The organism is Frankia sp. BMG5.23 (assembly GCF_000685765.2).
Taxonomy (GTDB): domain Bacteria; phylum Actinomycetota; class Actinomycetes; order Frankiales; family Frankiaceae; genus Frankia; species Frankia casuarinae.
On the sequence record NZ_JDWE01000006.1, the window covers coordinates 1 to 115,343 of the forward strand.

At 71.2% G+C, this 115,343-nt stretch carries 93 protein-coding genes, 1 tRNA gene and 3 riboswitches (1 of these 97 running past the window's edge); of the genes, 62 read left to right on the forward strand and 32 right to left on the reverse strand.

The annotated features are described in order from the left end of the window. Positions 1–69 precede the first annotated feature (69 nt). Complete coding sequence (locus BMG523DRAFT_RS04130) at positions 70–789, reverse strand: CAP domain-containing protein (protein ID WP_051623767.1); 720 nt, start codon at positions 787–789, stop codon at positions 70–72. A 308-nt stretch (positions 790–1,097) separates the two neighbouring features. Beyond that, positions 1,098–1,697 carry a DedA family protein gene (locus BMG523DRAFT_RS04135; RefSeq protein ID WP_023840672.1) on the reverse strand — a complete coding sequence of 200 codons (600 nt, stop codon included), beginning with the start codon at positions 1,695–1,697 and terminating at the stop codon, positions 1,098–1,100. 233 nt (positions 1,698–1,930) lie between these two features. Between BMG523DRAFT_RS04135 and fbaA the strand changes: the two genes are divergently transcribed. The 22 genes from fbaA to BMG523DRAFT_RS04250 all read left to right on the forward strand — a co-directional run bounded on the left by fbaA (position 1,931) and on the right by BMG523DRAFT_RS04250 (position 32,764). Then, the gene (gene fbaA, locus BMG523DRAFT_RS04140) at positions 1,931–2,968 is read left to right on the forward strand and encodes a class II fructose-bisphosphate aldolase (protein ID WP_011438718.1); all 1,038 of its coding nucleotides are present in this window, start codon (positions 1,931–1,933) and stop codon (positions 2,966–2,968) included. Between the two features lie 905 nt (positions 2,969–3,873). After that, positions 3,874–4,108: riboswitch (cyclic di-AMP (ydaO/yuaA leader) on the forward strand. 6 nt (positions 4,109–4,114) lie between these two features. Next, positions 4,115–4,792, forward strand: a complete 678-nt coding sequence (locus tag BMG523DRAFT_RS04145; protein ID WP_011438719.1) for a transglycosylase family protein — start codon at positions 4,115–4,117, stop codon at positions 4,790–4,792. Between the two features lie 473 nt (positions 4,793–5,265). Beyond that, a riboswitch (cyclic di-AMP (ydaO/yuaA leader) is annotated at positions 5,266–5,455 on the forward strand. A 2-nt stretch (positions 5,456–5,457) separates the two neighbouring features. Beyond that, complete coding sequence (locus BMG523DRAFT_RS04150; RefSeq protein WP_011438720.1) at positions 5,458–6,177, forward strand: transglycosylase family protein; 720 nt, start codon at positions 5,458–5,460, stop codon at positions 6,175–6,177. A gap of 85 nt (positions 6,178–6,262) precedes the next feature. After that, positions 6,263–6,697: a DUF3151 domain-containing protein gene (locus BMG523DRAFT_RS04155; RefSeq protein WP_023840671.1), complete on the forward strand. Its 435-nt coding sequence runs from the start codon at positions 6,263–6,265 to the stop codon at positions 6,695–6,697. Between the two features lie 91 nt (positions 6,698–6,788). Continuing rightward, positions 6,789–8,072: an adenylosuccinate synthase gene (locus tag BMG523DRAFT_RS04160; RefSeq protein WP_011438722.1), complete on the forward strand. Its 1,284-nt coding sequence runs from the start codon at positions 6,789–6,791 to the stop codon at positions 8,070–8,072. 179 nt (positions 8,073–8,251) lie between these two features. Next, positions 8,252–9,082 (forward strand): hypothetical protein, encoded by an 831-nt coding sequence (locus BMG523DRAFT_RS04165; protein WP_235186880.1) that lies wholly within the window; start codon positions 8,252–8,254, stop codon positions 9,080–9,082. 338 nt (positions 9,083–9,420) lie between these two features. Beyond that, complete coding sequence (gene purD / locus BMG523DRAFT_RS04175; RefSeq protein ID WP_011438724.1) at positions 9,421–10,731, forward strand: phosphoribosylamine--glycine ligase; 1,311 nt, start codon at positions 9,421–9,423, stop codon at positions 10,729–10,731. 3 nt (positions 10,732–10,734) lie between these two features. Continuing rightward, entirely contained in the window at positions 10,735–11,259 is a 525-nt protein-coding gene (gene purE, locus BMG523DRAFT_RS04180) for a 5-(carboxyamino)imidazole ribonucleotide mutase (protein WP_011438725.1), read from the forward strand. Continuing rightward, positions 11,256–12,563, forward strand: a complete 1,308-nt coding sequence (purB, locus tag BMG523DRAFT_RS04185; protein ID WP_043590470.1) for an adenylosuccinate lyase — start codon at positions 11,256–11,258, stop codon at positions 12,561–12,563. Before purE ends, purB begins: the two co-directional genes overlap by 4 nt. Positions 12,564–12,660: 97 nt before the next feature. Continuing rightward, the gene (locus BMG523DRAFT_RS04190) at positions 12,661–13,572 is read left to right on the forward strand and encodes a phosphoribosylaminoimidazolesuccinocarboxamide synthase (protein ID WP_043590473.1); all 912 of its coding nucleotides are present in this window, start codon (positions 12,661–12,663) and stop codon (positions 13,570–13,572) included. Positions 13,573–13,679: 107 nt separating this feature from the next. Then, the gene (locus BMG523DRAFT_RS04195) at positions 13,680–14,081 is read left to right on the forward strand and encodes a hypothetical protein (RefSeq protein WP_023840669.1); all 402 of its coding nucleotides are present in this window, start codon (positions 13,680–13,682) and stop codon (positions 14,079–14,081) included. A 200-nt stretch (positions 14,082–14,281) separates the two neighbouring features. Further along, a complete protein-coding gene (gene panC, locus BMG523DRAFT_RS04200) occupies positions 14,282–15,427 on the forward strand; it encodes a pantoate--beta-alanine ligase (protein ID WP_011438729.1) in 1,146 nt (381 codons plus the stop codon). Between the two features lie 2 nt (positions 15,428–15,429). After that, the gene (gene panD / locus BMG523DRAFT_RS04205; protein ID WP_011438730.1) at positions 15,430–15,912 is read left to right on the forward strand and encodes an aspartate 1-decarboxylase; all 483 of its coding nucleotides are present in this window, start codon (positions 15,430–15,432) and stop codon (positions 15,910–15,912) included. Beyond that, entirely contained in the window at positions 15,909–17,609 is a 1,701-nt protein-coding gene (locus BMG523DRAFT_RS04210) for an L-aspartate oxidase (RefSeq protein WP_011438731.1), read from the forward strand. The genes panD and BMG523DRAFT_RS04210 overlap by 4 nt, the downstream gene beginning before the upstream one ends. A gap of 44 nt (positions 17,610–17,653) precedes the next feature. Next, entirely contained in the window at positions 17,654–18,649 is a 996-nt protein-coding gene (gene nadC / locus BMG523DRAFT_RS04215) for a carboxylating nicotinate-nucleotide diphosphorylase (RefSeq protein WP_236707286.1), read from the forward strand. Then, entirely contained in the window at positions 18,649–19,401 is a 753-nt protein-coding gene (locus BMG523DRAFT_RS04220; RefSeq protein ID WP_011438733.1) for a type III pantothenate kinase, read from the forward strand. The genes nadC and BMG523DRAFT_RS04220 overlap by 1 nt, the downstream gene beginning before the upstream one ends. Positions 19,402–19,593: 192 nt before the next feature. Further along, positions 19,594–20,511, forward strand: a complete 918-nt coding sequence (locus BMG523DRAFT_RS04225; RefSeq protein ID WP_011438734.1) for an SGNH/GDSL hydrolase family protein — start codon at positions 19,594–19,596, stop codon at positions 20,509–20,511. Positions 20,512–20,746: 235 nt separating this feature from the next. Continuing rightward, a complete protein-coding gene (locus BMG523DRAFT_RS04230; protein WP_011438735.1) occupies positions 20,747–21,694 on the forward strand; it encodes a (2Fe-2S)-binding protein in 948 nt (315 codons plus the stop codon). Between the two features lie 515 nt (positions 21,695–22,209). After that, complete coding sequence (locus tag BMG523DRAFT_RS04235; protein ID WP_011438737.1) at positions 22,210–24,714, forward strand: ATP-dependent Clp protease ATP-binding subunit; 2,505 nt, start codon at positions 22,210–22,212, stop codon at positions 24,712–24,714. A 362-nt stretch (positions 24,715–25,076) separates the two neighbouring features. Beyond that, on the forward strand, positions 25,077–26,543 hold the full coding sequence (locus tag BMG523DRAFT_RS04240; RefSeq protein ID WP_035958296.1) for a metallophosphoesterase family protein: 1,467 nt from the start codon (positions 25,077–25,079) through the stop codon (positions 26,541–26,543). Positions 26,544–27,457: 914 nt separating this feature from the next. Then, positions 27,458–31,135: a hypothetical protein gene (locus BMG523DRAFT_RS04245; protein WP_152987827.1), complete on the forward strand. Its 3,678-nt coding sequence runs from the start codon at positions 27,458–27,460 to the stop codon at positions 31,133–31,135. A 270-nt stretch (positions 31,136–31,405) separates the two neighbouring features. Continuing rightward, the gene (locus tag BMG523DRAFT_RS04250; RefSeq protein WP_011438740.1) at positions 31,406–32,764 is read left to right on the forward strand and encodes a PP2C family serine/threonine-protein phosphatase; all 1,359 of its coding nucleotides are present in this window, start codon (positions 31,406–31,408) and stop codon (positions 32,762–32,764) included. A gap of 94 nt (positions 32,765–32,858) precedes the next feature. Here the strand turns inward: BMG523DRAFT_RS04250 and BMG523DRAFT_RS04255 are convergent, their stop codons facing one another. Then, positions 32,859–34,508, reverse strand: coding sequence for a hypothetical protein (locus BMG523DRAFT_RS04255; RefSeq protein ID WP_011438741.1), 1,650 nt, complete (start codon positions 34,506–34,508; stop codon positions 32,859–32,861). Between the two features lie 314 nt (positions 34,509–34,822). Between BMG523DRAFT_RS04255 and mptB the strand changes: the two genes are divergently transcribed. Next, on the forward strand, positions 34,823–36,463 hold the full coding sequence (mptB, locus tag BMG523DRAFT_RS04260) for a polyprenol phosphomannose-dependent alpha 1,6 mannosyltransferase MptB (RefSeq protein ID WP_235462860.1): 1,641 nt from the start codon (positions 34,823–34,825) through the stop codon (positions 36,461–36,463). Here mptB and BMG523DRAFT_RS04265 read toward each other — a convergent pair. After that, positions 36,411–37,946, reverse strand: a complete 1,536-nt coding sequence (locus BMG523DRAFT_RS04265; RefSeq protein WP_235462851.1) for a glycosyltransferase 87 family protein — start codon at positions 37,944–37,946, stop codon at positions 36,411–36,413. The two genes, mptB and BMG523DRAFT_RS04265, sit on opposite strands and share 53 nt — an antisense overlap. A gap of 119 nt (positions 37,947–38,065) precedes the next feature. On the opposite strand from BMG523DRAFT_RS04265, the gene BMG523DRAFT_RS04270 reads away from it, so the two are divergent. Next, positions 38,066–39,322 (forward strand): Glu/Leu/Phe/Val dehydrogenase, encoded by a 1,257-nt coding sequence (locus BMG523DRAFT_RS04270; protein ID WP_011438744.1) that lies wholly within the window; start codon positions 38,066–38,068, stop codon positions 39,320–39,322. Between the two features lie 46 nt (positions 39,323–39,368). Here BMG523DRAFT_RS04270 and BMG523DRAFT_RS04275 read toward each other — a convergent pair whose 3' ends face one another. Next, the gene (locus tag BMG523DRAFT_RS04275) at positions 39,369–39,731 is read right to left on the reverse strand and encodes an RNHCP domain-containing protein (RefSeq protein WP_035908608.1); all 363 of its coding nucleotides are present in this window, start codon (positions 39,729–39,731) and stop codon (positions 39,369–39,371) included. A gap of 308 nt (positions 39,732–40,039) precedes the next feature. Between BMG523DRAFT_RS04275 and BMG523DRAFT_RS04280 the strand changes: the two genes are divergently transcribed. From BMG523DRAFT_RS04280 to otsB, 3 genes are all read left to right on the forward strand, one after another. Then, positions 40,040–40,378: a DUF3263 domain-containing protein gene (locus BMG523DRAFT_RS04280; RefSeq protein ID WP_023840660.1), complete on the forward strand. Its 339-nt coding sequence runs from the start codon at positions 40,040–40,042 to the stop codon at positions 40,376–40,378. 8 nt (positions 40,379–40,386) lie between these two features. Next, complete coding sequence (locus BMG523DRAFT_RS04285; RefSeq protein WP_023840659.1) at positions 40,387–41,052, forward strand: LytR C-terminal domain-containing protein; 666 nt, start codon at positions 40,387–40,389, stop codon at positions 41,050–41,052. 69 nt (positions 41,053–41,121) lie between these two features. Continuing rightward, positions 41,122–41,970, forward strand: coding sequence for a trehalose-phosphatase (gene otsB / locus BMG523DRAFT_RS04290; RefSeq protein WP_011438748.1), 849 nt, complete (start codon positions 41,122–41,124; stop codon positions 41,968–41,970). 54 nt (positions 41,971–42,024) lie between these two features. Here otsB and BMG523DRAFT_RS25185 read toward each other — a convergent pair whose 3' ends face one another. Beyond that, positions 42,025–42,186, reverse strand: a complete 162-nt coding sequence (locus BMG523DRAFT_RS25185; protein ID WP_023840657.1) for a hypothetical protein — start codon at positions 42,184–42,186, stop codon at positions 42,025–42,027. A gap of 173 nt (positions 42,187–42,359) precedes the next feature. On the opposite strand from BMG523DRAFT_RS25185, the gene BMG523DRAFT_RS04295 reads away from it, so the two are divergent. After that, positions 42,360–43,955, forward strand: coding sequence for a trehalose-6-phosphate synthase (locus tag BMG523DRAFT_RS04295; RefSeq protein ID WP_083494748.1), 1,596 nt, complete (start codon positions 42,360–42,362; stop codon positions 43,953–43,955). Between the two features lie 62 nt (positions 43,956–44,017). Here the strand turns inward: BMG523DRAFT_RS04295 and BMG523DRAFT_RS04300 are convergent, their stop codons facing one another. Further along, on the reverse strand, positions 44,018–44,815 hold the full coding sequence (locus tag BMG523DRAFT_RS04300; protein ID WP_011438750.1) for an HAD family hydrolase: 798 nt from the start codon (positions 44,813–44,815) through the stop codon (positions 44,018–44,020). A gap of 207 nt (positions 44,816–45,022) precedes the next feature. Beyond that, positions 45,023–45,139, forward strand: a riboswitch (SAM riboswitch). An 8-nt stretch (positions 45,140–45,147) separates the two neighbouring features. Here BMG523DRAFT_RS04300 and thrC point away from each other — a divergent pair. The 3 genes from thrC to BMG523DRAFT_RS04315 all read left to right on the forward strand — a co-directional run bounded on the left by thrC (position 45,148) and on the right by BMG523DRAFT_RS04315 (position 49,392). Continuing rightward, positions 45,148–46,425 (forward strand): threonine synthase, encoded by a 1,278-nt coding sequence (thrC, locus tag BMG523DRAFT_RS04305; RefSeq protein ID WP_011438751.1) that lies wholly within the window; start codon positions 45,148–45,150, stop codon positions 46,423–46,425. 328 nt (positions 46,426–46,753) lie between these two features. Further along, positions 46,754–48,376, forward strand: coding sequence for a chaperonin GroEL (groL, locus tag BMG523DRAFT_RS04310; RefSeq protein ID WP_011438752.1), 1,623 nt, complete (start codon positions 46,754–46,756; stop codon positions 48,374–48,376). Between the two features lie 425 nt (positions 48,377–48,801). Further along, positions 48,802–49,392 carry a Uma2 family endonuclease gene (locus BMG523DRAFT_RS04315; protein WP_035908603.1) on the forward strand — a complete coding sequence of 197 codons (591 nt, stop codon included), beginning with the start codon at positions 48,802–48,804 and terminating at the stop codon, positions 49,390–49,392. Between the two features lie 52 nt (positions 49,393–49,444). Here BMG523DRAFT_RS04315 and BMG523DRAFT_RS04320 read toward each other — a convergent pair whose 3' ends face one another. The 4 genes from BMG523DRAFT_RS04320 to BMG523DRAFT_RS24185 all read right to left on the reverse strand — a co-directional run bounded on the left by BMG523DRAFT_RS04320 (position 49,445) and on the right by BMG523DRAFT_RS24185 (position 55,711). Further along, positions 49,445–51,082: a DNA repair helicase XPB gene (locus BMG523DRAFT_RS04320; RefSeq protein ID WP_011438754.1), complete on the reverse strand. Its 1,638-nt coding sequence runs from the start codon at positions 51,080–51,082 to the stop codon at positions 49,445–49,447. Between the two features lie 297 nt (positions 51,083–51,379). Then, positions 51,380–53,893, reverse strand: coding sequence for a helicase-associated domain-containing protein (locus tag BMG523DRAFT_RS04325; protein ID WP_011438755.1), 2,514 nt, complete (start codon positions 53,891–53,893; stop codon positions 51,380–51,382). 86 nt (positions 53,894–53,979) lie between these two features. Beyond that, positions 53,980–54,495, reverse strand: a complete 516-nt coding sequence (locus BMG523DRAFT_RS04330) for a hypothetical protein (protein WP_011438756.1) — start codon at positions 54,493–54,495, stop codon at positions 53,980–53,982. 421 nt (positions 54,496–54,916) lie between these two features. Continuing rightward, complete coding sequence (locus BMG523DRAFT_RS24185) at positions 54,917–55,711, reverse strand: hypothetical protein (RefSeq protein ID WP_133057020.1); 795 nt, start codon at positions 55,709–55,711, stop codon at positions 54,917–54,919. A gap of 34 nt (positions 55,712–55,745) precedes the next feature. Here BMG523DRAFT_RS24185 and BMG523DRAFT_RS24190 point away from each other — a divergent pair, with 34 nt between their 5' ends. After that, positions 55,746–55,985 carry a hypothetical protein gene (locus BMG523DRAFT_RS24190; protein ID WP_134350976.1) on the forward strand — a complete coding sequence of 80 codons (240 nt, stop codon included), beginning with the start codon at positions 55,746–55,748 and terminating at the stop codon, positions 55,983–55,985. A gap of 378 nt (positions 55,986–56,363) precedes the next feature. Here the strand turns inward: BMG523DRAFT_RS24190 and BMG523DRAFT_RS04335 are convergent, their stop codons facing one another. From BMG523DRAFT_RS04335 to BMG523DRAFT_RS04355, 5 genes are read right to left on the reverse strand one after another with little or no spacing between them, the layout of a single operon-like run. Next, positions 56,364–56,801 (reverse strand): DUF3180 domain-containing protein, encoded by a 438-nt coding sequence (locus tag BMG523DRAFT_RS04335; protein ID WP_011438758.1) that lies wholly within the window; start codon positions 56,799–56,801, stop codon positions 56,364–56,366. Continuing rightward, positions 56,798–57,388, reverse strand: a complete 591-nt coding sequence (gene folK, locus BMG523DRAFT_RS04340) for a 2-amino-4-hydroxy-6-hydroxymethyldihydropteridine diphosphokinase (protein WP_235462852.1) — start codon at positions 57,386–57,388, stop codon at positions 56,798–56,800. Before folK ends, BMG523DRAFT_RS04335 begins: the two co-directional genes overlap by 4 nt. 4 nt (positions 57,389–57,392) lie before the next feature. Continuing rightward, positions 57,393–57,860, reverse strand: a complete 468-nt coding sequence (folB, locus tag BMG523DRAFT_RS04345) for a dihydroneopterin aldolase (protein WP_011438760.1) — start codon at positions 57,858–57,860, stop codon at positions 57,393–57,395. Next, positions 57,857–58,792, reverse strand: coding sequence for a dihydropteroate synthase (gene folP, locus BMG523DRAFT_RS04350; RefSeq protein WP_011438761.1), 936 nt, complete (start codon positions 58,790–58,792; stop codon positions 57,857–57,859). Before folP ends, folB begins: the two co-directional genes overlap by 4 nt. Then, on the reverse strand, positions 58,789–59,655 hold the full coding sequence (locus BMG523DRAFT_RS04355) for a GNAT family N-acetyltransferase (protein WP_035729351.1): 867 nt from the start codon (positions 59,653–59,655) through the stop codon (positions 58,789–58,791). The genes folP and BMG523DRAFT_RS04355 overlap by 4 nt, the downstream gene beginning before the upstream one ends. Positions 59,656–60,563: 908 nt before the next feature. Here BMG523DRAFT_RS04355 and BMG523DRAFT_RS04360 point away from each other — a divergent pair. The 3 genes from BMG523DRAFT_RS04360 to BMG523DRAFT_RS04370 all read left to right on the forward strand — a co-directional run bounded on the left by BMG523DRAFT_RS04360 (position 60,564) and on the right by BMG523DRAFT_RS04370 (position 65,518). After that, a complete protein-coding gene (locus BMG523DRAFT_RS04360; RefSeq protein ID WP_035941429.1) occupies positions 60,564–61,985 on the forward strand; it encodes a hypothetical protein in 1,422 nt (473 codons plus the stop codon). Between the two features lie 35 nt (positions 61,986–62,020). Beyond that, positions 62,021–62,965, forward strand: coding sequence for an aminoglycoside phosphotransferase family protein (locus BMG523DRAFT_RS04365; protein ID WP_043590524.1), 945 nt, complete (start codon positions 62,021–62,023; stop codon positions 62,963–62,965). A gap of 357 nt (positions 62,966–63,322) precedes the next feature. Next, positions 63,323–65,518, forward strand: a complete 2,196-nt coding sequence (locus BMG523DRAFT_RS04370; RefSeq protein ID WP_051623769.1) for a MinD/ParA family protein — start codon at positions 63,323–63,325, stop codon at positions 65,516–65,518. A 79-nt stretch (positions 65,519–65,597) separates the two neighbouring features. Here BMG523DRAFT_RS04370 and BMG523DRAFT_RS04375 read toward each other — a convergent pair whose 3' ends face one another. Next, a complete protein-coding gene (locus tag BMG523DRAFT_RS04375) occupies positions 65,598–66,878 on the reverse strand; it encodes a geranylgeranyl reductase family protein (RefSeq protein WP_043590477.1) in 1,281 nt (426 codons plus the stop codon). Between the two features lie 95 nt (positions 66,879–66,973). Further along, positions 66,974–68,146: a DUF5926 family protein gene (locus tag BMG523DRAFT_RS04380; RefSeq protein ID WP_043590479.1), complete on the reverse strand. Its 1,173-nt coding sequence runs from the start codon at positions 68,144–68,146 to the stop codon at positions 66,974–66,976. Between the two features lie 509 nt (positions 68,147–68,655). Here BMG523DRAFT_RS04380 and BMG523DRAFT_RS04385 point away from each other — a divergent pair. The 4 genes from BMG523DRAFT_RS04385 to purL all read left to right on the forward strand — a co-directional run bounded on the left by BMG523DRAFT_RS04385 (position 68,656) and on the right by purL (position 73,480). After that, positions 68,656–69,615: an NAD(P)/FAD-dependent oxidoreductase gene (locus BMG523DRAFT_RS04385; RefSeq protein WP_023840646.1), complete on the forward strand. Its 960-nt coding sequence runs from the start codon at positions 68,656–68,658 to the stop codon at positions 69,613–69,615. A gap of 93 nt (positions 69,616–69,708) precedes the next feature. Then, a complete protein-coding gene (locus BMG523DRAFT_RS04390) occupies positions 69,709–70,263 on the forward strand; it encodes an ATP-binding protein (RefSeq protein WP_023840645.1) in 555 nt (184 codons plus the stop codon). A gap of 151 nt (positions 70,264–70,414) precedes the next feature. Beyond that, positions 70,415–71,116, forward strand: a complete 702-nt coding sequence (gene purQ, locus BMG523DRAFT_RS04395; protein WP_076804178.1) for a phosphoribosylformylglycinamidine synthase subunit PurQ — start codon at positions 70,415–70,417, stop codon at positions 71,114–71,116. 78 nt (positions 71,117–71,194) lie between these two features. Continuing rightward, on the forward strand, positions 71,195–73,480 hold the full coding sequence (purL, locus tag BMG523DRAFT_RS04400) for a phosphoribosylformylglycinamidine synthase subunit PurL (protein WP_043590481.1): 2,286 nt from the start codon (positions 71,195–71,197) through the stop codon (positions 73,478–73,480). Positions 73,481–73,530: 50 nt separating this feature from the next. On the opposite strand, the gene BMG523DRAFT_RS04405 is transcribed toward purL, so the two are convergent. Beyond that, positions 73,531–74,436: a DUF3027 domain-containing protein gene (locus tag BMG523DRAFT_RS04405; RefSeq protein WP_011438772.1), complete on the reverse strand. Its 906-nt coding sequence runs from the start codon at positions 74,434–74,436 to the stop codon at positions 73,531–73,533. Between the two features lie 92 nt (positions 74,437–74,528). On the opposite strand from BMG523DRAFT_RS04405, the gene BMG523DRAFT_RS04410 reads away from it, so the two are divergent. From BMG523DRAFT_RS04410 to BMG523DRAFT_RS04430, 5 genes are all read left to right on the forward strand, one after another. After that, positions 74,529–76,094 carry an MFS transporter gene (locus BMG523DRAFT_RS04410; RefSeq protein ID WP_023840642.1) on the forward strand — a complete coding sequence of 522 codons (1,566 nt, stop codon included), beginning with the start codon at positions 74,529–74,531 and terminating at the stop codon, positions 76,092–76,094. Positions 76,095–76,199: 105 nt separating this feature from the next. Then, entirely contained in the window at positions 76,200–76,649 is a 450-nt protein-coding gene (locus tag BMG523DRAFT_RS04415) for a hypothetical protein (RefSeq protein WP_011438774.1), read from the forward strand. A gap of 291 nt (positions 76,650–76,940) precedes the next feature. Beyond that, positions 76,941–77,954, forward strand: coding sequence for a futalosine hydrolase (mqnB, locus tag BMG523DRAFT_RS04420; RefSeq protein WP_023840640.1), 1,014 nt, complete (start codon positions 76,941–76,943; stop codon positions 77,952–77,954). A 1-nt stretch (position 77,955) separates the two neighbouring features. Next, positions 77,956–78,801: a 1,4-dihydroxy-6-naphthoate synthase gene (locus tag BMG523DRAFT_RS04425; RefSeq protein WP_011438776.1), complete on the forward strand. Its 846-nt coding sequence runs from the start codon at positions 77,956–77,958 to the stop codon at positions 78,799–78,801. A 42-nt stretch (positions 78,802–78,843) separates the two neighbouring features. Beyond that, on the forward strand, positions 78,844–79,194 hold the full coding sequence (locus BMG523DRAFT_RS04430) for a rhodanese-like domain-containing protein (RefSeq protein WP_011438777.1): 351 nt from the start codon (positions 78,844–78,846) through the stop codon (positions 79,192–79,194). 86 nt (positions 79,195–79,280) lie between these two features. Here the strand turns inward: BMG523DRAFT_RS04430 and BMG523DRAFT_RS04435 are convergent, their stop codons facing one another. Together BMG523DRAFT_RS04435 and BMG523DRAFT_RS04440 are read right to left on the reverse strand one after the other, a co-directional pair. Further along, entirely contained in the window at positions 79,281–80,030 is a 750-nt protein-coding gene (locus BMG523DRAFT_RS04435) for an HNH endonuclease family protein (RefSeq protein WP_051623770.1), read from the reverse strand. Between the two features lie 116 nt (positions 80,031–80,146). Beyond that, positions 80,147–81,928, reverse strand: coding sequence for a DUF4352 domain-containing protein (locus BMG523DRAFT_RS04440; RefSeq protein ID WP_049761147.1), 1,782 nt, complete (start codon positions 81,926–81,928; stop codon positions 80,147–80,149). 355 nt (positions 81,929–82,283) lie between these two features. On the opposite strand from BMG523DRAFT_RS04440, the gene BMG523DRAFT_RS25190 reads away from it, so the two are divergent. Continuing rightward, on the forward strand, positions 82,284–82,451 hold the full coding sequence (locus BMG523DRAFT_RS25190) for a hypothetical protein (RefSeq protein WP_023840638.1): 168 nt from the start codon (positions 82,284–82,286) through the stop codon (positions 82,449–82,451). 172 nt (positions 82,452–82,623) lie between these two features. Here the strand turns inward: BMG523DRAFT_RS25190 and BMG523DRAFT_RS04450 are convergent, their stop codons facing one another. After that, a complete protein-coding gene (locus BMG523DRAFT_RS04450; RefSeq protein WP_011438780.1) occupies positions 82,624–83,019 on the reverse strand; it encodes a cold-shock protein in 396 nt (131 codons plus the stop codon). Positions 83,020–83,200: 181 nt separating this feature from the next. Here BMG523DRAFT_RS04450 and BMG523DRAFT_RS25810 point away from each other — a divergent pair, with 181 nt between their 5' ends. Next, positions 83,201–83,638 carry a hypothetical protein gene (locus BMG523DRAFT_RS25810; protein WP_023840636.1) on the forward strand — a complete coding sequence of 146 codons (438 nt, stop codon included), beginning with the start codon at positions 83,201–83,203 and terminating at the stop codon, positions 83,636–83,638. A 57-nt stretch (positions 83,639–83,695) separates the two neighbouring features. On the opposite strand, the gene BMG523DRAFT_RS04460 is transcribed toward BMG523DRAFT_RS25810, so the two are convergent. Then, positions 83,696–84,337 carry an HAD family hydrolase gene (locus BMG523DRAFT_RS04460; RefSeq protein WP_011438782.1) on the reverse strand — a complete coding sequence of 214 codons (642 nt, stop codon included), beginning with the start codon at positions 84,335–84,337 and terminating at the stop codon, positions 83,696–83,698. A gap of 134 nt (positions 84,338–84,471) precedes the next feature. Between BMG523DRAFT_RS04460 and purS the strand changes: the two genes are divergently transcribed. Beyond that, on the forward strand, positions 84,472–84,756 hold the full coding sequence (purS, locus tag BMG523DRAFT_RS04465) for a phosphoribosylformylglycinamidine synthase subunit PurS (protein WP_011438783.1): 285 nt from the start codon (positions 84,472–84,474) through the stop codon (positions 84,754–84,756). A gap of 129 nt (positions 84,757–84,885) precedes the next feature. On the opposite strand, the gene BMG523DRAFT_RS04470 is transcribed toward purS, so the two are convergent. Next, positions 84,886–84,968, reverse strand: a tRNA-Leu gene (locus tag BMG523DRAFT_RS04470). Between the two features lie 159 nt (positions 84,969–85,127). Between BMG523DRAFT_RS04470 and BMG523DRAFT_RS04475 the strand changes: the two genes are divergently transcribed. The 8 genes from BMG523DRAFT_RS04475 to BMG523DRAFT_RS04510 all read left to right on the forward strand — a co-directional run bounded on the left by BMG523DRAFT_RS04475 (position 85,128) and on the right by BMG523DRAFT_RS04510 (position 95,725). Next, positions 85,128–86,450, forward strand: a complete 1,323-nt coding sequence (locus tag BMG523DRAFT_RS04475) for a DUF3662 and FHA domain-containing protein (protein ID WP_023840025.1) — start codon at positions 85,128–85,130, stop codon at positions 86,448–86,450. Between the two features lie 6 nt (positions 86,451–86,456). Next, positions 86,457–86,954 (forward strand): FHA domain-containing protein, encoded by a 498-nt coding sequence (locus tag BMG523DRAFT_RS04480; RefSeq protein WP_011438785.1) that lies wholly within the window; start codon positions 86,457–86,459, stop codon positions 86,952–86,954. Continuing rightward, positions 86,951–88,360, forward strand: coding sequence for a PP2C family serine/threonine-protein phosphatase (locus tag BMG523DRAFT_RS04485; RefSeq protein WP_011438786.1), 1,410 nt, complete (start codon positions 86,951–86,953; stop codon positions 88,358–88,360). The genes BMG523DRAFT_RS04480 and BMG523DRAFT_RS04485 overlap by 4 nt, the downstream gene beginning before the upstream one ends. A gap of 13 nt (positions 88,361–88,373) precedes the next feature. Continuing rightward, the gene (locus BMG523DRAFT_RS04490) at positions 88,374–89,870 is read left to right on the forward strand and encodes an FtsW/RodA/SpoVE family cell cycle protein (RefSeq protein ID WP_011438787.1); all 1,497 of its coding nucleotides are present in this window, start codon (positions 88,374–88,376) and stop codon (positions 89,868–89,870) included. Beyond that, the gene (locus BMG523DRAFT_RS04495) at positions 89,867–91,309 is read left to right on the forward strand and encodes a penicillin-binding protein 2 (protein WP_043590485.1); all 1,443 of its coding nucleotides are present in this window, start codon (positions 89,867–89,869) and stop codon (positions 91,307–91,309) included. The genes BMG523DRAFT_RS04490 and BMG523DRAFT_RS04495 overlap by 4 nt, the downstream gene beginning before the upstream one ends. After that, entirely contained in the window at positions 91,306–92,934 is a 1,629-nt protein-coding gene (locus BMG523DRAFT_RS04500; protein ID WP_011438789.1) for a serine/threonine-protein kinase, read from the forward strand. The genes BMG523DRAFT_RS04495 and BMG523DRAFT_RS04500 overlap by 4 nt, the downstream gene beginning before the upstream one ends. Continuing rightward, positions 92,931–94,976, forward strand: coding sequence for a Stk1 family PASTA domain-containing Ser/Thr kinase (gene pknB, locus BMG523DRAFT_RS04505; protein ID WP_023840022.1), 2,046 nt, complete (start codon positions 92,931–92,933; stop codon positions 94,974–94,976). Before BMG523DRAFT_RS04500 ends, pknB begins: the two co-directional genes overlap by 4 nt. Positions 94,977–95,074: 98 nt before the next feature. Further along, positions 95,075–95,725 carry an aminodeoxychorismate/anthranilate synthase component II gene (locus BMG523DRAFT_RS04510; RefSeq protein WP_011438791.1) on the forward strand — a complete coding sequence of 217 codons (651 nt, stop codon included), beginning with the start codon at positions 95,075–95,077 and terminating at the stop codon, positions 95,723–95,725. Here BMG523DRAFT_RS04510 and BMG523DRAFT_RS04515 read toward each other — a convergent pair. Further along, the gene (locus BMG523DRAFT_RS04515) at positions 95,722–96,576 is read right to left on the reverse strand and encodes a DUF881 domain-containing protein (protein WP_235462856.1); all 855 of its coding nucleotides are present in this window, start codon (positions 96,574–96,576) and stop codon (positions 95,722–95,724) included. The genes BMG523DRAFT_RS04510 and BMG523DRAFT_RS04515 overlap by 4 nt on opposite strands. Before the next feature lie 338 nt (positions 96,577–96,914). Between BMG523DRAFT_RS04515 and BMG523DRAFT_RS04520 the strand changes: the two genes are divergently transcribed. Then, a complete protein-coding gene (locus BMG523DRAFT_RS04520) occupies positions 96,915–97,178 on the forward strand; it encodes a cell division protein CrgA (RefSeq protein ID WP_011438793.1) in 264 nt (87 codons plus the stop codon). Between the two features lie 135 nt (positions 97,179–97,313). Beyond that, positions 97,314–97,730, forward strand: coding sequence for a RidA family protein (locus BMG523DRAFT_RS04525; protein WP_023840020.1), 417 nt, complete (start codon positions 97,314–97,316; stop codon positions 97,728–97,730). A gap of 36 nt (positions 97,731–97,766) precedes the next feature. Here BMG523DRAFT_RS04525 and BMG523DRAFT_RS04530 read toward each other — a convergent pair whose 3' ends face one another. The 4 genes from BMG523DRAFT_RS04530 to BMG523DRAFT_RS04545 form a co-directional block, all read right to left on the reverse strand. Next, positions 97,767–98,126 carry a hypothetical protein gene (locus BMG523DRAFT_RS04530; RefSeq protein WP_023840019.1) on the reverse strand — a complete coding sequence of 120 codons (360 nt, stop codon included), beginning with the start codon at positions 98,124–98,126 and terminating at the stop codon, positions 97,767–97,769. A 78-nt stretch (positions 98,127–98,204) separates the two neighbouring features. Further along, positions 98,205–100,112, reverse strand: a complete 1,908-nt coding sequence (locus BMG523DRAFT_RS04535; RefSeq protein WP_011438796.1) for a glycoside hydrolase family 15 protein — start codon at positions 100,110–100,112, stop codon at positions 98,205–98,207. 173 nt (positions 100,113–100,285) lie between these two features. Further along, positions 100,286–101,365 (reverse strand): rhomboid family intramembrane serine protease, encoded by a 1,080-nt coding sequence (locus tag BMG523DRAFT_RS04540; RefSeq protein ID WP_235462857.1) that lies wholly within the window; start codon positions 101,363–101,365, stop codon positions 100,286–100,288. A 156-nt stretch (positions 101,366–101,521) separates the two neighbouring features. Further along, on the reverse strand, positions 101,522–102,049 hold the full coding sequence (locus BMG523DRAFT_RS04545) for a peptidylprolyl isomerase (RefSeq protein WP_011438798.1): 528 nt from the start codon (positions 102,047–102,049) through the stop codon (positions 101,522–101,524). A gap of 309 nt (positions 102,050–102,358) precedes the next feature. Between BMG523DRAFT_RS04545 and BMG523DRAFT_RS25590 the strand changes: the two genes are divergently transcribed. After that, positions 102,359–103,216, forward strand: a complete 858-nt coding sequence (locus BMG523DRAFT_RS25590; protein ID WP_023840018.1) for a hypothetical protein — start codon at positions 102,359–102,361, stop codon at positions 103,214–103,216. Positions 103,217–103,322: 106 nt separating this feature from the next. Here BMG523DRAFT_RS25590 and BMG523DRAFT_RS04555 read toward each other — a convergent pair whose 3' ends face one another. Together BMG523DRAFT_RS04555 and BMG523DRAFT_RS04560 are read right to left on the reverse strand one after the other, a co-directional pair. After that, positions 103,323–105,074 (reverse strand): FAD-dependent oxidoreductase, encoded by a 1,752-nt coding sequence (locus tag BMG523DRAFT_RS04555; RefSeq protein ID WP_011438800.1) that lies wholly within the window; start codon positions 105,072–105,074, stop codon positions 103,323–103,325. A 142-nt stretch (positions 105,075–105,216) separates the two neighbouring features. Continuing rightward, entirely contained in the window at positions 105,217–106,683 is a 1,467-nt protein-coding gene (locus tag BMG523DRAFT_RS04560; protein ID WP_043590487.1) for a hypothetical protein, read from the reverse strand. A gap of 1,135 nt (positions 106,684–107,818) precedes the next feature. On the opposite strand from BMG523DRAFT_RS04560, the gene BMG523DRAFT_RS04570 reads away from it, so the two are divergent. After that, positions 107,819–108,736: a universal stress protein gene (locus BMG523DRAFT_RS04570; RefSeq protein WP_043590491.1), complete on the forward strand. Its 918-nt coding sequence runs from the start codon at positions 107,819–107,821 to the stop codon at positions 108,734–108,736. Between the two features lie 21 nt (positions 108,737–108,757). Here BMG523DRAFT_RS04570 and BMG523DRAFT_RS04575 read toward each other — a convergent pair whose 3' ends face one another. Further along, positions 108,758–110,707, reverse strand: coding sequence for a C2 family cysteine protease (locus BMG523DRAFT_RS04575; RefSeq protein WP_023840015.1), 1,950 nt, complete (start codon positions 110,705–110,707; stop codon positions 108,758–108,760). Between the two features lie 214 nt (positions 110,708–110,921). Here BMG523DRAFT_RS04575 and BMG523DRAFT_RS04580 point away from each other — a divergent pair, with 214 nt between their 5' ends. From BMG523DRAFT_RS04580 to BMG523DRAFT_RS04590, 3 genes are all read left to right on the forward strand, one after another. Continuing rightward, positions 110,922–112,142, forward strand: coding sequence for an acetyl-CoA C-acetyltransferase (locus BMG523DRAFT_RS04580; RefSeq protein ID WP_043590494.1), 1,221 nt, complete (start codon positions 110,922–110,924; stop codon positions 112,140–112,142). Between the two features lie 144 nt (positions 112,143–112,286). Beyond that, positions 112,287–112,493: a DUF1918 domain-containing protein gene (locus BMG523DRAFT_RS04585; protein WP_035729341.1), complete on the forward strand. Its 207-nt coding sequence runs from the start codon at positions 112,287–112,289 to the stop codon at positions 112,491–112,493. 367 nt (positions 112,494–112,860) lie between these two features. Beyond that, positions 112,861–115,343: the 5' portion of an RND family transporter gene (locus BMG523DRAFT_RS04590; RefSeq protein WP_108913675.1), read on the forward strand. The gene runs 43 nt beyond the window's last position; only the first 2,483 of its 2,526 coding nucleotides appear in the window; its start codon is at positions 112,861–112,863; its stop codon lies off the right edge, out of view.

Consider the following 115,343-nt stretch of genomic DNA (forward strand, 5'->3'; position numbering starts at 1 on the left):
GGAGGATCGAGGTCGGGTGCACCTCCCGGGATGCCACGGGCCGGTCGCGCCCGGCAGGTGGGCCGGCCCTCACGGCGTCCCGAAGTCCTGGGTCCAGTAGGTGCCGTACCTGCCGCCCGTCGCGTAGCCCACGCCGATCCGGGTCAGCGAGCAGGTGAGGATGTTCGATCGGTGCTCCGGGCTGTTCATCCATCCGCGCATCACCTCGGCCACGGTGCGCTGACCGGCGGCGATGTTCTCGGCGGCGATGGAGAAGGAGAAGCCGGCGGCGGCGATCCGGTCGAAGGGCGAGCGACCGTCCGGGCTGCCGTGGCCGAAATAGCCGACCGTGGCCATGTCGACGCTGTGTGCCTGGGCCGCGGCGGCCAACCGCAAGTCGACGATCAACGGAGGACAACCGGCCGCCCGGCGCTCGAAGTTGGTCGAGGTCGCGACCTGACCGACCAGGCTCATCCAGGAGGCCGGCAGGTACGGCGGGTGGGGGGATGCGACGGCCGGGGCCGACGCGGACGGAGCAGTCACCGGCGCGGCCAGGGCCAGAGCCGCCGCCCGCGCGGCGGCCAGCTGATCCGGACCGGCCGGGCGAGCGGTGGGCGGAGGCTCGGCCCCGGGTCCGGTCGGCGCACCCCGATCCGCGATCCGACCCGCGATCGACGTGGGGGGGACCCCGGCCGCCACCCCGACCACGCCCCGATCCGGCTGCGTGCCGGCGCGGCCGGCCAGGCGGTCACCGTCACGCGGTGCCGAATGACCACCCGCGAGCAGCACGACCGTCAGAACCGCGGTCAAGGCCCCTGCCGCGCTGCAGAGGACGGGGCCGGCGCGACGCCGTCCCGCATGGTGCCGCCCGTGCTGTCGAAGCATCGAATCCTTCGGTGGTCGGACCCCGACCGCGTACCTGGATCGATCAAGGTTAGCCGGCCATAGCCAGAAATTGCCATAGGAAAGGGAATTGATCGTCCAATGTGATCTGGTCGTAACGTCGTGGAGACTACCGGTCCACGGATCTCCCGGCATGATCCGGCGCCGCGGGGCACTGACGGACAACATCCCTGCGCTCCTCGCCCGCCCCCTCGGCGCTCCTCGCCCGACGCGGACTACCGCGGCCCCTGGTCGGGGAGCCGGCCCGATCGCCGGCGCAGCAGCTCGCCGGCGATCCCGGCGATGACGGAGATGACGATCACTACGAGCGCGATCCACACCGCCGCGTCCCGCAGCCCAGGAATGGCGGCCGCCGTATAGCCCAGAAGGATCAATCCGGTCCCCCAGACGAGCGCCCCGAGCACGACCGCGATCAGAAAGCGGGACCATGACATCGCCACGGTCCCGGCGAGTACCGGCGCGAACGTCCTCGCCCACGGCACGAAGCGGGCCGCGACCAGGGTGATCGGCCCGAACCGCCGGTAGAATTCCTCCGTACGGGCCAGCACCGTGGCGTGCCTGCGTTCCAGGTACGGCCGGCCGAGACGATGCCCGGTGTAGTAGCCCGCCGCCGCCCCGACGGTGGCTGCCGCCGCGACCCCGATCGAGAGGACCGCGACGGACACGTTCGACGCCGCGTCCGCCGCCATCAGCCCGGCCGCGAAGAGAATGGTGTCACCCGGAAGCCAGAACCCGATCAGGATCCCGCTCTCGACGAAGATGACCGCGAAGAGGACGACGTACAGCGTCATCCCGGACAGGCTGCCGACGTCCACTCGACCAGTGTGCCGGCCCCTGGTCGGCACCCGCCGACCAAGTCGGCGGGGACCACATCGCGCGGATCCGCACCGCGCCGGCGACGTCAGCCGCATCCGACCCCGGGACGGGGCAAGGCGTCATACCCTTCGCCCATCAGGAGTCCACGGCGGGCTTCGGCCCGATCCGGCTGCCCTGCACCGCGGGTGCATGGCTGATCGGCGCCCCTACAGGTTCGTAAGGAGCCCCACCGATGCCCATCGCCACGCCAGACGTATATGCCGAGATGCTCGACCGGGCGAAGGCCCAGTCCTTCGCCTACCCCGCGATCAACGTGACCTCGTCGCAGTCCCTGAACGCCGCGCTGCGGGGCTTCACCGAAGCCGGCAGTGACGGCATCGTGCAGGTGTCCACCGGCGGTGCCGAGTACCTGTCCGGCTCGACGGTGAAGAACATGGTCCTCGGCGCGGAGGCACTGGCCGAGTTCGCCCACCACGTCGCGAAGGCGTATCCGGTCAACATCGCCCTGCACACCGACCACTGCCCGGCCGACAAGCTTGACACCTACATCCGCCCCTTGATCGCGATCTCGAAGAATCGGGTGGCCCAGGGACGCGAGCCGCTCTTCCAGTCGCACATGTGGGACGGCTCGGCGGTCCCCCTCGAGGAGAACCTCAAGATCGCCGAAGAACTACTCGCGGACGCCGCCGCCGCGAAGATCGTTCTCGAGGTCGAGATCGGGGTCGTCGGCGGCGAGGAGGACGGCGTCGTCGGCGCGATCGACGAGAAGCTCTACACGACGCCGGAGGACATGTGGCGGACGGCCGAGGTGCTCGGCACCGGCGCGAAGGGGCGCTACCTGCTCGCCGCCACCTTCGGCAACGTGCACGGTGTGTACAAGCCCGGAAACGTCAAGCTACGCCCGACGATTCTGCACGAAGGACAGGAGTACGTCGCCAGGAAGCTCGGGCTGCCAGCCGGCGCGAAGCCGTTCAACCTCGTCTTTCACGGCGGTAGCGGGTCGGCTCTCACCGAAATCCGCGAGACCCTCGACTACGGGGTGGTCAAGATGAACGTGGACACGGACACCCAGTACGCATTCACCCGCCCCATCGTGGACCACGTGTTCAAAAACTATGACGGCGTTCTCAAGGTGGACGGTGAGGTCGGCGTGAAGAAGGCGTACGACCCGCGTACCTACGGAAAGCTCGCGGAGAGCAGCATGGCGGCCCGCGTCGCCCAGGCGTGTGAGGACCTCCGTTCCGCCGGCACCAGCCTCGGGCGGGCATAGTCGGGCCCAGGAGCGCACGCCGGCTGGCGGGATCGGTTCGTCGGATACCGGCCGCTTGTCCGCCGGCCGGCGGACAAGCGGACAGATAGCCGCCGGCCGCGAACGGGCAACCGAGCAACCGCCGCCGCTCGTCCGAGGACATTCTCCGGACCCCTCGGTCCGACCCTCTCCATCATTTCCGGCGGACGGAACGACCGGCACGCGGCGGACATCCGACCCGCCCCGGTCCGATGCACGACCCGCCGATTTCCCGTACTATGCCGGCCCGCGCGGTCCCCCGGTCGCTCCGACGGCTGGGGGACCACTGTTTAGCGGGCGCGGCATCCCGCTCCTCGCGTAACGCCGCCCCCGCCGGCAACCAGCAGGTTTCGGCCAAATGAGCGGACACGCACCGGACCTTCGGTAACCGTTCACCTACCGCCCCACCCCCAGGGAACCCCTTCGCCCACTGTGGTGATCCGACGGGCGCTTTTCACAGTCGGTGTCCGATTGAATCCGCCGTGTGCAAAAATCACAACGCCGCAAGTTACCGCCCGATTTCCGTTGTTTTTCTCACAAAAACAGGCTTCAATGGACGAAGCGTAGTATCAGGCCGATCACTCGCGTCGATCTCGTAGCAGGGCCGTCACGCCTTTGTCGACATGTCACGCATCTGGCCTGATGTGGGACTCTCCGCTCATCGTCGACCATCGGCAAACAGGGTGATCGGCCGAGCACAAATGCCTCCGCACGCCGTACCGCCAGGTTGATGAGCGGGCGCGCACGCGCGATACCAGGCCGCCAGTTCCTACTCAAGCAGGCGCGCCGAGTGTGCTCTTTTTCACGCACCCTATTCAATGCTTGGCGACTCGCCGGGCGGCGTGGTTATGGTTTTCGCCGTGCCCGGCAACAACGTCGGGCATTCGTCGGGCGGCACGCCGAATCCTGCCCCTGGCCGACGATTTCTCGAACCGGGCGGCAGGAACGGGGGACCCATCTCCGAGTATCGAAAGGATTCGATGCTCTCGGGGTGAAGCCATGTGCGACGACCACCCGGAAAGGTATTTCCGGTGCGGCTTCCGTCTCCAGGGATCCCTGGCACGGCCGGGCAGTTCCCAGCCCGAATCCGACAGCTCACCTCGCAGGCGTGGGGAAGGACCACAAGACATGTCCGACGCACGTATCAGTGGCCGACAATGCCGCGCCGGTACCCGCAGCCGGGCCCGGGCCCTCGTGGTCGCACCAGTACTCGCGGCGGCGGTGGGCGGCACCTTCGCGCTCAGCCAGCCGGCCGATGCGGCCACCACCTGGACGGGCCTGCGGCAGTGCGAGTCCGGCGGTGACTACACGACCAACACCGGCAACGCGTACTACGGCGCTTACCAGTTCTCCGCCAGCACTTGGCACAGCCTCGGCTACGGCGGTCTGCCGCACCAGGCTTCCCCGGCCGTCCAGGACGAGGCCGCGCTCAAGCTCGCCCGACGGTCCGGCTTCGGCCAGTGGCCGGCCTGTGGCCGCGGGATGGGCGCCGACCAGCTCGCGGGCGGCTCGTCGAGCTCCTCGGGCCAGGCCTCGCGCACGACGGAACGCCGCGAGCTGACGGTCAGCCCCATCTCCATGAGCACCCCCGTATTCACCCGTAACCTGACGACCGCACTGGCCAGGCAGGTACGTGACGACGTGCGGGCCTGGCAGGCCCGCGTCAACCATCTGGGCTATCCGATCACGATCGACGGCCGCTACGGACCACGCTCCGCCGCAGTCGCCCGCGCCCTGCAGGCCGCCAAGGGACTCGCCGTCGACGGCATCGTCGGCCCGGCGACCTGGCGGGCCACCTTCCGCTGATCCTCCCCATCAGCCCCATCAGCTCCATCAGCTGATCCATTCGCTCCGCCCCCGTGGCGGAGGGACGACCGCCGCGGGAACCGGACATCCCACCCCGGCGACACCGGTCAGGGGATCTCACCTCGACGACGGGCTGGCCCGACCTGTCTCCGGACGATCTCCGGTTGACGGCCCGTACGGGCCGGCCCGTACAACCCACCACCAGCATCACCAGGACCGCACCCTGACCGGCCTCCGGCAGGGCCGATCTTCGGCAGAGCCGATCTTCGGCAAGGCCGACGAGGAACAGCAGGACCAGCGAGCCACCTGCGGAACCTGTATGGAAGTGGCACGATTCGCGCGATCCTCACTGGTTACTCCGGACCACCCCGGTTTGCGCTCCATGAGCGGTTCTCGCTAGAGTGCCGCTCACTCGCCTCGTCGGCGAGGCCGCCCGGACGGACGCCGAGTCCTGCCCCCGTACGAGCGGCCGGAACGAACATCGACCGCAGCGGGCAGGAGTGGGGGACCCACATTTCGGGCGCCGCAAGCGGCGTCCTTGGGGTAAAGCCGGTGCGTCCCGGCCCATGGTGGAGAGCGGTTCCCACCCGGGGTCGGATCCTCCGGCCGGGCCATCCCAGCCCGCACCCGACAGCTCACCCCGCAGGCGACGGGATTGGACTGACATGCCCTCTGGGCGTCGTGGCGGCAGACATCGAGCACCGCAGGCCCCATCGCCCGCCGGTCGCATCCTGCGCACCACCGGCGCGGTCACGGCCATCGTCGGCAGCGGCCTCGCGGTCACCGCGGCTCCGGCGGGCGCGGCCACCTCCGACGACTTCGCCAAGCTCCGCCAATGCGAGTCCGGCGGCAACTACGCGGTCAACACCGGCAACGGCTTCTCCGGTGCCTACCAGTTCGACGACCAGACCTGGCACGGGCTCGGGTACTCCGGCCGCCCGTACCAGGCATCGCCCGCCACGCAGGACGAGGCGGCCGCGAAGCTCTACAACCAGCGGGGCTGGCAGCCATGGCCGTCCTGCTCGGTCAAGATGGGCCTGACCAACAACGGCCCGGCCAGTGTCCCGGGCGGCTCCGGTGACGTCATCCAGCAGGCCATCACCCCGGTGGAACCCCCCATGACGCTGGACCGGGCCCGCCGGGAGATGGGGGACGGCTCGTTCAGGGGCACGGTCCTCGACGCGTCCCTCAGCGACGACGTTCGCCCGGACGCCTTCGTCTGGCAGGACAGGATGCGTCAGAAGGGCTTCGTACTCACCGTCGACGGCAAGTTCGGACCGCAGTCGCAGGGCATCGCCGCGCTGTACTCGTACCTCACCCGGGTGAGCGACGGTCAACCCGGGGTCGTCGGCCAGAATCTGTGGAACGTCAGCGTCAGGGCCTGACCGACCGGTCACCGTGCGCGCAGGGCAAGCGCGTCCGGGGTGACCTCCATGACGTGTGCGGCCGGTCGTCGGGCAGGATGCACTCATGACGACGCCGTCCACCTCGGGAAAGCCCAACCTGCTCTCCGGTCCGCCGCCGACGCTCCTGCCCTCCGACGCGGCCGCGACCGATGCGCTGGTCGCCGGTGATCCGCCGGATGCCGTCGCCGCCCGGCTGCCCGCGTTCAGCGTGCCTTGGGCCGCGCTCGCCGAGCTCGCGCTCACCGGCGGACGACCCGTCGAGGCCTATGCCTACGCCCGCACGGGCTATCACCGCGGCCTCGACGCCCTGCGCCGCTCGGGCTGGAAGGGCAACGGGCCGATCCCCTGGTCACACGAACCCAACCGCGGGTTCCTGCGTTCGCTCGCCGCTCTCGGTCGGGCGGCCGCGGCCATCGGGGAGGCCGAGGAGGCCACCCGCTGCCGGACGTTCCTGGCCGACAGCGATTCCGTCGCTGCCAGTGAGCTCGGCTTCACCTGACAGTGAGTTCATCAGGCCGCGTCGGTGGTGGAGACCAGCGAGGATGCCGCAGCCGGCCCCACGACCCCGCCATCCCTAGTAACCTCGCCCGGTGCCTGCTCTTGTCCTCATCGGTGCCCAGTGGGGCGACGAGGGAAAAGGAAAGGCGACCGACCTCCTGGGCGGCGCCGTCGATTACGTCGTCCGGTACCAGGGTGGCAACAACGCCGGCCACACCGTGGTCATCGGGGCGGAGAGTTACGCGCTCCACCTGATTCCCAGTGGCATGCTGCGGGCCGACTGCGTTCCCGTGATCGGCAACGGGGTCGTCATCGACCCGGGCGTGCTGCTGGCCGAGATGGACGGGCTCACCGCCCGCGGCATCGACGTCTCCCGGCTCCTGATCAGCGCGAACGCCCATCTGATCATGCCCCATCACCGGGCGCTGGACCGGGTCATCGAGCGTTACCTGGGCAAGGCGCGGATCGGTACCACCGGTCGCGGCATCGGTCCCACCTACGGCGACAAGGTTGCCCGTACGGGCATCAGAGTGCAGGATCTCCTCGACCCGGGCATCTTCCACAAGAAGCTCGAACTGGTGCTACGGGAGAAGAACCAGGTCCTGGCCAAGGTCTACAACCGGCGCCGGATCGAGCTCGACGAGGTGGTCGAGGAGTACGCCGACTACGCGAAACGCCTGCAACCCCACATCGCCGACACCGGTCTGATCCTCGACCGGGCGCTGCGCGCGGGCAAGGTCGTGCTGCTCGAAGGCTCCCAGGGCACCCTCCTCGACGTCGACCACGGCACCTACCCGTTCGTCACGTCATCGAACCCGACCGCCGGCTACGCGGCCACCGGCGCCGGCATCGGCCCGACGAGGATCAGTCGGGTGATCGGCATCATCAAGGCCTACACGACCCGGGTCGGCGCCGGCCCCTTCCCCACCGAACTGGACGACAAGGTCGGAGAGGAGCTGCGCCGCATCGGCGGGGAGTTCGGCGTGACGACCGGCCGGGCGCGGCGCACCGGCTGGTTCGACGCCGTAATCGCCCGCTACGCGGTGCGGGTCAACGGCCTGACCGACCTTTTCCTCACCAAACTGGACGTCCTGTCGGGCTTCGACCGGGTGCCCATCTGCGTCGGCTACGACCTCGGCGGCGAACGGGTTGACGAGATGCCCATGACCCAGACCGAGTTCCACCACGCCAAGCCGATCTACACCGACCTGCCCGGCTGGCACGAGGACATCTCCGACGTCCGGTCGTTCGCCGACCTGCCCGGCGCCGCGAAGGACTACATCAGGGCGTTGGAGGAGTTCTCCGGCGCCCCGGTGTCGGCGGTCGGCGTCGGTCCCGGGCGGGACCAGACGCTCGTCATCAATGACCTGGTCTGAAACGACTGGTCCGGAACGGACCTGATCTGATCCCGCCCGGCGCGGGCCGAGATCCGGTCGGTTCCGGTTGCACCCGGAAGCATTACCGTCGACGCTTAGGCGGTCACGCAAAGCAATGACGTCCGGGGGTGGTGGCGGTGGCCGTTGTCAGGTCCCGGCCGTCGGATGACGATCCTTCCATCCCCGGGCGGACACCGCTGTCGCTGCCGGAACCGGCCGAAGCCCCGCAACCGGCCCGTTGGCCACCAGCCGTGAGACGCGGTTACCTGCACCCGACCGACTCCGACGCCTGGCCGGTCGGGTTCTCCCCCACCGGCGAGGCTCTGCCGCAGACCCTGACCGACGTGCTGCTGCGGGGCAGCCACGCCATCCGGAGCTCGAAGCGGGCCGAGGCACAGCGGCTCGAACGCGCCGCGGCCGTCGCCAGTCACGTCGACGCCCAGATCCGTGACTTCCTGGACTTCTGCGCGGCCGAACACCTGGTACCACCGGTCACGGTGCGGGCGACCCGCACCGCGCCGCACCGCGCGCCGGCGCGGTACCGTGCCGGGCGGCCGCTGCCCGCGCTGGACCTGAGCGAGGGCGGGGCGACACGGGCGACACGGGCGGTCACGGACCCGGCGGCCCGGGCCGACCCGGCGGATCGGGCGGACCGGGCGGATCGGGCGGACCGGGCGGACGCGGGTGAGGCGGCCGTTGACCCCGGTCGCCGCCGGCGTTGGCCGGGACGGCGGGAACGGCTGCAGGCGTGGCCGCTGCTGTACTGGCGCTGCGAGAACTTCCCGGCTGCGGGGCGGTCGCTGCACCTGTTCGTCGAACCGGGTGGGCGCGCCTTCGAAGGCCGCGACGATCCCGCCCCGCTGACCGTGCTCGGCCGGGAGGTCCGGGTCTGGCCGGTCGACGCCGCCGCCATCGTCGCGGGCATGGCCGAGGTGGACGCACGCCGCTGCGCGCTGCACCTGGTGCACGGCATGGCCCACCTGCTCTGGCGGTCGGGTGTCGGGCTGTAGTCGCTCAGCGCGGATCGTCCCAGGTGATCGGCCGGGAGTCACCGGCACCGACCGGGCACGACGCGCACGATGATCAGCACACCCGCTACTGTGGAACCGTGACCCGACCGAACTGCGACGACGCGATGCCCCAGACGGGGTTCGCCGGTTCGCGATGGCACCCGCGCCCGGTCCGGATCTCCGTCCCGGCGCCGCGCGCCAGGGACAACCGGTGACGGCCGCCACCGACCCTCGCGTCCCCCGCGCACGGCCGTGGCGGCGACGCGGCCCGCTCCGCCGGCATTACCGGGAATTCGCCGCCGCGCACCGGGCCGCTGCTTGCGTCGCGAGGTGAACTGATGAAGATTCTTGTTGTCGGCTCCGGCGGCCGTGAACACGCGCTGTGCCGGGCGCTCGCCCGCGATCCCCGGGTCGGCTCGCTGGTCTGCGCGCCCGGAAACGCCGGAACCGCCGAGCTCGCCGAGCCCCGCCCGCTCGACGTCGCTGACCCGGACGCCGTCGCCGACCTTGCTGAGGCGGTCGGCGCGGACCTCACCGTCATCGGTCCGGAGATGCCGTTGGTAACCGGGGCCGCCGACGAGATACGCGCCCGCGGTCTCGCGGTCTTCGGCCCGAGCGCGGCCGCGGCCCGGCTGGAGGGCAGCAAGGCGTTCGCCAAGGAGGTCATGCGCGCCGCCGGGGTGCCCACGGCGGCCTCTCGCGACCACACCGAGATCGAGCCCGCCCTGGCCGACCTGGACGTCTTCGGGCCACCGTACGTGGTGAAGTACGACGGGCTCGCCGCCGGCAAGGGCGTCACGGTGACCGAGGATCGCGACGCGGCCGTCGCCGCGGTCCGCGCGAGCCTGCGCGGACCGGACGACCGGGTTGTCCTCGAGGAGTACCTCGACGGGCCCGAGGTCTCCCTGTTCGCCGTGGTGACCGAGTCCGGCGCGGTCCTCCCGATGCTGCCGGCGCAGGATCACAAACGGGTCGGCGACGGCGACACCGGCCCGAACACCGGGGGGATGGGCGCGTACACCCCGCTGCCCTGGGCCTCGCATGGCCTGCCGGCGAAGATCGTCACCACGGTGATCCGGCCGACGGTGGCCGAGATGGCCCGGCGCGGCACCCCGTTCACCGGTCTGCTCTACGCCGGGCTCGCGCTGACCACCCGCGGGCCGCGGGTGGTGGAGTTCAACGTGCGCTTCGGTGACCCCGAGGTGCAGGCCATCCTCGCCCTGCTCACGACGCCGTTGACGGACGTGCTCTCCGGCCGGCGGGCACCGGTGTGGCGCTCCGGCGCGGCGATCAGCGTCGTCGTCGCCGCGCACGGCTATCCGGCGGCCCCCAGGCTCGGCGACCCGATCCGCGGGCTCGCCGCCGCCGGCGCGCTGGCCGGCGTCGACATCCTGCACGCCGGTACCCGCAGGGAGCCGGATGGTCGGGTCGTCTCGGCCGGCGGCCGTGTGCTGTCCGTCACGGCCATCGGCTCCAACCTGGAGTCCGCGCGAGGATCGGCCTACGAGGCCGTCAGCCGCATCTCGCTGCCCGGCGCCCATTACCGCACCGACATCGGAGATCCGTCCCGGATGCGCCACGCGGCCGACGTCCGTCGAACGGACGTCGCGTCCGGCGAGGATCCCGCAGGACATAGAAAGAAGGAGTAGACCGTGTCGCAGAGCACCCCCGGGCCGGATCATCCCCAGGTGGCGATCGTCTTCGGATCACCGTCGGACACCCAGACCATGAGCAAGGCCGGCGCCACTCTGGAACGCTTCGGTGTGCCCTACGAGCAGGTGTCGCTGTCGGCGCACCGCGCGCCGCGCACCCTCGCCGACTACGTGGGTCAGCTACGGGCCCGCGACATCTCGGTGGTCATCGCCGGGGCAGGCCTGGCCGCCGCGCTGCCCGGCACCATTGCGGCCCTCACCACGCTGCCGGTAATCGGCGTGCCGATCTCCGGCGGGGCGCTGGACGGCATGGACTCGCTGCTCGCCATCGCGCAGATGCCGCCGGGCGTCCCGGTCGCGACCGTGGGTCTGAACAACTCGACGAACGCGGCGATCCTGGCGATCCAGATCCTGGCGCTGGCCGATCCCGATCTGGGGCTGAAGCTGGCCGCGTTCAAGGACGAGTTCGAGCAGGCCGCGGCGGACGGGCTGAGCGCGGCGGCCGCGGCCGGCAGCCAGCCATGATCGGCCGGTACACCCTGGCGGAGATGGGCCGGGTGTGGTCGGAGGCGCACAAGTACGAGCTGTGGTGTCGCGTCGAGGTGCTGGTCATGGAGGCGCACGCCGCCGCGGGCCGCATCCCCGCCGATTCCATCGAGCCGGTCCGGGCCGCCCCCGCTCCGACGCCCGAAGCCGTCGCCGAGGTGGAGGCCGTCACCCAGCATGACGTCATCGCCTTCCTGACCGCCTGGGCCGACCGCACCGAACCCCGGTCCGCCGCCGCCTACGTGCACTTCGGCATGACCTCCTCCGACCTGCTCGACACGGCGCTCGCGCTGCAGCTGGTCGAGTCGACCGACCTGCTGCTCGCCCGGGCGGACACTCTCGTCGCCGCGCTGCGCGACCTCGGCCTGGCCCACCGGAACACCCTGCGGGTCGGCCGGACGCACGGCATCCACGGCGAGCCGACGGTGTTCGGGCACCGCGTCGCGGACCTGGCGTTCGGGCTCGCCCGCTGCCGCGACCGGCTGCGCGCGGCCCGCGCGGACGTGGCCGTCGCCAAGATCTCCGGCGCGGTCGGGACGTACTCCAACATCGACCCCGACGTCGAGGCCTACGTGGCCGACAAGCTGGGCCTCACCGCGGCCCCGGTGGCCACCCAGGTCGTGCTGCGCGACGGCATCGCCTCCTGGGTCGCGGCGCTGGCCGGGCTCGCGACCGTCTGCGAGGCGGTCGCCCTGGAGGTCCGGCACGGCCAGCGCACGGAGGTCCGGGAGCTGTCCGAGCCGTTCGGCTCCGGGCAGAAGGGCTCCTCCGCGATGCCCCACAAGAAGAACCCGATCATGTCGGAGCGCATCGCCGGGCTCGCCCGGATCGTCCGGGCGCAGTACGTCCCGGTGCTGGAGGGCGTGCCGCTGTGGCACGAGCGCGACATCTCCCACTCCTCCACCGAGCGCATCGCGCTGCCGGATGCCGCCACCGGCGTCGACTACCTGCTGCACCTGACGACCCGGCTGGTCACCGGGCTGGTCGTGGACACCGCACGGATGCGGGCGAACCTCGATGCCACGGGCGGGCTGGTCTACACCTCGGCGGTGCTGCTCGAACTCGTCGAGACGGGGCTGTCCCGCGAGGACGCCTACGCTGTCACCCAGGCGGCGGCGATGGAGACCTGGCAGACCGGCGTGCCGTTTTGGGAAACGCTGCGCAAGCACGCCGGCGACCGCGGCCTGCCCCTGGACGAGGCCAGGCTCAACGAGGTGAGCCGGCCCGAGCGCTACACCGAGCGCCTCGGCTCGGTCTTCGACGCCCTGGCGGCCCTCACCTGACCCGCACCCCCGCACCTGACCCGCCGCGCAGCCGCGCAGGCATGGCGCGGTGCCCCGGCCGGCAGGTGCTGTTGTTCTCCCTGGGTACGGTCTGTCTATGCCGCTGACACATGAGGAATTCGCCGGACTCACCCACCTGGGTTCGGGCAAGGTCCGGGAGCTGTTCGCGGTCGGGGACGACGCCGTGCTGCTGGTCGCCAGCGACCGCATCTCGGCGTTCGACGTGGTCCTACCGACCGAGATTCCCGACAAGGGAGCCGTTCTCACCGGGCTTTCGCTGTGGTGGTTCGACCAGCTCGCCGACCTGGTCCCGTCCCACGTCGTCAGTTCGAACGTCGACGAGTACCCGGCCGAGCTCACTCCGTACACGGAGCAGCTGCGTGGCCGGTCGATGCTGTGCCGACGCCTGAACATGGTGCAGATCGAGTGCGTCGCCCGTGGTTATCTGACCGGCAGCGGGCTGAAGGACTACCAGCGCACCGGCGCGGTCAGCGGGCATCCCCTACCCACCGGGCTGGTGGACGGCAGCAAGCTGCCGGCACCGATCTACACGCCGTCCACGAAGGCGCCGATCGGTGAGCACGACGAGAACATCAGCCGGGCCGACGCGGCCGGCCGGATCGGCACCGAGCTTGCCGCCGAGCTCGAGCGGCTGACCCTGCAGATCTTCGGCCGGGCCAGTGTCCTCGCAGCCGAGCGCGGCATCCTGCTCGCTGACACCAAGTTCGAGTTCGGTCATGACACCCAGGGCACGCTGCGGCTCGCCGACGAGGTCCTGACCCCTGACTCGTCCCGGTTCTGGCCGGAGGACACCTGGCGGCCCGGGGCCTCCCAGCCGTCCTTCGACAAGCAGTACATCCGTGACTATCTGACGAGTACCGGCTGGGACAGGACCGCGCCGGGGCCGGAGCTGCCCGCGGACGTTGTCGAGGCGACCCGGGCCCGTTACGTGGAGGCCTACGAGCGGCTGACCGGCATCTCCTTCAAGGACTACCTGTCCACCGTCTGACCGCGCTCGCACCGCGAACAACACGAGAAGTTATCTTCTGGGTACTATAAGTTCATCTTAGGTTCTCTCCTAGAAGGAGATCGAGATATCGAGAGAGGTGAGCTGCCATGGCCACGAAGACGGACACCCCGCCACGGGCACGGCCACAGCCGCACCGGGAGGACACGGACACCTCTGCCCCTGAGCGGGACCAGCAGCAGCCGGCCGCGCCCACGGGCCCCGAGCGGTCGTCTGGCACACGCACCTTCACGGTCCGGGCACCGCTACTCACGTCGCGGTTCGAGGTTGGACGAGGTACGAGCATGCAGTGGCCGTCACTGGGCAAGAGCGCCTACTACCTGGGACTCGGCGGGCTCGCCGCGGCCTCAATCATCGAATGGCCGGTCGCGGCGGCGATCGCCGCCGGCACCTACGTCGCGCAGCACACCCGCCCAGGAGCCCCCACGCCCTCCTCCCCCGAGGAGGCCGAGGCCCCTGAGCGGGCTGAGCCCACGCACGCCGGGGCCTGAACTCCGGTGGACTCGCCGCCCCCACGAAGTGGCGCATAACGTCATAAAGCAACAAATTGCACCTTCCGGCGTGAGCAGAGGGCTTCGTTCGGGACGATCGCCCGAACGAAGCCCAGCTCACAGGGGAGGGCGGCAACCATTGCAGCCGAGTTACAGTTGCCAACGACGTCCGGTACCCCATCCGAGGACTGGAACGGATCATGACTACTGTTTCCTCCACCACGCCCGGCCGCCCATCGACGGAATCCCGCGATCAGGCGGCCACCGCCACGGTCCCCTCCGCAAGGAGCATTGCCCCCTCCGCCCGGCCCAGCACGCTCCCCGGCTCGTCCCGTCCCGTCCTGGCCAGAGACCGGGCCGAGCTGCGCGCCGGGCTCGCCGCGCTCGACCGGCAGGCCAACATCGCCCGGCGGGGTGAGGGCGGTCCGCCCGCGCCGGACGACGCGCCCACTCGGGCGGCAGCCGGGCACCCGCGCCCGACCAGGGCCGTCGTCATGACAATGGGAGCGCTGCACGAGGGCCACGCCTCGCTGTTGCGCGCCGCCCGGGCCCAGGCGGACCAGGTGGTTGCCACGATCTACGTTAATCCGCTGCAGTTCGGCGCGGGTGAGGATCTCGACCGGTACCCGCGCACCCTGGCCGCCGATCTCGACGTGTGCGCGGGGGAGGGGGTCGATCTCGTCTTCGTCCCCCGGGCGATCCACGACCCGCCGCCGCTCGTCCGGTTGCAGGCCGGGCCGCTCGGTGAGCTGCTTGAAGGCGCCGCCCGTCCGGGCCATTTCGATGGGATGCTGACCCTGGTGGGGACCATGCTCCACCTGGTCCGTCCGGACCTGGCGTTCTTCGGGCGCAAGGACGCCCAGCAGCTGGTCTGCATCCGCCGGATGGTCGCGGACCTCGCCTTCGACGTCACCGTGATCGGCGTGGAGACCGTGCGCGAGCCCGACGGCCTCGCGATGTCGAGCCGGAACGTCTACCTGACCCCCGACCAGCGGCGCAGCGCGCTCGCGCTGTCCCGAGCGCTCGCCGCCGGGGCACGGGCCCAGGCGGGCGGGCGGGACACCGTGCTCGCGACCGCGCGGGAGGTTCTGGCCGCCGCGGACGGGGTGGACGTGGACTACCTCGCCCTGGCCAGCCCCGACGATCTACGTCCGGTCCGGAGCGGTCCCGCCCTGCTACTCGTCGCCGCCCGGGTGGGCACCACCCGCCTGATCGACAACATCGATCTCGTCCTGCCTCCGGAATCCCCGGCGCCGGCCCCCACCGGAACTCCGGCATCAGCCGGATCCCCCGCCGTCACCCCCCGACCGGACCGTCCCGCCGACCGCGATCACCCGGGAGCCTGACCGTGTTGCGCACCATGCTCACCGCCAAGATCCACCGTGCCACGGTCACCCAGGCCGATCTGCACTACGTGGGCTCCGTGACGATCGACGCGGACCTGCTGGCCGCCGCCGACCTGCTGCCTGGCGAGCAGGTCACGATCGTCGACATCAACAACGGCGCCCGGCTGGAGACGTACGCCATCGCGGGACCGGCGGGAAGCGGGATCATCGGTATTAACGGTGCCGCGGCGCGCCTGGTCCAGCCGGGCGACCTAGTGATCATCATTGCGTACGGGCTCATGGACGACGCCGAGGCGCGCCGGCACGTCCCGAAGGTGCTGTTCGTCGACGCGGCAAACCGGATCATCGGGCACGGCGACGACCCGGCCGAACCGCTCCCCGGCGACCCGTCGAGCCTGCGTGGCGACATCCCGGTCGACATCCCGGTCGACATCCCGGTACCCACAGCCGCGGCGGCGGTCCGATCGGCCATGGCTACGCAGTGACCGTGCTACCTTGCCGGCTCGGCGCGCCCCGCCCGGGATGGATGCGCGCCGCGGACGTCGTCGTCATCGGTTCGGGCATCGCCGGGCTCACGACGGTCCTGCACCTGCGCCGGGCGCTGCCCGCCGCCCGGGTACTGCTGGTGACCAAGGCGCACCTCGACGCCGGGTCGACCCGGTGGGCGCAGGGTGGGATCGCCGCCGCGCTCGCCGCGGAGGACTCGCCCGATGATCATCTTGCCGACACCCTGGTCGCCGGCGTCGGGCTGTGCGACGAGGACGCAGCCCGAGTGCTGGTCCGCGACGGACCGGCGCGGGTGCGTGAGCTCGCCGAGCTCGGCGCCCGGTTCGATCGGACCACCGACGGCTCGTTCGCCCTCACTCGGGAGGGCGGCCATCTGCGCAACCGCATCATCCATGCGGGTGGGGACGCCACCGGCCTGGAGGTGGAACGCGCCCTGATCACCGCCGTCCGGGCCGATGAGAGCATCGAGGTCATCGAACACGCCCTGGTCCTCGACCTGCTGCTCGACTCCGACGGCCGGGCCGCCGGCGCCACCCTGCACGTGCTGGGGGAGGGCAGCCGGGACGGCGTCGGCGCGGTGACGGCGGGCGCGGTGGTCCTGGCGACCGGCGGGATGGGGCAGATCTTCGCGTCGACGACCAATCCCGGCGTCTCCACCGGGGACGGGGTGGCGCTGGCTCTGCGCGCGGGCGCCGTCGTCGCGGACCTGGAGTTCGTCCAGTTCCACCCGACCGCCCTGTGGCTACCCCCGTCCAGGCCGGGCGCCGTCGCCGAACTGCTCGGGGGCCAGCAGCCACTGGTCAGCGAGGCCATGCGGGGGGAGGGTGCCGTTCTCGTCGACGCGGCCGGCGAACGGGTGATGGCGGGCGTCCATCGGCTGGCCGACCTCGCGCCGCGCGACGTCGTCGCCAAGCAGATGTCGCGGGTCATGGCGGCCCAGGGGGTCGATCACCTGTTCCTGGACGCCCGGGGGCTGGGCGCGGCGACCATCGAGCGGCGGTTTCCCTCGATCACCGCGCGCTGCCGGTCCGCCGGCATCGATCCGGTCGCCAGGCCGATCCCCGTCGCGCCGGCCGCCCACTACGCCAGCGGCGGGGTGCGCACGGATCTGTGGGGCCGCACGAGCGTGGCCGGCCTGTACGCCTGCGGGGAGGTGGCCTGCACCGGGGTGCACGGCGCCAACCGGCTCGCGTCGAACAGCCTGCTGGAGGGGCTGGTCTTCGCCGCACGCATCGCGGAGCACCTGGCCGGCACAGCGCCCGGCGGCCGGCACCGCGTCGCCATCCCCGCCGCGCCGGTGGTCGGTCGCGGCAGTGGTCTGACCGACCCCGCCGAACGCGCGGAGCTCGCGCGCGCGATGACCGACGGTGCCGGGGTGCTGCGCAGCGCGGACAGCCTGCGGGCGACGGCGAAGGTACTGGCCGGTCTCGGGGACCTGCGGGTCAGCGGGGCGACGGTCACGGCCGGGCCGCCGGCCTGGGAGATGACCAACCTGCGCACGGTTGCGACGGCCCTCGCCGCCGCCGCCGCCAGCCGGACGGAGACCCGCGGGTCCCATTGGCGAGAGGACTTCGGTGAGCGGGACGACGAACACTGGCTCGGCCGGATCCTCACCCGGCTCAATCCAGAAGGGGAACTGATCGTGGACGTCGAGCCCATGCGCGGCTCGCGGTGAGCGGTTCCGCGCCCGGCTCCGTCTGCGGGCCCGGTTCCGCCGGTGTGCCCGGCGGACGGCTCTCGCCCGCCACCCGCAGTGCCCTCGCCTCGGCCGGCCTCGACCCGGACGGGGTGGTGGCCCTGGTCGGCCGCGCGCTCGTGGAGGACCTCCCGGTCTGGGAGGAGAACGAGGTGACCGGCCAGATCGGCGCGGTCGACGCGACCTCCGAGGCGACGGTCGACCCCGCTCTCGTCGGGCACGGCGCCATCGTCTCGCGGGCCGCGGGCGTCGTCGCCGGCCTGCCGGTCGCCGCCGCCGTCTTCGAGAGCCTGCTCGGGCCGGCCGCGACCGTCACCCTGACCGCTCGCGACGGCGACCCTGTCCCGCCGGGTACCACGGTGGCCTACGTCAACGGGCCGGTCCGCGGCCTGCTCACCGCCGAACGTACCGCGCTGAACCTGCTGTGCCACCTGTCCGGGATCGCCACCCTGACGCGGGCCTGGGTCGACGCGGTCGCCGGCACCGGCGCGATGATCCGCGACACCCGCAAGACGCTACCCGGCCTGCGCGCGCTGGAGAAGTACGCGGTGCGCTGCGGGGGCGGGGTGAACCACCGCATGTCGTTGACGGACGCAGCCCTGATCAAGGACAACCACGTGGTCGCGGCGGGCGGCGTGGCGGCGGCGTTCGCCGCGGTGCGGGCACGGTTCCCCGGGCTGCCCGTCGAGGTCGAATGCGACACCGTCGACCAGGTCGCGGAGGCCGTCGATGCCGGATGTGATCTCATCCTCTGCGACAATATGTCGCTGGCGGACCTGCGAGCCGCGGTCCAGCTCGCCCGTCCGGCCGGGGTGCGGCTCGAGGCGAGCGGCGGCCTGACCCTGCGAACGGCGGCGGCGGTGGCAGCCGTCGGCGTCGACTATCTCGCCGTCGGCGCCCTGACCCATTCGGCGCCCGCTCTCGACCTCGGCCTCGATCTCGCCCTGGACCCCGATCATCGCCCGGGATCGGCCACCGCGGGCCCACCGATCGAGGATCTGATCGTGGAGGAATCCTGATGCTGCTCGCCATCGACGTCGGTAACACCAACACCGTCGTCGGCGTGTTCGAGGGTGAACACCTCGCCGACTCCTGGCGGGTACGCACCGACCCGCAGGCGACCGCGGACGAACTGGTGCTTCTCTACCGCGGCCTGCTCGGCGAGTACCAGGTCACCGGTGTCTCGATCTGCTCAACCGTTCCCGCCGCGCTTCGAGCGCTGCGCCGGATGGTGGTCCGGGCCTTCCACGACATCCCGGTCGTCATCGTCGAACCGGGGACGCGGACCGGGGTTCCCATCCTCATCGACAATCCGAAGGAAGCCGGCGCGGACCGCATCATGAACACACTCGCCGCGCACCACCTCTACGGCGGGCCGGCGATCGTCGTCGACTTCGGCACCTCGACGAACCTGGACATCGTCTCGGCACGCGGCGAGTTCATCGGCGGAATCTTCGCACCGGGCATCGAGATCGCGCTGGACGCACTCGCGTCCCGGGCGGCCCAGCTCCGTAAGGTGGAACTGGTCGCGCCACGTTCCGTCATCGGCAAGAGCACGGTCGAGGCACTCCAGTCTGGCATGATCTACGGCGTCGCCGGCCAGGTGGACGGCCTGGTACGCCGCATCCGGGCCGAGCTGGACACGGATGCGGTGGCGATCGCCACCGGGGGTCTCGCGTCCGTGGTCATCAAGGAAAGTGAGACCCTTGACCGTCACGAGCCCCATCTGACACTCATCGGCCTGCGTCTCGTCTTCGAGAAGAATATCTGATCCGGTCCCGACCGATCCCGACCGGGCTCGTTCGGGCTCGTTCGGGCTGCCTTACGGCGACCAGGCTAATTACGACGATCGTGCATCTCCGGGGCTTCGGCCGGTCCAGCGGATTAGGCAACCGACTCTGCCGAGCGACAGCCACCGGGTTCGACGGACCGCCCTCCCGCGACTCGGTTACGATTCCGTGCCATGCGGGACCGAATCTCGGGAACACAACCCGGCGTATCGTCACATCCCGGCAGCGGATACTTCACTCATCCCTTTCTTGTCACCGCGATGGCAGCATTCTTGTTCGCCGCGGTTCCGATTACATACGGTTGGAATGATCCGGCTTCGGCCGGTCCGCAGCCCCGTACCCTGGCCGTGCTGGGCGACTCCTACTCCTCGGGAGAGGGCAATCCCCCCTTCGACTCGCTGGCCCCCCGGTGCCGGCGGAGCAGCCAGGCCTGGCCACGACTACTGGGCGGTATGGGATCGGGGGTCACCGTCTCGCTGTTCGCCGCGTGTTCCGGAGCCACCACCGGCGCCCTACACGAGTCATTCAAGGGCGAGAAACCCCAGCTGGCCCAGCTACGTGCACTGGGCCGGGCCCCGGACGTCGTCACCATCACCATCGGCGGCAACGATGCCGGATTCGGCAGAGTCATCTTCAGTTGTTATGCGTGGAGATGCTTCTGGGATGGCAACGACCGCCGCGAGCGCGATCTTGTCACCAAGGAACTCCCGGGTGTCCTGAGCGCCAACTACACGGCGGTGAAGGCCGCCGCCCCGCATTCGCGGATCATCGTGGTCGGCTATCCCTACATATTTCCGGACAACCAACTCAACAACATCTGTACCTGGCTGACCAACAGGGAACGTCGACAGCTGACGAGGCTGAACAGACAGCTCGACCGGGTCATCAGAAAAGCCGCGTCGGATGCGGGAGTGGAGTTCGTCTCGACGGATCGGGTGCTACGCGGTCACGAAATCTGCACACCGGACCCGTGGGTGGCTCCGGTCAATCTGTTCGGACCGACACGTGATCTGAGCGCGCACCCCACCATGCACGGGCAGCAGGCCATCGCCGAGGCCGTCCAGCGCCATCTCGCCATGGACAGCTGGTGACGCGGGCCGACCATCCCGGCAACCGCGCGATGTCGAACCACTCATGATGCCGACCCGATGACTCGTGGGCATAGCACTGATGGCGACTCCAGTTGACGCCAGACATGAAGTTAGGCTTACTTAAAGTTATGCTCATGCTCACGCTCACGCCACTCCGCGGGAGATCCCGCACCCTGGCACAGCTACGCCCGGCCCAGCCGCGACACACCTCCCGGTCCCGGCAGTGAAGCAGTCGGTGAACGAACGCCGCACCGGCTCGGCGGCGTCCCCGGCGGCGCCTTCCAGGGAGGTGGCCCCCGAGGGGACGGCGCCGGAATTCTCCGGGGGTACCGTTCAGTGCGCCGAACCGCCGTTCGAGGCGAGCCTGCGGGACCTCGCCGAGGTGCTGGAGCCACGCGGTGTGCAGTTCGGGATGCCGGACGGCCCGGGCTGGGCCGACTGTGCCTTCCTGACCGGGCCAGCAGGCGTGGCCGAGGCCTTGGCCCGGGTGGGCGACACGCACGGCGCCAGCCCGGAGGTCGCCGCGAGCTACCTGGCGAACTGGTACTCGGCGAACGTCGCCGCCCCGGCCATCGCCTGTTTCGTCCTCCTGCACCGGGTGCCGGCCCTGACCCCGGCGACGATGTCCCTGCGCGTCCTCGACGGCGGCTGGTTCGACCAGACCGCGTTCCACCGACCGGCCATGACCGTCCTGGCGGATGACCCGATCGCGGGGGGCGCCACCGCCGGAGACGGGATGAATGCCCGGATCGGCGTGGTCGGGGACGTCGCCGCGTTGCGCGGTCGCCTGGTCGAGGAGGTGCTCGCGCATCTCCAACCGTTCGTCGAGGAGCTGCGGGGACGGGTCCGGCTCGGCCTTCCGGCGCTGTGGGGTGCGGTGGCCGCGCAGTGCGCCCGCGCCTTCCTGCTGACCGAGCGCGCGACCGGCGATCCCCACCTCGGCCGAGTGGAGGCCGACGCCTTCTTCTCCCGGGCCACGCCCACCATCCGGGCCCGGCCCCGTTGGCACGAGTTCGTCCACCACGGCCGGCGGTACACCGGCATACGCCGTGGGTCGTGCTGCCTGGCCTACCGGCTTGGTGACGACTACTGCACCTCGTGTCCCTTTACTGGTGACCAGGATCGCGAGGAACGGCTGCGCGCCTGGATCGACACGCAGGGCAATGGAGGCCTTGCGGTCTGAGAGCCACCCGAAGTACAGCCCGAGTATGCGCACGTAAAGTAGTTACTCGCGAGATGCAAGCAAGATCCGTCGCCGAAACTCCCCAGGGCGACGACAATGAGTAACATTGACAACGCAAAACGATATACATGTGAGTTGAATCACAACAAGATGCACCTCCTCATCCACTACCGTCGGTAGCATCGGTGAGGAGGCTCACCGAGGTGGGACGCACCGCCTGGCGCGTCCCGCCGCACCGTACGTCCGACCGGAGACGTCGCGAAGCGGGTGGCGTCGCGAAGCGGGTGGCGTCGTTCTGCTCTTGGCGGAACGACGTGACGGAGTCATGGCTGGTCGGCCACGGTTGCATTAGACGTCTCCGCTGGACGGCCGGCACTTGCGCCGGTCCGCCGCCCACGACGATGTGGGCGGTGCCGGCGGGTAGGTTTCTGTTCGATGCGTGAGGACATGCCTCGGCGGAGCTAGCATGCGGATACCGGCTGTCGTGTGGTCGGTCGCAGCTCGAAGGAGCGCACATGTTCGAGAGATTCACCGACCGGGCACGTCGGGTCGTCGTCCTGGCCCAAGAAGAGGCCAGGATGCTCAACCACAACTACATCGGGACCGAGCACATCCTGCTCGGCCTGATCCACGAGGGCGAGGGCGTCGCCGCCAAGGCTCTCGAGTCCCTCGGCATCTCCCTTGAGGGTGTGCGGTCACAGGTCGAAGAGATCATCGGCCAGGGGCAGCAGGCACCGAGCGGGCACATCCCGTTCACGCCGCGCGCGAAGAAGGTCCTGGAGCTGTCGCTTCGGGAGGCGCTGCAGCTCGGTCACAACTACATCGGCACCGAGCACATCCTGTTGGGCCTGATCCGCGAGGGCGAGGGTGTCGCCGCTCAGGTGCTCGTCAAGCTGGGTGCGGACCTCAACCGGGTGCGGCAGCAGGTCATCCAGCTGCTGTCCGGTTACCAGGGCAAGGGCGAGACCGCCACGTCCGGCGCGCCCGCCGAGGGGACCCCGTCCACCTCCCTGGTGCTCGACCAGTTCGGCCGCAACCTCACCGCGGCGGCGCGCGAGTCCAAGCTCGACCCGGTCATCGGGCGCGAGAAGGAGATCGAGCGCGTCATGCAGGTGCTGTCGCGCCGCACCAAGAACAACCCCGTCCTCATCGGCGAGCCCGGCGTCGGCAAGACCGCCGTGGTCGAGGGGCTGGCGCAGGCGATCATCAAGGGCGAGGTGCCCGAGACCCTGAAGGACAAGCAGCTCTACACCCTCGACCTCGGCGCTCTGGTCGCCGGTTCCCGCTACCGCGGTGACTTCGAGGAGCGGCTGAAGAAGGTCCTCAAGGAGATCCGGACCCGCGGCGACATCATCCTGTTCATCGACGAGCTGCACACGTTGGTCGGCGCGGGCGCGGCCGAGGGTGCCATCGACGCGGCGTCGATCCTCAAGCCCATGCTCGCCCGGGGTGAGTTGCAGACCATCGGCGCGACCACGCTCGACGAGTACCGCAAGCACCTGGAGAAGGACGCCGCTCTTGAGCGGCGGTTCCAGCCGATCCAGGTCGCGGAGCCGTCGGTGGCGCACACGATCGAGATCCTCAAGGGGCTGCGGGACCGGTACGAGGCGCATCACCGCGTCTCGATCACCGATGCCGCCCTGGTGGCGGCGGCCTCCCTGGCCGACCGTTACATCTCCGACCGGTTCCTGCCGGACAAGGCGATCGACCTGATCGACGAGGCGGGTTCGCGGATGCGCATCCGTCGGATGACCGCCCCGCCGGACCTGCGCGAGTTCGACGAGCGCATCGCCGCCGTCCGCCGGGACAAGGAGTCCGCGATCGACGCGCAGGACTTCGAGAAGGCTGCGTCCCTGCGGGACAAGGAGAAGACCCTCCTCTCCGAGAAGGCCAAGCGGGAGAAGGAGTGGAAGGCCGGCGACATGGACGTCGTCGCCGAGGTGGGCGACGAGGAGATCGCCGAGGTGCTCGCGATCTGGACGGGCATCCCGGTCTTCAAGCTCACCGAGGAGGAGACCGCGCGCCTCCTGCGCATGGAGGACGAGCTGCACAAGCGCGTCATCGGCCAGCAGCAGGCCATCAAGGCCGTCTCCCAGGCGATCCGGCGCACCCGCGCCGGGCTGAAGGACCCGAAGCGCCCCGGCGGCTCGTTCATCTTCGCCGGCCCGTCCGGTGTCGGTAAGACCGAGCTGTCCAAGACGCTCGCCGAGTTCCTCTTCGGCGACGAGGACGCGCTCATCCAGCTCGACATGTCCGAGTACATGGAGAAGCACACCGTCTCGCGGCTGGTGGGTTCCCCGCCCGGCTACGTCGGCTACGAGGAGGGCGGCCAGCTCACCGAACGGGTCCGGCGCAAGCCGTTCTCGGTGGTCCTGTTCGACGAGGTCGAGAAGGCCCACCCCGACGTCTTCAACACGCTGCTGCAGATCCTGGAGGATGGTCGCCTGACCGACTCCCAGGGCCGGCTGGTCGACTTCAAGAACACCGTCCTGATCATGACGTCGAACCTGGGCACCCGGGACATCTCCAAGGGCCCCGGCATCGGCTTCGCCACCGGCCAAGGCGCCGTCGACTACGAGCGGATGAAGGCGAAGGTCCAGGACGAGCTCAAGCAGCACTTCCGGCCCGAGTTCCTCAACCGGATCGACGACATCATCGTCTTCCACCAGCTGTCCGAGGCCGAAATCATCCAGATCGTCGATCTCATGCTGGCCCGGGTGGACGCCCAGCTCAAGAACAAGGACATGGCTCTCGAGTTGACGTCGGCCGCCAAGGCGCTTCTGGCGAAGAAGGGGTACGACCCGGTGCTGGGTGCCCGGCCACTGCGCCGGACGATCCAGCGGGAGATCGAGGACGTCCTGTCCGAGAAGATCCTCTACGGCACGCTCAAGCCGGGCGAGATCGTCGTCGGGGATGTCGAAGGCGACGGTGACGAGGCGAAGTTCGTCTTCCGCGGCGAGGCGAAGCCGAACCAGGTGCCCGATGCCCCGCCGGTCGATCTGGCCAAGTCCAGCGAGTAGGCGGTCGGGAATTCCGTGCCGCCTCCCGGGAGGCGGCCAGTCCGGTGACCCGGCGAGGGCCGGACGCGATGGCCGGAGTAGCCCCGCGGCTGCTCCGGCCATCGCAGTCTCGGCCGCGTAGCCGGGCTGGTCGCTCCAGAGCTGGAACACGTTCGTTCTCTCACACATCGCTCGGTCGCACCGCTCGATCGGCGACCGGTAACAGAATATGGGAAAATGTCAGCCACCGGGTAACCACCTTGCCGGCCGGGGCATCCGGCGAGATCGGGTCCGGTTGCCGGCGCAGGCACGAGCACAGGCACAACTTCATCGCCCCGAGGACGATTCGGACTGCTGGTTCGGCGAACGGGAGAGCTCCGCTGGTGACTGGTAGTCCCGACGTCGCGCTCGGCGTTCACCTGACCTTCGGCTCCGATCCCGCCACGTCCATGGTCGTCTCGTGGCTGACCCGAACGGCCGTCCCTCGGCCCCAGGTACGGTTCGGTCCGGCGGCTGGCGGATCTACCGGCTCGGTGACCGCGCTCACCCGTTCCTACACGGACGCCCTGACGAACGAGGTGGTCTTCGCCCACCATGCGCACCTGTCCGGGCTCCTGCCGGCTGCCGACTACCGCTATGACGTGGGTCATGACGGGCGCTGGGGCTTGGCCCACGGGTCGTTCCGCACGGCTCCGCGGCATCGGGCCGCCTTCAGCTTCACCTGCTTCGGCGACCAGGGCACCGACGAGCCGCACGATCCGTACGGCTCGGCTGCGTCACGCCACGTGATAACCGGAGTGGAACGCCTCGCGCCACTGTTCAACCTCGCGAACGGTGACCTGTCGTACGCCAACCAGCGCACGGATCCGGTTCGCGCCTGGTTCGACTGGTTCGCGATGATCAGCGCCTCCGCCCGGTTCCGGCCGTGGATGCCCTGCAACGGCAACCATGAGACCGAGCGGGGCAACGGAGCTCTGGGGCTCGCCGCCTACCAGACCTACTTCGCCCTTCCCCAGCACGACGAGGAGGCCTACCTCGCCGGGCTCTGGTACGCGTTCACCGTCGGCGGCGTGCGGTTCGTCATGCTCAGCGCCGCCGACGTCTGCTATCAGGACAGCGGGCGGGTCTACCTCCATGGGTACAGCGCCGGCCGGCAGACCTCCTGGTTGAGACAGACCCTCAAACAGGCCCGCGCCGATCCCGGTATCGACTGGATCGTCGTCGGCATGCACCACGCCGCGGTGTCGACCGCGGTGGAGCACAACGGCGCCGACCTCGGTATCCGGGAAGAATGGCTGCCGTTGTTCGACACCTACGAGGTGGATCTGGTGCTTTGCGGCCACGAGCACCACTACGAGCGCACTCATCCGCTGCGCGGGGTCGTGCCGGACAGCGCGACCCGGACTCCCCGCCCGGTCCCCGGCGCGACGACGCCCGCCCGGAAGACCGCTGACGGAGCGGGCGCCGCGGCCGGTGACGGGGCCGGTGACCTGCTCGACACCTCGGCGGGCACCGTCCACCTGCTCGTGGGCACCGGAGGATCCTCGTCGCCGTCCGCGCACGCACTGTTCGATCCACCCGCCTGCTGGGTCATCGTCGGCGTGCACGAACAGGATCCCGGCCGGTGGCATCGCCAATCGGTCCGGGCGAGAGAGGACGCGCCCTGGCTCGCCTTCCGGGCACCGGAGCATCCATACGCCTTCGCGGCTTTCGAGGTGGATCCAGGTGAACCGGGCGGCTCGACGAGCATCCGGGTGACCGTGTACGACTCCAGTGCACCGACGCCGGTCCCGTTCGACCGGTTCACCCTCGTCCGGCCACGCGCCGACGCGGCCGTGCCCACCACCTGACCGGCCACCCGACCGAGAAGCCGTCGGACGGTGCGAAGCGGGCCGGTTCTGATCGCCCTTCCGGCGGGAGCTCAGGAATCGTGCCACGACCATGACAACCTCGATCTCGACCGAAGACCGTTCACCGCTCGCATCGTGTGACGGTATTCAACGTCAGATCCGCCCCCGGGATAGCGTCACTCGCTGTGAGATCCGTCGGATTATTGGCGCCGGAACCACCGCCGCTGCACCGATCAGCTCGATGGATCCCGCCAATTCCGCGAACAAACCGCGCCCGCGCGGTGGCGGGCACATCCGGGACGACGAACGAGCCGAATAACATCATGTCAACATCATGGATACAACGGCGACCCACCATGCGACGAAAGGACGACCGCGGAAGTTCACCGGCGCACGCGTATACCGGCGGCGCGGCAGCGGGCACTACAGAACTTCGTCGGGGGTACGACCCTGGGCCCGGTTGCCGATCCTTCCTCGGGCGGGAGCGACGGCACACCCCACGGAAGGATCGCAACCGACGGGCCGGCAGCGATCGCAAGGCCGATTTTTCAGGACTCCTCTGGACATCCACCAGGCGCCAGGAATATTTTTCCGCCAGCACGCCACAATTCACCGGGATAGCACGATCAATGCCCGGCTGAGGGACCGCCGTCTGGGGGGCGACCATTGGCTGAGAAGCAGCGAGCGGCCAGGGGGCTCCTGCCCTCAGGCCCACCCGCTATGACCAGGATTTTCGGACGGGACCAGCATTACGCGGCCCGGTATTACGGTCCCCGGAAGAAAGTATCACCGGCGGGTGCGAGCGGATTTGAAGACGCCCGGGAAGGCGTCGCCGCCGGATCCGTCGTCCTCGGCGCTTGTCGCGGCTGGCACGTTCAGCGACGCCGCCGGGTCCGGCGGAACGGGTGTCTACCGTGATCGATCACCTGGGGACGTCGATGGCGCGGTCCGGCCGGGCGGCGGAGGCAACGCGGCTCGACCAGATGATCTATGCCTGGCCGCGCCGAAGCAGGACGGGTGGCGAGGGTCACCTCCCGGCGGCGAGCTCCCTGGGCTCCACGGTGACCAGGTCCTGGAGCGGGCTTCTCGCCGGCGAGGTCGAGCTCGACGAGAGCCGGGTCCCCCACCCACCGTCGGCGCTCGCCTACCTCATCCGATCTCCGGATCATCCCGAGGCGCCGGATCATCTCACGGCGAGGGATCCGCACCGCATCCCGGAGGCGGCGCTCGTGCACCGGATCCGGATCCCGGAACGCGGCGGCGACAGCCGGGCTCGGCTGCGTGCCCACATCCTGATCGGCCGGGCGGACTATCTGACCGAACGGGTGGGGCTCGCGTTGTACGCGGCGGGTGGGGTCGTGGTGGGGAACTCCCGCACCATCCCGCGGCTGGCTCCCCTGCACCTGCGCGACCTCACCGCACGCCGGCGGACGGGCGAGCGGACCCTGCGCCAGTCGGCGCGCGCGGGGGTGCGGCGCGATCGGCTCGTCACGCTCATCGCGACGGTATTGGCATGGTCGCGGGCCGAGCGTCCCTTCGTGGTGGCCCACACCGGTTCGGATGAGGCGCTCATGCTGATGTGGGCCCTGGTGGAGATCCTCGAAGGCGTTCTGCCCTACCGGCTGACCTTCTCCACGCATGCGACCACCGTCCCTTCAGGCGCCACCCCCTCGGGCGCGCGGCACACCGACGAGCCAGGCCCGCGGTTCCTGTTTGTCCCGTTCGAACCAGAGTGTGCCGGCAACGGGGAGCCTGCCGCGATCCACGTGGATCCGCGGGTCGGGCCGGACGCTCCACCGATCATGACCGCCGCCGCCCGGCTGCTCGTGGACCTCCACGGCCGCGGTGGGATGCGGGGAATCGGCGACCTGCTGGCCCTGGTCGGTGACGAGATGTTCGACCCGAGCCGGCCGGAAGCCTGGTGCCGGCGGGTGATGGAGAACGGGGTCGAGAGGACCACCGCGCCGCCGCCCGGCGGCGACCTGGCCACCCTCGCGGATACCGCGGGTGCTCCGCGTACGGGCGTCCCGGGTACCGCGAGTGGTTCGGGTACGTCGGGTCCCCCGGATCCGGCACCCCTCTCGACCACGACCGATGCCGTCGGCCTGGGACACTCGACGGCCCCGGCCGCGCCGGGCGATCCGGCACCGGCAGCGACGACAGGCGCCGGAGCGCTCGCCGTCCGCGAACACCTCCGCGAACGGTACGAACGCCTGCGGGCTTCGAACTGGTCGAGCTCCGCCGAACAGGGCACGGCCGCGGACCCCGTGCGCCGTCTTTTCACCGCCCTCATCGAACCGGTAGGTCTGCCGGCGGACCTGGCGAGCGTGGAGCGGCTGCGCGGTCAGTTGCGCCGGGTCGCGGGGCTGCTGGCCGGCCCCGTCGCCGGCCCGGGCGGCGGGCTCGTGCCAGCGGCCCGGGCAGCGGGCCCCGGGCCCCGGGAACGGTTGCGCGAGGAGATCGTCGGCGTCATTCTGGGCCGGCTGCGGGAGGAGGAGCCGGCCGGCCGGATGATCGACAAAATCTCCAACGCGGTCGCCAACGCGGTCTCCGAGGAGCAGCGCCAGGTCGAAGGAACAATCTCCGCCCTCGCGGACGAACTCGCCGCGTTGCGGGTTCCTTCGCCCGCACAGGTCCACGACGAGCCACCGCGCCGGGACGAGCCACCGCGCCGGGACGAGCCACTGCGCCAGGCAGTCCCGCTGCTCGCGGTCGCCCTGGAGTCGATCTTCTCGGGATACCGGATGACCTCCGCGCGCGACAACGCGATCCGGCTGGCCACGGAGACCGTCGAGGCGCTGCGCGCCGCCCGACCGGACCACCTGTCGGCGTCGCCTACCGGTGCTTCCCGACCCGCCCGACTCCCCGTCACCGTGCGCCGCGTCCCCCGACCTGCCACGCCGCCGCCCGCCACCCCGGAATCGGCCACCGCGCAGCCAACCGATCCGGGCCCAGGGGAACGGCGGCACCTGGAACGGCTGGAACGGGACGCGGGGAACGCCGTCATCCGACACGTCGCGGAGGCGTATCGGCAGGAGTGGTCGTACTGGGACGATCGTCTGCACCCGATCGACCGGCTGCTCGCCGCGTTGGGCGTCCCGCTGGGTATCTCCCTCAGCGACGCGGCGTACGACCCTCTCGTCGATCCGCTCGAGTCACCCACCGAACTCCGCGAGCTCGCCGCGCTACGTGACCTGCTGCACTGCACCCTGCCGCAGCGCGGCGAGCCCGCCCGGTCTCCTCTCGGAACGGTCTCTCAACGCCCACCCGGCCACCGTACCGATGTCCTGGCCCGCGCCGCGAGCGACGTCACTCAGGCCATCACTCGACGGCTGGCCCCGGACGCCTACCAGAGCGACCACGACCGCGCCGCCTACATCGACGCGGTGCACCGCGCGGTGACGACGATGCAGCGCGAAGTCGTGGAGATGTTGACCCGGCTGGTCGCGGGGCTCGCCGCGCTCGCGATCCCGGCGGCCGCGGTAGACCCCGCCGTCTGGGCCGGGCGCCGCATCGATCTGATCCATCAGACGCTGCGGGCCCTCTTCGACCTGTTCGGCCTGCCCGAGGGTTTCGAATTCGCCAGAGCCCTGGCAGACGAGGTGGTGACAGGCGCCGCACCGACGGGTGGCGGGTCGCGGTGGCCCCCGGAGTCGGCCGCGGCGAAAGTCGTGCGTCTGCTGCGCGAAACCCATGCCCGGGGAGCTGATGCGTTCCGGCTGCTCGTTCTCTACGCCCCGGGATGGCATACCGCCGAGGACATCCGCGATGACATCGCCTACGCGGGGGCCTCCCCGGTCGGGCCACCCGGCCGGCCCACGTCGCGGGCACATGAGGCGGAGGTACTCGGAGCCGGTGCGCGCCCGTATTTCGAGCGGTTGGTCGCGGTCGAGGCCGCGTCGGGACGAGGCGACGGGCCGCTGATGCAGACCGTGCGGCGCATCGCCGGCCTCTACCTGCCCGGCGCGTCCCACGAACCCGGTCCGCCAGGAGCACCAGGAGCACTCGAGAACGATCTACGTGTCCTGGGTGCGGAGCTCACCGCCCGCATTCCGCCGACCTGGCCGGACGGTCCCGATCCGGCGATCGCCTTCCTCCGAGCCTGCCAGCTTGGCCAGCCGAACGCGGCCCGCATCTTCGGGCTGTTGGTCCGACACGTTCCGAACTGGGACGACGCCTGGGATCTGCACGAGGTTATCCGCCGGGACGGTGCCCCGGGCCAGGAAACCGCCCATCCGGAGGAGGGGCCGTTGACGGGTCCGGAGTTGGCCAGAGCGGCGGAGAGGTACTTCCGCCGAACAGTGCGGGGATCGGAGGCAGATCACCCCTTCCCCGCCGACCTGGAACGCGTCGTGCGCCGGCTGGTGGCGCTCTACCTCCCCGACGACCCGCGGCTGCGGGCCGCGAGCGAGCTGCCCGGCTTCGTCGAGAGCCAGGTGATCGCCGCGATCGGCCGACCCGCACCGCTCAGGCGCCGCCGCCTGCTCCCGTGGCGCGCCACGACCGCCATGACCACCAGAGTCGCCGTGACCGCCGTGACCGCCGTGACGTTGTGCCTGACCCTGATGATCTTCATCACCGTGACGCGTTGATGCGGCGGCGAACAATCACCGTCTCGCGCCCCCCGATACGGGCCGTCACCGTTCATCGGAGGCATCCTTCGTGGCGCCCGCCTCTCGGCGGGGCCGCCCGGGCGTCGGCCCTACTCGGCCGCGCCCAAGTCTGGAACAATGCTCAGCACTTGTGTCAGTGTCGCGACACATACCCGGTCTCTTCTGAGTTGATGCCTTTAGGTATGAAGGAAGACGGCTGGCGACACGTCCTACAGCGTGATCGTAATTGCTACGGCGAGGACGGAGGCCATGGGTAGCCCGCTGGTACCGATCATGCTCATTGTGATGCTGCTGGTGGGTGGGCTGGTCTTCGTCATCCTCAACAACCGGCCCGTCCGGCCCGGGGAGAACCAGCGACGCTCTCGTGGCCTCGACCATCAGCGCCACCGATACGGTACGGTGCCGATCCGTGACAGCTCTGACGCCACCCCGCCCGACGGGATCGTGCCCGGCTTCGCCGAGCCGGCGCCGGTCTCCTCGGCAACCGGTGCGACGGGCAACACGGCGGACAGGTCAGCGGACAGCGCGAGCGGCGTCCCGGACGCAGGCGCGGCATGGGGAGGGGATGTGACCTCGCAGGTTTCCGTCGGCGGCGGTGAAGGCGACCGCGATCCCGACTCCACCGGCTGGACGCCACCGCCCGCCGGTCAGCCGCACCTCGGGCCCGGTGCCTTCGGTGACGAACGGGCGGATGCCACCCGCTACTACGACCCGGCGACCGGCGACTATCCCCTCCCGCCACCCGGGGAACACGCGCCGGCTCCGCGCGGCGCCGAGTCAACCCGAACGGTTGAGGACACGCCGTGGGAGAGCTCCCCCACGGCGACGACCATCCCCGTGGCTCCGCCCGCTCCCCCGAGGGGGCAGACGGGCGATCTCATGGCGATCGAGCCGGAGCAGACGACGGCCGCCGCGCTGCGACTCGCCGCCGCGGGGCGCACCCGCCGGGGCAAACGCGGCGGTCCCAACGAGGACGCGTTCGTCGTCGTCGACGGGCTGCTGGCGGTGTCGGACGGGGTCGGTGGCGAGGCTGCCGGCCAGATCGCGTCCACGCTGACGGTCACCACGGTGGCGGGTTTCCGCCCGCAGTACGCCGAGGATCCGCTCGAGGGCCTGCGCAAGGCCGTGGAACGGGCGAACTGGGTGGTCCGGACCCGGGCTCGAGAGGAGCCGGCCTGGCTCGGCATGGCCTGCACGCTGGACGTCGTCATCCTCGGGCGTCAGCAGAGCACCGGCGAGTACCTCACCGTCGCACACGTGGGCGACAGCTCGGTGTGGTTGCAGCCCGGCAAGGGACGGCCGCGGGCACTGACCACGCCGCACGCGATCCGTAACGGTCCGTTGCTCAACGCCGTCGGGCTCGCTGACGAGATCGAGGCGGACATCTTCAGCGAGCCGGTCCGCGCCGGTGACCGGGTCGTTCTCGCCAGCGACGGCATCACCAAGGTGATGAGCCCGGAACAGCTCGACGGCCTGCTGAGCGCGCTGGGGCCCGAGCCGCCCGAGCGGGCCGCGGACGCGCTCGTCGAAGCGGCCCTGCTGGCCGGTGCCCGGGACGACACCACCATCGTCGTCGCGGATCTGGTGTCCGAACCCGCCGCCCGGTGAGTTCGTCCGGACACCCGGACACCCGGTCGTCCGGCCCGGTGTCCGGACGTCCTAGATAGACGGGCTGAGACCCGCCGACAGCCGCCCCGAGAAGTCAGGAGACGCGCTGACCGACCGGGCAGTCCAGGGCGCTGGCGCGGGTCAGGCCGTCGACGGACAGCCGGGCGGACAGGCGCACCGGTCCGGACGACTCGGTGAGAATGCCCGTCCAGCCCCCGGCCGCCCGGAAGACGCACGCCGTGCCCCCCGACAGCTGCCAGTAGGGGGTGTAGTGCACGAGCACCGTGGCGACCCCGGGCGCGTGGAAGTCGACCGCGACCGAACTCACCCCCAGTTCGGTGAGCGAGGCCGGTCCCTGCACCAGGCCCGGGGAGTCGGTGACGAGCCACACCTTCCAGTGCGCGTTCTGCCAGGCGAGATCGAGATAAGGCAGACCGGCTCGCAGCAGCCTGGCCTCGGCGACCGCGGAGGGATCCAGCTCGACGTCGGGGAGGGCGACGTAGCGGATGCCGCGGGCGAGCAGCCACTCGTGGTAGGTCTCGGCGTTCAGTGTCCCGTCGTAGAACAGCGCGTTGTACTTGCTGTCGAGCTGGCGCAGCCAGCCGCGGGCCATGGGTACGGACGGGGCGACGAAGCGCGCCTCCCAGTGGGCCCGGGTGAAGGGGATCTCCACCCGCCCGGCCGACACCGGTGCGCCGCGGTCGAGGTAGTCGAGGAGCTCGGTGTAATAGGCCTTCGACCCGGACGGATCGCCGTGGACAAGCAGCGCCCCGTGCACCGGCCCGATCTGCCAGCCGATCAGCGGGATCGCCACGACCGCGAGGACGCGGCGGCGTTCGGCGAGCAACAACGCCGCGGTAGGGCCGGCGAGCAGCGTCGCCGGTCGGGTGATGTTTCCGCCGATCTGGGTGGGCACGAAAAAGAAGACCACTGCCGCGGCCGCCCAGAGCAACAGGCCGTGCCGGATGGGCCGGATGAGCCGGGCGTGCCCGGGCACGACGAGCAGGCCGACCGCGATGAGGGTCAGCAGCGACAGGAAGGTGAGCGCGGGAAAGGGCTGGTACCCGTCCTCGGGAAACGCGAGCGCGACGATGATGCCGGATCCGGCGCCGGCGAACGGGAGCGCCCGGCGCCATCCGATCGTCGGCAGCAACGCGAGGCCGACGAGCAGCACGAAGCCGCCGGCCAACGGAGACGCCAGCGACGACAGGACCGCGCCGATCCAGGTCAGCTTCGTGTGCCGTTCCCGCGCGCCGACCAGCGCCAGAGCACCGAAGGTCATCCCGAGCGCGAACGGCATGCGGCCCACGACGAGGTTCGCCACCGTCGAGACCGCGAACCAGACGAGGACCAGATCATGCCCGGTCCGCCGGCCAGGACCGCGGAGCAACCGGGTCACGATCATCGTCGAGGCGACGCAGGAGATCGCGCCGAGCGGCTGTACCCCGACAAGCGCACCGAGCGGGGGGAACAGCACACTGTAGCCGGGGATGGTGTGACCGCCGTACCACTGATCATCCCAGAGCACCACTCCGCCGTGCCGGAACAGCCAGACCCGGTACTCCTGGGCGGGGGTGTCCGGACCGGTGATGCCAAGACCGACGCACAGCAGGCAGAGCGCGGCGGTCAGAATCCAGGGCCAGCGGCGAACCGCCACGACGACAGCGAGAACACCCCGCACGAGCGGTCCGCGGTGCCGCGGCGGCTCGAGGGCGATGGAAGGGGTCTGGGGCAGTGTGGCCACGCGAGGCTCCGACCCGGGGTGCCCGGGCCCACCCGTCGCCGGGGCGGTCGACGCCGTCCGCCCCCCCGAGATGGCGTCAGGCGGGGAACCCGGGGTCGCGAGCGTTGTCACCCGCGACCCCCCCACACACCGACGACAGTCCATCCGCCGTCTCCGACCGGTCATCACCCGACAGCTTGCCCCGCGGGCGGCGTCAGGCCGCGCCCGTCCCGTCCGGACCGGGCAGCGGCAGGCCCCGACCGGCCGGCATCCTGGCCCCGACCAGGGTGACCCTGCTGGTCCTCGCCGGTGGCGGCGCCGCGGTCGTGGCCATGATGAGCGAGGGTCGGCTCGGTTCGCGCGATCCGCACACGACCGACCCTTCCTCCTGGTGGGGCATTCTCCCATCGGCGGCCTCGTCGGATACCGCAAGGGGCGTCCTGGCCGGCCTGGCGGCCCTGGGCATCATCACTCTGTGTCTGTGCTGGGGCGGACTTGTGCGCGCGACGATCGCCGGCCGCACCTCCCCGCGGGCCGCCCTCGCGGCGTGGATCGTCTGGAGCCTCCCGTTCGCGGTGGGCCCACCACTGTTCAGCCGGGACATCTACGCCTACGCCGCTCAGGGTGAGCTGGCGAGGCTCGGCCTGGATCCGGCGACACACGGCGTCTCCGCCCTGCTGACCGCCGAGGGCTCGGGCTCGGCGTTCGTCCGGGCCGTTGACCCCCGGTGGTGGAACACCCATGCGCCCTATGGCGGTGCCGCGGTCGCCGTGGAGAAGAGCGCCGCGGCCCTCGGCGGCGGGCCGGCCGGGACGGTCGCGCTGCTCAAGATAGTCGCGATCCTCGCAACGATCGCGATGGTCGTCCTGACGCTACGGCTCGCCGGACCGGAGCCGGGCCGACGGGCCCTGGTCATGGTGCTCGTCGCGGCCAATCCGGTCGTCGTCGTGCACCTGATCGGCGGAGCCCACCTCGACGCAACGGCCGCGGCGCTGCTCGTGGCGGCGCTGGTGGTGGACCGCCGACGGCTCGCCTCGGCACCGGCGCCCGGCCCGGAGGGAAGGAGCACGCCGACGGCTCGGCAGGCCGCGCTCGGCGCCGCGGCGACGGCGCTGGTCAGCGTGGCCGGAAGCGTCAAGGCGACCGCCCTCCTCGGCGTCGCCTGGCTGGTGCTGGCGCATCTGCGGGCCGCCCGGTCGGCGCGGCGTCCGATCCGCGCCGGCGCCGTGCTGCTCGCGGCCGATGCCGCCGCGGTCGCGCTCGCCGCGGGGCTGAGCATGGTGGCTGGCGGCTTCGGCCCGACCTGGATCCACGCGTTGTCCACGTCGGGCACCCTGACCACGGGGGCCGCACCGGCCTCGATTCTCGCCGCGGCGGTCGACGGGGTCGACGGCATGCTTGGTCCGGTCGGCCGCCATCCGTCCGGCGCCGAAACGCAGCGGGCGACTCGGGCCCTGTGCCTGGCCGGCGCGGCGCTGGTGGTGGCCTGGCTCGCCCTGCGCGCCTGGCGGGACCGGGACGGGTACGCCGGCCGTCGGCACGACCTGATCGTGCTCGGCTACGGCGGGCTGGCGGTGGCGCTCGGCAGCCCGGTGCTCTACCCCTGGTACCTCGCGCTGTGCCTGCCGGCACTCGCGGTCGTCGTGGCCCTCGCCCGGTCAACCCCGCCGACGCCCCACCCTGGAACGGCCCGTCCCAGGACGCCGGGGATGCAACCACGCCGCATGAGGCGTCTCGGGGCGGCCGTCGAGCGGATCGTCGGGGGGGTCGGGGGGTGGACCATCGCCCTGGTGGTCGTCACGTCGGCCTGGCTGTGCCTGACGACCCTCGCGCCGCTCGCCGCGACCTGGCGGCTGCTCGGGCGCGTCGAGACGTCCCTGGCCGTCATCGGCTGCGCCGGCCTTGCGGCCGCGGGAACGGTCATCACGCTGGTCGCGATCCGGCGGCGGCACGCCACGCCCACCCGCAGACGGTGACCAGTCCGACGTTGCGGACCACCAGGACCAGGCTCATCATGATCCGTCCCTGGACGACGTCGTTGTACCGCCACGGATAGACGACCTGGGAGAGCACAACGCAGATCAGCAGCAGCGCCACCCACCGCCACGACGGTCCACCGGCCGGGACGGGGGCAGCCGGTCCACCAGCCGGGACGGTCAGGCCGCCGGAGCCGGCGGGCCGGGCCATCGCGATCCAGACCGCGACGAGCGCCATGATCCACACGAGGTACTGCGGGCTGAGCACGCGGGCGGTCACGACCACGACAAGCAGCAGCGCGAGCGTGCGCCCCACGAGCACACCGGCCCGGCCCGCGCCGTCCGCCGCCGCGGGCGGACGCGCCCACCCCCACCACCACAGGGCCGAAATGGCGATCACTACGATCTCGGTCAACGAGCATGCGGTGGCCACGCCGCGGGCCAGCGGGGTGTCGAACTGGAGCGAACCGTAGGAATAGCCGGGTGCCGTTCCATGGCCGAGCATGTGGGCGACGACGAACGGCGTCGCGGCCACCGCCTCCACCTGTAGTCCGCGGGCCTGCTGCGCGCCGAGAAACCCGAACGCGTCCCGCCACCACCCGGTGAGCGCGAACAGCGCCGCGAGCCCCCCGACGGCGCACAGGACGCCGGCGGCAAGACGCAACCAGTCCGGCGAGGGCGCCGGGAATCGACCGGTGGGCCGGCCGGGGGGCGGATCGGGGGGCGGATCGATGGACGCCGACCGACCCGGGGACCGGAGCGGCGGACGGGACAGGGCGATCAGCAGCAGGACCGGCCAGATCTTGAGCAGCGCACCCGCGGCGAGATGAAATCCCGCCCGGCCGAACCGGCCCGCGGCGAGCGCGAGCACGGCCGCGACCGCCGCCGCGGCCGGCAGCAGATCGAAACGGGCCAGCGCCACCGGTCCCAACGCGGTGAGACCCGCCACCCAGAACCCCGCCGCCGGGACCGAGCGACGCACCAGCGCGGCGGTCAGGACGGCGTCGACGGCCACCATCATCCCGACGAACACCGCTCGATAGGGCAATCCCAGATAGGCGTGAGTTACGTCGGGCAACACGAACACAACTGCCGCGCCCGGCGGATACTGCCAACGGTCGTCACCGGTGGGCATCCCCTCGCCGCGACTGAGCCCGCGGCCCCACTCCGCATAGATGTGTAGATCGCCGAGCACGCTCTGCTGCATGCCGAACGCCTGGTCGGTCACCACCAGGGTGACGAGGACGGCACGGCTGACCAGCCACCATGCCCAGAGGCGCCGGGCTGACCGGTCGGGGGTGCCGGCTCCGGGACGAGCGAGCGCGGCCGGCCGTCCGGGTGCGGACAAAGCCGGCCCCCCGGCGCGCCGCGGCACCGGGAGGCGGCTCGACGGGTCCGCGCGCACGCTCGCGACCGTACCCGCAGGTGCCTGGTGGGCGATGGCGCGCCCTGCGCGCACCTGACGGACGGCATCTCCCGTCACCTATTGTTTGCGCCATATCGAGTCACCACCGCGGCGCGCAACGGAGCGCGCCGTGGCCGGCGGACCGGGCGGCGCGTTCGGCGGCGAAGGGTGGCTCGAAACGCGCCGCGGAGGTGCCTGTGATCCTCGGATCCGGCTCAGCATGGGACACGGCCTGCGTTCAACTGGCGAACGCGGCTCGTCATCTGGGCCTTGACGACGGTATGCACGACCTGCTCCGCACGCCCCGCCGGGCGATCACCGTCAGCGTTCCGCTACAGCGCGACGACGGTCAGCTGACCGTGCTGACCGGCTATCGCGTCCAGCACAACCTCGCCCGTGGCCCGGGCAAGGGAGGGATCCGCTTCCACCCAACCACCGACCTCGACGAGGTCAAGGCGCTGGCGATGTGGATGACCTGGAAGTGCGCGCTGATGGGGATCCCCTACGGCGGGGCCAAGGGCGGCATCGCGGTGGAACCGGCGATGCTCTCCCTGCCGGAACGCGAACGCCTGACCCGGCGCTACGCCGCCGAACTCGTCCCGTTGATCGGACCGGAGAAGGACATCCCGGCACCGGATGTGGGCACCGACGAGCAGACCATGGCCTGGATCATGGATACCTACTCGGCGCACACCGGGTACACCACCACCGGTGTGGTAACCGGCAAGCCGCTGTCCATCGGCGGTTCCGCCGGTCGGGCCGGGGCGACCAGCCTGGGGGTGCAGCTTTCGGTGTTCGCCGCGCTGCGCGAGACCGGGCGCGACCCGCACGCGATGACGATCGCGGTCCAGGGCTTCGGCAAGGTGGGGGCGCTCGCGGCCCAGTACCTGCACGACGCCGGTTGCACTGTGGTCGCGGTCTCGGACGTGAAGGGCGGGATCTACAACCCGCAGGGACTCAACCCGGCCGCCCTCATCCGCCATCTCGCCGGCGGCGCGGAGACGGTCGTCGGCTACCCGGGAACCGACACGATCACCAACGACGAGCTCCTGGAGCTCGACGTCGACGTGCTCGTCCCCGCGGCGTTGGAGGGCGTCATCACGGTCGAGAACGTCGACCGGGTCCGCGCGCCGATCATCGTCGAGGGTGCCAACGGCCCGGTGACCGCCGAGGCCGACCAGGTCCTGGACGACCGGGGCGTCCTGGTGGTGCCGGACATCCTCGCCAACGGCGGCGGGGTGGCGGTCTCGTACTTCGAATGGGTGCAGGACATCCAGGCGTATTTCTGGTCCGAGGACGAGGTCAGCGACCGGCTCCGGGCGCTGATGGACCGCGCGTACCGCGAGGTCTCCCTGCTGGCCACGACCCAGAAGATCAGCATGCGCAACGCCGCGCACGTCATCGGGGTCGGCCGGGTGGCCGACGCCCACCGGACCCGGGGTCTGTATCCCTGACCGGCATCCCTGACCGGCATCCCTGACCGGCATCCCTGACCGGCGGTCATGACCGCCGCGCGCGCCCCGGGCGGCGCGGCGGTCGTGCCCCTGGGGCCGTCGCAGCCTGCGCGGCCGCGGCGGCGACCGCCAGCAGCGTGTCGTGATCGTCCGCCGGGACGGACCGGTTGCGGCGCCGATGCCCGCACCGCTCGCAGACGTGCGTGATGACCAGATCGTGCGTACGGCTCTCCACCGCGACCGGCCGCATCACAGCGCCGCACCGCGCCGCCCGGTCGCCGGGGTTGACGTCGACGTGCCGCGACGACAGACAGGACGGGCAGTGGTTGGTGTACCCGTCACCACGCACGGCCGTCGCGCAGACCAGGCAGACGAAGTCCTCGGTGGTGCGGGTGAAGCGCCGGCTCACCGGCCAAGGGTAGGCCACCACACGGCGTGCCCCGCCTGCCCGGAAGTCAATCAGCGCCAACGGTAGCCAATCGGGGCCCTCGGAGCTGGCCGGAACTCGGAGCTGGCCGGAACCGGGTGGGGGCCTCCCGCGAACATCTCATCGTATCCGCGCCGGGCGGCCGGGCCGTGGGCGGGACGTGTGTCGCCGGAGACGCCGAAGATGTCGGACCCACGGGGTGAAATAGTGGGCGGCGCACCATACCGGGCGTGGTACGTCGGCGCACCATCGCGCCCATCGTCCCGGATGCGTCCCGAGGAGGTCCCGCTGTGGAGGCAGCACATCCTCTGCCGCCCGAGAGACTGCCGCCCGAGAAACCGGCGCCCGAGAAACCGGCGCGGGCGGACGTCCCGCCGAACGAACTGTCCGATCGCGATCGTCGCATGTTGCGCTTCGAGCAGGGTTGGTGGCGTCACCCGGGAGCCAAGGAGGAGGCGATCCGGGTCGAGTTCGGACTGTCATCAACACGCTACTACCAGTTGTTGAACCGGCTGATCGATTCGGAAGCCGCGCTGATAGCCGATCCGATGCTGGTCCGCCGGCTGCGCCGGCTGCGGGAGCAACGCCGGGCGGCCCGATCCGGCCGACATGACCGGGCCGAGAGGTAAGACCACGCATGACACATGCCACGAACGCACCGCAGCGGCGTCCCCACCGGTGGCGCCCGGACCGGCTCCACACCCTCGGCGCGGGCGTCGTCGCGGTTCTCGCCGTACTCGCGGGCATCCTGGTGGTCAATCTGCTGAACGGCTCGTCCAACACGGACGGCTCCACCACCCAGGTCGCGGCCCCGACGCGCTCGGCGCGGCCGGGCACGGACCAAGCCGGCGGCGGCCGGACCACTCCGGCCCCGCCGCCGCACCGCGCGGCGGCCCCGGCCCCCGGCCCGAGGGCCACGAAGACGGCGCCGGCGTCCCCGAAACCGACGCCGGCGCCGTCCGCGTCCACCGCGACGAAGCCGCCGGCCCCGCCGGGACCAAAGGCCACAGCCCCGGTGGTCGTCCTGAACAACTCGCGGATCGCCGGACTCGCCGAGGTGGCCGCCAAGCAGGTCGAGTCGGCCGGGTTCCGGGTCGAGCGGGTGGGCAACTACCAGTCGATCTACAACGTCCCGGTGACGACGGTCTTCTACGACGACGCCGACGCCGACGCCGCCCGCGCCCTGAAGGAGGCGATGCCGGGCATCGAGAGCATCGTGCCCCGGTCGAAGACCAGAATCGTCTCCACCGACACACTGATCCTGGTGATCACCCGCGACTTCCCCGCCCATCCGGAAAAATGATCACTTGACCGCCGCGCCGCGCTCCTCACCGGCGCCCGACCACCTCGACCCGTGACCGAGGAAGGCCCAGTGACCGAATCCGCGCCGAACAGCCCACCCGCCCCCCGCACACCCGCCGGGGGCGCTGGACTCGCCGCCCTGCTCACCGCGCCCGAACGCGCCCTGATCGCCCTCGACTACGACGGCACCCTCGCGCCGATCGTCCCGCGGCCGTCGGACGCCGTCCCGGCGCCGGGGGCGATGGATGCGCTGCGCCGGATCTCCCATGAGATCGGCACCCTCGCCATCATCACCGGACGGCCGGTGGACTCTCTGCTGGAACTGACCGGGCTGGAGAAGATCCCCGACTTCGGGAACCTGATCATCCTTGGCCAGTACGGACTGCAACGCTGGGACTCGGGCAGCCGCGCGATCAGCAGTCCCGAGCCGCTGCCCGGTGTCGCCGCGGTCCGCGCGGCGCTGCCCGAACTGCTCCGCGACGCCCCGGTCGGCACCGCCGTCGAGGACAAGCACCAGGCGCTGGTGGTACACGTGCGGCGCACCGCCGATCCGGACTCGGCGCTCGCCGCGCTCACGCCGGCGTTGACGGCCCTCGCCGAAGACCATGGGATGGAGGCGGCACCGGGCAAGCGAGTGCTGGAGCTGCGTCCGCCCGGGCACGACAAGGGCGGTGCGCTGCGCAGGCTCATCGCGGCCTGCCAGGCGCGCTCGGTGCTGGTCGCCGGGGACGACTACGGCGATCTGCCGGCATTCGAGGCCGTCGACGAGCTACGGGCGGGCGGGCTGCCCGGTATCACCGTGTGCAGCGACAGCCCGGAGGTCCCGGACGTGATCCGCGAACGCGCCGACCTGGTCGTGGGCGGGCCCCCCGGGATGGTCGCCCTGCTGGAGGTGCTGGTCGAGCGGCTCAGCGGCTGACCGCCCGCGCCCTGTTCGCTCATCCCCGCAGGGCGCGCTCAGCCCGCCCGGGGCTCATCCCACCCGCATCAGCCGGTTCGTGTCCGGCGGGTGGTCGTCCTCCCGCAGGCGGATCCACGCCGTCAGGGTGGGCTCGGCGCCACCGCCGTACGGCCGGTTCGGGCCGACCAGCATCTCAATGCCGACGACCCGCCGGTGCGTGTTCGTCAGCGCCACCAACTCGATGATTCATTACTGTACGTGATCTCTCTGGATGGAAAACCTGAGCCAGGGGCATTTCCGTGAGACATCTGTCGCCGATTCGTGAGCCTCCGCCGCCCAAAAATACGATCTTGATGGACCGGCGTACAGGGCTGAGCGGATGGCCTACTCTCCGCAGTGTGCGTCGGATGCCGGGAGCCGAGGAAGACACCCTGCCGCGGCTGTGGCCGACCGGCACCGCGCGGGTGCTGGTCGCCTCCAACCGGGGGCCGGTGGCGTTCGCCGTCGGGGACGACGGGAGGCTGCGGATCCGGCGGGGCGCCGGCGGCCTCGTCAGTGGCCTCAGCCGGGTGGCGGCCGACAACGGTGACGGTCCGATGGCGTGGGTGTGTGCCGCCCTCAGTGACGCCGATCGCCGGGCGGCGCGTTCCGCGCCTGCCGGCCGCCTCGATCTCGCCGGCCACGACACCGACGGCACCGCCGTCCGGATGCTCGACGTCGACCAGGTCGTTTTCGACCGCGCTTACAACGCGGTCGCGAACCGCACGCTCTGGTTCATCCACCACCTGCTCTACGCGCCGGCGTCGCAGCCGGTCTTCGGCCCGGCGTTCCGCCGCGACTGGCAGGCGTACGAGACCTACAACGAGATGTTCGCCCAGGCTCTCGCGCACGAGGCCGCCCCGGGCGCCTCGGTGCTGATCCAGGACTACCACCTGACCCTGGTCGCGGCCCGGCTGCGGGCGCTGCGGGCGGATCTGCGGATCGCCCACTTCAGCCACACTCCCTGGGCACCGCCGGAGTACTTCCGGATTCTCCCGGACGACGTCAGCGAACAGATCCTGCGCGGCATGCTCGGCGCCGACCGGCTCGGGTTCCTCACCGACGCCTGGGCCGACGCGTTCCAGGAATGCTGCCGCGACCTCCTCGGACTGCGGATCGACCGGCGGGCGGTGACCATCGGGACGGCCGGGTCGGGACGGGGAGCCGGGTCGGGACGGGGAGCCGGGTCGGGACGGGAGGCCGGGTCGGGACGGGAGGCCGGGTCGGGACGGGAGGCCGGGCGGCACCGAACGGTGCGGATCGGGGTGCATCCGCTCGGCGTCAGCGCGGACGAGCTGCTTGGCCGGGCCGCCGCCACCGACGTGGCCGCCCGGGCCGCCGAGCTGGTCGACTTGGCCGGCGGGCGGCGGCTCATCGTCCGGGTCGACCGCACCGAGCTGTCCAAGAACATCGTCCGCGGTCTCGACGCCTACCGGGAGCTGCTGCGCACCCGTCCGGAATGGCGCGGCAAGGTGATGCACCTGGTCTGCGCCTACCCGTCACGGCACGATCTGCCGGAGTACCGGGAGTACACCGCCGCGGTGCAGCGCCTGGCCGCGGAGATCGAGGACGAGTTCGCCACGGACACCTGGCTGCCGCTGCGGCTGGAGATCACCGACGACTACCCCCGGTCGATCGCGGCCCTCTCGCTCGCGGAGGTGCTCGTCGTCAACCCGATCCGGGACGGCATGAACCTCGTCGCCAAGGAGGGGCCGATCGTCTCGACCAGGGATGCCGTCCTCGTGCTCTCCCGGGAGGCCGGAGCCTGCGCGGAGATGGGCACGGCGGCGCTGGTCGTCAACCCGTTCGACATCCAGGCGACCGCGCGGGCCCTGCACGCCGCCCTGACGATGCCCGCCCCCGAACGGCGTCGGCGCGCCGAGGAGCTGGCCGCCGTCGCCGGGCGGCTACCGCCCCAGCGCTGGTTCGCTGACCAACTGCACGCCCTCGCCGCCGACCGGTGACCGTCCGGTCTGCCCTGCCGGGGCCGAACGTCGACGCGCGGACCGCGTTCAGACGGCGGCGTTCAGACGGCGGCGGCCGCTCGCACCGCGCTGGCCCAGCCGGCGCCGACCGGGCCCGCCTCGACCGTGACGTTGTCGTACCGCGTCAGCAGGGCGGCGATGTCCGGGTGCCGCACCGCGTTCGCGACCAGGTGCATCCGCCCGACATGGGGAGCCATGGCCAGGTCGCTGGCGGAATCGCCGATGGCGATCGCCTCGGCCGGTGACACCCCGCGCCGCTTGAGGTCGTAGGCGACCGCGTCCCCCTTACCCACACCGTCCGGGACCAGATGGTAGACGTGCGGATTCACCCCAAGATCAGGCATGTGGACCGGCGAGATCAGCCCGTTGTCACGCATGCTCAACCAGGAGAATCCGGTCTCGGTGAGCCAGCCGTCGACCTCCGACACGTCGATCTTCCCGCGAAGCATGACGTCGACCTCCCGGCCGGAGTGCCAGGGGGTGTGCAGCTCCAGCCGCCCGGGGTAGCGCTCGACCATCCGGTCGAGCAGGTACTCCGGTACCTGGTCGAAGTCGGGCGGCATCGCGCCGCGCAGGATCTCGCTGTCGCGCCCCTCGTTCCAGCCGACGATCGCGCCGAGCTCCCCGATGAACCCGTCCGCACCGAAGATCGCCGCGGCCTCGAGAAGCTGCGGACGGGTACGCCCGCTGACCAGAACCAGCGCAATGCCGGCGTCGTGCAGCTCGGCGAGCGCGCGAGCCGGCTCCAGCGTGATCGCTCCCCCCTCCGCCCGGAAGAAACAACCCTTGGGACCGACCATCGTGCCGTCAAGATCGGTATAGACGACGCGGATACTCACTGTTACAGACTCCCTGGCTCTGGCATGATCGGGTCGATCTCCGGGCATGGGGGCACGCGCGGCCGGTAGGAGCGGGCAGGCCCCGCCCGCACCGGTGGGACCACACCGAGAAACCTCCGACCGACCCATATCATGTCCACAACCAGAGGCAACACCGGTGCACGACCACCCGCGCACGGTCTACAGTACGGACAGACAACTTCATCTGGCTCATCCAGAGGGGCAGAGGGAACGGCCCAGCGAAGCCCCGGCAACCACCCGCATCCCGTGCGCGGCAGGTGCTAATTCCGGCCTGGTGGCAGACTGCCCCGGGAAAGATGAGGAGCTTCTTCATGACACTCGCGCCCGAGCGTGCCACCAGTCCCACCCTCGAGGTCGCGAACCCCGCGGTCTCGCTGTCCTGTCGGCACTGCGGCGCCACCTACCCGCTGTCCCCTACGCATGTGTGCGTGGAATGCTTCGCTCCTCTGGAAATCGCCTACGACCCGGACCTGCTGGCTCGTGTGACCCGAGAGTCCATCGAACGTGGTCCGGCGAACCTGTGGCGTTACGTCGGGCTGCTGCCCGCCGGGCATGACCCGGCGCGGCGGGTCTCCCTCGGGGCCGGCTGGACGCCACTGCGCCCGGCCCCGAGGCTCGCCGCGGAGCTGGGGATGAAGACGCTCTATATCAAGGACGACAGCGCCAACCCCACCCACTCCTTCAAGGACCGGGTCGTCTCCGTGGCGCTCACCGCCGCCCGTGAGCTGGGCTTCACCACGGTCGCCTGCGCCTCGACGGGCAACCTCGCGCAGTCGGTGGCGGCGCACGCGGCCGGTGCCGGGCTGCGCTCGGTGGTGCTCGTACCGCACGACCTCGAGGCTGGCAAGACGGTCTCCACCGGGGTGTACGGCGGGACGCTGGTCGCCATCCAGGGCAACTACGACGACGTGAACCGGTTGTGCAGCGAGCTGGCCGGAGAGTACGAATGGGCGTTCGTCAACGTCAACGTCCGCCCCTTCTACGCCGAGGGATCCAAGACGCTCGGCTACGAGGTCGCCGAGCAGCTCGGCTGGCGGCTGCCCGAGCAGGTCGTCGTGCCGATCGCCTCCGGTTCACTGCTAACAAAGATCGACAAGGCCTTCGGTGAGCTCGGCCGGCTCGGCCTGGTCGAGCCGACGCCGTACAGGGTGTTCGGTGCGCAGGCGGCCGGCTGCAACCCGGTGGCCGCCGCGTTCGCCCGCGGCGTCGAGACGGTCGCCCCGGTCCGGCCCGCCACAATCGCCAAGTCGCTGTCGATCGGCAACCCGGCCGACGGCCCCTACGCCCTCGACGTGGCTCGGCGGACCGGCGGGGCTATCACGGACGTGACCGACGAGGAGATCATCGACGGGATCCGGCTGCTCGCCCGCGCCGAGGGCGTCTTCGGCGAGACGGCCGGTGGCGTCACCGTGGCCACCCTGCGCAGGCTGCTGCGCGAGGGGCTGCTCGACCCGGCCGCCGAAACCGTCCTTTACAACACCGGCGATGGGCTGAAGACGCTCGACCCCCTCGTCGAGACGGGCGGACCGACCGCGACGATCAAGCCGTCGCTGCGCGCCTTCGAGGCCGCCGGCCTCGGCGACGACTGACTCGGGCCCGGCACGGCACAGCGCATTCGACGAACTTCGTGGACCACGCCGGACCAACGGAAGGGCCGCGGACGACGGCGGGGTGCCGCGGGGGATCGGCGTCGGGCTCGCGGAACCATGGGCCAGCTTGCACTCACCCAGGCCGAGTGCTAAACAAGACCTGGCACTCTCGCCTAGGGAGTGCCAAGGCTGAAACGGCGAGGCTGCCCGATCCGCGCTGTGTCCGAGGTGCATCACCCGGGTCCGGAGCAGGCGGGAGCCGTCCGTCGCGGGCGTCGTTAGGGCCAGGCCATCGAACCTGCCATCCCACTGGGAGGACCCAGAAACCATGCCGAAGATCATTGCCTTCGACGAGGAGGCTCGGCGCGGCCTGGAGCGCGGCATGAACCAGCTGGCCGATGCGGTCAAGGTCACGCTCGGGCCGAAGGGCCGCAACGTCGTGCTGGAGAAGAAGTGGGGCGTCCCCACGATCACCAACGATGGTGTGAGCATCGCCAAGGAGATCGAGCTCGAGGACCCGTACGAGAAGATCGGCGCGGAACTCGTCAAGGAAGTCGCGAAGAAGACCAACGACGTCGCGGGTGACGGCACCACCACCGCCACCATCCTGGCCCAGGCCCTGGTGCGCGAGGGTCTGCGCAACGTGGCCGCCGGCGCCAACCCCCTCGGGCTGAAGAAGGGCATCGAGGTCGCGGTCGAGCGCGTCTCCGAGGAGCTGTCCAAGCAGGCCAAGGAGGTCGAGACCAAGGAGCAGATCGCCTCCACGGCGTCCATCTCCGCGGGTGACTCGGCCATCGGCGGCCTCATCGCCGAGGCGCTCGACAAGGTCGGCAAGGAAGGCGTCGTCACCGTCGAGGAGAGCAACACCTTCGGCCTCGAGCTCGAGCTCACCGAGGGTATGCGCTTCGACAAGGGCTACATCTCGCCGTACTTCGTCACGGACGCGGACCGTCAGGAAGCCGTCCTGGACGACCCGTACATCCTGATCGTCAACAGCAAGATCTCCGCGGTCAAGGACCTGCTCCCGCTGCTGGAGAAGGTCATGCAGACCGGTAAGCCGCTGGCGATCATCGCCGAAGATGTCGAGGGCGAGGCGCTGGCCACCCTGGTCGTCAACAAGATCCGCGGCACCTTCAAGAGCGCCGCGGTGAAGGCCCCCGGCTTCGGTGACCGCCGCAAGGCGATCCTGGGCGACATCGCCATCCTGACCGGTGGTCAGGTCATCTCCGAGGACGTCGGCCTCAAGCTCGAGAGCACCTCGCTCGACCTGCTCGGCCGTGCCCGGAAGATTGTCGTTACCAAGGACGAGACGACCGTCGTCGAGGGTGCCGGCGACCCCGACCAGATCGCCGGTCGGGTCAGCCAGATCCGCAACGAGATCGAGAAGTCGGACTCGGACTACGACCGCGAGAAGCTCCAGGAGCGGCTCGCGAAGCTGGCTGGCGGCGTCGCCGTCATCAAGGTCGGCGCGGCCACCGAGGTCGAGCTCAAGGAGAAGAAGCACCGCATCGAGGACGCGGTGTCCAACGCGAAGGCCGCTGTCGAGGAGGGCATCGTCGCCGGTGGCGGCGTCGCGCTGCTCCAGGCGTCGATCACTGCCTTCGAGAAGTTGGACCTGTCCGGCGACGAGGCGACCGGTGCCAACATCGTCCGGCTCGCGCTCGAGGCGCCCATCAAGCAGATCGCCTTCAACAGCGGTCTCGAGGGCGGCGTCGTGGTCGAGAAGGTCCGCAACCTGCCGACCGGCCACGGCCTGAACGCGGCCACCGGCGAGTACGTCGACCTGATCGGCACCGGCATCATCGACCCGGCCAAGGTCACCCGCTCCGCCCTGCAGAACGCCGCGTCGATCGCCGGCCTGTTCCTCACCACCGAGGCCGTCATCGCCGACAAGCCGGAGAAGAACCCGGCCCCGGCAGTCCCGGGCGGCGGCGGCGACATGGACTTCTAGTCCAGCTCGTCACCCGCTGTACCCTGCACCACCGTCTGGACGAGGGCGGCTCCGGTTCTCCCGGGGCCGCCCTCGTGCGTTCGCCCGTGCATCACGGCCGAAGGCTCCGTGCGGGGAAAGGCTTGCCCCCGCGGACGGGAGGTTCCGCGGGGGCAAGCTCTCTGGCGTGGGAGCCGGGCGCCACTCGGGACGGAGCGAACGCCGGAAGGCACTCCCAAAGACGATCTTTCCAAGAACGCTCTTCTCGGCCGCCATCGACGGCGACCAAATTATCATCGGGTAATCCAAGAGACAAGAGCTTTATATCACTCCTTTTGAACAATTCGAAGGTCGTCTTCGTTAGACTTCGACCTTTTGTCGCGACACGGACAATTAACGCATGCCAGCTTTAGACAGCGGCCACGGCAACAGGCACGATAGCCATCGTGGTTCAGGCCCCCGCACAGCCGCGCTCCCATCGCCCCTCGATGACCGTTCCCACCCCCCCGGTCACCGTGGAAGATCTCGACACGGGCGGGCATGACGACGCTCGGTTCGAACTCCTGGACGGCTTGTGCGTCCTGCGACCATGGCCGACACCGCTGCGGGCCCGCGTCACGGCGCGCCTGGTCCGGATCCTGGCGGACACGGCCACCTCCGGAGCTCATATCCTGCCGGCCGGGATCGGGGTGGAGCTGTCCCCCCGCAGTCTGCTCGTGCCGGACGTCGTGGTGGCGGCGGCGAGTGGTGACACCGGCCGTCGGTTCCGGGACACCCCGTCCCTCGTCATCGAAGTGGCCGACGCCAGCACCCGGCGCTACAACCGCACCCTCAAACTCGATCTCTACCGGCAACGCGGCGTGCCGTCCTGCTGGCTGATCGACCCGGACACCGCCACCATCGAGGCGTACGACCTGGTCGCCGACGCGTACCTCGCCACCCGCACGGTCAGCGGGAAGGAGACCTTCACCGCCACCCAGCCCTTTCCGGTGGCGATCCAGCCGGCCGAGCTGATCGACCCGCCCGACTCGGAGTGATGGCGCGACGCCGACCGCTACCCCGGGAAGCCCGCCGAAGGCCCGTGCGGGGCTAGCAGACGTCGTCGGCGTCGACGATGGTGTAGGCGTAGCCCTGCTCGGCGAGGAATCGCTGGCGGTGCGCCGCGTACTCCTGGTCAAGGGTGTCGCGGGCCACCACCGTGTAGAAGTGCGCCGTGCGGCCGTCGGCCTTGGGCCGCAGCACCCGACCGAGCCGCTGGGCCTCCTCCTGGCGGGAACCGAACGTGCCCGAGACCTGCACGGCCACCCCGGCCTCCGGCAGGTCGATGGAGACATTCGCGACCTTGGAAACGACCAGTGTGGTGATCTCCCCGGTCCGGAACGCCTCGAACAGTCGCTCCCGCTCCCGGTTACGGGTGGAACCCTGGATGACCGGGGCGTCCAACAGTTCCCCGAGCTCGTCGAGCTGGTCGAGATACGCGCCGATCACCAGCACCCGGTCATCGGAGTGCTGGCGGACGAGACGCTCCACCACCGCCCGCTTGCTGCGGGCGGTGGCACACATCCGGTACCGCTCCTCCGGCTCGGCGACGGCGTAGGCCATCCGCTCGTCCTCGGTGAGCGTGACGCGCACCTCGGTGCACTGCGCCGGCGCGATCCAGCCCTGTGCCTCGATCTCCCGCCACGGGGCGTCATACCGCTTCGGCCCGATCAACGAGAAGACGTCGCCCTCCCGGCCGTCCTCCCGGACGAGGGTCGCGGTCAGGCCGAGCCGACGACGGGACTGGATGTCGGCGGTCATCCGGAAGACCGGCGCCGGGAGCAGATGCACCTCGTCGTAGACGATCAGACCCCAGTCCCGGGCCCCGAACAACTCCAGGTGCAGGTATTCGCCCTTACGCCGGGCCGTCATCACCTGGTAGGTGGCGATGGTGACCGGCCGGATCTCCTTGCGCTCCCCGGAGTACTCGCCGATCTCCTCCTCGGTCAGCGAGGTGCGGCGCAGCAGCTCGTGCCGCCACTGCCGGCCGGCGACCGTGTTCGTAACCAGGATCAGCGTGGTCGCCCCGGCCTGGGCCATGGCCGCGGCGCCGACGATGGTCTTCCCGGCGCCCGCAGGCAGCACGACGACCCCCGACCCGCCCTCCCAGAACCCGGCTACCGCGCCCTTCTGGTAGTCGCGCAGCTCCCAGCCGTCCTGGCGCAGGTCGATCCGGTGCGCCTCGCCGTCGACGTAGCCGGCGAGATCCTCCGCCGGCCACCCGAGTTTGAGCAGCACCTGCTTGAGCCGGCCGCGCTCGGAGGGGTGCACGGCGATCGTGTCGTCGTCGATGCGGGAGCCGAGCATCGGCACGACCTTCTTGGCCCGGGCCACCTCGACGAGCACCACCCGGTCGAGAGCACGCAACACCAACCCGTGGGCCGGGTCATTTTCCAGGCGCAGCCGACCGTAGCGATCCATCGTGTCGGCGATGTCGACGAGCAGGGCGTGCGGCACGGCGTAACGGGAGAAGCGAACCAGCGCATCGACAACCTGCTCGGCGTCATGACCGGCGGCCCGGGCGTTCCACAGCGCCAGCGGCGTCACCCGATAGGTGTGCACGTGCTCCGGAGACCGTTCGAGCTCGGCGAACGGAGCGATGGCCGACCGCGCCTCGACAGCACTGGGATGCTCGACCTCGAGCAGCAACGTCTTGTCCGACTGGACGATCAACGGGCCGTCCGTCACCCGCCACCGCCCTTTCCGTCCGCCGTAGGTTCCGCCGTGGGTATCGACCCATCAGTGAACCACCAACACGAGCCGCCCTGCACCGATCGGTGCGGTGCGGGCCACCGGCGTAGCACCGGCACGATCACACCGGCGGCGCGCTGCTCGTTCACCGGCGCCCTTCGACGGTACAGCCGACCATCGACACGGTAACCAGAGGGGCCGAAGCCCGACCGAAACCACCGCGGGTCCCGCGGGCAAGCGGGCACACCGGTACCGGTACAGGTACCGGCCCACCGGCCCACCGGCCCGCCCGGCTCATGGCGGATCGGCGAGATCCTCCGCGGCGGCCGACCAGTCCGCCGCCACCGGCGGTCCGCCGAACGCGTCGTCGATGTCAGCGACGCCGGTCACCCGGTGCAGGACGAAACGACGCGGGCCGGCGCTGAGTTCGTCCCACGCGGTGAGCCAGCCGCCCTCGACGACGGTGGGCCGCACGATCCGGTCGCTCGGCGCACCCTGCTGGTCAACGTAGCCCAGCAGCACCCGGCGCCGGTCCCGGACGGCTCCCTGCAGCAGCACCAGGATCAACGGCGCGGACCGGGTGAGCCCGACCTCGATGCCGGGAACCTCGCCGGCCGCCCGGACCGCCCGCGCGCTGTCGTCGCCCCGGCGGACCAGCCGGACCACGTCGCGCAGCTGGTTGATCCGGGTGTCGGCCACGTCGACCGACGCCGCGCGGGGACGCGCCGGCGTCCGATGGGCGGCGGGCCGGCGCAGCACCACCCGCCCGTCCGGGGCCTCCGCGACCGGGGCGAACCCGGCGTTGCGCAGGCCGGCGAGCATCTCCGCGGTCGGCAGTGGGGAGATGACGATCGTCGGCGCGATCCGGCGCAGCCCCAACGCCTGGGTACGCCGGTTGGCGACCACCTCGGCGAGCAGCGCCGTGTCCTCGCAGCGCAGGTAGCTCGCGGCGGGACCGGCCCGCAACCGGCCGTGCCGCCGGGCGGTGTCGTCGATCAGATAGGTGAGGGCCTGCGGCACCCCGCCTCGACCGAGACGGACGAGCATCGCGTGGATGTCCTCCGCTACCAGGCCCGAGTCCAGGCCGCGACGCAGCGAGGCCTCGGAGAACCGATAGACGGTGGCCGCGCCCGCGGACTCGACATCCGCCATCCGCGCCAGCTCCGCAGCCACCCGGGGTACCAGCGGGCCCGGGGCAACCGCGGTGAGATCCCCCTGCAGCAGCAGCTCCTCGACCGGCTCGGGCAGCAGCGGCGCAAGCGCGTCGGCGAGCCTGACGCACAGCCCTGGATCACCAGCCGCCGATCGGCTCGGCACGCCCACGTTCCGCGTCGGATCGGCGTTCTCCGCGTCGAGCTGGGCGGCGAGTAACCGACCGACCGTGCTCGGCGCGCCCCGGCCGGTCAGCCCGAGCAGCTCGGCCTCGACGATCGTTCCGTCGATCATCCCGGCGAGCAGCATTCCGCCGCGCCGGGGCGCTCGCCAGGTCAGCAGGGCACGCAACGACTCCGCGGTCGGCACCACCCCTGCGGGCGCCGCGGCCAGCGCCCGCAGGACCTGGGCACGCAGGTCCTGCACGGCCGGCCGCCGCACGTCCAGCGACAGGGGAGCGATCTGCCGGCCCCGTTCGTCCCGCTCGCCGACCAGCCAGGCGGCGGTCGGCGAGCGCAGCCAGCCCTCGACCAGTACGGCCCACCGGGCCGCCACCAGGTCGGTGCCCCAGCGGTCGTAGGCCGTGGTCGGCACGTACTGGACGTCAACCCCCGCGGTCGCGTCAACCAGGCCGGCCGCCGCGGCCAGCTCCACCACGAAGGCCGCGGTCCGCTCGTCAACGTCGAGCAGTTTCGCGGCGGCCCGCAGGTCCCGCACGCTCAACCCGCCGGTGCGCAGCGGAGTGACCGGGCTCGCGCCCCAAGCGTCCAGCAGGGTGGTGACCCACCGGACGAGGGTGTCCGCCGCCAGGGCCGCCACGGCGTCAACCGCCGCCACCCCGACGACCTCTCCCTCGACGGCGGGCGGATGCGGGTGCAGGACCCCGGCCGGATGCTCGCCGCGCACGACCAGCCCAACCTCGCGCGGCAGCTCGACGGTCTCCTCGTCCAATCCGACGAGCAGGCCGCGGGCGAGTAGTTCCTCCACCGGGGTTCGGGCCGCGGACACCCCCAGCAACCGGCCCGCCTCCGTGGTGGCGCCGAGCGCCGGACCCGCGGCCAGCCGGTCCAGCAGCTGCCGCGCCCGGGAGGAGCAGGTCTCGATCCACTCCCGCACCCGATCCGCGTCCGCGAAGGCGTCGCTCAACGCGTCGATCATCGCTTCCCGGACGGCGACCCCGGTCGTCGTCTCGTCGACCGCGCCCCGGGGCACCGGCAGGCCGGCCGCGGTCAGGAGCCGGGCGAGCTGGGACTGCCGGTACGTCGTCAGGCAGGCTCGCACGGGACGGCCGAGCCCCAGCGGGCGCACGCCGAGGAGGTCGACGACCATCCCGGTGACCCGCAGCTCGGCATCGTCGCCCCAGATGAGCCCGAGGTCACGAAGCCGGCCCACCGGCTCGGACACCTCCGAATGCCCGCAGAACCTTGTCAGCTCCGCCAGGGACACCGGCCGGGGAAGGATCGTCAACGCCTCCAGGAGCTCGCAGGCGCCCGTGTCGAGACGTTCCAACGCGCGGGCCACGCTGACCCGGATCTCCAGGCGGGCCGCAAGCACCTCGAAGTCCGGTGGGGGCGGCGTCGCCAGGTCCGGCCGTAGGAGGAAGAGCCGGGTCAACGCCTGATCCGGAAGCGCACGCAACCAGTCCACAAGGGTCACGGGCGCTGTCCTGAGGCCTCGGCGGCCGGCATCGACACCCTCACGACGGTAGCTGGCGCGACGCCAGGCCGACAGGGCGCCGTCGCTCAGCCGGGCCGTGCCGCGTCACCTGGGCGGATGCCGGATTCGCAACCGCGGCGGACACCGGCACCGCGGCGACGGGTGATGGCCCCGCGCGGCAGGTCGTCGTGCCGTCCAGCCGCTCCACCGCCGATCCCGACCCGGGCCGTCCCCACCTGATCGAGCACCCATCCGCAGCTGGTGTCCCACCGCAGTACCGCGATCGCCGGATCGGTACCGCCCAGCGGAGACAACACCGCAAACGCCCAGTCGGGTGCGCCGGTCGAGGTGCGGATGCCGGTGATGCGCAGACCATCCGGCGACACCCTGGACACCAGCGGGCTGTCGAAGACCGCCGCCGTGATCGCGGCGGCCTCGGCCTCGGTGGGCAGCCGGCCGGGTCCGTCGGAGGCGTCCGGGAGCTGCCCGGCCCGGCCGTTGCCGGCATGGCCCTGCCCGGCCCGGTCCTGGCCCACCCGCCCCTGGCCGCCACTGTTCACGGTCAGGGGTGCCGCAGGAGAAGGTGCGGGTCTTGGACGCACGTGGCCTCCCTGGATGCTTTGGCAGGCCAGGACGCGCGCTCGGCCGAACATCGGCGACCAGGATGCCCGAGACGGGCCTCTTCGCGGCGAGGTCGACGGAATGCGACAGACCTACCGATACCGATTTCACACGCCCGGGGCCATCGGATGCAAGAGGATTCGGCAAACTGGGCGCAACCAATTTCGCCGGGACCGCTTCTCCTGCTCCGCCGGCCCGGATGGTCCGCGTGGCCGAGGATCCACAGGTTACCTGGACATTGCTTCGATCATACTCAATGGAGACCATAAAGCGACAAGTACGGCAACGGTGACAACAATCGCTCTCTGGTCGACAAACCTCTGCGTTGTATGCCATCTTTGCGAACTTTTTACGGGCCTGAGCCGCGAAGCCCAATCTCCGCCGACGGCGCCGGTCCAAGCCCTAACGACGCCGGTCGAACTGATCCACGAGGAAGGACAGATGGTTCACCCGTCCCCAGTCCGCGACCCGGGACATCGTCCCGGCGTCACCGGGCAGGGCCAGTGTCCGGCCGAGCGAGACGCCGACGACGAGGACCGCCGCGAGCACCGCCGCCTGAATCGCGCTGAGTACCGGGTTACGCGGCTGGCGGCCCCCTCCAGCCGGGACTCGGGTACCGGCTCGGGTACGGGCTCGGCTACCGGCCACGCGGCCGTGCGGGCGGGCCGGCTCCGAGACGGCGGCAGCGTCGCCGGCATCCGGCCCGTCGACTTCAGGACTCCCCCGCCGACCCTGTCCCGGCGGGTCCGCTCGTGGCCGGCCGGAGGCAGCGCCCGGTGACATCCGATCCGGGGCGCGCCGGGGTTCCCCGGCGGTCCGTGGGCCGTCGTCCCTGATCGCGTGCTGGTACCCGGTGAAGCTGACCTCGTCCAGTAGCCCGGAACCCGGCCGAAGTCCGGAACCCGGCCGACCGCCTCCCCGGGAGAAGCCGTCCGGGTCCGGAGGAGATCCCCGGTCCAGCCCGGACGGCGCGCGCGGGTCCGGGGGAGACGAGGAATACGCGGGTCGGTGCCGGGGGGCATCGACCCCACCCGGCGGGGAGACACCCGCGCCGCGTGGGTCGGGCCAACCGCCGCGATGGTCGGATCGCTGCGCCGGCTCGGATCGCTGCGCCGGCTCGGGCCGCTCCCCGGGCGGGACCGGCCCGCCCGGGGGCCGCCAGGCCGAGGCCGGCCGATCAACCTGCGCTGGCGTCACTGTATGAGATTGTACGATATCGTACGGTGTTGGATTGTCACCGTACGCCGGTCCGTCGAACGTCGGCGCGGCGGCTCGCGACGAGTGGCGGGGCTCGGGCCTCCTGGCGGATCTCGTCGCCAGCGTGCTGAACGCGACGATCCGGCCCTCGGACGGCTGGCGGCGCCGGGGCGCGGCGGTTCCCTCAGCTGCCGGACCCGACCGGGGAGCGGCCCGAGCCGCGTTGGCAGGGAGGTCACGCACGGGGTCCGAGAAGTTCCGCGCCGGGTCGTGAACCGGACCGGCGGGTGGGCCGGGATCGGCGCCATCGCCCACCCGACCATGGTCCACCCGACCATGGTTCAGTCGCGGCTGCGCGCGCGTGCCACCGTGCGAGTTCCCGCCCTCAGCGACCATCACCCGCCCCTTCCCACCCCCGGCGCCTGGGCGCCACGTCACCGCACCATCCACCGACGACGCGAACAACGCCGACAATCACCACCCTACGGAGGTGGCCCAGGACAACCCCGACACCGACCACGGTCATATATCGCAATCTACCCCAGAGTAGTCCTACCAATACGAATCGGAACAGGCGGCCCATCGGTGATCACACCACTTTTCGGTGTTCCATCAGGACATTCCTCCCGGAGCCGGGCCGGGCCGGGCCGGGCTAACGCTTCTTGACCCGGCACACCCGTTCGAGGATGAGGCCCCCGGTTAACAGCACCATCGCCGCAGCCAACCCGAGACCCGCGGTGAGCGCGTCGCCGCCCGCGGTCGGGAACTCCCCCGTGCGGGGCATGGTGTAGCCGAACACACCCGCCCAGATGCCGGCGAGCGCCGCTCCGACGACGGAGCTCGCCTTGGCCAACGCGGCGAGCCGGGCGACCGTGAGCGGGAGGATCGGCCGCGTTCCCGGCCGCCCCTCCAGCCGGCGACGGGTCAGGGATGCGACCTGGAGCTCGATGGCACCGATCATGAGAACCGACACCGACGCCGTTCGCGGCAGCGTGGGAATCGATCGGTACGCCCACCACAGCAGCAGGTACCCGAGTACCCCGAACGCCACCGCGACCGCGATGAGATCACGTGCCCGGGTCGGTCTCACCTGGCCGCCTCTTCGGCGTCACTGCCGCCGACGGCGGGATCGGTGACGGCATCGGCCCCCGGATCCGCCTCGACCACGGGATCCGACAGCGACCACGGGATCCGGCGCAGACCGGCCGGGTGCTTCCCCGCGGCCATCCGGGCGACCAGATCGGCGACCCGCCCGTGCCCGGGCAGCGTCGCCTCGGGATCAACGTCCAGCCAGGGCACGCAGACGAAGGCCCGCAGATGTGCTCGGGGATGCGGCACGAGGATCTCGGGGTCGTCACTGCGCAGGTCACCGATCGCGATGACATCGACGTCGAGCGTTCGCGGGCCCCACCGGACGGCCCGGACCCGCGCGGCCCGTTCCTCCACCTCGCGGACGACCTCGAGCAGATCACGCGGGGGTGCCGGGCGCACCAGGACGACGGCGTTCAGGTAGTCGTCCTGCTCGGGTCCACCGACGGGTGCCGTCTCGTACACCGGTGAGCCGGCGAGCACCCCCAGCGCGCGGTCGAGCCGATGGACGGCGGCGGACAGCCGGCCCAGACGATCGCCGAGGTTGGACCCGAGCGACAGCACCGCATGCTCCGGCCGGGTCATCATCCGGTCACCCGCCATCGGTGACGACCCCCGCGGCCGCGGCCGGCGCGGTCACCGACTCGACGCCGTCGACCCGGTTGCGGACGATCGTCACCGCGACATCGGCGAACGGAACCGCGATCGGGGCCGCGGGCTTGTGGACAGTCACCTCGGCCCGCATCACCCGACCGTCCCGCAGACAGGCGCGGACGAGTCGATCGGCGAGGGTCTCAATCAGATTCACGGGTTCTCCGGTGACGATCCCGGCAAGGGTCTCGGCAAGCTCGCCGTAGTGCACGGTGCGGGTCACGTCGTCGTGGAACGCCGCCGAAGAGAGGTCGAGCCACAGCGTGGCATCGACGACGAACTCCTGGCCAAGATCCCGTTCCGCCGCCAGAACCCCGTGGTAGCCGCGAGCCCGCAGCCCCGACAGGGTGATCCGGTCGAGCGACGTGGCCCTCGATTGGGAGGCGACCTCCGCTGCGGAGCCCGTCACCGCGGAGCCCACGGAACCTCCCGATCTTCCACGCGGCCGGGATCCACGGCCCGGCCGGGATCGGCCTCGGGTCCGTCCCCGCGCCGGTCACTATCGTCCCGCCAGGCGCGCACGACCCGCACGGCGTCGGCGGCAGGCCGGACGGCGTGCACCCGCACGCCCCACACCCCGGCCGCGGCCAGCAACGCGGTGGTCGCCTGGGTGGCGTCGTCCCGGTCGGCGACCGGCCGGGCCGGGCCGTTCGCGTCCGCCAGTACCGAGCCGAGAAACGACTTGCGGGACGTGCCGACGAGCAGCGGCCGGCCGAGCGCGACGAAGGCGTCGATGTGGCGCAGAAGCGTCCAGTTGTGCCGGGCGGTCTTGGCGAAGCCGATGCCGGGGTCGAGGATGACCCGATCCTCGGCGATCCCGGCGGCCAGCACGGCCCCGAGCCGGTCCACGAGCTCCGCGACCACCTCCGCGACCACGTCGCGGTACACCGCCCGGGACGCCATGTCCGCACTGGTCCCCCGCCCATGCATCAGCACGTAGTGCACGCCACGGTCGGCGACGAGACCGAGCAGATCGGGATCGGCGCCGCCGGACACGTCGTTGACGAGCACCGCCCCGGCGTCGACCGCGGCGGCGGCCACAGCGGCACGGCTGGTGTCGACGCTGACCCGGACGCCCGCGGCGGCGAGCTCGGCCACCACCGGAAGCACGCGACGCATCTCCTCGGCGGCGATGACCCGAGACGCGCCCGGTCGGGTCGACTCACCACCGACGTCGACGAGATCCGCCCCGTCGTCGGCCATCCGCAGCCCGGCCCGGACCGCGTCCAGCGGATCGAGGTAGGTACCGCCGTCCGAGAACGAGTCCGGCGTGACGTTGACGACGCCCATCACCCTGGTCAGGCCGCCCGGCAGGAGGAGTTCCTCGACGGTCCCGCTCATGGGAGACCTCCACCGGACGTCGCGTCCAGCGGCGCACGGCGGTAGGTGTAGCGGTAGACCGGCCGGAAACCAAGATCGGCGTACAGGCCCCGCGCCGCGGCGCTGACCTCTTCGACCTGCAGATACGCATGAGTGGCGCCTCTGCCCGCCGCCCACTCGGCGAGTGCCGCGATAACCCGGCGGGCCGCGCCCCGGCCACGGGCCACGGGCAGGGTGGCCATGCTGTAGACACCCAGCCAACGGTCGTCCGCGATGCCGCGTCCGACCGCCGCCGGCATGCCGTCCACGGTCAGGGTGATGTAGATGGTGGGCAGCCGCAGCGCCGAGAGCACCGCGAGCGTGCCGGGCCGCTGCGCGTTGAACGTCGTCAGCACCTGGCCGGCGACATCCAGCCACTCATCCGCCGGCGTGGTGGTGACGGTCATCCCCACCGAGCCGGCAGCCGCCGGTGCCCGGTCGGCACCACTCACAAGGCCGGCGAGAGGCGCCGTGCAGACGTCGGTAGGACCGGTGTCGTCGTACCCGGCGGCGTCGAGGACCGCGCCGAGCCCGGTCGGCCGGGAGAAGGGTGTCAGCTGGAAGGTCGGCGGCAGACCGGCGGCGGTGTAGAAATCCCGCACCGTGGCAAGCGCCGCGGCGAGGTCGGGCACGTCGCCGCGGGCCCAGACCGAGTTGCCTCGCCGGGACGACCCGGCGGACTCGCGCAGCACCCACCCGGCCCGTTCGACCTGGCGCAACGGCGGCCAGGCCCGGTGCGCCAGGTCATCGAGCTCACGGGCCAGGGACGCGTCGGCGGACGGCAGGTTCGTCCGCGGCCCGACCAGCGGATCGGCGGGACACCGCGCCACACGGTCATCAGGCACGGCGCGCCGACCACGGCCGGCCTGGTCGACACCAGCTGCGCGACCTGCCGGCCGGAAAGCACGTCGGGGGGCCATCGACCACGATACCGAGGCTACCGATCCGAACGCGGGGATGGACGACCCGAACGCGGGGATGGACGACCCGAACGCGGGGATGGACGACCCGAACGCGGGGATGGACGACCCGAACGCGGGGATGGACGACCCGAGCGCGGGGATGGACGCCGGCGCCGATCGGACCAACATCGGGTCCCCCAGCTTCACCTTTTCGGTAATCATGACAAGGTGTCATGATTACAAAGCTATTGCCGCCTCGTTCCCGTTCTGGAGCGAACCGGCGGCGGGCCGCATCCCGGCCTCCCTCGGCTCGTCGCCCGGGACCCTCCCGGGCCGGGGCGATGATCCACAAGCCTGCGCCGCGCGATCCTGTCGGTCCTGCCAGCGCCCCCCTTCCTCATCCCGCCACCGCCGACCGGCGAGCTCCACCGCCGCATCGCACCGCCGCCGGCTTGCCCGCCAAACATGATCGGCAGAGGAAACCTCCGGGTAACACCACGCAGAGCCACGATGACAGGAACTTTGCGCACCAATAATCATCACCCTCCGGCGCAGCCTCCCTCCTACTATTGACAAAGCGAGACACAGGCCAGATCCGGTCGGACCAACCAGAGCGACCGGAACGACCGGCCGGCGGCAGCGAGGCCGTCGTACGACCGCCGGGAGACTTCGGCCGTTGATCGCTGGATCCGGCCGGACCGCCGTCAGGGAGGATGGCGGTCGCGGCACCGATGCGGGCGCGTGGTCTCACTGTGCGCCCCCGGTCGGTCGCTTCTCGCGGTGGGCTCTACCCCCACTACCTTGTCGTCACGGTCACGACCGTGGTGCTGTCTGAAGGAAGGACGCGCGGCATGCCGCAGTCGAGCGGATCTTCACCGACGCGCGGGCCCGACCCCGGGGCCTGGGTCCCGGCGAGCCGGGCGGCCCCTCTCCCACCCTGGTGGGCGACCACCGAGTCGATCGTCATCCCGCCGGCGCGCACCCCTCCGGACGACCACCCCGAGGACTACGAGCCGGCGCCACCGCCCCAGCCTTCGATGACGAAAGCCGCAACGAGCCCCACCGATGTGTCGCCGGCACCCGCGGGCACGCCATCCTTCGGCACTGTGAGCGAAGCACCATTCGGCGCTGTGAGCGGAGCGATCCCGGCGCAGCCGACACCGTCGTCGGCCCCCCACACCACACGCCTCGGCGCCCCGGCCCCCGGTGCCTCGGACCGCAGGCAGTTCCATCGCTATGCGGGAGCGGCGGTCATGACCGCGATCCTCGCCGAGGGACAGATCATGGAGGTCTCGGACGTCCTCGCGGCCAGTCCGATCCAGCTCGCCCTGGAACGCGCCGACGATCTGCTCGACGACCTCCTCGACGCGCACGAGGCGACCCCACCCGCGCACATCCTGGCCCAGACCGAGCGGTTGCGCCGCGGCCTGGAGCGACTCAGCCGGCGGTCCATCCCCGCCGGCGACGCCCACCGGCGCGACGTGCTGCGGGGGCGGGTCGCCGTGCTGGGTGCGGATGCGGCCTTCAAACTCGGTGACATCGAGACCGCGCGGTCGCTGACGTCGCTCGGGTTCCAGGCGGGGCGCTCGGTGGGTGAGGGTGCGCTTCGCGGTTCGGCCCGGGAAGTCGCGGCCGTCAACGAGTTCTACGCCGGCCGGCCCGACGAGGCGCTCCGCCTTGCCCGGGACGGGCTGACCCACGTCAGTGGCGGTGCCGTGCGGGCCCGACTTGTCTGCCAGGAGGCGCGTGCCCTCGCCGCCCTCGGTGACGTGCGGGGCGCGGCCCAGGCCCTGGACCGGGCGTACGACCTGGCGGACGCCATCCCGGCGGACCAGTGGGGCCGTCCCGGTCCGAGTTTCGACCAGTTCAATCCGGTCGAGGTGCCCTACAACGCCACGACGGCCCTGTGTCTACTCGGCCGACCACAGGCCGCCCAGGAACACGCGGATCTCGCCCTGCCGAAGCTGGACGGGATGAACGCCCCGGGATTCCGGTCGGTGATCCGCCTCGATCTCGCCCTGGCGCTGGCCCGGCAGGGTCGCCTGGAACTCGACCAGGTCTGCGCCCTGGCCACCGAGGCGATCCAGATCTCCTGGGGGCGAACCGTGGCCTCCGTCTCGGGACGCGCGGATCAGCTGCTCGCGGCCACCCGGCCGCACAGCGAGGTGCGCCAGGTGCGGGACCTCGCGGTACTCATCCGGGAGTGGCAACGCTCCGCGGCGCGGCAGCGGCCCGGCGGGCGCGCGGTTCCCGTGCCGAGCTCGCCGGTCTGACGCCGGCCACCGTACGAGGACCGTGCGAGGGCGCAGTGGCCGACGGCGGGCACCCTCCGGCGGGCTCGCCGGACCACGCGCGGTTCACCGCGGAGCGGACCCGCCGCGCCCTCGGTGCGATCTGCGCCGAGGCCGGCCTGGACGACTCGGATGCCATGCTGATCAAGAGAACCGTGAACGCGGTGTACCGGCTGCCACGGGCCGGCGCGGTTGTCCGGATCATCGGATCGGCCGCGATGGCGCATCGGGTGAACAAGGTGGTCCGGGTGGCCCGCTGGCTGGCGGAGAACCACGTCCCGGCCGTCCGGCTGCTCCCCGGCGTGCCGGCCCCGGTCACGGCGGCCGGCTTCCTCGCGACGGTCTGGGCCGACGCGACGCCACCCGGCACCCCGCCCGGCGGTCCGGCACCGGACACCGCGGAGCTGGCCGGCGCGCTGCGCGGTCTGCACACCCTGGCGCCGCCGGAACCGCCGCTGCCATGCTGGGATCCCCTCGACGACGTCCGCCGGCGATTATCCGACGCCGAGGCGCTCCCCGGGCCCGACCGCCGTTTCCTGGAGAAGATGACCGGCCGGATCGCGGCGGCTCTGCCCACCATCCGCTACGCGCTGCCGCGGGTCGTCATACATGGGGACGCGCATCTGGCGAACCTCGTGCGGGCCGCGGACGGCCGCGCGCTGCTCTGCGACTTCGACGCCACCTGCCTGGGGCCGGCGGAATGGGACCTGATTCCTGTGGCGGTCGGCCGGCTACGCTTCGGTCATGATCCTCAGGCCCACCTCGATCTGGCCCGGGGCTACGACTTCGACGTCACCACCTGGGACGGGTTCGCCGTCCTGCGGGCGGTCCGGGAACTGAAGCTGGTGACGAGCGTGGTGCCGATCCTGGGGAGCAGCGCGACGGTGGCCGCCCAGTTCCGGGTCAGGATCGACAGCCTGCGCTCCGGCGACACCGGCGTCCGCTGGTCCCCCTACCGTTGACGCCTCCCTCATCACCCTCGCTGTCAGGGCCCCCGGGGAGGAGACGCCCCCGGGGAGGAGACGCCCCCGGGGCCGGCACCACACGAGGCACACCGTTTCCACCGGCCGGGCCGTGCGGTCCACGGAACCACATGTCATTCTGGTCAGACCTGTCGGGCCGGTCCGGCGGGTCACGTCCACGTGCCGGACGCTCGGCTCCGAACGCGGGCTACCGGGGACCGCTGTCCTGGGCGTGGTCGTCAGATCACCCCGGCCTCATGGCTTGGGTCGCCCAAACGGAGGGGAGGCCCTTGAACACGACGGAGGGAATGCCCGCCCCGGGGATCAACCAGGTGGTGTGCTGCCCGGAGAACAATCATGAACGATGATCCCCGGGAGATCGGCGCCATCCGGGTCGGCGATGCCGGAGATCGGGACCCCGCGAATCCCGGGCCGCGGGAGCGTGGCGGGCGCGTCGGGTCCCCGCCGCCGACCACCGAGCAGCCGTCCCGTTCGGCGAGCCGACTGCCGGCAGTGACGGACACCGACCGGTCGTCCCCCGACCGGTCGTCCCCCGACCGAGCCGACCCGGATCACTGGCAGACCGGTCCGGCGCAGCCGCGCTCCGCCGGTGCCGCCGGTTGGACGGTCGACGGCCCCTACCGCCCCGAGCCGGCGGCATCCGTCTTCCGGCCGAGCACCGCCGCCCCGGCGGCGTCCCCTGCCGTCTCCGACACCTGGCCGTCGATGCGCCGCGTTGATCCGATGTCGGCCACGGGCTCCGAGGCAGCGGGTTCCTACCCGGCTGGCCCGGCTGGCTGGACCGATCGGGGCACGCCCGGGTCCGCGGCCATGAACCGTCGAGGCACGGAGAGTGCCAACGGCAACGGCAGGATGCTGCCGATCGAGACCCGCACCTTCGATCCGCTGCTCGACCAGTTCCCACCGAATCCGGGCGGAGCGTTCGGTCAGGCGTACCCGCCGCCCCCGCCGGGGGAGACCCGGGCCTGGCGGGGCGATCCGCTGAACCCGCCACCGCTGAACCCGCCACCGTCCGACCCGTACGCCCAGTCCCCGCCACCGGGCCCGCCGCTGAACCCGCCACCGTCCGACCCGTACGCCCAGTCCCCGCCACCGGCCCCGCGGGACGAGCGCCATGATCCGTGGCGGAGCACGCCGCCGGTGGCGGCGGCGAACTCGTCCGCGCTGGAGGAGACCGCCGCGATGAGACGAGCGGACTTCGACTCCGCCGCTCCCCGGCCGTACGGCGAGATGGATGGGCGATACGAGACCTATCGACCGTCAACCGAGTATCCCGCGCCGCCGCCGCCCGACCGGTCGAGAACCGGAAGTAAGGCGGCCGGCGGCCCGTACACCGGCCCGGCCCGCACGCCCACCGAAGCCGGCCGCATCCCCTCCTGGCTACGCGATCCCGAGCCGGCCGGGTCGCCCGGCGGACCGGCCGGGATCGGGCGGCACCGCGATCCGAACCGCGGCGATCAGGCCCACGACGGCCGGGCCCACGACGGCCGGGCCCACGACGAATCGTTCCGGACGGAGCACGACCCATCGGCCGCGGCCGGCCGGCGTCGGGCCGGTGGCCCGGTGGGACCGGGTTCCCGGGAGACGGGAAACGGCCGGGCGGGGCTCGCCACCAGCGCACTGCTGCCCGCTCCCCCGGAGACGGCGTCCCGCGGCTGGCGCAGGCTCGTTTACCAGGTCTCGGCGGGCGCGGTGAACCCCGGTCCGTCCCCCGACGAGGTTCGCGACCGCCGGCTCCTCGCGCGCATCCGGAACCCGCTGCACGACTGTCACCGCATCGCGGTGATGTCCCTCAAGGGCGGCGTCGGCAAGACCACGACGACGGTGGCGGTCGGTTCCACGCTGGCCAGCCTGCGCGATGACCGGGTGGTGGCGATCGACGCGAATCCGGACCGTGGCACCTTGGGTTCCAGGGTGCCACGCACCTCCGCCCACACGGTGCGCGAACTGCTGGAGGACGCTCCGCGTCTGCACCGGTACGTGGACGTCCGCAGGTACCTGTCACAGGCCGACTCGAGGCTGGAGGTGCTGGCGTCGGCCAACGATCCGGAGCTGTCGGACACCTTCGGGGACGCCGACTACCGGGCAGCCGACGATCTGCTGCAACGGCACTACTCGATCCTGTTGACCGATTGTGGGACGGGCATCCTGCACAGTGCGATGCATGGGGTGCTGGAGCTAGCCGACACGCTGGTGATCGTGAGCAGCGCCAGCGCCGACGGCGGGTCCAGCGCGAGCGCCACCCTCGACTGGTTGGACGCGCACGGCTACTCCGACCATGTCCGCGAGGCGGTCGCCGTGATCTCGATGTTCCCCGTCCAGGGCGAGCGGGTCGACGTCGACACGCTGGAACGGCATTTTGAAGCCCGGACGCGACGGGTGGTCCGGGTCCCGTTCGACCCGCATCTGGCCGACGGGGGACGGATCGTGCTGTCGAACCTGAAACGGGAGACGCGGGCGGCCTATCGGGAGATCGCCGGCGCGGTAGCCGAACGCTTCGGCGAGGAACGCCGCGGCTACCCGGGCGGCTGACGCCGCTGACACCGCCGGCTGCCTCAGCAGTTCAGTGGCTCAGCAGCTCAGCAGCTCAGCAGCTCAGTGCCTCAGTGCCTCAGTGCCTCAGTGCCGCCACCGCCGCCCGCACGCCGGGACGACGCAGTTGCCGGGCGATGGTGGTCCGTCCCTCGATGAGCCGGGTGAACAGCCCGAAGGTGCCCGGAGCCGCCATGACCGTGTGCATCGCGCCCGGCCGGCGGGTGAACGCGGCCAGGACCTCTCGTCCCGCCGCCATCTCGGGGCCCAGGATCGCCTCGACGCGCGCGGGATAGGCCGCCAAGGCGTCGAGCGCCGTGGCGCCCGGGCCAGTGGGCCTTGTATCCGTTACCCCCCCGGCCCGGGTCACGCCCGCCCTCGCGCGACCGACGCCCACACTCGCCGCGGCGGCCGCCTCCCCGGCGAGCCGACCCGACCGTAATGCGAACGAGATGCCTTCGCGTGTCCACGGATCCAGGAGCCCGGCCGCGTCCCCCGCGACCAACACCCGGCCCCGCCGCAGCGGGGAGGCGACGGCCCGCACCCGGGTGAGATGTCCGGAGTCATGCTGGCGCGGCAGGTCGGTGAGCCCGAGACGGTCGACGAACCGGGTGTAATAGGCGCGCAGCGCGGCGCCCTCGGCACGATCACCGATCACGCCGACCGTGAGCACCCGTCCCTTGGGGAACACCCACCCGTAGGAACCCGGCACCGGCCCCCAGTCGATGAGCATGCGTCCGGCCCATCGCGCGGCACGCGCCGGGTCGGCGACAAACTCGCCCTCCAGGCCGACGTCGACCTGGTCACAGCGGACACCGACATAGGTGCCGCAACGACCCGAGGTGCCGTCCGCACCCACCACCACCCGAGCGCGCAGGTCCGCCCCCGCACGCAGACGCACGGTCACCCAACCGTCGTCCTGATCCCCGGCGTCCTCGGCGATCCCGGTCCCGCCCGGCCCGCTCTCGGTCAGCCCCACCACGTGCGCACCGGTCCGCACGGTCGCGCCGGCCGCGGCCGCCGCGGCCAGGAGAGCGGCGTCCAGATCGGATCGCATCACCATCGACATCCAGGGACGGCCGCCGGACCGGCCGCGGGTGACCTCGAAGCGGCCGTCCCAGGTCATCGTCAGGGAGCTGACGCTGGCTCGAACCAGACCGGCCAGTTCGATGCCGAGATGATCCGCCGAAAGGCCGACCAGGCCGCCACCGCAGGTCTTGTAACGAGGTACCGCCGAGCGTTCGAGCACGCACACCCGGGCCCCGGCGTTCGCCGCCGCCCGCGCCGCGCTGCCACCGGCCGGACCCGCCCCGACGACAATGACGTCAAAGGTGTTCTCCGGGTCGTCAACCCTGCTCACAGCGCTCCATCCTCCCGACACCGCACCCCGCCCAGGCAGCGCACCCCGCCCAGGCAGCGCACCCCGCCCAGGCAGCGCGGTCTGCGCCGATGCCGTCAGCGCAGGGTGAGGCTGCGTCCAACAAGACCCGCCCGCACCCGGCGTTCGTGCGCGGTCAGTGCCGTGGTGTCGGCCAGTGCCCTCTGGTAGGCCACCCGCAGCGCGGCGGCCGGCTCCTCACAGCTACCCGCCTCGCTTCCGGGCGCGAGATCCCAGACGGGCACGACGAGCCCGGCGGCGCGGAAGAACCCGATGAACCTGGAGCCCTCCCCCACCGTGAGACGTTCGGCCGCGGCCAGGCGAGCCAGCGCATCCAGCAACGCCTCCTCGGTGGGGGCGACGTCGGCGCCCGCGCCGATGGGAGCGACCGCCTCGGCCTCGGAGTCGGTGCCCGCCGCAGCACCCGCCGCACCCGGCCAGGCCAGCGGAAGCGCCCACCGCAGGTGCCAGCGGTCACCGGGATGGCACCAGTAGGCGGCCGGCACCGAGGTGAGCCGTACGGTGGGCACCACGGTGGCGTTGGCGCGCTCCAGCATCACCGCCGCCTCCGGGTTCGGACCGCTCTCCTCGTCGGACGGTGGCAGCCACCATCCGAATCCGGAATGAACGGTGATGTCCAGGGGCGCCGGGTCCAGCAGGTCGGTGAGCCGGGGCAACCCGGCGAGTCCCGCGGGCAGTTGTTCCACGAGGCGCGGCGCGGAGGCGGGCGGGATGTCGATCGCACTCCCCGGCTCGGCGGCGAGTGCGGCGAGCAGGGCACCGGCGACGTCCCGCGATACGTCCAGACCCGGAAGGGCGATCTGCAGGGCGACCAGGATTTCGCCGTCCTCGCGTACCAGGGCGGGGGCGGCCTGCGGCAGCATCGTGCAGAGCGTGATGCGCCGGTCGGCGTGCTCGGGATGGTCGGCGAGGTAGGCCGCCGCCAGGGCCAGCGGCGCGGTGGCGCTGGGCACCAGCTCCCGCAGGGCGACCAGGTCCGGCTCGTCGCGGCGGCCCGCGAACGGGCGCAGCACGGGAGCCGGCCGGTTCCGCTCGCCGTGGCACGCCTTGTAACGACGGCCCGACCCGCAGGGACAGGGTTCCCGCGGTCCGACGGCGGGGATGGCACCATCGGATCCGTGGACGGACGGGCGGCGACGGCTCCGTGCGGCTCCCCCGCCAGAGCCGGGCGTGGCGACTCGTGCCGGGCGGGTGCCGGGACGCTGGGGTGCGGGTCGGCGAGCGATCACGACCTCCTGAGGTAGAGACCGTCACGCGCGGTCATGGACTTCCTGCGGGTAAGGCTAAGCCATGCTCGGCGGATGACGAGGGTACCGGGTGGCGGCCGTGGCCGTGGCAAACACCACCGATCCCGTCGCGGGAGCGGGCTGACGGAGGGCCGACAGCCGACAGATCCGGTCAACGACAGACCCGGTCGACGACAGACCCGGTCAACGACAGATGCATCCCCGGTATCTCGGGCGCCCGTTCAGGGATAACCCTCTTCCGCGGCAGGGACTATCCCGTCGCTGCGAAAGCATCACCACGGATACCGCACGCGGACCCCTCCTCAATGGGCACGATGAACACAGCCGTTCGGCGGACGGGCACTGGCGGGACTGATGGCGAGCATCATCAACGCTCGTCCGCAAGCCACCGTCACCGTGGCGACACATCCAGGAGGGCGACGCCGCGGGAACCGGTGAAAGGCCAATCGGCATGCGGCGCCCGCGGCATTCATCTCGATATAGGGGGATCGGTGGCGAAGGTCGTCGTCGCCGGCGGGGGCATTGCTGGGATCGCCTGCGCCAGCGCACTGCTAGCCGAGGGAATCACCGTGGATGTCCGTGACCGGGGCCGCGTGATCGGCGGACGGATGGCCTCACGGTGGATAGACGGGCGCATCGTGGACTCCGGCGCGTCGTACTTCACCGCCACCTCGCCGGAGTTCCGCGAAGTCGTGGACGATTGGTTCATCCGTGGCCTGGTACGCCCCTGGACGCACCGAATGTCGGTAATCAGTGGGCCGACCGCCACCCTGGCCGAGCCGCGTTCCGGCCCGCTGCGGTACGCCGCCCCGCGCGGGCTGCGTTCCCTGGTCGCCGACCTCGCCTCCCGAGCCGGGGTGCAGGTCACGCAGTCCACACCGATCCGCCGGGTCACCCCGGGTCCCCGCGTTGACGACGAGGCCGCCGACGCGGTGGTCCTCGCGATGCCCGACCCGCAGGCGCTGCGCCATCTCGACCCGGCCTGCACCGAGGAGCGGGCGCAGCTCGCCGGCCGACCCTGGTCGCCGGTGCTGGCGCTGCTCGCCGGCTGGCCCTACCGGTGCTGGGCACCGATCGACGGAGCCTTCGTCCACGACGACGATACGATTGCCTGGATCGCCGACGACGGTCGTCGCCGGGGTGACAATGCCGCCGTCCTGGTCGCCCACTCGACGCCGGATTTCGCGCGGCCGCGGCTGGCCGACCCCGCGGCGGCCGGGCCCGATCTCGTCGCGGCGCTACGGCGCCTGCTCACCATCACGATGCAACCCAGTTGGACGTATGTGCAAAAGTGGACCTTCGCTCGCCCGGACCGTCCGCACGAACAGCCGTACTACCTGTCCAGCAGTGGGATCGGGCTCGCCGGCGACGGCTGGGGAACACCGAAGATCGAGAGTGCCTGGCGCTCGGGCACCGAGCTGGGCCGGGCCCTTGCCGCCCGATTGAGATAACCGATTGCGACAACCTATCGCAATAACCGATTACGATGACCGATGACATGTGACCGGATCGAGCCTGTGTCGGCGTAGGTCGTTCGGTTGACGATGCGTGACGCGGGTACACCCTCCGACATGGAGATCAAAGTAAGCCTGTCGTTGCCCCACGATGAGATCTCCATACCCGTGATTCGACGTATCTGTACGCAGTCCCTGAAAGTCCTGGGCGTCAATAAAGAATGCATTGACGATGTTGAAATCGCCTTGACCGAAGCGTGCGACAACGTTCTTCTACATGCTCATGCCGGCGACGAGTACGAGGTTTTTGTGGGAGTGGACAACGAAGTCGCTGTCATCGAGGTGAGCGATCGCGGCGACGGTTTCGACAGCGCGGATGAGCTCGATCGGACAGCCCGCCAGAATGGCGATTCCCCCAGGCCGGATAATGTTCCCGAGCAAGGCCGCGGCATCTTTCTCATGCGCGCTCTGATGGACCGGGTGCAGTTCCACCAGGTGGACAGCCCCCATCGGGGCACCCGCGTGCATCTGGAAAAGACTCTCACCTGGGAGGAGAGCGCTCCCGGGGCGCGGCTGAGCCGGGCGCGGACGGGGCTCCGGCCCGCTTCCCGCCCGGAGGTGGCCGAGGGCATCCATCCGGTCTGACGTCTCCCGCCGTCCACCATCTCCCGCCGTCCACCGTCTCCCGCCGTCCCCCGCCGCTCCCTTCGTCGATCGGCCGCCCCACGATTCGACCGGCTACGCTGACGGGAGTGGACTCCGAGGAATCTGGGCGGGTATCGCGATGGGTGTGGTAATGACTGAGGCGGACTCGCCGGCCCGGATCGGGATCGTCACCTTCCCCGGCTCCCTCGATGACCAGGACACGGCGCTCGCGGTGCGGGCCGCCGGTGCCGAACCGGTCTCCCTCTGGCATGGCGACAGCGATCTCGCCGGCGTTGACGCCGTCATCCTGCCCGGCGGATTCTCCTACGGTGACTACCTGCGTGCCGGTGCGATAGCCCGGTTCTCGCCCATGGTGGCGGCCCTCGTCCCGGCGGCCCGCGCGGGCCTGCCGATTCTCGGCATCTGCAACGGGTTTCAGGTGCTCTGCGAGGCCGGCCTGCTCCCCGGGGCACTGACCCGCAACGTGGGACTGCACTTCGTCTGCCGCGACCAGCGGTTGCGGGTCGAGGCGCCGGGCACTGCCTGGACCCGCGGCTACCAGGACGGCGAGGAGATCGTCATCCCGGTGAAGCACGGGGATGGCCGCTATGTTGCGGCCCCGGACGTGCTCGCCGAACTCGAGGCGGCCGGGCGGGTTGTGGTGCGCTACGTCGGCGGGAATCCCAACGGGTCGGCGGCCGACATCGCCGGGATCTGTAACGAGAGCCGGACGATCGTGGGCCTGATGCCGCATCCCGAGCATGCTGTCGACGACCTCACCGGCCCCGGGGTCGACGGGCTTCGCATGTTCACCTCGGTGCTGTCCGGCTTTTTGTCGGCTTTTTCCTCTTAAAGAAGGATTTTTGGTTACGAAGGGGTCTCCTGGCCCACCCGGGCGCCCGGACCAGGGGATATCGGCGAGGATGGGAGGGTGACCGGCAACCCCGCCGCCCCCGCGGCCACCTCCGTGAGTCCCCCCGCCGAGCAGCCCTACCAGGAGCTGGGGCTCACCGACGACGAGTACGCCCGGATCATCGCGACCCTCGGTCGCCGGCCCAGCGACGCCGAACTCGCGATGTACTCGGTGATGTGGAGCGAGCACTGCTCCTACAAGTCCTCCAAGGTGCATCTGCGGCAGTTCCGGGACACCCCGTTGACGGACCGGCTGCTGGTGGGCATGGGGGAGAACGCGGGCGTCGTCGACGTCGGCGAGGGGCTGGCGGTCACCTTCAAGATCGAGTCGCACAACCACCCCAGCTTCGTCGAGCCGTACCAGGGGGCCGCGACGGGTGTAGGCGGCATCGTCCGTGACATCCTGACCATGGGGGCCCGCCCGATCGGCGTGCTCGACCCGCTGCGCTTCGGCGAGGCCGACGCGGCGGACACCGCCCGGGTCCTGCCCGGGGTCGTCGCCGGCATCGGTGGCTACGGCAACTGCCTCGGCCTGCCCACCATCGGCGGCGAGGTCGTCTTCGACCCGACCTACGCGGGTAACCCGCTGGTCAACGCCCTGTGCGTCGGGGTCATGCCGGTCGATCGGGTGCAGACGTCGGCGGCGACCGGGGTCGGCAACGCCGTCGTCCTGCTCGGCGCCAAGACCGGCCGGGACGGCATCGGCGGCGTCTCGATACTGGCGTCGGCAACCTTCGACGAGGGCGGCGGCCCGGCCCGGCGACCCTCGGTGCAGGTCGGCGACCCGTTCACCGAGAAGATCCTGATCGAGACCTGCCTGGAGCTGTTCGACCGCAAGCTCGTCACCGGCATCCAGGATCTCGGCGGCGCCGGGCTGACCTGCGCGCTGACCGAGACCACCGCCGCGGGCATCGCCACCGGCCAGCCCGGCGGCATGGAGGTCGACCTCGACCTCGTGCCCCTGCGCGAGGCGTCGATGGCGGCGCACGAGGTCCTCGCGAGCGAGTCCCAGGAGCGCATGCTGGCGATCGTCACGCCCGAGGCGCTGCCCGAGGTTCTCGCCCTCGCCGAGCGCTGGGGTGTGCTCGCGACCAGGATCGGCACCGTCACCAACAGCGGTCGGCTGACCGTACGCTGGCACGGCGAGGTCGTCGTCGACGTTCCGCCCGGATCACTCGCCGACGATGGCCCGGTCTACGAGCGCCCCCTGCGCCGCCCGGTCGACTTCGACCTGGTCCGGGCGGACGCACCCACGCCCGCCCGGCTCGCCCGGCCACGGACCGGGCCGGAGCTGCGGGAGACCCTGCTGCGGCTGGTCGCCTCCCCGAACCTGTGCTCGCGGGCCTGGGTGACCGACCAGTACGACCGGTACGTGCAGGCGGGCACCGTGCTCGCCCAGCCGGAAGATGCGGGCGTGCTTCGGCTGTCGGCGGCCACCGGCCTGGGGATCGCGCTCGCCACCGACGGCAACGGACGGTACGCACGGCTCGACCCGTCCGCCGGCACCCAGCTCGCCCTGGCGGAGGCGTGCCGCAACGTGGCCGCCGCCGGATCGGTGCCGATCGCGGTGACGAACTGCCTGAACTTCGGCTCCCCAGAGGACCCCGAGGTGATGTGGCAGTTCGCCCAGGCGTGCGCGGGCCTCGCCGAGGGCTGCCGGCGGCTCGGCCTCCCGGTGACGGGCGGCAACGTCTCGTTCTACAACCAGACCGGCTCGACGCCGATCCATCCGACCCCGGTGATCGGGGTGCTCGGCCTGTTCGACGACGTCACGCGCCGGACGCCCATCGGCTTCGCCGAGGAGGGGGACGTCCTGATCCTGCTCGGCGAGACCGCCGACGAATTCGGCGGCTCGGAGTGGGCGTGGGTGACGCATCGCCATCTCGGCGGCGAGCCGCCGGCCGTCGACTTCGCCCGGGAGAAGCTACTCGGCGAGATCCTCGTCGCCGGTTCCCGCGACGGCATGCTCACCGCCGCGCACGACCTCTCCGACGGTGGGCTCGCCCAGGCGCTCGTCGAGTCGTGCCTGCGCGGCGGGCACGGCGCCCGGATCATCCTGCCGGCCGGATCGGACCCGTTCGTCGAGCTGTTCAGCGAGTCGGCCGGCCGCGCCGTCGTCGCGGTGCCCCGCGCGGAGGAACTGCGCTTCACCGACATGTGCGAGGTGCGGGGCCTGCCGTGGCGGCGTGTCGGTGTCGTCGACGGGGACACCCTCGACGTACAGGACGCCTTCACCGTCGGCCTCGACGAGCTGCGCGCGGCGCACGAGGGAACGCTGCCGGCACTGTTCGGCCGGCTCACCTAGACACGAGTACGTCCGGATAAATCCGAGTAAGTCCCGGCGGGCGAGGCCGGTCAGGAGTGGCCGTAGGGCTCCGGTCCCGGGCCGTCCGCGGTCTCGCCCGCCCCGTTGTCGTCCACCGAACCCGGCGGATGGGCGGCCACACCCACCAGCTCGACGTCGATCGGCTCCAGGTCGGAGGGGTCCTCGTCGAACAGGACGGGTTCGGGATGCGCCGAAGGAGCCACCAGTGCCTCCGAGTGCGCCCCACAGCCGTGGTCGATCGACGTGACCCGGCCGTCGTCCGGTGCGAGCTCGTTGGCGCAGACGCCGAACATCCGGCCGAGCGCACCCGCGAGCCGCACGTGGAATCCGCAGGTCAGGCAGGATGCGGGCGCCACCTTCGCGATGGATGCGTCCGGGCCGGCGGGACCCGCGTACCAGCGTTCGACCGCCTCCTCCCGCCCGGTCACGGACAGCACCCGGGCCCGCCCCAGACCGAGCTCAAGGAAGACGTCGGTGTCGACGAACTCCTCGGCGTCCTCTGTGCGCAGCGCGAGCCGAGGATCGTCGATGGCGGTCGGCAGCAGGTCCCCGATCCCGACGTCGCCCGGCCGCAGCCGCTCCGACCAGGGGACCCACGGGGGCGCCAGCATGGCCCCGTCCCCGGGCATCAACACGACGTCGTCGACCGTCGCCTTGCGCACCCGCGCGGCCCGGGTAACGATCACTGTCCAGACCCAGCCGGGATAGGCCCGCGCCAGGCAGGCGAACCGGTGCAGGACGAGGCGGTCCCCCTCGCTCTCGACGCCGAGATGCGCACCGACCTCCGCCGCGGACCCCGCCTCCTCGACGGCAGCCTGCCGGGCCAGGTCGACGGCGGCCGCACAGGTCGGATCGGCCACGGGTTCCCGCCCGGACCGGACCGTCCTACGAACATCGGGAGCATCCACGGGAAGTATTCTCACCCACGAACCCATCCACCGCCCGACGTGGTCGTAGTGGCGCAGGTCCAGGACGGCGCCGCGCCGGTCCAGGACGGCGCCGGTCCAGGACGAGGACACTGGGCAGGGTGAACCTGGGCAGCACAGTGGTGAACAGCCTGCGCCGGCTGCGGGCGAGTGTGCGCGGCAATGACGCCGACCGGTCGGGGCTGTCGTCGCTGACGGAGCTGTCGTTCGTCAACGCCGCCGGGGACGCGCTGGTGACCGTCGCGTTGGCGGGTTCGCTGTTCTTCGCCGTCCCGTCCGGCGAGGCCCGGTCGAAGGTCGCCCTCTACCTACTGGTCACCATGGTGCCGTTCGCCCTGCTGGCGCCGGTCATCGGTCCACTGCTGGACCGGGTGGCCTACGGTCGGCGGACGGCGCTCGCCGCCATCTGCCTGGGCCGCGGGCTGCTGGCGTGGCAGCTCGCGGGGGCACTCGACGGGCTGGCCGTCTACCCCCTCGCGCTCGGCCTGCTCGTGCTCTCCCGCGGGTTCGGCGTCGCGCGCAGCGCCGTCATTCCCCGGGTGGCCCCGGCGGAACTCACGCTCGTCACGATCAACTCACGGATCTCGCTGGTAAACATCGTCGCCGGGGCGGTCGTGGCACCCGTCGGGCTGGGCATCGCCAACATCCCTTTCGTCGGCTATCCCTGGGTGTTGCGAATCTGTGCCCTCGTCTACATGGCCGGGGTCCTACTGGCGTTCAACCTGCCCGGGCACGTCGACTCCGCCGCCGGTGAGCAGCCGCTGCGCGGCCCGCTTCCCTCAAGCGTGGCCCGGCGCGGCGTCGGGGCGCGGATCCGGGCGTTCCTCGGCACGCTGCCGGTGGCGCTGCGCGCCGCCCTGGTGCTACGCAGTCTGGTCGGCTTCCTGACGTTCTATCTGGCGTTCCTCCTGCGCACCAACGGCGGGAACAACCTGTGGCTGGGCGGGCTCGCGGTCTGCGCGGGCGCCGGCAGCGGCCTGGGAGTCTTCATCGGCGGCCGGCTCGGCCGGCGCCGTCCCGAGGGCATCCTCATGCTCGCGCTGGTGTTGGCGGCAGGGGGATGCCTCGGTGCGGCGATCACCTACACCAAGTTCACCTCGCTGGTCGCCGCGCTGCTGGCGTCCATGGCGGGGTCGATGGGGAAGCTGGCGCTGGACGCGATCATCCAGCGGGACATCCCGGAGACCACCCGCAACTCCGCGTTCGCCCGCTCTGAGACCGGTCTGCAGCTGGCCTGGGTCGCCGGCGGGGGCCTCGGACTGATCGAGATGCCCGGGACGGTCGGCTTCGCGGTGGCCGCGGCGGCGATGGGGATCACGTTGTTCGTGGAGGCCGGCGCGCTGCGTCGGTCCCGGCTGGCCGCCCGCACCCAGTTCCGCGCGGACACCCGCAACCGCCCACCCGCCCACAACGATCCGGACACAACGAAACCACTCGGTCACCCAGGGGTTCCCCCGCAGGCACCCATGCCCCCGCCGATACCGATGCCCACACCGACACCCATGCCCCCGTCGGCCCACGCGACCGCGTCAACGCCGCTGCCACCGGCCGACCCGTGGCGGCAGGCCCCACTCCCCATTCCGGCGACGCTCCAGGATCCGACCGGTCCGACCCGGCCTGACCGCCGACGAACGGCCCGCGGCCTCCGATGGCGGCGCCGGAACTGATCCGGCACGCCAGCGACGTGACCCGGGCCACCGTGCCCACCGGCCAGCGGCTGAAGGCCCTGACGGCGAGCGACGCCACCGCACGGGCGGCGATACCCTCCGACCGTGCGCACGCCCCACCTCCTCCGCCGTCTCCCGTTCCGGCGGCTCGCCGCGGCTCTCGCCGCCGCGGTCGTCGTCGGCCTCGGCCTGAGCGGCTGCGAGCGACCGACTCCCCTGGTGACCATGGAGTCCGGGGGACACTTCGTGCGGACGAACGCCGCGCAGTACGAGCGGGACGGAACGGTGATCCAGAAATCGGTATCACCGCCGCACATCACGGTCAGGCCCGGAAGCGCCATCAACATCGACGTGCCGACGTCGGTCGCCGACCGCGGCTACTTCCTCGTCCTGGGCAGGGAGCGGGTGACCGACAAGATCAGCGAGACGCACTACCGGTACGTTCCCGCCAAGAACACGCCTGCCCTGCTCGTGGTGTTCGCGCTTCCCGAGGCGGGCAGCTCCAGCGACCAGGCGTCGGGAAGCTGGCCGTTCCTGGTCACCTTCAAGCCCTGACCCGCCGCCGGCCACTCCGCCGCCGGCCACTCCGCCGCCGGACCGGAACCAACGACCCGCGCACACCAGCCCCCGAACGGGGATACACCGTGCGCGCAGCGTGCCACACCTCCCCACCGGGACCACGCAGCGTCGTCCGCGATGCTAAGGTCCGGCAACAAGTCCGATTTGCACCCCATCGAAAATCCCGCGCTGTTACCCAGCCGTCCGGTGCGGTGGTGTTCGGGTGAATCGACCGACAGCATGCGACAACAGACGAGGACGTCCCCAGATCATGATCCGGACCTGATCGTGAGCCGTACCCTGATCGTGACCGCGGTGACCGCCGAAGCGGACGCGGTGTGTGCCGGCCTGATGGGCAGCTGGTCGAGCGGTCGGACCAGAACCCCCGTCGGACCGGGCAGCCTGGTGTCCCCCGAATGGGACCGCCAGCTTCTCACCACCTCCACCCTGGGCCCCTACGTGGGCCGGCGACGCGGACCGGTGACGGTGCTCGCGGCGGGCACCGGCGGCCCGGCCGCGGCGGCGGGCACCGCGGTGGCATTGTCGGTGGCGAGCGCGGCGGGGCAGCCGTTCAGCCTGGTGGTGGCGATGGGGATCGGCGGTGGGTTCCGCGGCTGGGCGGAGATCGGGGACATCGTCCTCGCCGATCGCATCGTCGCCGCCGACCTCGGCGCGGAGTCCGGCCTTGACGAGGAACCGCCCGCTCCGCCGATCGGCCGCATCAGCGAGATGGACCGCAATCTCGGGTTCCACAGCAACGGCGCGCCGGCACCCCGCGGCGGCCTCGCCCACTCGTCGAACCCCGCGGGGTCGTTCCTGAGCCTGGAGGATCTCGGGCTCGGTTCGTCCACGGTGGTCCCGGATCCGGACCTCGTCCACCGCCTGGGCACGGTGCTCGACGTCACCGGTCGGCGGATCGTCACGGGTAGCGTGATCAGCGTGTCGACGGTGACGGGCACCGAGCGTCGGGCCACGGCGCTGACCGAGCGGCTGGACCCGGTGGCGGAGTCGATGGAGGGGTACGCCGTCGGGGTGGCCGCCCGGGCCTTCGGCGTCCCGGTGGTGGAGATCCGTACCATCAGCAACACGGTCGGGCGCCGGGACCGGTCCGGCTGGAACCTGCCGGTCGCGCTGGCCAGCCTCCGCACGGCCGCCGCGGCACTCGTCACCCACCCGGACGGCCTGGTGACGGCCGCACCGGTGGCCACCGCGAACGACGTCTCCACCACGATCCCGGCCGGGCACCCGGGTGCCCGCGGCCACCACGGGAACAGCGGCCACCACGGGACGGGAGAGCACTGAGATGGGTGCTGGCCGGGCGACCACCTCGAACCTTCCGGGTCCGCTCTCGCTCGCCATCTCGCCCTGCCCCAACGACACGTTCGCCTTCCACGCCCTCGCGCACGGACTCGTCCCGGGAGCACCCGAGGTGTCGGTGACCTTCGCCGACATCGACGTCCTCAACACCCGGGCCGCCGACGGGCGGGACGACCTCGTCAAGGTGTCCTACGCCGCCCTGCCGTGGCTGCTCACCGGGTATCAGCTGCTGACGGCGGGCGGGGCCCTGGGCCGCGGCTGCGGCCCACTCGTCCTCACCGCCGGGCGGTCGGACCTGCGCGGTGCCCGGGTCGCCATCCCCGGCACCCGCACCACGGCCTACCTGCTGTTCCGGCTGTGGGCGGCCGACGAGGGCGTGACGAACGTCGACGTGCTTCCCTTCGAGAAGATCATGCCCGCCGTCCGCGATGGCGCGTATGACGCGGGGCTCGTCATCCACGAGTCCCGCTTCACCTACCCGTCCTATGGACTGACGGCGCTCGTCGACCTTGGCGACTGGTGGGAGGGCCAGACCTCGCTGCCCATTCCGCTCGGCGCGATCCTCGCCCGCCGGGGGCTGGACGGTCCGGTGCTGTCCGCCGCGGTGCGGGCGAGCGTCGCCGCGGCCTTCGCCGATCCCGCCGCCAGCGCCGACTACGTCCTCGCCCACGCCCAGGAGATGACGCCCGACGTCGTCGACGCCCACATCCAGCTGTACGTCAACGAGTTCAGCCTCGACCTCGGCGACGAAGGGTTCGCCGCCGTCGAGGCCCTGCTCTCCCGCGCCGCCGACGCCGACCTCGTCCCCGTGCTTCCGCGGCCGCTGCGCTGAACCGCGAGCCCCCTCGGAGGGTCCTGATGGCAGGATGGAGACGTGAGTACCGATCAGATACCGGCTGTCGGCGTCGCGGAGCTACCGGTCGAGCTTTCCGCGGACGGTGCCCCGCTGATGGTGGACGTGCGGGAGCCCGACGAGTGGTCCGCCGGTCACATCGCCGGCGCGCTGCACATCCCGATGAGTGAACTGGTCGCCCGGCTCGACGAGGTTCCCCGGGAACGCGAGGTCGTCGTGGTGTGCCGCTCGGGCGGTAGGTCCGCCGCCGTCACCAACTACCTCAGGCAGGGCGGCTGGCAGGTCCGCAACCTGACTGACGGGATGCTCTCCTGGCAGGCGCACGGCCGCCCGATGGTGAGCGAGAGCGGCGCCGCGCCCACCGTCCGCTGAGAACCGCCGGCCGACCCCGCCGGGTCCGGGCCGACCCCGCCGGCTGCTCCGCATTTCTCGGATGATTCAGCGCCGCGGGCTTCCGGTCAGCCGCTCGGGGTCAGCCCCAGTGCCGGCTGGTTCGGGCACTTCTGGAGAACGGCGCGCATCGCGTCCGCCTCCGCCTGGACGACCCACAGGCGGTAACGGGCCTTCAATCCCACCTGGCGCGCGACGTAGGGGCACTGCTCCCCCGGGCTCGGCGGCAACCATTCGGCGGCGTCGTGATCGCTCTTGCGCTGATTCGTGGGACCGTCGACAGCCAGCAGGTTCTCCGGATCGTTGGCGAACTGGAGCCGTTCCCGAGCGGTCCAGTTGAGCGCGCCGGTCCGCCACGCATCCGCCAAGGGGACGACGTGGTCGATCTGCACGCTGGCGGAGTTCCGTCCACGGTCGAAACGGATGATTCTGGTGGTGTACGGATCCCGGAGCTCGCCGGTCAGCACCGTGCAGCCGTCCGATCTGCGGATGGTGGTGCTGCGCAGATCTCGCCGCAGAATGTCGTTACGGGTGTCACACCCGTTGTCGTCGATGTCCGACCAGGCGGGCCCGAACTCGTCCCGGCGGTACCTGGGAGAGTTGTCCTCCGCTTTGATCGGAAGGGTGGCGAGCAGCTTCAGCGCCGAGCCGCTGGCGGTCGGGGCACCAACCTGGTTGGACGTTCCGGTCTGGTCGGAAAGGTCACTGCAACCGGTCAGGCCGCCGACGAGGACGAAAACGGCGAGGACGGCGAGGGCCGCGGCTCCGCCGGGTCGACCGGGTCCGTGACGATCTGGACCGACACCGCTTCTTCGCACCGGACTCCCCACCTCGACGGTTCGGAACCCGTGGGAAGTGCTCGCCCCGCTTCGGGTCCGTTCGGATCGAGGGTGACATTAACTGGAGATCGGCCCGCCGGGTTGGTCGGCCACCGTCAGGGGACGGGAACGCGGGCTCCCGCGCTCACCGGATTGTCGTGCAGCTCCAACTCCTGGGCCGTGGCGTCCCGTGGGATGTCGAAGACCATGGTGCCCGCTCTGAGGTCACCCGGGTTGATCGAATCCCACAGATCCTCGTTACTCAGCTGGAAGCGGGCGAGGAAATCGGCGCTGTGCCGACCGCCGCCGCCGTCCCACAGAAACTGGGATGAGGTCACCAGCGTGCGGGTGGAGTCGCCGATGTTGCGCACGGTCACGTGGGCCAGGCAGAACTGGCCGTCCGTGTGCCGAGCGAGCAGTCCGTCACCGAGTTTGGTCTGCCCGCATCGGAAGGAATCCACGATGAACTCGAGCTGGCCATCCGTGACGGGGCGGTTCAGGCCGCTGGCCGGACCCGGTGCCGTGCTCGGACCGGTGGAGCGCGACGGGACGGTCGTGGCCGCCGACTGTTCCGCGGAACCATTTTGGCCGCTCTTTCCGGGCAGGCTGACCACGACCGCGATGGCGATCAGCGCGCCCAGGACGATGACGGCGATCCAGACGAGTCGCCTGCGATCGAGCCCGCGGGCCGGCGGCGGCTGGGCGAAGGACGGGTACGGCGCGCCGGGCTCGCCCGGTACCGGCCCGTGCCGATCGGGAGCCTGGCCGGACCACGGCCCCGGCGGCGCGCCGGGGACCTGCCCACCCATCCGCTCGCCCAGCTGGGCGGGCCGCGGGCCGGGGCGTCCCCTCGGGCTGTGCGCACCGGACTGCCCCGGTGGTGCCTGGCGTGGTTGTCCCGGTCCCTGGCCCGCCCGGGCGGCGGGAGCGCCCGCGTTCCAGTGGACCTGACGCGCGGGAGCCGAGGTCGCCGGGCCGATCCGGGTCGGGGCGGCGCGGGGCACCTCGCCGGTTCTGCTCAGGAGCTCCTCGGCCTGACCCATCGCCTCGCCGATGGCACCGGTACCGCGGGAGGGTGGCTGCGCGATGAGCCGCAGCAGCAGGTCCCGGGCGCTCGGCCGGTCGTCGGGATGCTTGGCCAGGGCCGCGCTGACCAGGCCGACCAGTGGCTGCGGCAGACCGCGCAGGTCCGGGGCGGACCCGACGATGCGCATGCCGAGGTCGATGTCCGTACCGTCGCCGAACGGGTGGCGGCCGGTACCAGCGTAGGCAATGAGGATGCCCCAGGCGAAGACGTCCGCCTCCGGACCGATGGGCTGGCCGTGCACCTGCTCGGGCGCCATCCACCCGGCGGAGCCGAAGCCCCATGCCGTGGGCTTCGCCTTCGCGCCCTCGAGGGCCTGCGCGATCCCGAAATCGATCACGCGTGGCCCGGACAGTGAGAGCATCACGTTGCTGGGCTTGAGATCCCGATGGACGAGGCCGGCGCTGTGGATCGCGGTGAGCGCCGTCGCGACCCCCACGGCCAGTCCGGTCAGGGTCGACGAGGTCAGCGGGCCCTTGTCGACCTGCATGTCCAGCCGGACGCCGTCGATGAACTCGGTGACGAGGTACGGCGCGGGCGCATTCGGATCCGCGTCCAGGACTTCGGCGGTGCAGAAGGGAGCAACCTTGCGTGCCGCTTCGACCTCGGCCCGGAACCGGCGGCGGAACTCCTCGTCGGCGGCCAGGTCCGGTCTGATGACCTTGATGGCAACCCGCCGTCCGGCCCGGTTCCTCGCCAGGTAGACCGTGCCCATGCCGCCGACCCCGAGCCGGCTGAGCAGAACGTAGGGGCCGACCGACCGGGGCTCGTGTGGATTGAGCGGATCACCTGGTTCGGAGCGGCCGGGACCCATGCGTGCGGCGTTGTCGGCCACGGTCAGCACCGCACGGCTGTGATCACGACCGCTGTCCACTGCTTGTCACACGAATGCCTCTCGAATCCCGATCCGACGCCTCGTTCCGACCGCCGATCCGTGCCCTCCGCCGATCAGCGGAGGTGGGACGGCCCTCGGCGATGCCACCGCGGCCGGCTGCGGGGCTGCTCATGGTTCGGTCTGGTCTACGTTCGCAGTCTGCCGCACTGCCAACGCTTCCAGTCGCACGCGGGCTCCCCGCCGACGGGACCGGTCGGCTCCCCGACAATGTGTTGCCGCCACGGCGCGCAGGCCGCGGCGGATGAGGCCCTAACCGAGGAGGCATCGTGAACCGATGCGTACCAGTGTGGCCAATCTGATGAAGGGCTCGATCTCGGCTCATGCCCGGATCCCGATTGATGTGGCTGGCTCGGCCGGTGTCGCTGATCTGATGGGAACAGCGGATTCGACAGCGGATTCGATGGATGCGGCTAGGGTGACCGTTGTGCTGGCGGAAACGTGACATCCGGTCCGTCCGAGCCCGGGCCACGCGGGGTGGACGGCCCCTGGCTGCTCTGCCCCTGGTGCGGTGGCCCGGTGCCACTGACCCACCTGGCGGCGTCCGACGAGGAACCGGGCGCCCAGGTCGCGGTGTGCACCGGGTGCGGCCGACGGGTCGGTTTCCTGCCGCCGGTCTAGACCTCCAACTCGTTGGCTACGGCGTGCACGACCTTGGCGACCCGCTGGGCGGTCCGCCGGTCGGGATACCGGCCGCGACGAAGGTCCCGCTGCACGTCGTCCAGCACCTTGATCATGTCTTCGACCATGCTGTGCAGCTCGTCCGGACTGCGCCGCGCGGCCTGGGCGGCCGCCTTGGCGACCGACGGCGGGGCGGTCAGCAGCCGGACCGACAGTGCCTGGTCGCCACGCCGCCCGGCGGCGACGCCGAACTCGACCCGGTCGCCGGGTTTCAGCCGGTCGACCCCGGCGGGCAGGGCGGCCTTGTGCACGAAGACGTCGCCGCCGTCGTCCCGGCTGAGAAAGCCGAAGCCCTTGTCGACGTCGAACCACTTGACTTTGCCGGTGGGCACGGGCGACCTCGTTCTGTGTAACGGCAGGACAACGCAACGGAAGATGAGTGATTCCCAGGCTATCCGTCGGCCGCACGTCGCGTGCGTCTTCGGTAGCGATCGGCTGTCGGGTGCGCCCATCTCCCTCCCGTGACAGTGGCCCGGCCCGCGTTCGGCACCACATCCTCGTAGGCTGTCGTACGTGTCGGCGAAACCCTCGTCCCGGCAGGTCGGACCCGTGGCCGGCGGTGCGGTAAGCGAGGTCATGGCTCCGGTCGCAACCCCGCCGCCGGTGACCTGGGCGGATCGGCTGGTCCGGATCGGGGCCGTGCTCTTCGGAACCGGTCTGGTCGCCACGGCGGCGGCGGTGATCCCCTTCTTCCTGGGCGCCGAGAATCTGCCGACCTGGCTGAACGCCGTCGCCGGCGGCGGACTGACCATCGGGTTCGCCGTGGCGCTGGTGGGGGTGCTCGCCGCCGCCCGATCCCGGATTCCCGAGGAGAGCGATCCCGATCTCTACGTGAACAACCCACATCCGCCCGACCACGGGGCCCGCAGGGAGGCCGATCGTCCCGGGGACGCCGACCACCCCGGGGACGGCACCGGTTCACGGGCAGATCCTGTCACCCGTTCCCGGTAGTTCCTTGATCTCACGGCCGGGGGTGCGGACCCCCGCCGGGCCCACCGCGTCGCGGCGTCAGCCCGGCTGTCGTCGGCGCCGGGCCTCGTCGACCAGCCAGGGCGGGAAGTCGGCCAGCCGGGGGAGGACGACGTCGGCGCCGGCGGAGAGCAGATCGGCGGCCGAGCAGGGCCCGGTGGCGACCCCGACGGCGAGAGCACCGCCGTCGCGGGCGCCGACCATGTCGCCGACGTGGTCACCGACGAAGACGTCCACGCGGTGGGCGCGCAGGGCCTCGCCCTTCGTCTGCGCGAACCGGGCTCCCTCCACCACGTCGGCGGTGATGCCGATCCGGTCCAGACTCGCGCGGGCCAGCGCCGTGCTCTTCGCGGTGACGACCACTACCCGGCCGGCTAGCCGCCGCACCGCGGCCACCGCGGCCACCGCGGCCGGCATCGGCAGCGACGCCGGCAGCGCGTGGACCGCGTAGAGCTCGCGGTAGCGGGCCGCCACGGCCGCGACCTCGGCCAGCGGGAACCAGTGGGCGAGCTCCGTCTCCAGCGGCGGGCCGAGCCGGGCGACGACCGTCTCGGCGTCCACCGCCACCCCGGTCTCGGCGGACAGGACGGCGAAGGTCGCCCGGATGCCGTGCCGGGCATCCAACAGGGTCAGATCGAGATCGAACCCGACGACCGGGACGGATGCCCGCCAGAACGACACCAGCCGAGCTTAAGGGCCGATGTTCCCGGGAAGCCCGCATTATCCAAGATCGCCTACCGGATCTGTACGATCTGTACGCCCCGGGCGGGCGAGATCCGGCTCACTACGCCGCTCGACCGGTAGTGTCCGCGGGTGTGACCAGGGTTGTGGTGGATGTGATGCTCAAGCCGGAGATTCTCGACCCTCAGGGGCAGGCGGTGCTCGCCGCGCTGCCGCGCCTCGGCGTGAGTGGGATCGTCGGGGTCCGCCAGGGCAAGCGTTTCGAGCTGGAGCTGGAGGAGGGCACGGACCTCGACGGCGCGGTCCTGGCCCGGGTCGAGCACCTGGCCTCGACCCTGCTGGCCAATCCGGTGATCGAGGACTACGCGGTGCGCATCGAGGACGTCTCCACGCCGTCGGTGGGCAGCCCCGCCGGCTGAGCCTCTCCGCGCAGCCAGCCAACCAAGGCAGCGCCGAAGGCGCAACGCGGGGGGCTCGGGGCGGCTCGGCCCCCCGGCCAGCATGACGAAAGCCCCTGACGGCGCAGCNNGCGCCGCCAGGGGCTTGCGTGGGCGAGGGGGGAGTTGAACCCCCACGTCCGCTAGGACACACGGACCTGAACCGTGCGCGTCTGCCATTCCGCCACTCGCCCGAGTGGGACTATCTCTTGACCAGACGACACGCTACCACGCCGGAGATGTCCTTCACGGAGGGGGGTCGGGCCCGTCGCGAACATGTCAAGCTGCCGAGCCGTGGGACGTCCGCGCCCGGGGGCATACGATCTCACAGACCGGGAGAAGGGAGGTCGAGCATGGGCGTGCTACAACGCTTCGAACGGCGCCTGGGCGGCCTCGTCGAGGGTGCGTTCGCGAAGGTGTTCAAGGGCGGAGTCGAGCCCGTCGAGATCGCCAGCGCGTTGGCCCGGGAAACCGACGATCGGCGGGCGGTCAGTTCGAACCGGGTGCTGGTGCCCAACGAGTTCGCCGTCGAGCTCGCCGGCGGCGACTTCGCCCGGCTCGCCCCCTACGACCGGGCGCTGTGCGACGAGCTCGCCGAGATGGTTCGCGAGCATGCGGCCGAGCAGCGTTACACCTTCGTCGGCCCGGTGTCCGTGCGGATGTCCGAGGCCACCGATCTCGATGTCGGCGTCTTCCGGGTTCGCAGCAGCGTGGCCGCCGCGGACCCGGGAGCGGTGACTGAACGGCGCGCACGCCCTCCCCGACCGGGCGCTCCCGGCACCCCGCACCTCGTCATTACCACGAAGGCCCCGGGAGGGCCCGCGGGCGGAGGGGAACGGGAGTATCCCTTGGACGCCGAGACGACCGTGATCGGCCGCAGCGTCGAGTGCGACATCCGCCTGAACGACACCGGTGTGTCTCGTCGCCACGGCGAGATACGCCGGCTTCCCGACGGGCAGTTCCTCTACGTCGACGCCGGGTCCACCAACGGCAGCCTGGTCAACGGTCGCGCGGCGACGCAGGTCAAGCTGGTCAACGGGGACAAGATCGAGCTCGGTACCGCGACGATCGTCTTCCGTCGCGAGGACGGGCGGGGGAATGGTCCGGCGCGCGTGGGCGCCCGTGGAACACCTCCGCCGGCCCAGGCCGGGGGCCGGGAGACCATCCCGCCGGACCGCCGTCCCACGCCCGCGCCGGACGACCCGTACCGGCGCGGCTCGTCGCCACACGCCGGCCGTGTCGACCCGTACGCCGATCGTGATCGGCGCGGTGGGCCGGGGTACCGGGACGATTCATACCAGAACCGGAGGGACCCGTACCGGGACCGGACACCGGAACGGGATCACGGCTACGACCAGCCGCGCGACCACGGTGGTCGTGACCCCTATCACCGTGACCCCCGTGACGGGCGTGAGGGACGAGCCGACGCTCCTCGGCGAGCCGACGCTCCTCGGCGAACCGACGCTCCTCGGCGAGCCGACGCTCCTCGGCGAGCCGACCCCTACCGCGAGCCGAGCAACCCCGGCCGCCGGCCCGGCTCCGGTTCGCCGCCCGATGGGCTCGAACCCCTCGACGACGTGTACGACGCCGACACGGAGCTCCCCGGCCGCGCCGCCGCGGAGCCTCCCGGCGGGGATGGTCGACGTGGCCGGCCCAGATCGGCTCGAGGCTGGTAGCGCCCGATGGACCCCACTGAACCCAGCGAACTCGTACTGCTGGTTGTCAAGATCGGATTCCTTGCCCTCCTCTGGGGATTCGTTCTGGTCGCCGTGCGCGCCGTCCGGCTGGACATGTTCGGCCCCACCAAGCGTCAGCAGCGGCGCGAGCCGCCCCCCCTGGTCCGGCCGACGCCGCCGCGCACTCCACCCCAACCTCCACGCAAGCCACAGACACCTAGCAAACTCGTGGTGACCAAAGGCCCCTTGACCGGCACAACGATCCCGCTAGGAACGGCACCTGTCACCATCGGACGGGCACAGGACTCGACTCTGGTCCTCGAGGATGACTTCGCATCCGGGCGGCATGCGAGACTCGTGCCCCACGACGGGCAGTGGTTCGTGGAGGACCTGGGCTCGACCAATGGCACATTCCTCAACCGTACGAAGGTGACCAGTCCCATGCCGGTACCTCTCGGCGCGCCGGTCAGGATCGGGAAGACGGTCCTGGAGCTCCACCGGTGAGCCTCAGGCTTCACTTCGCCGTCCGCTCGGATGTCGGGCACGTACGGGAAGGAAACGAAGATTCAGCCTATGCCGGGCTCCGCCTGCTGGCGGTGGCCGACGGCATGGGTGGTCATGCCGCGGGGGAGGTCGCCAGCTCAACGGTGATCTCCCGCCTGGCGGATCTCGACGACGCGATCGACAGCGACGATCTCGTGACGGAGCTGAACGAGGCCGTCCGGGACGCCAATCGGCAGCTGCGCGAGATGTCGCTGGAGAACAGCGCGCTGGACGGCATGGGCACCACGGTGACCGCCGTGCTCTCCTCCGGTGACATGCTCGGGGTGCTGCACGTCGGCGATTCCCGGGCCTACCTGCTGCGCGACGGCGTCCTCAGCCAGGTCACCCACGATCACACCCTGGTGCAGGATCTCGTGGACCAGGGTCGGATCACCCCCGAGCAGGCGAACACCCATCCGCAGCGCTCGCTGCTGATGCGGGCGCTCGACGGTCGGGAGGTCGAGCCCGATCTCTCCGTGCGCCAGGCGATCGCGGGAGACCGCTACTTGCTGTGCACCGACGGCCTGTCGGGGGTGGTGAGCGAGGAGACAATCCTCGAGACGCTGCTGCTGCCCACCCCGCAGGAGGCGGTCGACCAGCTGGTCGACCTGGCCCTCAAGGGCGGCGGCCCGGACAACATCACCGTCGTGGTCGCCGACATCGAGGAGGACCACGGCGAGGCGGAGCCCTATCCCCTCGTAGCCGGCGCGGCGGCCGAGAAGCGGGCGGTTCCCGGCGCGTCGCCGGCCCGCAGCGGGCCGAATCCCCAGTACCCCGACCACGAGTCCGCGGCGGCGAAGGCGGCCCGTATCGGTCGGCCGGGCTTCCACCGGCGGGACCGCCAGGCGCAGGCCAGCGATCGGGGCGACGACGACGGCGACGACTCCGACCCGGAAGGATCCGGGGGACGGCGCTCCGGGCGGCGGGTCCTGTTCGTCTCCACCGTGGTGTTCGTGCTCATCGCGGCCGGTGCCGCGGCCGGGTGGACCTACGTGCGCGGGCAGTACTATGTCGGCGTCGACGACGAACACGTCGCCCTCTTCCAGGGAGTGAAGGGCATTCCGCTGTCCTCGGTGGTACTCCCCCGCCGTCAGCCACTGTCGGAGGTTGCGGAGCCCGATCAGGCGGAGCTCCGACGAGGCATCCGCGCCGGCAGCCGCGACGATGCGGAAAAGATCATCTCGCGCCTACGGACCCCGGCCACGCCCTCCGTACGCCCGAGTCCGAGTCCGACCGACCGTTCCAAGGTGCCGTCGGGCACCTCGGGCTCCTCCCTCCTGTCCACCGCCCTGTGCCAGCCGGCGACCGGTGCCGGCGTCACGGTCCCGGGATGCCCGACCACACCCGTCCCCACCCCCTCACCGTGATCTCAGGCCAGCGATGACCCGCCCGCCGATCCCCCTACCTCCGCTACGCAGGCCGAGGTCGGCGGACCTCACCGCGACCTTCGCCGGTTTCCCGCTGCCCACCGGCACCAACCTCCCGCCGTACCGGCGCCGGGAGCTCATCCTGATGATCTTCGCCGGCGTGCTCGCGACCAGCGCGCTCGCCGCGTTGACCTTCGCCGACATCGGCCAGGTCTCGCTCGGGATCTTCTCCATCGGTCTCGGCTTCTTCTGCCTGTGGGCGCTGGCCCACCTGGCGGTACGCAGGTTCGCGCCGGCCGCCGACCCGGTGCTGCTCCCGGTCGTCGTCGCGCTCAACGGCCTGGGCCTGGTCATGATCTATCGGCTCGACCTCGCCAAGGCGGATGCCGCCGAGCGGGCGGGAACCCACATTCCGCCCGGTGCCGCGCAGACGCAGCTCGTCTGGACCCTGCTGGCGGTCATCGTCTTCATCCTGGTGCTGGCGCTGGTACGCGATCATCTCTCGCTCGCCCGGTACGCCTACACGGCCGGCCTGGTCGGTCTGGTCGGTCTGGTGCTGCCGATCGCGCCGGGCATCGGCGCGACCATCAACGGCGCGCGCCTCTGGCTGCGGATCGGGCCGTTCTCCTTCCAGCCGAGCGAAGTCTCGAAGATCATTCTTCTGATCTTCTTCGCCGGCTATCTGGTCAACAAACGCGAGGTCCTCTCGGTGGCCTCCCGCTCCTTTCTCGGGATGGGGATCCCGCGCGCCCGCGACCTCGGGCCGGTACTGGTGGCGTGGCTGGCGAGCCTGGGCATCCTGATCGTGCAGAAGGACCTCGGCTCGTCCCTGCTGTTCTTCGGAATGTTCATGGTCGTCCTCTACGTCGCCACCGAGCGGGTATCGTGGCTCTTGGTCGGCTTCGTGCTGTTTCTGTTCGGTGCCGTGATCGCGCACAGCATGTTCAGCCATGTCCAGGTCCGGGTGGACGGCTGGCTGCACGCCTTCGACGGTGACAACCCGTCGAGCACGTCGTACCAGCTCGTGCAGGGCCTCTACGGCTTCGCCGCCGGTGGCATCACCGGTACGGGGCTCGGGGAGGGGCACCCGCAGAAGGTGCCGTTCGCGAACACCGACTTCATCATGGCGAGCCTCGGTGAGGAGCTCGGTCTCACCGGCGTCATGGCCATCCTGATGATGTACGCCCTGGTCGTGCTGCGCGGGATGCGCGCGGCCCTCGGCGCGAAGGACCCGTTCGGCAAACTGCTGGCGGCCGGGCTGTCCTTCACCCTGGCGCTGCAGGTGTTCGTGCAGGTGGGCGGGGTCATGCGGCTCATCCCGCTGACCGGGCTCACGCTGCCGTTCGTCTCCTACGGCGGGTCGTCCATCGTGGCCAACGCCGCGATCATCGCGTTGCTGCTGCGGGTCAGCGACGCCGCCCGCCGCGCACCCGAACCGGTGCCGGATGCCCCCCTGTTCGACCCGGGCGCGGTTGCAGAGAGTCCCACCCAGGTGGTGAAGACGACATGAACCGCACGGTGCGCAAGGTCGCCGTCGCCTGCATGGTCCTCTTCGCCGCGCTCCTGGTGAACGCGAACTGGCTCCAGGTGGGCGAGGCGGGCAGCCTCAAGTCCCAGCCGACGAACGGGCGTCAGATCACCGAGCGCCTGGAACGACAGCGGGGCGCGATCGTCGCCGGTGACGTGGAGATCGCACGTTCGGTGCCGTCGAACGACCAGTACAAGTACCAGCGGCAGTATCCGGCCGGGCAGCTCTACTCCAACGTTACCGGCTACTACACGCTGTTCACGGCGGCCGGCCTGGAGCGGTCCGAGGACGTCTTCCTGTCCGGAGACGACGACCGACTGCTCGCAAGCCGGGTGACCGGCCTGTTCACTGGCGCGGAGCGGCGCGGCGGTTCCGTGGTCACCACGATCAACCCCGCCGTCCAGAAGGCGGCGGCGGAGGCGCTCGGCAACCGCAAGGGCGCGGTGGTCGCCATCGAGCCGTCGACCGGCGCGATCCTGGCGATGGTCACCAACCCTTCCTACGACGCGAACGCGCTGGCGGCCCATGATGAGAAGGCCGCGGCCAATGCCTATGGGCTGCTGTCGGGCAATCCAGATCAACCGCTGCTGAACCGGGCAGCCCAGCAGACCTATCCGCCCGGTTCGACCTTCAAGATCATCACCGCCGCCGCCGCGCTGTCACAAGGCAGGACGCCGGACACTCGTGTCGCGGCACCCGATGAGCTACCGCTCCCACTGAGCACCGTGCGGCTGCCGAACTTCGGCGGCGAACGCTGCGGCGACGGCGAGACCGACACCCTCATTCACGCGCTCGCCATCTCCTGCAACACCGCGTTCGCACAGCTCGGTATCGATCTCGGTGCCGACACCCTGCGCCGGCAGGCCGAGGCCTTCGGCCTGAACGCGACCTTCCCCGACTTCCCCTTGCAGCAGGCCCGTAGCGTCTTCCCCGCCAAGCTCGACGCCGCGCAGACCGCGCAGTCGGCGATCGGCCAGTACGACGTCCGGGTCACGCCCCTACAGATGGCGGAGGTGGTCGCGGCGATCGCCAACGACGGCACGGAGATGAAGCCCTATATCGTGTCCGAACTACGCAGCCCGGACCTCAAGAGGATCAGCAAAACCGAGCCGAAGAAACTCGGTGAACCGGTGAGCAGCGAGGTGGCCGCCCAGCTCACGACCATGATGGAAAGCGTGGTGACGTCGGGGACCGGTCGGCGGGCGCAGATCGGCGGCGTCACCGTCGCCGGGAAGACGGGGACCGCCGAGCACGGCACCAGCCTGCCGCACGCCTGGTTCGTGGGGTTCGCCCCGGCGGACGCTCCGAAGATCGCGGTTGCCGTCATCGTCGAGGACGGCGGCGGCGAGCTGGGTACCGGTGGTGCCGTCGCCGCCCCCGTCGCGAAACAGGTCATACAGGCCGCATTGGACAAGCCATGAACAACTCCCCGGGCAATCCCATCTCCCCGTCGCAGCCCTTCGCCGGCGCCGCGTCGCCGAACACCGTCCTCGACAACCGGTACCGCCTGAACGGGCGGATCGCCGCCGGCGGCATGGGTGAGGTCTGGCGTGGCCTGGACCTGACCCTCGGCCGCCCCGTCGCGGTGAAACTGCTGCGCCCGGAGTACGCCAGCGACGAGTCGTTCCTGGTGCGGTTCCGCGGCGAGGCCCGCCATGCCGCCCGGCTGTCACACCCGGGCGTCGCCTCGGTCTATGACTACGGCGAGGTCGCGACCGCCGACGACTACCCGACCGCCTACCTGGTCATGGAGCTGGTGGAGGGGGAGCCCCTCTCCGCCGCGCTGCACCGGGAGAAGCGGTTGTCCCCGGAACGCACGCTGGACATCCTCGGGCAGGCGGCCGACGCGTTGCAGGCCGCGCACGCCCTCGGCGTGGTCCATCGCGACGTCAAGCCCGGCAACCTGCTGCTGCGCCCGGACGGCGCGGTGAAGGTCACCGACTTCGGGATCGCCCGCGCGGTCGACGCCGCGCCGCTCACCGCCACCGGCATCATGATGGGGACGGCCTACTACGTGTCCCCCGAGCAGGCGTCCGGGCGTCCGGTGACACCGGCGAGCGACGTCTACTCGCTCGGCGTCGTCGCGTACGAGTGCCTCGCCGGTCGCCGCCCCTTCGACGACCGCAACCCCATCGTGGTCGTGATGGCCCACCAGCAGGACACCCCGCCCCCGCTGCCGACCGACATCCCCTACCAGGTACGGGCCCTGGTGGACTCGGCGATGGCCAAGGACCCCGCGCGCAGGCCCAGTTCGGCGGGGGCATTCGCGCGTTCGGCGGCCGGGATCCGGCGCAGTCTGTGGAGCCCGGAGCCGGCGCGCTGGCCCGGCGCACCGGACGCGACCGCCCGCCATCCGGGGCCGGGCGCCGTCCTCCCGCCCGCCGGTGCCGCCGCTCGCCCGCCCCGATCCACCTCGCGCACCCGGCCACCGTCCTGGGTGGCCGCACCGCCACCGTCCGGTCACACCAGTGGACCGGGGCGCACCGGCGCTTCGCCGGACAACGCCCAGGCGGTTCCCGATGGCCCGGAAGCCATGCTCGGCGGACCCGACGTACCTGCAACGGCCCTGCACAGCCCGCCCTTCGGCGGCCCCGACACGGCGTACGGTGGCCCCGAGTCGGCGTACGGCGGCTCGGCCTACGGGACGTCGGACCGTGGCGGCCCCCGCGATCCCGGCACCGCCTACCACCCGGGTCCGCCGCCGTGGGCCCGTACCCCCGGCGGCCCCCCAGGTCCGTCCGGCCCGGACAGCCCGGATGATCTGCGGCCGGGCTGGGAGGGGCGAGCCGCTCGACGGCACCGGCCGAAGGCGGCCTCCCGTCCCGCCCTGCCACTGCCACTTCTGATCATTCTGCTGATCCTCACCGTGGTGATCGTCGCATTCGCGACCAACAGGTTGTTCTCCGGCAGCAATTCCGCATCGAACTCCGCGACCACACCACCGAGGGTGGTCTACCCAACCGCAATCGGTGATGAAATCGTCAGCGGTAACGCCGGGTCGGCGATTTCCGGCGCGGGAGGGGCGACGGCAGGGGAGTATTCGTGACCGACGTGACGGAGATGTATGCCCCGGGGGCTGGGCCGCAGATCATCGGCGGGCGTTACGAGCTGGGCGAGGGCATCGGCTATGGCGGCATGGCGGAGGTCTTCCGCGGTCGTGACATCAGGCTCGGCCGTGAGGTCGCCGTCAAGACGCTGCGCCCGGACCTCGCCCGTGATCCCACCTTTCTCGCCCGGTTCCGCCGAGAGGCGCAGTCCTCGGCCGCGCTGAACCACCCCGCGATCGTCTCGGTGTACGACACGGGCGAGGACCTCATCAACGGGGCGCAGATCCCCTACATCGTGATGGAGTTCATCGAGGGACGGACCCTGCGCGACGCGCTGCAGACCGAGGGCCGGTTCACCGAACGCCGCGCTATGGAGATCACCTCCGACGTCTGTGCCGCCCTGGACTACAGCCACCGGATGGGGATCATCCACCGCGACATCAAGCCGGCGAACGTGATGCTCAGCCCGGACGGCTCGGTCAAGGTCATGGACTTTGGCATCGCCCGCGCCACCACCGCGACCTCCTCGACCATGACCGCGACGGCGGCGGTGATCGGCACCGCTCAGTACCTGTCCCCGGAGCAGGCCCGAGGAGCCCGCGTTGACGCCCGCAGCGACGTCTACACCACCGGGGTGCTGCTCTACGAACTGCTCACCGGGTCGCCGCCGTTCCGCGGGGACAACCCGGTGGCCGTGGCCTACCAGCACGTGCGGGAGGACCCGCTGCCGCCGTCCGCTCACGATCGCGACATCTCCCCCGAGGCCGACGCGATCGTCCTCAAGGCGATGGAGAAGGACGCCGACGACCGCTACGGCACTGCGGGTGAGATGCGCGACGATCTGGAACGGGCGCTGGCCGGACGGCGCGTGCACGCCATGATGGGAGGTGGTGGCGCGGGCGGGGCCGCCACCACCCTCGGCCCGGCCGCGCCCGGCACGGCGATCCTCAGCCGCGGTGACCGAGCGGGTTATCCCACCCGGGACCGCTACCGCGACGACGACTACCGCAACGACGACCAGACCACTTACCGCGACGTCCCCTACGACGACGGCCGGTTCGGCACCGGTCCGTTCGACCGCTACGACGTGACCGGGGCCATCGACCGGCGGGCCGTTCCCAATCAGGAGCGTTCCCAGGCGTGGAAGTACATCCTCGCGGGTCTCGGAATCGTCATCGTCTTCGTCGCCGTCGTCCTGCTCGCCACGACCTTCCTCAGCACCGGTGACAACACCGCCTCCACGAAGAAGATCCTCGTCCCGACCGGCCTCGTCGGGCAGAACGAGCAGCAGGCCCGCGCCCGGCTGCAGAGCGCCGGCTTCGGGGGGGAGGTGGTCACGAAGCTGGTCGATTCACCGGACCTGGCCGGTCGGGTCACGGCGGTCGACCCGGCCGAAGGCAAGGAGGTCGCCGCCAAGGGGGTGATCACCCTGTCGATCGGCAAGGCCGCCGACGACGTCCAGATCCCCGCCGACCTGATCGGGAAGACCCAGGCCGAGGCCGAGGCGGCCCTGCGGGCGTTGGGGCTGGTCCCGAACCCGATGGCCTACGGCAACCCGACCAGCCAGAAGGTCGGCACGGTGGACAGCACCGATCCGCAGGCGGGTTCGGCCGTCAAGCGCGGCAGCACGGTCACGCTCAACGTGGTCAGCCCGAACGTCAACGTTCCCGACGTGCGCAACCGCACGTACGACAATGCCGCCGCCGAACTCGGCCGCTACGGGCTGAGGGCGGCCCAGCAGCCCGTCGCGAACAACAACGTGGCGCCGGGGACGGTTGTGGACCAGAGCCCGTCCGGCGGCAACGTCCCTCGGGGTTCGACCATCACGCTGTCCGTCGCCCAGCAGATCCAGACCACCGCGCCGCCGACTCCAACCGAGACGCCAACCGGGCCCACCCCGACCACGGAGCCGACCAGCACTTCGCCGAGCCCGACGGGTAATCCCACCCCTGGGACACCGGCCACGACGAAGCCGGGCGGCCTGGGGGGGCTGCTGGGCGGCCGCAACGGCGGTGGCGGTTCCGGCGGTGGCGGCACCTGAGGTCGTCGCGCCGACGGAGGCGGTCGTGGCTGCTCAGGCAGTATGGGACTGCGGCCGCCCACGGCAGGGTGCCTGATGCCGCGGGAGGTCACGATCTGATGCGCATCCTGGTGATCGACAACTACGATTCGTTCGTCTTCAACCTTGTCCAGTACCTGGGCCAGCTCGAGACCGAATGCATCGTGCGCCGCAACGACGAGATGACGCCGGCCGACCTCGCCGCGCTCGGCGTCGACGGGGTCCTGCTCTCCCCGGGACCGGGTACGCCCGAGGCGGCCGGCGTGAGCATTCCCATGGTGCGAGCCTGCGCGTCGGGCGGCATGCCGCTGCTCGGGGTGTGCCTGGGCCATCAGGCGATCGCGGTCGCGTTCGGCGCTACCGTCGACCGCGCCCCGGAGTTGCTGCATGGCAAGACCTCGGTCGTCCGCCATGACCGGACCGGCGTTCTCACGGACCTGCCGTCGCCGTTCGTCGCGACCCGCTACCACTCGCTGGCCGTCGAGGAGGACACCCTTCCCGAGGAAATCGAGGTGACCGGCCGGACCGAAAGCGGCGTGGTGATGTCGCTGCGCCATCGACGCCTCCCGCTCGAGGGCGTGCAGTTCCACCCGGAGTCCGTCCTCACCCAGGGCGGCCACCTGATCCTCGCCCGTTGGCTGGACCAGTGCGGCGACGGCGGCGCGGCGCGCAGGCTCGCACCGGGGCTGTCCGCCGAGGTCGAGACCCTGCGGACGGCGGCGTTCTCCTAGCCGCGCCTGGCGATGCCGGACGGGTCGATCGGCCCGTCGTAGCCGGGTAGCCGGCTGTCGGCGGCCTCCTCGACGCGGTATCCCAGCCGGTAGGCGTCGACGTACTGCCGGTAGATCGTGACCTGCGGATTGGCCTGCAGGCTGGAGCGCAGCGCGGCGACCTCCCCGATCGCCGTGATCCGGAACGGCGGGGAGAAGACCTCGCCGTGCAGCAGAAGAGTGTTCCCGACGCAGCGGACCGCCGTCAGTGCCGTCACCCGGCGGTCCATGATGCTCATCGCCTCGGCGCCGCCGGCCCACAGCGCGTTCACGACCGCCTGGACATCCTGCTGGTGCACGATGAGATCGTCGGGCCTCGGGGCGGGCACGCCGGGGGCGTACGGGCCACCCCGGCCCTCCCGCGGGGCGTCGTCCAGCTCGACGGTCAGCGCCGGCCCGCGCACCGGGGCCAACCCCGCGGGACCGGCCAGCGACTCGACCAGGGACCGGGCGGCGGCATCGGTCCCGAGCGCGAAGCCCGGTGCCCCCGACGGGACGGCCTGCGCCGTGGTCGCGCGCCGCCGCGACTCGGCGTCCAGCCCGGCGCGGCGGTCGGCCACCCGGCCCGCCTCCTCGTCTACAACCTGCGCGACTCCCGCCCGCTCCTGGGCCGCCCAAGCGGCAGTGTCCCGCGGGCCGGCCCGATCGAACGGGCCGCCGTCCAGCACCACGACGCCGGACAGCACGCCGGCCCAGAACAGCGACACCGCCCAGATCACCCGCCGCGACCGGCCCCCCGGCCAGGGCCAGGGCCGTAGCCCGCCGTGCACCGTCGTCCCCAATCTCCCTCGGTGCCCCGCTGAACGGTTCACCCATGCATGCCGATGAATCGCCGGGGGCGGCACGCGACCATGCCACAACCAGCCCGGCCGGGCGATCCGTCCGCCGCGTCGGAGGTATCGCCTCCCGCGCAGGCTACGCGGCCGATGGCGCTCTCGATGCCACATGGGTCTGATCGCCCCGGCACCGGCCGCGACGTCGGCGTCGCCCGGGCCCCGACCGGAGGTGAATCCCGCCGGCCGGTACGCAACGGCGTTTCCACGGACGCCCTGTCTACGCTGGTACCCAGCGCGAGACCGCCGATGGCCGGACGAGGACGGCGACGACGGTCGCCGCTCTCGTCCACGCACGGCCATCGAGGAGTTCCGCAGTGCCCGAGTCACGACGCCGCAAGCCCAAGAAGCCAACCCCGACCACCACCGCGGGCGCGTCGGCACGCAGGCGGAAGCCGCCGTCCCCGCCCTGGTTCGGCGGTCTGATCCTCGCGTTCTTCCTGCTCGGGATCGCCTACCTGCTCGTCTACTACTTCTCCAACGGCGGCGTCCTGGGGATGGAGGGGCTGGGCGGCTGGAACATCCTTATCGGGTTTGGTTTTGTCGTCGTCGGACTGGCCGTGTCGACCCAGTGGCGATAGCCGGCCCGCACGCCAGACGCCTGATGGCCACGCCCGGCACAACCACCAGAGCTTCCAGCCGTGTTATTCATCCACAACCGTTGTCCACAAGTGTGGATACCTCCACCTTGATCACCGATTACCCAGGGAATCCTGTTGCATCCTGAACGTCAGAAGATTTCCGGCTCCTCACCCTACGAAGCCACGATCGGGTTCTCCCGGGCGCTCCGCGTGGGCGAACGCGTGTTCGTCAGTGGGACTGGGCCGGTGTGGCCGGACGACACGGTTCCACCGGACGCTGAGCTGCAGACCCGGCGGTGCTTCGAGATCATCCGCACCGCACTGCGCGAGGCGGGCACCGATCTCGGTGACGTCACCCGTACCCGGATGTTCATCACCGATCCCGCCCACGCTCCGGCCGTCGGCGCCGTCCACGGCGAGCTGTTCGCCGCGATCCGCCCAGCCGCCACGATGGTCGTCGTTGCGGGACTACTCGACGAGCGTTGGGTCGTCGAAGTGGAAGCCGAGGCGATCCTTGGGTCCGGGGCTGGGTCCGGGTCCGGGTCCGACTGACGGCCGGCCCTGACGCCGGGTCCGGATCCGGGACCGTCAGCGCGCGATGACCGCCCTGCGCAGACGCGCCACGGCGCGTTCGGCGTCGCCGGTTGTGACGATCAGGCGCCGGAACTCGCCACCCGGGCGGACCTCCACCACGACCGCGGGCCGGCCGCGGTAGACAGCGACAAACTCCTTGCCGCCCCGCGACCGCCAGGTCCCGAGGGCCATGACGCGCGGCAGTCCGGTCCCGGGCGCCCGCCATCCGTGCACTTCCGCGAACGCATCCGCCGCCAGGCGTACGTCGAGTACCTCGTCGAGCCGCACGGAGACGTCCCCACGCACCGCGCCGATCCGTTCAAGCCCGCGCAGGACGACCTCGACCCGCTTGTCCACAACCTCCAGGCTGGCCACAGCTCCCACGTTAATGCCACGACCCGCTCGGGTTCGCCTGATCGCCGTGGCCACCTGTCCCGGGACCGGCCTGCACGATCAGGTCGAGGGGGACGGCCGGGCGTAGGCCTCGGCGTCCTCGGCCCTGATCACGTACATCACCGCGTTGATCAGGGCCAGATGGGTGAACGCCTGGGGGAAGTTTCCGAGATGGCGGCCACTGACCGGATCGATCTCCTCGGCATAGAGATCCAGCGGGCTGGCGAGGCTCAGCAGCCGTTCACACAGCTGCCGGGCACGGGTCAGCTCGCCGATCTCCACCAGGGCGGAGACCAGCCAGAACGAGCAGATCAGGAAGGCGCCCTCGGTGCCGGAGACCCCGTCGTCGGTCTCCTCCGTGCGGTAGCGCAGGACCAGCCCGTCAACGGTCAGCTCGTCGGCGATCGCGAGCACGGTGGCCTTCACGCGTTCGTCGGCCGCCGGCAGGAACCCGAGCAGCGGAATCAGGAGCAGTGAGGCGTCGAGCGCCTTCGATCCGTAGTACTGGGTAAACACACCGCGATGATCCACACCCTTCTCGCACACCTCGGCGTGGATCTCCTCCGCCACGGCCCGCCAGCGCGCCGCCGTCTTGGCGTCCCCCCGCATCTGCGCCAGCCGCCGACCCCGGTCCAGGGCAACCCAGCACATCATCTTGGACACGGTGAAGTGCTGCGGCGCCCCGCGCACCTCCCACATCCCGCGGTCCGGCTCCCGCCAGTGCGTGGCCGCCGCCTCGACGAGGCGCACGAGCACCGGCCAGAGCCGTTCGGAGAGGTAGTCACGGGACTTGGTGTGCAGGTACACGGAGTCGAGAACGACACCCCAGACGTCGTGTTGACGTTGCAGTGCCGCTGCGTTGCCGATCCGTACCGGGTAGGCTCCCTCGTAGCCGGACAGGTGACCGAGGACCTCCTCGTCGATCTTCGGCTCGCCGCTCACCCGGTACATCACCTGGATGTCGTCGTCATCGTTCTCGGCGACGTCGGCGATGAACGAGAAGAAATCGTTGGCCTCGTAGTCCAGCCCGAGGGTGTACAGGCCCCACAGCGCGAAGGTGGAATCGCGGATCCAGCTGTATCGGTAGTCCCAGTTCCGTTCGCCGCGCGGGGTCTCCGGCAACGAGGTGGTCGAGGCGGCGAGCAGAGCACCGGTCGGCGCGTAGGTCAGTCCTTTCAGCGCGAGGGCGCTGCGCTGCAGATGGCGCCGCCAGGGATGGTCGGGAAACATTCCCCGCGACAGCCACTGGCGCCAGAACTCCGTTGTCCGGTCGACGGCGACGCACGCCTGCAGGTAGGTGTCCGGAAGCAGGGGCTCCTCCGGGCGCCAGGTGAGCGCGACGAACGCGGTGTCCCCCTCCCGCAGCGTGGTGCGAGCCAGTGCCCGCCGGCCGTCGAAACCGAGCCGCAGGTCGGTACGCAGCCGCAGCGTGACGTTGGTGCCCGCATGGCTGATCACGCCGGAGGAGTAATCCTCTCCCTCGTACTGCCAGGACTCGGGCTCACGGCCGTAGTCGAAGTTCGGCTCGCACACCAGGCTGAGATCCACCGAGCCGTGCTCACAGCGAGCCAGCCGGAGCAGCACGTGGTCGGCGTCCCAGTCGCTCGGCGTCCGACGGTGCGTGTTCGAACGCTTGTGGGTGCGATGCCAGCGCCCGACCACCAGGCAATCGGTGACGATGAGCCAGCCGTTCGGCGTCTGCCAGGTGGTCTCGAGAATGTTCGTCCCGGGGAGGTAGCGCCGGCCGGCCGGGATCTGCGTACGCTCGGGACCGAAACGGAAGCCCCCGGCCGACCGGTCCAGCACCGACCCGAAGACACTCGGGGCATCGGGCCGGGGCACACACATCCACTCGACGTTGCCGCTGGGGGCAACGAGACAGGACGTCTCACAGTCGGACAGGAATCCGTACTCGGCGATCGGCGGGAAGGGACTGCCCCCGCTGCGCCGCACCGGTGAATGTGCCATCTGATCCCCCTGCCCGCGCCGTGCCACGGCATCCATCACGCTATCGCCACCACACGTAGATCGCTACTATGAGTATTGACAAGAAAGCGAATGGTAGCCGCTACTCGGCGGCGTGCAAGCGTCGCGGCCGTCCTCACCCCCGCGACCAGGGCTGTCGGGCTACAACTGCCGGGCTACACCAGTGTCGACGACTTGATGATCGCGGCGGCGAACAGCAACGCGAGCACGGCGGCGACCCCGCCCGCCTGGAGCAGCACCCGGCGGGGCGGGACGTAGGCGTAGATCAGACCGATGATGGCACCGACAGCCAGCCCACCGAGATGCCCCCATTTGTCGATGTTGCTGAACGAGAAGGTGATGGCGAGGTTGATCCCGAGCACGATGAGGATCTGCCGGGAGTCCACCCGCAGGCGGCGGGCGATGATGTAGTAGGCGGCAAAGAACGCGAAGATCGCGGTGGACGCGCCGACCGACACGGTGAACCCGTCACCGAGCACGTAACTCAGGGTGTTCCCACCGAGCGCCCCCGCCACGAACAGCGCGAGGTACCGAGCCCGCCCGAGGATCGCCTCGAGCTGAAACCCGAGCAGATACAGCGCGTACATATTGAACAGGATGTGGAGCACGCCGGCGTGCAGGAAGGCCGCGGTCAGCAGCCGATAGTACTGGTCGTCCGCCGCGATCCGGATTCCGATCATGGCGAAGTCGCCGGTGAAGCGGTTGAAGGTGCCGCGGCCGGTCAGCCCGGGCGCGCCCTGCAGGATGTAGGCGGCGACGCACAGGCCGATGAGGATCTGGGTGACCAGCCCCTGCCGGGCGACCTGAGCCGGGCCGCCGAGTGTGGTCCGCGTTCGGCGCTGCGGCGTGGAGCGGTCGCCCTCCTCCGGGCAGTGGAAGCCGACCGCCGCCGGGCGCATGCAGTCGGGGCAGATCGGCCGGCCGCAGCGCTGGCAGGAGACGTAGGTCTCCCGGTCCGGATGACGGTAGCAGTGCGGGATCATCGCGGCGCCGGGTGGCTGCGGCCGGCCGGCGGGAGGACCACCCGCGGGAAAACCGCCCGCGGGAAAACCGCCCGCGGGCGGCGGGGGACCGCCGGAACCGGAAGGTGGAGTCCACCCCGACCAGCCGGGCGCCGGGCCGACCGTGGGTCGCCACCCCGGCTCGGCCACCGGGTGCCCCGATCCGGCCGGGCGCTGCTCCGGGCCGCCCGGCTGGTCATCCGTGGGCGGTTCGACGGGCGGGTTCGCCGTCACCGCGCCGCCCCGGAGGCCAGCGTCGCCGCCGGAGGGGTACGGCTGACGTGAACACGTCCGGCCGCCCGTACGCACGCGGCGGCCGACGACCGCGCACGCCGCGCGGCTGGAGCTCTCATGCGCCGTACTCCCGGGTTCGAGGCGGTGACCGGCCGGTCAGGCGGACCGGCGGTCGATCACGATCTCCTGGATGACGATGTCGGACTTCGGCCGGTCCTGCGCCCCGGTCGGCGCCTTGGCGATCGCATCCACCACGTCGGTTCCCCGCGTGACCTCACCGAAGATGGTGTGCTTGCGGTTGAGCCAGTCGGTGGGCGCGACCGTGACGAAGAACTGCGAGCCGTTGGTCCCCGGTCCGGCGTTCGCCATCGCGAGCAGGTACGGCCGGTTGAAGGTCAGGTCCGGATGGAACTCGTCGGCGAACCGGTAGCCCGGACCACCTCGACCGGAGCCCAGCGGGTCACCGCCCTGGATCATGAAGTTCGGAATGACCCGATGAAAGATCGTTCCGCTGTACAGCGGCGTGCCGGTCTTCTTGGCACCGGTCTCCGGGTCCGTCCACTCCTGCGTGCCGGTCGCGAGGCCGACGAAGTTCCGCACCGTCTTGGGAGCGTGGTCGGGGAACAAGCGGATCTCGATGTCCCCCTGAGTCGTCCGCAGCGTCGCGTACAGCTCCTCGGCCATGAGCCTCTCTTCTCTTCAGATCGATCTCTGCGGGTGTCTGGTCAGCCGGCGTCCGGATGGGTCTCGATCGTATGCGCCGGGCGCCGCGGGGGAATTCCATCACCGAGGTTCGCACCGGGTACACCTTCCCAAGGGCACAGCCCAGACATGTCACCCAAGTATTAGTGACACGCTACGGAGGGTTAACGCGTTGGAGAAGCCCGCCGACGGGGTACGGCACACTTCACAGATCTTGACCACACCGATACCTGGGCACACCACCAGTTCGATGGTCGGACGCCTCGACCATCGGCTCAACGAGAGGGCACCATGAGTACGATATTGAAGGACAGACTGTCACATGTCGCCGACACGGTGCCGGTTAGCGGGCTGTCCGACACCGCGAAGAGCGCCGCCGACCGCGCCGGCACGGTCGCTCACAAGGCGGCGAGCAAGGCCGGGGGTACGGCCGGCTCGGCCGCGTCGGCCACCAGGGATGTGGGCGCCAGCGTGGCGCACCGGATCTCCGACGCCTCCAGCACGGCCACCAAGACCGGTGCGTCGGCCCAGAAGGCGGCCGGGAAGGCCGCGGGCCGGGCCGTCGGCAAAGCCACCGCCGTGTCCGGTCGGACCGCCAGGCGGATCGAGAAGGCCCGGGCGCATGCCGAGCTCGCCGCCGAACGCGCCCGGGCCGCCGCCGAACTGCGGGCGGAGAAGCATCGCTCCCGGCGCGCGGTGCAGCGCGAGGCCAAGGCGCGCCTGCAGGCCGACAAAGCCCAGGAGATCCTGGAAAAGCGGCTGGCGAAGGCCGAGTCCAAGCTCGCGAGGGTGCACCGCCGTCGGCGGCGGGAGTTCCTCACGCTCGCCCTCGTCGGCGCGGGTGCGGCGGGGACCGCCGCGGTGCGGCGGTACCTGGCCCAGGCGGAGGAAAGCCCGGCCACCACCGCCGAACCCGTGCCGCTTGACACCACCGCCACCGCATCCCCCGCCGGCACCACCGCATCCCCCGCCGGCACCACCGCATCCCCCGCCGGCACCACCGCATCCCCCGCCGGCACCACCGCATCCCCCGCCGGCACTGATACCCGGGGCGCCTTCGACGAAGGCCTGTCCGCCTCGGCGACCCCTGACTTCGAGGAGTTGCCCGGCGTCGACCCGTCGCGCGGTGCGCCCAGCCGGCGGCGCTGAGATCACGTGCCGGCGATCGACGTGCCGGCGATCGACGTGCCGGGCAAAGCGTGGCTGCCGGACGCACCCGCATCCCGGCAGCTCGTGGCCAGCATCCGGCAACCGGTCACCTCGTCCCCGCGACCGGGCCGACCGGGCCGACCGGGCCGACCACGCGGTAGGTCCCGGGAGCGCCGGCTGGGACGGCGGGGTGCGCCGGTGCTCTCGGCGCAACCGGCCGGTAGGCCGCCCCGAGAGGTGGGCGCGGGTCGGGTTCCCCCTTGTTCGGCCAGAAGGACATCGCCCGTTCGGCCTGCGCAGTGATGGTCAACGACGGGTTCGCGCCGAGGTTCGCCGAGACCGCGGCGCCGTCGACGACGTGCAGCCCCTCGTATCCGAAGACCCGGTGGTAGGGATCGATCACTCCGGTGGTGGGATCCGTGCCGATGGGGGCCCCGCCGAGGATGTGCGCGGTCAGCGGGATGTTGGCGATCTCGCCGATCGACCCGCCGGGGTAGCCGCCCATCCTGGCCGCGATCCGGCGGGCGGCATCGTTGCCCTCCGGGATCCAGGAGGGGTTCGGCTCACCGTGTCCCTGCCGACTCGTCAGCCAGCCGAGACCGAACGGCCCACGGCGCAGGGAGACGATCAACGAGTTGTCCCACGACTGCATGACCAGCGCAATGATGGTCCGCTCGGACCATCGCCAGGGCAGTGACGACGCCAGCGCCTGATGTGGGTGGAGCACGACCTGACGCAGGTATTTCAGCCAGCGCGGCACCCGCCCGCCGCCGTCGGTCATCGACGCGCTGATCAGTGCCATCAGGTTGCTCCCCCGGCCGTAGCGCACGGGTTCGATGTGGGTGTGCTCGTCGGGGTGGAAGGACGAGGTGATCGCGACTCCCCGGGCGATCCGCTGATCGGGGCGCAGCCTGGATGCGCCCAGGATCGCCTCGGAGTTCGTCCGGGTGAGATGACCGAGCCGGTCGGACAACGCCGGCAGGTCACCGCTCTGTTTCATCGCCAGCAGCAGCCGCTGGGTGCCCAGGGTGCCGGCGGCGAACACGACCTGCTCCGCGGTGAGGGTACGTCGCCGACGCCGGACGAGACCCCCCGTCCGGACCATGTCGAGCTCATACCCGCCGGTCGAGCGTGGCCGGACAGCCGTGACCGTGGTGTCCGGGACTACCCGCACACCGGCCCGCTCGGCCAGGTACAGGTAGTTACAGTCGAGGGTGTTCTTGGCCCCTCGACGGCAGCCGCTCATGCACTCCCCGCACTCTACGCATCCCGTCCGAGCCGGGCCGGCGCCGCCGAAGTACGGGTCAGGGACACGCACGCCGGGTTCCCGGCTGCCGTCGCGGCCGAAGAAGACACCGACCGGCGCCGCCGCGAAGGTGGACCCGACCCGCATCTCCTCGGCGACCGTGCGGAACACCTCGTCGGAGTACGTCGTCGTCGGGTTGGGATTCACCCCGAGCATGCGTTCGGCCTGGTCGAAGAACGGCTCCAGCTCACGGCGCCAGTCGGTGATGTCCCGCCACTGCGGGTCGGTATAGAAGGCGTCGAGCGGGCGGTACAGCGTGTTCGCGTAGACGACCGAGCCGCCACCGACCGCCGTTCCGGACAGCACCACGACCCGACCCAACCAGGTGATCTTCTGGATACCGTGGCAGCCCAACCGCGGCATCCACAGATACCGGCGAACGTGCCAGCTGTTCTTCGGCAGCGTGTCCGGGGTGAACCGGCGACCGGCCTCCAGCACGAGGACACGATGGCCCTTCTCCGCGAGCCGTAGCGCGCTGACGCTGCCGCCGAACCCGCTCCCGATCACGATCACGTCGGCGTCATAGCCGCCGTCCGACCCGGAATCAGCCACGGGTGTCGTCCACCGAAGTCACCATGACTTCCCATGATGGGCTGTCGCTGGGACTATGCAACACCATCCGCCACTGACCGTCACCATCCGCGGCCCGCCGCCGCTCGCCGCGGCGAGCGACCCGGACCACAGGTCGACCGGCTCAGGCCGCGCCGTCAGCCGCCGACTGGCTCGCCATCTGGGCATGCGCACGTCCCGCGCGAGCGGCCTCCTCGATAGCCTCCAGCGGTGGCCGCGGGATCGACACGGGCGGCGCCTCGGATTCCGGGCGGGCGGCTCGGGACCCGTAGGCCTCCCATCCTGGGCGTCCGGGCGCGGGTCCCTTCTCCTTCGCGGTGCGGGTGTAGCGCCCGCGCCCCTGGTTCGGGACGGTGGAACCCGGCGTCGGTCCGGTCCTGATCCCCCGGTTCTCCAGGCAGGCGCGGCAGTTGCAGTCGGCGGACGCCCTGGGCAGGCGATCGAGTCGCCAGGACAGATTGTCGATCTCGTCGCCATCCCCGACCAGGACACCGGTCGTGATGATGTGCACTAGATGCAGGGCCAGTTCAACCGGTTCCCAGCTGTCCTCCTCCAGGATCACCCGCAGTTTCTGGTAGATAGCCAGGTAGTCGGACGTCGGGCGCCGCATCGCGTTCGCGAGGACCGTGATCACCTGGCTGGCGGCCAGGGTCATCGGCTCGGGCGGCGGAGGGGGCAACGGGACTGTCGGGGCGCCCCGCTCCGGTTCGGGAGTCGACGCGTCCGCTGCCCCAGCGGTCTCGTCCGTCAGGACGTGTGGCTCGTCCGTCACGGCCCCGCGGGTGGCGGGATCGACGGTGCCCACGGCCGGAGCCGGTTGGGGGTCGCCGTCCGCTCGGGCGTCACCCGGCTCCGGCTGGTCTGAACGGGCGGTGTCCGGATCATCCGAACGGGCGGTGTCCGGATCATCCGAACCGGCGCTGTCCGGGCGGTCGGCGCCCCTCGAGGGGGCGAGGTTGACCGCCGGGCTGGCGGCACCAGGCGAGCCATCGCCCGCCACGGACGCCATCGCCCGGGGACGACGGCCGACCGCAGACGCCGTCCGCAGGCCGATCCGGCCACGGCGACCGCCGCGGCGCCGACGAGCGGGCGCGGCCGAGGCGGCGGTTGCCGAGCCGGCCTCCGCGGACGCCGGAGCCGCGGACGCCGGAGCCGCGGACGCCGGAGCCGCCGGCGAGGATGCGACGTCGGCCTCGACCAGGCGGACCTCGCCTGCCCGTACGGCGGCCTCGGGGATGCTCAGGGCTAACCGCGTCGTCCTGCCAGCCGCGGGCCGGGCCACCGTCGCCAACCAGCCCTGGTTACGCAGCCTGGTGATCTGGCGCTGCACGTGGGTCCGGCTGTAACCGGTCTCCGCGACCAGGGTGACCAGGCCGGGGGCGCTCACCGCGGCACCGGCGGGCGCCGCCGGCGGAACCTCGGCGACGTGGCTCGCCAGCGTCAACGCGACCAGCTTCGCCGCCGACGGCAGGGCCGCCCGCAGCACCGCCCGCTGCCATCCCCCGCGATCGGACACCAGCGTGCCCGGCTCCTGCGCACGGACCAGAACCAGAGCACCGGGGAGGGCAAGCTGGGTCACGGCCGACGCCACGTGCCTCCCTTCCTCGGCGGGGTCACTCGAAGCTGACGGACTGCGCCCGCCCGAGCGGACCGGGGCGGGTTGCCCGGGGATCATGCCGACCTGAACGGGTTCGGTGGGTCGGGGACCGGTCAACGTCTGTCCAGGCACGGTACTCCGTGCCTGGAGGGGAGGCTCCTGGGGAGGGCCACCACATTCACATGAAGAGGACATGACTTCATCACCCTCGTTGGGGACTCGTGGTGCGACAGACGCATCAAACATCGCGCGACTGACGCAAAGCAAAAGATGGGGCCGGCGGCCACGAAAAGGCCACACCGGGCCATCCGGAAAGACCTCCCGAGCAGTTCTTCTCCCTGCCTTCAACCTCATCGGGTGACACCAGAAATCGATTTTTAATCCGTCATATTCAATTCCTTATTACCGCGTCACCCGGCGGGACTGCATCCCCGGGGAGGAGGACTCGGCGGCGTGGAGGATCCCCCCGCACCTCGCCGGAGGGATGGCCGGAGGGATGGCCGCCACGGTGACCGCGCCCGAGTACATCCTGCCCACGGCACGTGCGGAGGAAAGTCCGGGCGCGCTCACCGGTTGAACCGGCCCACCGGTATCCGGAACTACGACGGGACTCGGCGCACAAGAAAAATCGCCGGGAACCGGAACACCGGGAGAAACCGGACCGCCCGGTCACGGCATTCTTCGTCCTTGCCCGGCGAGGCCGGACGGGAACAGCCACCTCGCCCGATCGACCCGCCGCCACACAACGGACGCCAACCACCGTCACCGACAACAGAGATCGTGGACCTCCATTGTCGTACCTCGTCGTCTTATCGATCGATCACGGCAGGGGAGCGGCTGGCGCCCAGTGGCTTCCGGTCCGACGACGGGGTTACCGGGGACCGGTGACCCAACCATTCACCACTTCTCACCATGGATCACGCCGACGGGTGGGAAGGATGGTCCAACGTAGGGTTCACCTGGCCCGAACACACGAAAACAACACCGGAAGCTGTTGATCGGCGGGCAGCTCCACTCCACGTTGGCCTCCCCCGCGTTGGCCTCCCCCGCGTTGGCCTCCCCCGCGGGCGGACGGGGTTCCCGGCCGACCAGCCGGGTATCCCGGACCGGGCTTCGAAGGAGGCGGACGATGGCCGACATCGTGGTCGGGGTCGATGGTTCCGAGGGCTCCCACACGGCGCTGCGCTGGGCGTTCACCGAGGCGGAGTGGCAGGGGNGCGGCATCCAAGCCGTGATCGGCTTCGCCCGTGGTCCGGCCCAGCCCGGGATGCGTGCCGGCCTGGCGCAGGCGGCCGAGCGGACGCTGCACGAAACCGTGACGGCGGTCACGCCACCGGGATCGATCGTCTCCGTAACGGAGCAGGCCGTGGACCTGCCGGGTGCGGAGGCCCTGCTGACGGTCGGCCGCGACGCCCGCATGATCGTGGTCGGCGCCCGGGGGCAGGGGCTGCTGCACCGGCTGCGGATCGGGTCGGTCAGTGCCTCCGTCGCCGTACACGCCACGGTTCCGATCGTGATCGCCCGCGGTGACGTCGAGGCCGCGACCGCCGGCTCGGGCGCGACCGCCGCCGAAGGCACGACCCCGGCCGGCGCACCGTCCCGACCGTCCCGACCGTCCCGACCGATCGCCGTGGGTGTGGACGGCTCCCCCAACGCACTGTCGGCCCTCGCCTGGGCCGCCGGGGAGGCCGCACTGCGCGGGGTTTCGCTGATCGCCGTGCACGCCTGGCTCGCGGCGATCCCGTTGCCGTTCGCCGAGGCACCGGGGGAGATCACCCAGGCCCTGGAGGACCAGGCCCGGGCCGTGCTCGACGAGTCCATCGCGGGCGTCCGCGACCGCGGCCAGCTGCCGGCCGGACTAGACCTACGGGCCGTGGTGCTGCCCGCCTCGGCCACCCAGGCCTTGATCGTCAAGGGTCGCGAGTGCGATCTCGTCGTCGTCGGCGCCCGCGGTCACGGCGGCTTCGCCGAGCTGCTGCTGGGATCGGTCAGCCACCAGTGCATGCTTCACTGCCCCACCCCGGTGGCGATCATTCGGCAGCGGTAGCGGGGCGGCAGCCACCGACCGTTAACGGGTCGGGCCGTGCACGACCGCATGCGTATCCGGGAGGATCCCGTCCCAGGCGTACCACCGCTCGTTGTTCTGCCCGGGCGCCGGATCCCACGGATTACGCAGCAGCACCCGCCGGCGCGCCACGTCCACGGCGAGCAGGGTGTAGGCGTGCGCCGCGACGAGTCCGCCGGGCCGGGTTCGACGCCGGGTGGTCACGATCACCACCTCGCCGTCGGCGAGGAGCTCCCCGAGGGCGGGAACGGTCGCCTCGTGGGCGGCGAACACGTGCGCCGATCGCCCGGTGAGCGTCCGCAGGGCCGTCGCCGCATTTCCGAATTCGATGGCGGGATAGCCGCCGTGCAGCCGGGCGTAGGCCTTCTCGTACAGCGCCGGCCACAGCTCCGGCCGTCCCGCCGCGTCGTCGCCGTCCATCGCGACCTCCTCGTACCCAGCCGCACGCGACCGGGAGGTGCCCGGCGCCCGCGGCCCGGGTGCCTCGTCCTCCGATCGCCCGTACGGCGGCTGGACCCGACGAGCGGGCAGGCTGGCCGTGACGGTGACGCCCACGCCGGCGCCGGCCGGTCCGCGGGGGTGCATGATGATCGTGACAGTACCGTTGGGGTTGGCCCGCAGCCGCTCCGCGAGTAGTCCGGGATCCTGGCGGGCGATGCCGATCAGCGCCGCGACGAGGTAGCAGTCGGCGACGCCGCCCTGCCCCACATCGCTCGGGCTGATCCCGTCACGCACCGTCGGGTCGCCGGTGCGGTCGACCGCCACGACCTCGCCGGGGCGTCCGCGGACGACAGGGTAGCCGGGTTCGAGCCATGGGAAGGCCAGCAGGACGTCTCCGATCATGGCCGAGGAGGCCCCGGCGATCAGGGCGTCGGTGAGGTCGGCCAGCGCCGGCAGGTAACCAAGGATGCCGGGGCTCGGATTTTCGATCACCCGGGCGGCCACCGCGGCAAGGACCGCCAGAGGCCGGCCGCGCAGCCGGGAGATGACCGCCTGGCGCATCGCCGCGGACAGGCCAGCCAGCCGAACGCTGATCGCCGTCAGATCATTGACGGTCACCGTCGCCGGATCCGTGCCGATGCGGGCGACCAGCTCGGCCGCGGCGAAACGCGCCATCCGCCGGTCGATGCCGCGCGCCATGGCCGGCGCTCCGACAGCGACCGCGTGCAGTCCGAACCCGACGGGGTCGTCCCGTCCGGACGAGCCAGCCAGACCGAGCAGGCCAGCCGGAGCGGACGGTTTGCGCTCCCCGAACAGGCAGTGCGGATCGGACCAGTCCACGCCGCCGAACGGATCGGGCAGCCGGCTCAACCGTCCCCCGTCCGCGGCGACGGCTCGGGCCAGGGCGGCCGACCGGTCGCCCGCCGCCCGCAGGCGGTCGGACAGGACGCCCAGCAGGACCGGATCGAACAGAACGGTTTCGTCAATCGGGACCTTCACGGCGGGCCTGCCCCCAGCGTCGCCGGCATCGCCGGAGCCTCCGATAGCCCCGGGCAGGTCCTCCCTCCCCCCGGCATCGCCCTCGACGCCACCGGTGGCCAGTCCGTGCGCCAGCATCCACACCCGTGGGTCGTTCCCGACGCCGCCGGACGCGTCGAACCGGCGCAGCCGGGCGAGCTCGTCGGCGGATACCACGGCAGCCGCGCCTAGACCGAGGCGCAAGGCGTGGGCACGCTCGTCGTACCGCTCGGCGAGCCAGTCGAGCAGCCCGGCCCGATCGCGCAGCACCCCGGCGCCGACGTCAAGCGCCCGCTGCCAGTCGTCCAGCCGGGCGGCGCACCGGATCCGCCACGGTGACCGCCATGCCCGCGGGGTGTCGGCGGCACGCGCACCGGCCAGCACCCCGGCCACCTCCGGGACGAGTCGGCGCAGCCGGGCGGCGCACTCGCGCAGCTCGCCCGCGGCCGCGGCGAGGGCCGCGACATCACGGGGTGTACCAAGGTCTGCTCGCATCGGGCACGCCATCCGGCTCGCTGGCGACGGGATGATCAAAGCGTAACCCGACGGGTCCCCCTCGCCGCGTCGGCTCGGCCACCCGCGACCGCGGGCGCTCGTCCGCGTTAGGGTTTTGATCATTTGGCCGCAGGGACCACGGCCTCCGCGACCCTGCCGCCAAGAACACCGAGAACGCCAAGAACACCAAGAACACCGAGAACTGGGAGGGCATGTGACCGAGGCCGTTGTCGTCGCCGCAACCCGATCACCGATCGGGCGGGCGTTCAAGGGTTCGCTGCGGGGGATGCGGGCCGACGACCTCGCGGCCATCATCGTCCGGGCAGCCCTGGACCAGGTTCCGGCCCTCAACCCGGCCGACATCGACGATCTCATCCTCGGTTGCGGGCTACCCGGAGGCGAACAGGGACACAACATCAGCCGCGTCGTCGCCGTCAGCCTCGGGTTCGACACCGTTCCCGGCACGACGGTCTCCCGGTACTGCGCATCCTCCCTGCAGGCTCTGCGGATGGCTGCGCACGCCGTGCGCGCGGGAGAGGGTGACGCGTTCATCGCCGCCGGGGTGGAGGTCGTCAGCGGCTTCGTCAGGGGCAACAGCGACAGCCTGCCGGACACCCAGAACCCGCGCTACTGCGAGGCCCAGGCCCGTACGGCGGCCCGTGCCCAGGCGGGGTCCGCGCCCTGGACGAATCCCCGGGCGGCCGGCGAGCTGCCCGACGTCTACATCGCCATGGGGCAGACCGCCGAGAACGTGGCCCAGCTCGCGGGTGTGAGCCGCCTCGAACAGGACGAGTACGCCTCCCGCTCGCAGAACCTGACGGAGCGGGCCGTCGCGGACGGCTTCTTCAAGCGGGAGATCATTCCGGTGCCGCTGCCCGACGGCGGGGTGATCGACAGCGACGACAGTCCCCGGCCGGGAACCACGATGCGGGCGCTGGCCGCTCTCAGGCCGGTGTTCCGCCCGGACGGTACCGTCACGGCCGGCAACGCCTGCCCGCTCAACGACGGAGCCGCCGCGGTCATCGTCATGAGCGACACCAGGGCCCGCGAGCTCGGCATCACCCCGCTGGCCCGGATCGTCTCCACCGGCGTCAGCGCACTGTCACCGGAGATCATGGGCCTGGCCCCGGTGGAGGCGTCCCGGCGGGCCCTGGCCCGGGCGGGGATGACGATCGACGACGTCGACCTGGTAGAGCTGAACGAGGCGTTCGCGGCGCAGGTCATCCCGACCTACCGGGCGCTCGGGCTCGACGTCGCGAAGCTGAATGTGCACGGTGGCGCGATCGCGCTCGGTCACCCGTTCGGGATGACCGGCGCCCGGCTACTCACCACCCTGCTGAACGGACTACGCACCACCGACACGACCATCGGCCTGGAGACAATGTGCGTCGGCGGCGGGCAGGGCATGGCGCTGGTCGTCGAGCGGCTGTCCTGAACCGGGAGTTCGCGACCTTTCGGGCTTCGGGTCTGCCGCGACCGACGCTCCGTGCTAGGCAGAAAGAGCACGCGCATGCGATCGGTCACCGGAGCATCCAGGCAGAGCAGACCGGATCGCCCGGCAGGGAGGTCGACCATCATGATGTTCGCATCCGTCGGAGAGAGGTTCGTCGTCCACGGCCGCACGGTGGGCAGCCCGGAACGACACGGGACCGTGGTCGAGGTACGCGGCGAGGACGGAGGCCCGCCGTTCGTCGTGCGTTGGGATGACGGGCACGAGGGACTCTTCTTCCCGAGCTACGACTCGCTCGTCGAACTCCGACCGTCACGGGAGTCCGCGGGCGTCTGACCCCGGGCACGTCCGACCCCGGAGAGGATGGCGACGGTAGCCGAGCCCGGGGAGCCAGGCCCGGGGCGTGTTGATCGCCTGAAACATTTTCCGGCGAAATCGGCTGCCCCGGGGCCTTCAGGCGGTGTGACCTGCTGCGCTATACAGCAGGGACACAGCCGTCGGACCGACAGGTAACGCGCGTCGATCCGGAGGCAACGCGGATAACTCCGGAGCGTGACCGATGTCGACGCCTTCCCCCTCCACCGACGATCCAGCCGATCATCCCGGCCGGCCCGAACACCGGTCGGAGCCAGGCCGCACCTCGGAACCGGAGCACGGGTCGGGCCCGGACCGCCGGTCCGGGCCATCGGCGGCACTCGCCCGTATGGTCAGTACGGTCAGTCGGCGCTCGGGCATCGTCGCCGTCGTGGCGCTGCTCGTCACCGCCGCCCTGGGGTTCGGAACCACCCGGCTGGAATTCACCACCGGCCAGGACAACTATCTGAACCCCGACTCCCAGGTCGCCCGGGACAACGTCGCCTACCAGTCCCTCTTCGGCGGCCAGGCGATGGTCACGCTGTTCACCCTGGACAAGGGCGAACGACTCGAGGACCTATTCACCAAGCGCAACATCAGCCAGTTCCGGGAGTTGCAGGCCAGCCTCGACGCCGATGACCGGATCGAATCGGTGATCACCCCGCTCACGGCGCTGGAGTTCACGAACAACCTGGTCACGAGCCCGGACGGCAATCCCGTCAACAGCCCCGCCGGGAAGATCCTGCTCGGTGCCCAGCGCCGCGATCCGGATCCGGTCTCCGCCCAGCGGCGCCTCGCCGACTCCGTCACGACACTGCGGCGGATGCAGGCGATCCCGGTGGCCGAGCGGGTCTACGACAACCCGGCCTGGGTCTCCTTCCTGCTCCGCGACAACACGGGTGCCATCCGTAAGTCGATCAAGCCGTTCTTCCCGACCGAATCCACCAGCCAGATGGTCACCCGACTGCGGGGCAACGCCTCCCTCACGACCGAGGGCCAGGCCGCGACCCTGGCCGAGAAGGCCGCGTCCGAACGCATGTTCGATAATGCGACAACGATGTCGACCGGGGCGCCCGCGCTGCTGCGCGACCTCAACGACTACCTGCGCGGCGGGTTCGTCACCCTCGGGGGCATCTCCCTGGCACTGATGGCCGGCCTGCTGCTCGTCGCCTTCGCGGTGCGCTGGCGGCTGCTCCCGCTCGGCGTCGTCGCCGTCGGCCTCATCTGGGCGTTCGGCCTCGCCGGCTACGCGGGTGTCCCGCTGTCGGTGGTGACCATCTCCGGTCTGCCGGTGCTGCTCGGCGTCGGCATCGACTTCGCCGTCCAGCTCCACAGCCGGGTGGAGGAGGAGGCCCAACTGGCCCGGGCCGGCCATCCCGTCACCGCGGCCCTGGCCGGGCTGCTGCCCGCGCTGAGTGTCGCCACCGTCGCCGCGGTGCTGTCCTTCCTCGCGCTGGAGTTCAGCGACGTCCCGATGATCCGGGACTTCGGCACGCTGCTCGCCCTGGGCCTGCCGGTGATCGTCATCGCCACGATCCTGTTCCTCACCGCCTCGTTGGGCCTGCGGGAACGTCGCCGGCCGACCCCCCCGAAGGACTACACCCACGGCCCGCTGGGTCGGACGGTGATCACCCTGGGGTCCCTGCCACGGATCACCGCGCTCCCGCTCGTCGCCGTGTCCGTCGCGGTCTTCGCCGTCGGGATCGTCACCGACGGCACACTGAAGATCCAGACCGATCCGGAGAAATGGGTCGACCAGCAGGGTCAGGTCATCAAGAACATCAACACGCTGCGCGCGAGCACCGGATCCGCCAGCGAGCTGGGCATCTACGTCCAGTCACCGAACGTCTTCGACGACGCCACCGTCGCCTTCCTCGCCGAGTTCGCGAACACCCGGCTCGCGAAGGACCCGGCCGACCTGCTGACCGCGTCGAGCCTCGTCACGACCATCAGCTTCATGATGGAGGTGCCGAACACGACGGTCGTCCTGCCGACGGGTCAGGACGTCCGGCTCGGCTACGCCGCGGCACCGCCCGACCTCCAGCGCGCCACGGTGAACCTGGCCCACAACGCGCTCAACCTCGTCTTCCGTACCGGATCGGGCTCGTTGGAACGGCAGGCCGCAATCGTCGACGACATCCGGGACACGGTCCATCCGCCGCAAGGGGTACGCGCCACCCCGTCGGGCCTCGTCGTGGTCGGCACCGGGCTGCTGGAGAACTTCACGAAGAACCGGACCCAGCTGACCTACTTCGCGCTGGTCGGCGTCCTGCTCATGCTGCTGGTCTGGCACCGCAGCATCGTCCGGGCGGTCCTGTCGCTGGTGCCGGTGCTGATCGCGGTCGGGCTCAGCTCCATGATCGCCTGGCTGGTCGGCGTCGATCTCAGCCCGCTCACCGCGGTCGGCGGCCCGCTCGTCATCGCGCTGGGCAGCGAGTTCACCACCCTGCTCGTGCTTCGCCACCTGGAAGAGCGTCGACGCGGCCTGACACCGAAGGAGGCCGTCGACCAGACCGCGGCCCGCACCGGACGCGCCTTCGTGGTCTCCGCGCTCGCCGCCGTGATCGGGGTCGCCGTCCTGGCCTTCAGCTCCCTACCGCTGCTGCGTGACTTCGGTCTGCTGGTCGCCCTCAACGTCGCCATCGCCCTGCTGTCCGCGCTGGTCGTCCTCCCACCCCTGTTGATCTGGGCGGACGAACGCGGCTGGGTGCACCAGCCGCGCCAGGACGACCCGGGCCCGGCGGTCGACAGAACCGGACCGGGTCTTCGTCAACACGGCGACATGTGGGACGCTCAAGAAACCCGTTCCAAGGCCGGCGCATCACGGCCGCG

Excerpts from the sequence above, each read along its gene's own strand:
- BMG523DRAFT_RS04155 (WP_023840671.1), top strand. The coding sequence starts at position 6,263 with ATGACGACGCCGTCCACCTCGGGAAAGCCCAACCTGCTCTCCGGTCCG.
- BMG523DRAFT_RS04490 (WP_011438787.1), top strand. The coding sequence starts at position 88,374 with ATGACCCGCCCGCCGATCCCCCTACCTCCGCTACGCAGGCCGAGGTCG.
- BMG523DRAFT_RS04405 (WP_011438772.1), bottom strand. The coding sequence starts at position 74,436 with ATGGGTTCGTGGGTGAGAATACTTCCCGTGGATGCTCCCGATGTTCGT.
- BMG523DRAFT_RS04360 (WP_035941429.1), top strand. The coding sequence starts at position 60,564 with ATGCCGCAGTCGAGCGGATCTTCACCGACGCGCGGGCCCGACCCCGGG.
- BMG523DRAFT_RS04195 (WP_023840669.1), top strand. The coding sequence starts at position 13,680 with ATGGCCACGAAGACGGACACCCCGCCACGGGCACGGCCACAGCCGCAC.
- mptB (WP_235462860.1), top strand. The coding sequence starts at position 34,823 with ATGAGCGAGGGTCGGCTCGGTTCGCGCGATCCGCACACGACCGACCCT.
- BMG523DRAFT_RS04475 (WP_023840025.1), top strand. The coding sequence starts at position 85,128 with ATGGGCGTGCTACAACGCTTCGAACGGCGCCTGGGCGGCCTCGTCGAG.
- BMG523DRAFT_RS04150 (WP_011438720.1), top strand. The coding sequence starts at position 5,458 with ATGCCCTCTGGGCGTCGTGGCGGCAGACATCGAGCACCGCAGGCCCCA.
- BMG523DRAFT_RS04495 (WP_043590485.1), top strand. The coding sequence starts at position 89,867 with ATGAACCGCACGGTGCGCAAGGTCGCCGTCGCCTGCATGGTCCTCTTC.
- thrC (WP_011438751.1), top strand. The coding sequence starts at position 45,148 with ATGACACTCGCGCCCGAGCGTGCCACCAGTCCCACCCTCGAGGTCGCG.
- panC (WP_011438729.1), top strand. The coding sequence starts at position 14,282 with ATGACTACTGTTTCCTCCACCACGCCCGGCCGCCCATCGACGGAATCC.
- BMG523DRAFT_RS04225 (WP_011438734.1), top strand. The coding sequence starts at position 19,594 with ATGCGGGACCGAATCTCGGGAACACAACCCGGCGTATCGTCACATCCC.
- BMG523DRAFT_RS25590 (WP_023840018.1), top strand. The coding sequence starts at position 102,359 with ATGAGTACGATATTGAAGGACAGACTGTCACATGTCGCCGACACGGTG.
- BMG523DRAFT_RS04190 (WP_043590473.1), top strand. The coding sequence starts at position 12,661 with ATGCCGCTGACACATGAGGAATTCGCCGGACTCACCCACCTGGGTTCG.
- BMG523DRAFT_RS04440 (WP_049761147.1), bottom strand. The coding sequence starts at position 81,928 with ATGGGTCCCGGCCGCTCCGAACCAGGTGATCCGCTCAATCCACACGAG.
- BMG523DRAFT_RS04370 (WP_051623769.1), top strand. The coding sequence starts at position 63,323 with ATGAACGATGATCCCCGGGAGATCGGCGCCATCCGGGTCGGCGATGCC.
- BMG523DRAFT_RS04585 (WP_035729341.1), top strand. The coding sequence starts at position 112,287 with ATGTTCGCATCCGTCGGAGAGAGGTTCGTCGTCCACGGCCGCACGGTG.
- groL (WP_011438752.1), top strand. The coding sequence starts at position 46,754 with ATGCCGAAGATCATTGCCTTCGACGAGGAGGCTCGGCGCGGCCTGGAG.
- folP (WP_011438761.1), bottom strand. The coding sequence starts at position 58,792 with ATGAGCGGGACCGTCGAGGAACTCCTCCTGCCGGGCGGCCTGACCAGG.
- BMG523DRAFT_RS04510 (WP_011438791.1), top strand. The coding sequence starts at position 95,075 with ATGCGCATCCTGGTGATCGACAACTACGATTCGTTCGTCTTCAACCTT.
- BMG523DRAFT_RS04250 (WP_011438740.1), top strand. The coding sequence starts at position 31,406 with ATGGGTAGCCCGCTGGTACCGATCATGCTCATTGTGATGCTGCTGGTG.
- BMG523DRAFT_RS04235 (WP_011438737.1), top strand. The coding sequence starts at position 22,210 with ATGTTCGAGAGATTCACCGACCGGGCACGTCGGGTCGTCGTCCTGGCC.
- BMG523DRAFT_RS04545 (WP_011438798.1), bottom strand. The coding sequence starts at position 102,049 with ATGGCCGAGGAGCTGTACGCGACGCTGCGGACGACTCAGGGGGACATC.
- purQ (WP_076804178.1), top strand. The coding sequence starts at position 70,415 with ATGACTGAGGCGGACTCGCCGGCCCGGATCGGGATCGTCACCTTCCCC.
- BMG523DRAFT_RS04500 (WP_011438789.1), top strand. The coding sequence starts at position 91,306 with ATGAACAACTCCCCGGGCAATCCCATCTCCCCGTCGCAGCCCTTCGCC.
- BMG523DRAFT_RS04285 (WP_023840659.1), top strand. The coding sequence starts at position 40,387 with ATGACACATGCCACGAACGCACCGCAGCGGCGTCCCCACCGGTGGCGC.
- BMG523DRAFT_RS04575 (WP_023840015.1), bottom strand. The coding sequence starts at position 110,707 with ATGCGAGCAGACCTTGGTACACCCCGTGATGTCGCGGCCCTCGCCGCG.
- BMG523DRAFT_RS04390 (WP_023840645.1), top strand. The coding sequence starts at position 69,709 with ATGCGTGACGCGGGTACACCCTCCGACATGGAGATCAAAGTAAGCCTG.
- BMG523DRAFT_RS04535 (WP_011438796.1), bottom strand. The coding sequence starts at position 100,112 with ATGGCACATTCACCGGTGCGGCGCAGCGGGGGCAGTCCCTTCCCGCCG.
- BMG523DRAFT_RS04480 (WP_011438785.1), top strand. The coding sequence starts at position 86,457 with ATGGACCCCACTGAACCCAGCGAACTCGTACTGCTGGTTGTCAAGATC.
- fbaA (WP_011438718.1), top strand. The coding sequence starts at position 1,931 with ATGCCCATCGCCACGCCAGACGTATATGCCGAGATGCTCGACCGGGCG.
- purB (WP_043590470.1), top strand. The coding sequence starts at position 11,256 with ATGATCGGCCGGTACACCCTGGCGGAGATGGGCCGGGTGTGGTCGGAG.
- purD (WP_011438724.1), top strand. The coding sequence starts at position 9,421 with ATGAAGATTCTTGTTGTCGGCTCCGGCGGCCGTGAACACGCGCTGTGC.
- BMG523DRAFT_RS04425 (WP_011438776.1), top strand. The coding sequence starts at position 77,956 with ATGGGTGCTGGCCGGGCGACCACCTCGAACCTTCCGGGTCCGCTCTCG.
- BMG523DRAFT_RS04220 (WP_011438733.1), top strand. The coding sequence starts at position 18,649 with ATGCTGCTCGCCATCGACGTCGGTAACACCAACACCGTCGTCGGCGTG.
- BMG523DRAFT_RS25190 (WP_023840638.1), top strand. The coding sequence starts at position 82,284 with ATGCGTACCAGTGTGGCCAATCTGATGAAGGGCTCGATCTCGGCTCAT.
- BMG523DRAFT_RS04145 (WP_011438719.1), top strand. The coding sequence starts at position 4,115 with ATGTCCGACGCACGTATCAGTGGCCGACAATGCCGCGCCGGTACCCGC.
- BMG523DRAFT_RS04295 (WP_083494748.1), top strand. The coding sequence starts at position 42,360 with ATGCCGGGAGCCGAGGAAGACACCCTGCCGCGGCTGTGGCCGACCGGC.
- folK (WP_235462852.1), bottom strand. The coding sequence starts at position 57,388 with ATGATGACCCGGCCGGAGCATGCGGTGCTGTCGCTCGGGTCCAACCTC.